This is a genomic window from Streptomyces sp. NPDC045026 (genome assembly GCF_056432625.1).
Window position 1 is genome coordinate 232130 of sequence record NZ_JBWKIS010000007.1, and the last position, 115343, is coordinate 347472.

Consider the following 115343-nt stretch of genomic DNA (forward strand, 5'->3'; position numbering starts at 1 on the left):
CGTAGTTGACCTGGTCCGTGCACTTCGTGTCGGGGTCCTTCGGCGTACCCGATGCCCCGTCGGCCTTCTGGACCGGCGGGCACGTGCCCGTGTCCTCGCCGATGGAGTTGATCTCGGCGTTCGAGCGCGGGTCGCCCGCATAGTTGAGCTGGTCCGTGCACTTCGTGTCGGACTTGGCGGGCGCGCCCGACGACTTACCCTCCCCGGTGTCGGACTGCGGGGTGCTCGTGGCCGCCGATGAGCTGCTCGCGGAAGAGGACGCGTTGCCGGCGCTGTCGTTGTTGCATGCCGTCAGGGCCAGGCCGAGGGCCACGGCGGTCATGGTCAGTACCGAGATCTTGCGAGTGCGCATGCTGGTGCCTGTCCTCTGCGTGGGGCTGCCGCTCATGGGAGCCGGCGGGTGGGTGAGCTGGGGCGGGGCGACTGTTCGTCCGTGTGGCTTTCTGTCCCCCCAGACAGCCGGTGTGGTCGCCCCAGTTTCATCTTGATCGTGCTCAGGACACGTTCGTGACACGACAGTGGTCGCGTCGTGAAGTCCGCGTCGGGCGTGCCGCCCACCGAGAGGTCACGGCGGCAGAGGTTTCGGTGAGGAGCACGCGCCAATACGGTGACCGGATGACGTCGATCAAGAAGTTCCAAGTCACCTTCGACTGCGCAGAACCTGAGCGCCTCGCTCGCTTCTGGTGCGAGGTGTTGGGGTACGTCGTACCGCCTCCGCCGGAGGGGTTTGCCACTTGGGACGATTTCAAACGATCCCAGTCACCTGAGGAGCGGGATTCCTGGTTCGCCTGCATAGATCCCTCAGGCGTGGGCCCGCGGCTGTACTTCCAGCGCGTTCCCGAGGGGAAGGCCGTCAAGAACCGGGTGCATCTGGACGTGCGCGTCGGCACCGGTCTCGTTGGAGAAGAGCGCCTCGCCGTGCTTGAGGCCGAATGCGCGCGACTGGTCCCGCTCGGCGCGGTGCACGTACAAACGCTGTATGACGGCAATGATTCCTGCATCCCGATGCAGGACATCGAGGGCAACGAGTTCTGTATCGACTGAGGGGCCGCGAACGTCTCCTCGTTCTGCCCAGATCTAAGGGGCCAGACCTAAGGGAAAACCGCCGCCAGACAGGCAGATGCCGGACTAATCGGCCCGATAGCATGGCAGATGCGCACGTCGGGGGTCGGCGTGACGTACGAGCAAGGGGGCCGTGTCAGTGGAAGCAAACCGTGTCCAGACGGCGGAGACCGACCGCGTGGCGGGGCTCGTGGCCGCGCAGGAGAAGGCGGTCGAACTCTTCGCAGAGGTCGAGGCGCGTGGAATCGTCGTGCCGGGGGTCGGGGAGCGGGAGGCCAGTGACCGCATCAGGGATCTGGCGAACGAGATGTTCGGCACGACCAAGCACTGGCACAAGCGCATCATTCGCTCCGGGGTCAACACCCTTGCCCCGTACCGGGAGAACCCGCCGGACCGCGTCATCGAGGCGGACGACATCGCCTTCGCGGACTTCGGGCCGATCTTCGAGCAGTACGAGGCGGACTTCGGCCGGACCTATGTCTTCGGCGACGATCCGGACAAGCATCGGTTGTTGAGCGACTTGCCGCGCGTCTTCGATGCCGGGCGGGACGTCTTCGCCGCCGACCGGGACATCACCGGCGGGCAGTTGTACCGCGCGGTGGAGAAGCTCGCGGCGGACTCGGGCTGGGAGATCGGGATCTGGCACGCGGGCCATCTCGTGGGTGAGTTCCCGCACGAGACCGTCGAAGGCATGAAGGCCGAGTCGTACATCACGCCGGACAACGACACCCCCTTGCGCCGTACGGACCGGCTCGGCCGGGTCTGCCACTGGATCCTGGAGCTGCATTTCGTGGACCGCCGACGTGGATTCGGCGGGTTCCACGAGCAGTTGCTCGATCTGGCCTGAGGGGCGGCCGACCCCGGCGCGCCGGGGTCGGACTCGACCGCGGGGCCGGCCACGGCACCTTCGGCGGCGAAGTTCTCGTCGAGGATGCGGCGGTTGCGCATGCGCGGTGCCAGCAGGCACAGCGGCAGGGACGCGGCCTGCGCCCAGCTCGCCTCGGTGTGGTCGGCGAGCGGCCCGTCGGCCGGTGTCAGCAGCACGTACCGCTCCTCGTAGAGCGGGAGGCGCTGGACGTCGCGCAGGGTGCTGTCGTCGAGATAGGTCAACGCAGCGTCGATCTCCAGGCCGGTGAGGCGACGGATGATGTCGCGCGAGGACAACGACTCCAGGCTCACCTTCGCCGCCGGGTACCGGGCGCAGAACGGAGTGGTGATCAGCGAGGCGACGGTGAGTGCGGTGGGGATGACTCCCAGGCGCAGTGTCCCGGTCAACTCTCCTTGTCGGGCGCTGAGTTCCTGTCGCAGGGCGGCGTGCTCACCGAGCATGCGGTGCGCCCACACCAGCACGTGCTCGCCCTCGGGGGTCAGGCCCTGGTAGCGGGCGCCGCGGCGGATCAGAGGGACGCCGAGTTCTCCCTCGAGTTTGCGTATGCCGGCCGACAGGGAGGGCTGGGAGACGAAGCACGCCGCGGCGGCCCGGCCGAAGTGCTGTTCGCGCGCGAGGGCGACCAGGTATTCCAGTTGCCGCAGCACACTTCCCCCAGGTGGTGAGACGGGGCCAAGGTCGGTGGCTGCACCTTACTGTGACCGTTTCCGACGGTGCGGCCCCGGCTCCACAGTCCGAACCCCGCCCAGGCGAGCCACCGCATATTCCAGCCACACCGGCCGGAAGTGCTCAGATTTACGGGTGTGACATAGGCTCATTCCTTGCATCTGCGGTCTATGTGAACGATGGGACTGGTCATGAAGGAAGGGATACTGCCGCCGGGACAACGACTGGCGAAGGGGTGGCCCGTCTCGCACTACGGGCCAGTGCCGCGTTTCCGCCAGGACCGGTGGAACCTGAAGGTCTTCGGCGCGACCGCGAGCGGACAGACATGCTCCTGGACCTTTGACGAGGTCGCCGCTCTGCCCAGGATCACCGTGCATGCGGACCTGCACTGCGCATCCGGGACCAGCACCACCGGCCACACCTTCTTCGGTGTACCTGCCCGCACCCTGCTGGACCTCGCCCCGCCCGCCGCCGGCGTGTCCCATGTCATGGCCTGGGCCGAATACGGATACAGCGCCAACCTCCGCCTCGCCGACTTCACCGCCGAGACCACCGTCATGGCCACCCACCACGACGACGAGCCGCTCACCGCCGAACACGGCTTCCCGCTCCGCCTCGTGGTCCCCCACCTGTTCGGTTACAAGGGCCCCAAGTGGCTGCGCGGCATCGAATACATGACGCAGGACCGCCGCGGATTCTGGGAAGAGCGCGGCTACCACAATGTCGCCGACCCCTGGGCAGGCCAGCGCTACTCCTACCAGGAAGACGACGAGCAGTAGCGGGCCACGCCGTCACTGCGCAGTGCGCGCCGCTCGGGGCGGAGGCACTCGGGGCGCAGGCACTCGCGGCGGAGGCACTCGGCACCGAACGTCGTGAGCTGTGGCGGGCTGTCTTCGGCCGTTGTGTTGTCGGGTGCGGGGCCGCGGGGGCATGTACGTGCTCCCGGTTCCGGGCGGGCGCCTCATGCGCCCGCCCGGTGGAGAGCAACGTCACCGCAGCGCCTCGGTACGCGGCGCCGGGGCGGGCGCCGGAAGGGGCGGCGGGGCCGAGGACTCGCGGAAGCCGTACTTCGACCACCAGTGGGCCAGCGGGGCCGGTGCCCACCAGGCCCACTTGCCGAGCAGCGCCATCGTCGCGGGCACGAGCAGGCCTCGTACGATCGTCGCGTCCACGAGGACCGCGATGACCAGGCCGACCCCGATCATCTTCATGAAGAGGATCGAGGAGGCCATGAAGCCGCCGACCACCACGACCAGGAGCAGCGCCGCGCTGGTGATGATCTTGGCGCTGCGCTGGACGCCCAGGGCGACAGATTCGATCGGGTCGCCGCTCACCTCCCACTCCTCTCGGACGCGGGAGAGCAGGAACACCTCGTAGTCCATCGCCAGGCCGAACGCGATCGCCACCACCAGGACGGGGAAGTTCGCGTCCACCGCTCCGATCGGCTCGAAGCCGAGGAGGCCCGAGAGGTGGCCGTCCTGGAAGATCCACTTGATCGCTCCAAACGCCGCCAGGAGCGAGAGGAGGTTGAGGATCACCGACTTGAGCGGGAGGAGCAGTGAGCCGAAGGCCATGAATAGAACGAAGAAGGACACCACCGCTACGAACAGGGCCATCCACGGGAGGCGTTCACCGATCATGCCGACGATGTCGACCCGGGACGCCGGCATGCCGGTCAGGAGCGTGTCCGAGCCGGCCGGGGGCGCCGTGGCGCGCAGGTCGTGGACCATGCTCTGCGCGGCGTCGGACATGGCGTCCGGCGTGTAGCGGAGCGTGATGCGGGCGTCGTTGCCCTCGAAGGCTGTCGGGGTCGCGGACGCCACGCCGTCGACCTTGGCCAGCTTGGCCGCGTAGGCCGTCACTTCGGCGCGGTCCACGGGGCCGTTGGAGCCCTGGACGACTGAGGTCATGATCTGTGCGGGGTTTGTCTCGAAGCCCGAGGCCAGTGCCTTGCTGACCACCTTCGCGTCGGCGTCGGAGGGCAGCACCCACTCGCCGGGGCGTGCCCAGTTGACGCCCAGGAGCGGTGCGCCGAGGCCTACCAGGACGGCGACGACGGCCAGGGACGAGATGAGCGGCTTGCGCATGACCGCGTGGGCCGTGCGGTACCAACGGCCTTCCTTCTCCGGCTTGGGGGCGCGGTTCCTGCCGCCCAGCGGGATGCGCCACTTGTCGATGCTGTGTCCGGTGTAGCGCAGGAGGGCGGGCAGGAGGGTGAGGGAGCCGACCACTGCGAACGCGACCACGGCGACGGCCGCGTACCCCATCGAGGAGAGGAAGCGGGAGGGGAAGAACGCGAGGCCGGCGAAGGAGATCGCCACGGCGATGCCGGAGAACGCGACCGTGCGGCCCGCCGTCGCGGTGGCCCGCTCGACTGCCGTGTCGACGTCGGCGCCCGCGTGGAGTTCTTCGCGGAAGCGGTTGACGAGGAAGAGCGTGTAGTCGATCGCGAGGCCGAGGCCGAGGATCGTGATGACGTTGATGACCGTGCTGGAGATCTCGGTGAACATCGTCAGGACGCGGAGCACGACGAAGGAGCCAAGGGCCACGAACGAGCCCACGGCCAGCGGCAGGAGCGCCGCGATCGCGCTGCGGAAGATCAGGACCAGGAGGATGAGCAGGATCGGGACCGAGAGCATCTCGGCGCGCGCGATGTCCGCGCCGGTGAGGGTGTTGACCTGGTCGGTCATCGCGGCGACGCCGCCGTAGCGGACGGTGACCCCGTCGGCCGCGAAGTCGTCCTTGATCTTCTCCAGCGCTTCGACCTGGTCCTGGTCGTTGTCGCTGGTGAACTGGACGGTGGCGTACGTCTGTTGGCCGGCCTTGGATACGTACGCGCTCGGGTCCTGGCTGCCTGGGTGCCAGAACGAGTCGAGGCGGACGATGCCGGCGCGCGGGACGTCGTCGAGCGCGGCGCGGACCGCCGTGCCGAAGGAGTCGACCGTGGCGCCCTTGTCCTTCGACTCGTACAGCACGACGAGGTCGTTGGACTCGCGGCCGAGCGGGCCGTCGAGGACCTTGTCGGCCTGGACGGACTCGCCGGCCGGGTCGTCGAAGCCGGCGCCGCCGGTGAACGAGCCGAAGACCCCGGTGCCCCACACGCCGGCGAACAATGTGAAGACGACTGCCGCGATGACGACCCATTTCCGGCGCCGCGCGGTGAACTTTCCTATAACGGCAAACACTTCTGTCTCCTTGAATCAATCAAATGGCGTGTGGCGAACTTCTATGTCCTGTGGCGTCGGTGGCGGGCAGTAAAGGTGAATTCTGGGCCGCAGCACACGATTTCCGAGACTCCCCGGAAACACGCGTTTCCGATATTCGCGTTTCGGGAAATTCGCTATGCCCCCTTCGAAGCGTTCGCCGCCGGTGCGGTCGCTCTGCGCTGGGCCAGCGCCGCTGCGGCGCCGACAGCGACGGACAGGCCCAGGCCTATCGCTACGGAGTACACGGGGTCGTCGCTGACCGCTCCGCCGACGTAGCCCACGCCCACCGAGTAGGCGGCCCAGACGACTTCGGCGAGCGCCGCGCCGATCGCGAACTTGCGGGCCGGATAGCGTGCCGCGCCGGCCGCGAGACCGCCCAGGAGGCGCCCGCCGGGCAGGAAGCGGACGCCGACGACGAACGGGATCCCGCCGCGCTGCACCCGCCCCGCGGCCCAGTCGGACAGCTCGCCCCTTCGCCCGCGCCCCGCGGCGCCGCCGCGCACCCTGCGGCCGGCGAACCAGCCGAATCGGTGAATGAGGACGTCACCGGCGAGCGCGCCGCCGGCCACCGAGAGCAGGACCAGGACGAGGGACATCTCGCCGCGCGCGGCGAGCATCCCGCCGGTGACCAGGAGCACCGCGTTGGGCAGCAGGGGCGGCAGCGTGGTGACCGCGAGGATCACGTACGCCCAGCAGGCGGCGCCCGACATCCGGGTGGACAGGCCGGACGTGAGGTCGACCCACGACACGAGCGAGGCGAAGTCCATCGGTCTCCCTTTCCCTGGGCCCGATGCCTCTTTGGAGGCATGCGCCGGGTCTTTGGTGAGGCGTGTTCCCAGGTCAGAAGCCCACTGGCGGCGCTGTGGGCAGCGGCGGGGCGTGTCCTGCGCCTCAACAGTAACCTACGCTATCGATAGTTTCACTATCACTAATGACGCAGGTGGCCATGACCGATGTGACGCTGTTCCTCCGAGAGTTCGCCCGCACCCGCCGGGACACCGGGGCCATCGCGCCCAGCAGTCCCCTGCTGGCGCGGGCCCTGACCCGCTATGTGATCCCCTCCCCCGGCCGCGCCCGCGCGGTGCTGGAGGCCGGCCCCGGCACGGGCGCCGTGACCCGGCGCATCAGGGCCTCGCTCGGTGCCCTGGACACCCTCGACCTGGTCGAGGCCAACCCCCGCTTCGCCGAACTCCTGCACCGCGACTACGGCGGCGACGAGCGGGTGCGGCTGCTCACCGGGCTCGTGCAGGAGCACGAGCTCGGCAGCTACGACACCATCGTGTGCGGGCTGCCGTTCGCCAACTTCGACGCGGGTGCGGTCGAGGACATATTCGGCCGGCTGATCGCGGCGCTCCGGCCCGGCGGCACGCTGTCGTTCTTCGCGTACGCGGGGATGCCGCCGCTGCGCCGGGTGTTCACGACGGGCGAGGCGCGCGTGCGGACCCTCGCGGTGCAGGCCGTCGTCGGACGGACCCTGGACCGGCACCGGTTCCGCACGGAGACCGTGCTCGGGAATCTGCCGCCCGCCCGTGTGCACCATCTGGCGCCGGTGGCGCCGCTGCCGGCGTACGCCGGGTGAGCCGGCGGGGGTTACGCGCTGTGCTTGCGCCCGCCGCGGATGCGGCCGGAGGCGTCCTCCTGGGCGATCCGGCGCAGCGCCGCCATGGCCGCGTCGCCGAGGACCGTGCCGAGGACCACGCCCTCGACCTTGCCGTCGGCGCTGGGCACATCGGCGAGCGCGCCGAGCTCGGCGACCGCCAACTCCCCTGCCGCGGCGGCGTACTTGTCGAGCAGGGTGAGCAGGTCGCCCCGGTCGAGATCGCGGTAGGTCAGCACGATCTGGACGAGCGCCTGCCAGCCCGGGTTCTCCGGCTTCGCCGCCCAGCCGTGGCGGCGTACGAGCTCACGGACCTCGCCCTCGGCCCGCTCCCGGTCCTCGTCGGTGCCCCGCTCGACGGCCGCCCTGGTCACCGCGGACTGGGCGACGCCGAGCATGCCGTGGACCGTGCGGGTCGGGGAGTCGACCTCGGACAGGACGTCGCGTGCGGCCGCGATGGACAGGCCGCCGACCTCCAGCATGGCGCGGATCAGCTTGAGCCTGCGGACATGGGACTCGTCGTACGCGACCTGGTTCGGGCTGGTGCGCTCGCCCGGGGGCAACAGGCCCTCGCGCGAGTAGTACTTGATGGTGGGGACCGGAACTCCGGTACGCCGCGCCAGCTCTCCGATACGCATTCCATGAGGATACTGCGCCTTCTCTGTGCCGTGTTCCCCGCCCGGTCGACCGGAATTCGGCGGTGCTTTTATCGGCGTTGAATTCCCGGGCCATCGCGCTTCCATGGCCGCTGCGACGCTCTTTTCGCAGCGCACCCATCCGCTCAGCCCAGAAGTCTCCGAGGGGCCCCAGGCAAAGGAAACAGGTATGACCACACACGTGGCTCCGGAAATTCCTTCGGCGCCCGCCGAACTCGGTTACGGGCGCACCGTCGACCGCTCCCCGGTCCGCCTGGCCGCGGTCTCCGAGGGCCACGTCACGCCCGGACACGCGCGGAACCTACCGCGCCGCCTCGCCGCCAAGACGCGGGGCTGCGCGCCGGCACCGTGGAGGTCGGCTCGGACGCGATGCGGCTGAGCGCCGGGAGGCCGTCGCGCGGGCCGCGCTCTTCGTCCACGGCCTGCTCGCCGCGCCGCCCCCGCACCCGGCCCCGGCGGCGGGCGGTCAGCCCCGGTAGAGGTCCTCGATCTCCCGCTCGTAGGCGGCCGCGACCGCATGCCGCTTGATCTTCAGCGAGGGAGTGAGCAGGCCATTGTCCTCGGTGAACTCACCTTCCACCAAAGCGAATTTGCGTATGGACTCGGCACGCGAGACCGCCTCGTTCGCGTAGTCGACGGCCTGCTGCACCGCCGCGGTCATCCGCGGGTCACGGACGACGTCGGCCATCGGGGTGTCGGCGGGCATCTTCCGTACGGACAGCCAGTGCGCGACCGCCTCCGGTTCCAGCGTGATCAGCGCGCCGACGTAGGAGCGGTTGTCGCCCACGACGATGCACTGGCCGACCGGCGGGCGGCTGCGCAGCCGGTCCTCCAGGACGGCCGGCGAGACGTTCTTGCCGCCGGAGGTGACGAGGATGTCCTTCTTGCGGCCGGTGATGGTCAGATAGCCGTCCTCGTCGAGAGCCCCCAGGTCACCGGTGGAGAACCAGCCGCCGTCGAGCACCTCCGCCGTCGCCTCGGGGTTGTTGCGGTACGCGCCGAAGACGATGCCGCCCTTGACGAGCACCTCCCCGTCGTCGGCGATGCGGACGGCCGTGCCCGGCACCGGGAGACCGACCGTGCCGGGGCGCGGGGCGAGCGGCGGCGTGATCGTGGCGGCGGCGCTGGTCTCCGTCAGGCCGTATCCCTCGTAGATGAGGATTCCGGCGGCGTAGAAGAAGAGGCTGAGGCGCCGGTCGAGGGGGGAGCCGCCGCTGATCGCGTAGCGCAGGCGCCCGCCGAGCTCCTTGCGCACGCGGCGGAACACCAGCAGGTCGTAGAGGCCGCGGGCGAGGCGGAGACCGAGGGACGGGCCGCCCTTGCCGGCGGGGCCCGTGCAGCGGCCGTGGAAGCGGACCATGTGGGCCTCGCCGTAGTCCACCGCGATCCGGTCGGCCCGGTCGAACGACGCGCCGCGGCCGAGCTTCTCCGCGGTGGCCCGGCCCGTGTCGTGGATCTTCTCGAAGAGGTACGGGACCCCGACCACGAACGTCGGCCGGAAGGAGCGGAGTTGGGGCCGCAGTTCGTCGGGTTTGATTCCGGGGCAGTGGCCCAGTTCGATGCGCGCGAGCATGCACGAGATCTGGAGGGTGCGGCCGAGGATGTGCGCCAGGGGCAGGAACAGCAGCGTCGAGGCGACCTGTCCGGTCACCTCCTTGAAGATGGGGTGCATCAGCTCCACGGTGTTCGCGGCCTCGGCATGCAGATTGCCGTGGGTCAGGACGCAGCCCTTGGGCTTCCCGGTGGTCCCGGAGGTGTAGCAGACGGTCGCGACGGTGTCGGGGGTGAGGGCGGCGCGCCTCTTGGTCACCTCGTCGTCGTCCACCTCCCGTCCCAGGGTGGAGAGTTCGAGTACGGCGCCCGCGTCCAGTTCCCAGCAGCGCGGCCGCTCCTCCTCGGCCAGTGCGGCGAGGGCGGTCCGCGCCGTGACCGTGTTCTGAGGCGTCTCCGTGATCAGATGGCTCGCGCCCGAGTCCCGCACGATCCACTCGATCTGCTCGGCCGACGAGGTGGCGTAGACGGGCACGGTCTGCCCGCCGGCCGCCCAGATGGCGAAGTCGAGGACCGTCCACTCGTAGCGCGTACGGGACATCAGGGCGACGCGCCCGCCGGGTTCGAGGCCCCCCGCGATCAGCCCCTTGGCCGCCGCCGTCACCTCGCGCGCGAAGGCCGCCGCCGTGACGGGACGCCAGTGCTCGCCCTCCCTGCGCCGCAGGACCACGGCGTCGGGCGCCTCGGCGGCGTTCGTGAAGGGGATGTCGGCGGGCGTGCTCCCGCCGGGGTCCGCGGCGAGGGCGGCCGTGCGCACCTCGCGCACGGTGCCGTGCTCGTCCTTGACGGTCTCGACGGCCACCCGGTCCGTCAAGTCGCTGCGCTGCTGCGCCCGTTGAAGATCCTTGCGTACGCCCATGACGGCTCCAGGTCGCGGCTGACGTGATCCCTGCGTCTCGCTCGTCCCACGCGGACTTACAGACTTACTCGGCCGTCAACTTACCGACGCGTAACGAAAATTCAATGGGTCGGACGTGATCCACCGGCGTCCGGCGGGAGCGCGCACGCCGTCACCTTGCGCCCCGGGGCCCGACATGAGCCCCCCGTAGCCTTCCGTCGGATCGCCCGTTGTACCCGTCACACTTGTCGGTCCATCTGCCCCGGCTTTAACCTTACCGGTTGGTAAGTTTACTGAACGGTAAGCAGTTTCGGCACACGGAGGGTTCCATGAGCGAGGGCATCAGCACGCGCGAGGGGATTGCCGGCCTCGACTTCTCGGCGGTCACGCCCGAGCAGTTCGCGAAGATCGTGAAGGGCCTGACCCCCAAGGAGATCGACGAGATCGCGCGGGACGGCGAGCTGCGGGCGAGCATCCTGAAGGAGGTCTTCACGCGCATGGAGCGGCAGTTCAAGCCGGAGTCGGCGGGCTCGCTCCAGGCGCTGATCCGCTGGAAGGTCACGAGCGCCAAGGGCGCCGAAGGTCAGGAAGAGGCCGTGTACGAGACGGCGATCGCGGACGGGACCTGCACGGTCACCGAGGGCCGCTCCGACGCCACGCCCCGCGTCACGCTCGCCATGGGCGACGCGGACTTCCTGAAATTGGTGTCGGGCAACCAGAGTCCCGTCACGATGTTCATGCTGCGCAAGGTCAAGATCACCGGCGATGTCGCCCTCGCCGCGGGCCTCAACCGCTACTTCGACATCCCGAAGCCGTGAGGGCTGGGCCTACGCTGCCCGCGTGACTACTTCACCGCACGCGCACACCGACCAGGACCGGCTGATCTACGGGTGTATGGGGCTGGGCGGGAGCTGGGACTCAGCGCCCTACCGGTCCGCCGACATCGACACCGCCGAGGCCGCCGTGCAGGCGGCCCTCGACAGCGGCATCACCGCGTTCGACCACGCCGACATCTACCGCAACGGCAAGGCCGAGGCCGTGTTCGGCGAGGTGCTCGCCAGGACACCCGGGCTGCGCGAGCGCATCACCGTGCAGACCAAGTGCGGGATCCGCCTCGCCGACGGCGACCGCCCGGGGGTGTACGACCTGCGCGGCGCCCGCATCGTGCGGTGCGTCGAGGAGAGCCTGACCCGGCTGCGGACCGACCACGTCGACGTCCTGCTGCTGCACCGCCCCGACCCGCTGGCCGACCCGGGCGACGTCGCCAAGGCCCTCAGCTCGCTCCAGGAGCAGGGCCTCGTACGGAGCTTCGGCGTCTCCAACATGAGCGCCCACCAGATCGCCCACCTCCAGTCCCACCTGGACTTCCCGCTGGTCGCCAACCAGCTGGAGATGAGCCTGAAGAGCCGGGACTGGGTGGAGGCCGGGGTGCTGGTGAACACGCCCGAGGCCGCCAGGAACGGCTTCCCGCTCGGCACCCTGGAGCACTGCGCCGACCACGGGATCCGCCTCCAGGCGTGGGGCCCGCTCGCCCAGGGCAGCTACACAGGCCGCGAGGCGACCCCCGCCGAGGACGCCACGGCACGGCTGGTCGCCGAACTCGCCGAGAAGAAGCACACCACCCCGGAGACGATCATCCTGTGGTGGCTCCAGCGCCACCCGGCCCGCATCGCCCCGGTCATCGGCACCGCGAATCCGTCCCGCATCCGCGCCTGCGGCGACGCCGCCCGCCGCGACCCCGAACTCACCCACGAGGAGTGGTACGAGCTGTGGGTGTCGGCACGGGGGGCGGCGCTTCCATAGCGGGCCGGGGCTTCCGGCGCGGTGCGCGGCTTCCGTAGCGGGCCGGGGCCTCCCGCGCGGGGTCAGCCCCGGAGTTCGTCCGCCTTGCGGATCGCCTCCGCCAGCTGTCCCAGCTCCCTGTCCTGCGTCGAGTTGCCCTCCGTCGAGCGGGCCAACTTGTCTGCGTGTGACGCCAGTTGGGGCAGCGTGGGCGCTCCCGGCAGCGCTCCCTGCCTCAGTGCGTCCGCGAAGTAGGCCGCCGTGGCCGTCAGTTGGAGGCCGTGGCTCGACCGCCATACGTCGGCGTCCAGCCCGGAGGCCTCGATCTGGGCCGCCTCCTCGTGCGGTGCGCGCGTATCGGGGTCCAGCCAGCGCACGCCCGCCGTCGCGACGTGGCCGCTCGCGCCCGGACGCAGCCGTACCGCGTACAGAGCGGTCACGGTGTGGCCGGGGCCGACCTCGCCGCCGTCCACGCGGTCGTTGCGGTAGTCGTCGTCGGCGACCTGCCGGTCGTCGTAGCCGATGAGCCGGAACCGCTGCACGGTCTGCGGGTCGAAGGCGACCTGCGCCTTGGCCTCGCGGGCGCGCAGTTCGATGTTCTGGGGCAGCTCGTCGCAGAACACCTTCCGGGCCTCTTCGGGGGTGGAGACGTACGTCGTGTGGCCGTCGCCCTTGTCGGCGAGGCGCTCCATCAGGGCGTCGCCGTACTCGCTGCCGACACCGACGCCGAACAGCGTGATGCCGTGCTCGCGGCGGGCGTCGGAGATCCGGTCGAGGATCGCGTCGGCGTCGGTCTCACCGGTGTTGGCGAGGGCGTCGGAGAGGAGCACGACGCGGTTGGTGGCGCCGGGACGCGCGCCCTCGACCGCGGTGTCGTAGCCGGTGCGCACGCCCGCGTCGAGGTTCGTGGAGGACATGGGCTCCAGGCTGTCGATCGCGTCGTGGACCCGTCCCCGGCTGCCGCCGACACGGGTCATCGGCAGCACCGTCTCGGCCGTGTCACTGAAGGTGACAAGTGCCAGTGAGTCGTCGGAGCGCAGTTGGTCGGTCATGACGCCGAGGGACTGTTTGACGAGGTCGAGCCTGCCGGGTTCGGCCATGGAGCCGGAGACGTCGATGACGAAGGTGAGCGCGGCGGGCGGGCGCTCCGACGCCGGGGCCGCGGGGCCGGTGGCGAGGCCGATCCTCAGGAAGGACCAGCCCTCGTCGCCGGCGCGGGCCCCGTCGGCCGTCACGGAGAAGCCGTTGCCCTCCGGGCGCGGGTAGTCCTGACGGAAGCTGTTGATGAACTCCTCGGGCCGCACGGTCTTCGGATCGGGCAGGCGCCCGTCCGCGAGGGTGCGGCGGGCGTAGCCGTACGACGCGGTGTCGACGTCGAGGGCGAACGTGGAGAGGTAGTCCGCGGGCGTCGGCGACGGCGTGCCGGTCGGCGCGATGTCGCGCTGCTCGCCGTCGGCCTCGGTGCCGGGCGCGGGCGTCACCGGTGCGGACGGGCGGGCCGGGGCGGGCGCGGGCAGCGGGCCCGTGCGCTGCGCCTTGCCTCGCTCCGCCGAGGAACCGTCGCTCCCGCCGCCGCATCCGGTGACGAGGAGCCCGCCCACGAGCACCGCCGCGACCAGCCCGGCCGCCCGCGCCGGTGTCCGTGTCCGCTTTCGCGCCCATGCCGATGCCCGCGTACGGTCGCGGTCCCCTGCCCGGTTCTCGCTGTCAGGCCTCATCCGTGCCCCCTCGGTTCGCCGATCGTGCGTCAGCACTCGTGAATGTGACGTCCGAGACGGCCGGAACGAGCAGTCGGAGGCGTTGCGGATGAATCTCGATGCGGCTACGAAGGGGCCCCGCCGAGGCCGGAAGGTGATCGTCCGGAGACCTACGAGACGATGTCCTTGCGGCGAAATCCCCGGAAGGCCAGGGCGAACAGGATGACGGCGTACGTTACCGAGACCGCCGTTCCCTGGATCATCCCGCCCCACTCCGGGCGCGGCTGGATGGCGTCCGCCCACGCGAACTGCCAGTGCGCGGGCAGGAAGTCGCGCCAGTCACCCAGCGCCGTCACCGCGTCGAGCACATTGCCCACGATGGTGAGCCCGACCGCGCCGCCGACCGCGCCGAGCGGCGCGTCCGTCTTCGTCGACAGCCAGAACGCGAGCCCCGCGGTGACCAGTTGGGACACGAAGACGTACGCGATCACGACGAGGAGGCGCTGCGCCGCCGTGCCCGCGGGGAGCGCGCCGCCGGTCGGGATCTCCAGCGGGCCCCAGCCGTACGCGGCCGTGCCCACCGCGAGGGCGACGACGGGCAGCAGGACCATCGCGGCCAGGCTGAGGGCGAGCGCGACGGTGAGCTTGCTCCACAGGAGGCGGGTACGGGGCACGGGCGCCGCCAACAGGTAGCGCAGGCTGGACCAGCCGGCCTCGGAGGCGACCGTGTCACCGCAGAACAGGGCCACGGGGATCACGAGCAGGAAACCGGCCGAGACGAACAGGCACGTCGCGGCGAAGTTGGCGCCGGACGCGGTGGCCGTGTCCATCAGCGTCACCTGGCCGTTGCGTGCGCCCGGGTCGCCGCCGATGGCGAACGCGACGACCAGGACGAACGGCAGCAGGCCGAGGACGGCGCCCATGACGAGCGTGCGGCGCCGCTTCAGCTGGCGTACGGCCTCGACCCGCAGGGGCAGGGTGTGGCGCGCGCGGTATCCGGGCGCCACCTCGGTGGGCTCGACGAGCGCGGTCATCCGGCTTCGCCTCCGATCAGGGTCAGGAACGCGTCTTCGAGGCGGCGGTGCGGGCCGAGGGATGCGACCGGCACGTCCAGCCGGACCAGCTCGGCGAGGAGTCTGGCGGCGGCCATCTCCCGATCGGGCGCGGGCGGCATGAGGGCCGCGGACGGCGCCGGGTCCTCCGGTGCCGCCGCCGCATTCTCCGTGGCGACAGCCGCCGGAACCGCCGCCGGGACGCCCGCGTGCGCGGGGGCGGCGAGACGGACCAGGAGTCCGCCGTCCGCACGGGCTGCCGACTCCACGTCGGGCAGCGCCCCCACCTTCTCCACCAGTGCGTCGGAGACGTCCGTCGCGAGGCCGACCAGGAGCGTGTCGCCGGAGCCGATGATGTCGGCGACCGGTCCCGCCTGCACCAGCCGACCGCGGTCCATGACCACCAGGTGCGTACAGGTCTGCTCGACCTCGGCGAGGAGATGGCTGGAGACGATGACCGTGCGGCCCGCGGCGGCGTACCGGATCATGACCTCGCGCATCTCGCGGATCTGGGGCGGGTCGAGCCCGTTCGTCGGCTCGTCGAGGATGAGGAGGTCGGGCAGGCCCAGCATGGCCTGCGCGATGGCCAGGCGCTGGCGCATGCCCTGCGAGTAGGTGCGCACGGCGCGGGCCAGGGCGTCGCCGAGCCCAGCGATCTCCAGCGCCTCGCCCAGGTGGGCGTCCTCGGCGGGGCGGCCCGTGGCGGCCCAGTACAGCTCCAGGTTCTCGCGCCCCGACAGGTGCGGCAGGAAGCCCGCGCCCTCGACGAAGGCGCCGACCCGCGACAGGACCGGCGCACCCGGCCTGATGGCGTGCCCGAAGACGCGGATCTCGCCGCCGTCGGGCCTGATGAGGCCCATCAGCATGCGCAGGGTCGTGGTCTTGCCCGCGCCGTTCGGCCCGAGGAGGCCGAGGACCTGGCCCTTCTCCACCCGGAAGGACAGGTCACGGACCGCGTACCGGTCGGCGGACTTCGCGTACTTCTTGCTCAGGTCGGTGATCTGGAGCGGGACTTCGGCGAGGTCCGGGTCGGGGGCCCCGGCGCTCGCGCGGCGGCGGCCGGTGAGCAGCAGGGCGAGCGCCGCCAGGACGCCCGCGAGGGGCAGCCACCACACCCAGGCGGGCAGCGGCGCCGCGGCCGTCCGAACGGCGGGTGCGGTGGGCACGGACAGCGGACTCTTGAGGGAGACGGTGTACGTGGCGGGGTGCGCCGGGGACGCGTAGCCGAGGTCGGTGGAGGACAGGACGAGGCGCAGCCGGTGGCCCTTCTGCACGTCGTGGTCGATGGCGGGGAGTGTGAGGGTGACGTCCTTGCCGCCACCGGCTCCGGAGCCCACCACCCTTATGGGTGAGACGAGTTGGGAGGGGAGGACCGGCCGGGACCCGCCGCCCGGCGCGACGTCGTACACCTTGCCGAACAGGACGGCGTCGTCGCTGTCGGACGCGACGTGCACCGTCACGGTCGGGGACCCGGTGACGCGCAGGTCGTCGCGCAGGGGCGCCGAGTCGAACCGGGCGAACTGCCCGGGGAAGTCGAGGGAGAGGCCGACGCCCAGGGAGGACAGCTGGCCGAGTCCGCCGCCGCCACCGCCTCCCAGCCCCGGCAGGTTCGAGATGGCGGGCGGGCTGGCGCCCGCGGGGTTGTCGACGCGCTGCTCGCGCCCGGTCAGGGGCACGCGCCGCGGGTCGTTCTCGAGGCCCGGGTACCTGTCGCCGCTCGCGCCGCGCAGCTGGGCGGCGCCGTCGGTGGAGTCGATGCCTCCGGTGCGGGTGACGCGGAAGGCGGGGCCGGTGTCGGCCGTCTTGTCGTCCTTCAGATAGCGGTCGAACCAGGAGTCGACGCGCGCCTCGACGCGCCCGGTCTCGCGGTCGCCGCCGTCGTGCCCGCCGGCGATCCAGTCGACGTCGACGGGCGCGCCGTTGGCCCGGATCGCCTTGGCGGCGGCGTCGGCCTGGCCGAGCGGGAACAGGGAGTCGGTCTGGCCCTGCATCAGGAGCGTGGGCACCTTGATGTGCTTGCCGACGGCGACGGGCGAGCGCTCTTCGAGGAGCGTGCGGGCCGCGGCGTCGGGCTTCCCGGCCTCGGCGACCCGCTCGTACATGCGGCACAGCTGCGGCTCGAACCGGTCGCAGCCGCCGCCCGTGTTGATGAACAGCCCGGCCCAGAGCTTCTTGTAGACGCCCTGGGGGAACAGCGCGTCGGCGAGGTTCCAGTACGTGATCTGCGGGGCGATGGCGTCGACCCGGTCGTCGTACCCGGCGGCGAGCAGCGAGACCGCGCCGCCGTACGAGGCGCCGGTGACGCCGACGCGCGGGTCACCCTTCTTGTCGAGCTGCACCTCGGGGCGCTTCGCCAGCCAGTCGATGAGCTTGGACGCGTCGGCGACCTCGCCCTTCGGGTCGTTGAGCCCGATCTTTCCGGTGGAGCGGCCGAAGCCGCGCGCCGACCAGGTCAGCACGGCGTATCCGTCGCGGGCGAGGCCCTCGGCCTGGGCGCGCAGGTCGTCCTTGCTGCCGCCGAAGCCGTGGGCGAGCAGGACGGCGGGGCGGCGCTCGGATCCGGGCGTCGTGAAGTACGACGTGTCGATCCTGGCTCCGCCCGTGTCCATCACCGCGTCGCGGCGCTGCACTGAGGGCGCGTCGTCCGAGGCGGCCGAGGCGGCCGTCCACGTACCGGCGCCCGCGAGCACCACGACGGCAGCGGCGGCGGCCGCCCACCGCCGCGGCCTGGCCCGCGGACCGGTCAGTCGTAGATCCATGCGTCAACGGTACGGGCGACCGCCGACAACGGAGGCAGCCCCCGGGCTGAACCGCCGGACCTCCCTGGGGAGTAGGGTCCCGCCCCCGCGTACACCGCTCGTGGTACGAAGCGTCATGCCGAAACGCGAGATCCGCCGTGCGCGCACCGTCGACGAACTGACCGCCGCAGGGCCCCTGTTCGACGGGCCGGCCCTTCCCGAGGCGTCGGCCCGCTTCCTCCGGACCCCGGGCCACCACCTCTTCCTGGCCTACGAGGACGACGGCGGGCCCGTGGGCTTCGTCAGCGGTGTCGAGACGGTCCACCCGGACAAGGGCGTGGAGATGTTCCTGTACGAGCTGTCGGTGGCCGAGGCGTACCGGCGCCGCGGCATCGGCCGCGCCCTGGTCGAGGCGCTGGCGGCGCTGGCCAGGGAGCGGGGCTGTTACGGGATGTGGGTCGGCGTGGACACCGACAACGAGCCCGCGCTCGCGACGTATCGCGGCGCGGGCGGCGAGGACGGCGGTGGGTGCGCCGTCCTCGAGTGGTCGTTCGTGCGAGCCGAGCCCGGGTGATGCTCAGGCCTGCGCGTCCTCGGGGATCGACACCAGCCAGCGGGTGTCCTTGCGCGGGCGCAGGTAGAGCGCCCAGTAGAGGGTGGCGACGGCGGTGATGCCGCCGGTCCACAGCAGGTAGGTGACCTCCTGCTGGCTGAGGATGTAGGCGAGTACGGCGATCAGGACCACCGGGACCGCGGGCCACAGCGGCATGCGCCAGGCCGGCTGGTCGCGGTGGGAGCCGCGGCGGGCGAGCAGCGCGGCAACGGCGACCAGGAGGTACATGCCGGTGACGGAGACGCCGGTCACGCCGTACAGGGTGTCGAGGTTGACGAAGCAGAGGGCCGCGCCGGGCACGCCCACGACGAGGGTCGCGACCCAGGGGGAGCCGAAGCGGCCGAGCTTGGAGAGGGCGTTGTTGACCGGCTCGGGCCAGGACTTGTCGCGGGCCGAGGCGAACAGGACGCGGGAGTTCTGGATGACCATGACGATGCCCGCGTTGATGATCGCGAGGGCGACGCAGAGGCTGACGAACGTGCCGACGGCGGAGTTGGACCAGGCCTCGACCATGCCGCTGATGTTGCCGCTGGTGAGGGCGGCGAGGTCGGGGGCGCCCATGGTGATGGCGATGACCGGGACCAGGATGATCACGGTGGAGATGGCCAGGGTCGCGAGCACCGTGCGGGCCACGTTGCGGCGCGGGTTCTCCAGCTCCTCGGAGAGGTAGACCGCGGTCGAGAAGCCCTGCGTGATGAAGAGGGCGATGGCGAGCCCGGAGATGATCAGCATCGCGGTGACGGTGTCGGTGTGGCCGCCCGCCCCGGTGACGTGCAGGTCGACGAGGGATCCGGCGCCGCGCTCGGAGTGCGAGAAGCCGAGGACGGCGACGACTCCGGCGGCGATGACCTCGAGGACGAGGAAGATGCCGGTGATCCAGGCGTTGGCGCGCAGGTCGAGCAGGCCCGCGAGGGTGGCGAGGAGCATGACGCCCGCTCCGGCGCCGGCGGCGGGCAGGTGCACGAGCGGGGCGAGGTAGTCCGCGGTGCCCATCGCGATGACGGGCGGCACGATCACGACCACGAGCAGCGAGAGCACGAAGACGAGCCAGCCGGCGAGGCGGCCCGCGAGCGTCGACACCATGGCGTACTCGCCGCCCGCGCTGGGGATGAGGGTGCCCAGCTCCGAGTAGCAGAACGCGACGGCTATGCAGAGCAGCGAGCCGATCCCGATGGTGAGGGCGGTGGCGGTGCCGAGCGAGGAGAAGAGGTCGGGGACGACCACGAAGAGCGTGGAGGCGGGCGTCACGCACGAGAGCGTGAGCAGGGTGCCGCCGACGACGCCGATGGAACGCTTGAGCTTCTGGGGACTGGCCGTGTTGCCGAGGGGCGCGAGGGGCTCCTCGGTGACGGTCGTGGGGCTGGTGCGAAGCGTGTCGGACATGGGGAGCGGTTCCGATCGACTCGTGCGGCAGATGTTGCTGATACTCGGGCCGGGAGCGCTATCGCCTCCGAAGGGCTGTCGCGGTGGGGTTTTCGTCCGCTCCCGGCGCGTCATTGCACCGTGCGAAATCCGGAACGTCAACGGCCGTTTAGCTGCGGATTCCGCACCGGACTCTTGATCCAACTACGGTCACTTCCAAGCCGGTTCGCCACACCAGATGGGTTCCATCAGGTGGCCCGGATTAATGACCTTGCTTTCCCAGGTGAACAGAGGATGTCGGCTGGGACACCCGATACATCCCCTACGTACGGGAACCGCAGCCCCGGCTCCGAAGTCCGTCGGAATTCGTCCGCACTCCGGACACCTTCCCGGCGCCGTGGGCATGTACGGCTCATACAGAGGTGCCCCGGCCGCGCTGCACAGCGGCCGGGGCACCTGGTGCTGCTGTGGACCTCAGTGGTTGCGCGGGAAGCCCAGGTCCACGCCCGCGGGGGCGTCGGACGGGTCGGGCCAGCGCGTGGTGACGACCTTGCCGCGGGTGTAGAAGTGCGTGCCGTCGTTGCCGTAGATGTGGTGGTCGCCGAAGAGCGAGTCCTTCCAGCCACCGAAGGAGTGGTAGCCCACCGGCACCGGGATCGGCACGTTCACGCCGACCATGCCCGCCTCGATCTCCAGCTGGAAGCGGCGGGCGGCGCCGCCGTCCCGGGTGAAGATCGCGGTGCCGTTGCCGAACGGCGAGGCGTTCATGAGCGCCACGCCCTCCTCGTACGTGTCGACGCGCAGGACGCACAGGACCGGGCCGAAGATCTCGTCCCGGTAGGCCTTGGCGGTCGTGGGGACGCGGTCGAGCAGGGAGAGGCCGATCCAGTGGCCGTTCTCGTGCCCCTCTACGCGCAAGCCAGTGCCGTCGAGGACGACCTCGCAGCCCTCGGCCGCGGCGCCGGTGACGTAGGAGGCCACCTTGTCGCGGTGCGCGGCGGTGATGAGCGGGCCCATCTCCGAGGTCGGGTCGCTGCCCGGACCGATCTTGATCTTCTCGGCGCGGTCCTTGATCTTCGCGACGAGCTCGTCGGCGACGGAGCCCACGGCCACGACGGCCGAGATGGCCATGCAGCGCTCACCCGCGGAGCCGTACGCGGCGGAGACGGCGGCGTCGGCGGCTGCGTCCAGGTCGGCGTCGGGCAGGACCAGCATGTGGTTCTTGGCGCCGCCGAGCGCCTGCACGCGCTTGCCGTTGGCGGAGGCGGTGGTGTGGATGTGGCGCGCGATCGGGGTCGAGCCCACGAAGGACACGGCCGAGACGTCCGGGTGCTCCAGGAGGCGGTCCACGGCGACCTTGTCACCGTGCAGGACGTTGAAGACGCCGTCGGGCAGGCCGGCCTCGGAGAGCAGCTCGGCGATCTTCATGGACGCCGAGGGGTCCTTCTCCGACGGCTTCAGCACGAAGGTGTTGCCGCACGCGATGGCGAGCGGGAACATCCACATCGGCACCATGGCCGGGAAGTTGAACGGCGTGATGCCGGCGACGACGCCGAGCGGCTGGCGGATCGAGGAGACGTCGACGCGCGAGGCGACCTCGGTGGACAGCTCGCCCTTCAGCTGCACGGTGATGCCGCAGGCCAGGTCCACGATCTCCAGGCCGCGGGCGACCTCGCCGAGGGCGTCCGAGTGGACCTTGCCGTGCTCGGCGGTGATCAGCTCGGCGATCGCGTCGCGATTGGCGTCGAGCAGCGCGCGGAACTTGAAGAGGATCGCGGTGCGCTTGGCGAGGGACGAGGTGCCCCACGTCGCGTACGCGGCCTTGGCCGAGGCGACCGCGGCGTCGACGTCGTCGACGCCGGCGTAGGCGACCTGCGTCGTGACAGCGCCGGTCGCGGGGTCGGTGACCGGGCCGTAATTGCCCGAGACACCCTCGACGGTCTTCCCGCCGATCCAGTGGTTGACGGTCTTGACGTCGGTCGTCATGAGGGCAAGCTCCTTTGGGGTCCTACGGGTGTTTCGGGTCGTTCACGTTCTTTCACAGCCGGTGGCGTCGAGCGGTGACGCGCCGGTCGTACTCCTCGCGGGCCTTGACCGCCGACGGTCGGGTCGCTGTCTCGGCCACGGGCACATCCCACCACGCCTGCGCGGGGGGCGCGCCCGACACTGTGTCTGCCGTTTCGGTCTCCACGTAGACACATGTGGGACCGTCCGCCGCGCGCGCCGCCGCGAGGGCTTCCCGCAGATCACGGACGGTTTTCGCGCGCAGCACCGTCATGCCGAGGCTGGCCGCGTTGGCCGCGAGGTCGACGGGCAGCGGAGCGCCCGTGTACGTGCCGTCGGCGGCCGGGAAGCGGTAGCCGGTGCCGAACCCCTCGCCGCCCACCGAGGCCGAGAGCCCGCCGATGGACGCGTACCCGTGGTTCTGCAGGAGGACCACTTTGACCGGGATGTTCTCCTGGACGGCGGTGACGATCTCGGTCGGCATCATCAGATACGTGCCGTCGCCGACGAGCGCCCACACGGGCCGCCCCGGCGCGGCGAGCGCGACGCCGATCGCGGCCGGGATCTCGTAGCCCATGCAGGAGTAGCCGTACTCGACGTGGTACTGGTCACGGGACCGGGCCCGCCACAGTTTGTGCAGGTCGCCGGGGAGCGAACCGGCCGCGTTGATCAGGATGTCGTCCTCGGTGACGAGGCCGTCGAGCGCGCCGAGCACCTGCGGCTGGGTCGGGTGCACCAGGTCGTCGTCGGCCGTGAAACACGCGTCGACGCGGTACTCCCAGCGCTCCTTGTCGTCGGTGTACTCCATGACGTAGGAGGGCTCCGCGCGGTGGCCGCGCAGACCGGCCGTGAGCTCCTCCAGGCCGGTGCGGGCGTCCGCGACCAGTGGCAGGCCCGCCATCTTGTGGCTGTCGAAGGCCGCGATGTTGAGGTTGAGGAAGCGCACGCGGCCGTCACCGAAGAGCGTGCCGGACGCGGTCGTGAAGTCGGTGTAGCGGGTGCCGACGCCGATGACGAGGTCGGCGGTGCGGGCGAGTTCGTTCGCGGGCGCGGTGCCGGTGTGGCCGATGCCGCCGACGTCCGACGGATGGTCCCAGCGCAGGGAGCCCTTGCCGGCCTGGGTGGAGGCGACGGGGATCCCGGTCGCGTCGGCGAACTCCTTCAGCGCCTCCTCGGCCCGGCTGTGGTGGACGCCGCCGCCCGCGACGAGCAGCGGCCTGCGCGCGGCGCGCACCGCGCGGACCGCCTCGTCCAGCTCGCGCGCGTCGGGCGCGGGCCTGCGCACGCCCCACACCCGCTCCTCGAAGAAGGCGTCGGGCCAGTCGTACGCCTCGGCCTGCACGTCCTGCGGCAGCGCAAGGGTGACCGCGCCCGTGTCGACCGGGTCGGCGAGGACCCGCATCGCGGCGAGGGCCGCCGGGATCAGTGCCTCGGGCCGGGTGATCCGGTCGAAGTAGCGGGAGACGGGGCGCAGGCAGTCGTTGACGGACACGTCACCCGCGTAAGGAACTTCGAGCTGCTGGAGCACGGGGTCGGCGGGCCGGGTCGCGAAGGTGTCGCCGGGCAGCAGCAGGACGGGCAGGTGGTTGATGGTGGCGAGGGCGGCGCCGGTGACGAGGTTGGTGGCGCCGGGCCCGATCGACGTGGTCACGGCCTGCGCGGCGAGCCGGCCGCTCTGCCGGGCGAAGCCGACGGCCGCGTGCACCATGGCCTGCTCGTTGCGGCCCTGGTGGTAGGGCATGTCGTCGGCGTACTCCAGGAGGGCCTGGCCGATCCCGGCCACGTTCCCGTGCCCGAAGATGCCCCAGGTCGCGTCGATCAGGCGGCGCCGCTCGCCGTCGCGCTCGGTGTACTGCCGGGACAGGAACCGCACGAGGGCCTGTGCTGTGGTGAGCCGCGTCATCGGTATCCCTCCGTCAGGTGATCCGGGTGGAAGCAGATCCGCCACTCGCGCTCCTCGCCCGGTCCCGCCATCACGTTCAGGTAGTACATCGTGTGTCCCGGCTGCGCGATCGACGGGCCGTGCCACCCGTCGGGGACGAGGACCGCGTCGCCCGTACGGACCTCGGCGAGCAGGTCGGTGCCGCCGGGCCGGGACGGCGAGACGCGCTGGTACCCGTACCCGCCGGGCCCCTCGATCTCGAAGTAGTAGATCTCCTCCAGCTCCGTCTCGATGCCCGGCCGGTGCTCGTCGTGCTTGTGGGGCGGGTACGAGGACCAGTTGCCGCCCGGCGTGATCACCTCGACGGCGATGAGCTGGTCGCAGGCGAAGGCGTCCGCGGACGCGAAGTTGCGCACCTGGCGGGCGCTGGTGCCGGAGCCGCGGTGCTCGACGGGAACCTCCGGCGCGGGGCCGTAGCGGGCGGGGAGCTTACGCTCGCACTTCGCTCCTGCCAGGGCGAAGCGGCCTCCCGCGCCGGAGGCGATCTGCGCATGGGCGTCGCGGGGCACGTACGCGAAGTCGCTGACCTCGCCGAACACGCTCTCCCGGCCCAGCAGTTCGATGATCCGGCCTTCCGTGTGGACCGTGCAACCACCTGTCAGGGGCAGCACGATCCATTCACTCGTGCCGGTGTCCAGATCGTGCGTTTGTCCGGGCCTCAGTTCGATCACTCGCAGCCCCGCGCGGGACCAGCCGGCCCGCTCCGGGCCGACGGCCAGGGCGTACGGCCCGTCGGCGGCGCTCCCCCGGGGCAGGTACGGGTTCAGAGGGTCCCTCACGTTCGTCACCGTCCCCTCCTACAGCAGCGACGCGGCGGTGTCGACCGCGCCCGCCACATCCCCGTCGGCCGGGTACAGCAGCGAGCGCCCCACCACCAGGCCCTGCACGGTGGGAAGTTGGAGCGCGTGCCGCCACTTCTCGTACGCCGCGTCCTGGTCGTCCCCCACATCGCCGCCGAGCAGCACCGCGGGCAGCGTCGAGGTCTCCATGACGCGCGCCATGTCGTCGGGGTTGTCCGTGACGGGCACCTTGAGCCAGGTGTACGCGGAGCTGCCGCCGAGGCCGGAGGCGATGGCGATGGACGTGGTGACGGCGTCGGCGCTCAGGTCGCTGCGCAGGGTCCCGCGCGCCGGGTCCCTGCGGCACAGGAACGGCTCGACGAACACCGGCAGGCGAAGCTCCGCCATCTCGTCGACTGCTCGGGCGGCGGACTCCATGGTGCGCAGGGAGCCCGGGTCCTCGTAGTCGATGCGAAGGAGGAGCTTGCCGGCGTCGAACCGCAGCCGGTGCAGGTCGGCGGGCCGGTGTCCGGTGAAACGGTCGTCGAGCTCGAAGGAGGCCCCGGCGAGGCCGCCGCGGTTCATCGAACCGAGGACGATCTTGTTCTCCAGCGCGCCGAGCAGGAGCAGGTCGTCGAGGATGTCGGCGGTGGCGAGCACCCCGTCGACTCCGGGCCGCGACAGGGCGAGGCAGAGGCGTCCGAGGAGGTCGGCGCGGTCGGCCATGGCGAAGGGCCGCTCCCCCACTGCGAGGGCGCCGCGCGCGGGGTGGTCGGCGGCGACGATCAGCAGGCGCCCGGTCTCCTGCGCGAGCAGCGGCCTGCGCGCCCGCCGCGCCGCGGCCTCGGCGACGGCCTCGGGGTGGTGGGCCCGCAGCCGCACCAGCTTCAGGGGATCGACGCTCATGTCCCGGCCGTCCCGGCCGTCCCGGCCGTCCCGCGCGGGAACATGTCCGGGGCTGCTCCCGCCGACCTTGCCTGCCCGGCTCATCGGACCTCTCCTGCCGTGAGTGCGGCCTCGACCTCGTCGCGGGTGGGCATCGCCGACGAGCACTCCAGACGAGACGCGACGATCGCGCCCGCCGCGTTCGCGTACCGCATGATCTTCTCCAACTCCCAGCCTGCGAGCAGTCCATGACACAGGGCGCCGCCGAACGCGTCCCCCGCGCCGAGCCCGTTGAGGACGTCGACGGGCAGCGGCGGCACCTCCGCGTAACTGCCGTCATCACTCATGGCGAGTACGCCCTTGGGTCCTTGCTTGACGACGGCGAGGCGGACCCCGGCGGCGAGCAACGCCCGTGCCGCCGCGGACGGTTCGCGCTCGCCGGTGGCGATCTCGACCTCTTCGATGTTGCCGACGGCGACGGTGGTGTGGCGCAGGGCCTCGGCGTAGAGGGGACGGGCCGCGCCCGGATCGGGCCAGGCCGCGTCTCCCCAGAGCGCCGGGCGCCAGTCGAGGTCGAAGACGGTGATGCCCGCCTTCGCCCGGTGCGCCAGCGCGGCCAGGGTCGCCGAGCGGCTCGGCTCCTGGCTCAGCCCGGTCCCCGTCATCCAGAACACGCGGGCCGCCCTGATGGCGTCCAGGTCGAGTTCGGCGGTGCGGATCTCCAGGTCGGGCGCCTTGGGCAGGCGGTAGAAGTAGATCGGGAAGTCGTCCGGCGGGAAGACCTCGCAGAACGTGACGGGCGTCGGCAGGCCCGGGACGGGCGTGACCCAGCGGTCGTCGACGCCGAACTCCCTCAGCTGCCGGTGCAGATACTCCCCGAAGGGGTCGGCTCCGGTGCGGGTGACGGTCGCGGTGCGGCGCCCGAGCCGGGCCGCGGCGACCGCGACGTTCGACGACGACCCGCCCAGGAACTTCCCGAAGGTGTCCACGTCCGCCAGCGGCACGCCGGCCTGCAACGGGTAGAGGTCCACGCCGATCCGGCCCATCGTGATCACGTCGTACGGCTCGCCGGGACTGGGCTGCATACGGATTCCCTTCGGCGGGGCACGCGCCCCCTTCGGCGGTCTCAGGCTCAGGTCTAGCCCTGCCTCAAGACCCTGTCAACATTTTGTCCGGACATTCGGACCACGTCTTGACACCCGTCTCCGGGGCCCTGAAGGCTGGTTCCATGACGACGATGTCACCCCGCATCCGCATCGGCTCGGCACCCGACTCCTGGGGCGTGTGGTTCCCCGACGACCCCCGCCAAGTTCCCTGGCGGCGCTTCCTCGACGAGGTCACCGAGGCGGGCTACGAGTGGATCGAGCTCGGCCCGTACGGCTATCTGCCGACCGACCCGGACGTGCTCGCGCGCGAGACGCGGCAGCGCGGTCTGAAGGTCTCGGCGGGCACGGTCTTCACGGGCCTGCACCGCGGCCCCGGCGTCTGGGACGCGACCTGGGAACACGTCTCGGCGATCGCCGAACTCACGCGCGCGACCGGCGCCGGGCATCTCGTCGTCATCCCCGCGTTCTGGCGCGACGACAAGACGGGCGAGGTCATCGAGGACTCCTCGCTCACGGCGGCGCAGTGGCGCGACCTGACCACGCAGACCGAGCGGCTCGCCCACGAGGTCCGCGAGCGGTACGGCCTGCGGATCGTCGTCCACCCGCACGCCGACACCCACATCGACAGCGAGGAGAACGTCGCCCGTTTCCTCGACTCCACCGACCAGGATCTCGTCTCCCTCTGTCTCGACACGGGCCACTACGCGTACTGCGGGGGCGACAGCGTCAAGCTCATCGAGACGTACGGCGAACGCATCGGCTACCTCCACCTCAAGCAGGTCGACCCGGCCGTGCTCGCCGAGGTCCGCGCGGGCGGGATCCCGTTCGGGCCCGCCGTGGCGCGCGGCGTGATGTGCGAACCCCCGGCCGGGGAGCCCGCGCTGGAGCCCGTCATCGCGGCGGCGCAGCGTCTGGACGTCGATCTCTTCGCGATCGTCGAGCAGGACATGTATCCGTGCGAGCCGGACCGTCCGCTGCCCGTCGCCCGCCGCACCCGGGGCTATCTGAGGTCGTGCGGGGTGTAGGGGGACCGGCGGGCCACCGGTGACGGACGCCCGCGCAAGCGCCGCACGCGCCGTCCACGCGCCGCCAATGCGTCACTCGCGTCACAAACACCCCCTTCCTGTCACACATGTCCCGTATACGCGGGTCTTGCGTCACACCCCGTCGACAGCCCCTCGCCTTGGCTCTGGGTGGGTCGTTGTCCGGGCACAGGCTGACTGATCGCCAGCGTTCGCGCCGCAGCTCCCCCGACGGCCACCCCCGGGTCGCCGCTGCGGCACCCGCAGCAAGGAGCCACTCATGAGCGACCGAAGGCTCTGGTCGTACAAGGACATCGCCGCGCACATCCGGGTCCAGCCGGACACCGTGCGCTCGTACCGCAAGCACGGTCTGCTGCCCCCGCCGGACCACGTGGAGTCGGGAAAGCCGTACTGGTACGAGGACACCGTCCGCGCCTGGGTCGCCTCCCGCCCCCGTAACCGCGGACTCAGGGAATGACCCGAAAACCGCCATCCGGACGACGGCGCCGCCCCGCACGCATGCCACCGTGCGGGGCGGCGCCCGCGTTATTCGATTGCCGCGCGCGGCCGGCACTCCGGACAATCCCCGGATGACCCAAGAACCCCTGGCCGCCGGCTTCTCCGTCAAGCCGGTGCTGACCGGCGAGAAGACCGTCCTGCGGCCGTTCACCGCCGCCGACGCGGACACGATGGCCGAGATCATCGACGACCCGGAGGTACGCCGCTTCACCGGCGACTCACCGAACGACCTCACGCGTGAGTCCCTGCGCGCCTGGTACGGCTCACGCTCCGCGCAGCCCGACCGCCTCGACCTCGCGGTGACCGACCGCGCCACGGACCGACTCGTCGGTGAGGTCGTCCTGTACGACTGGGACCCGGGCCACCGCAGCTGCACCTTCCGCACCCTCGTCGGCCCCGCGGGCCGCGGCCGGGGCATCGGCACGGAGGCGGTGCGTCTCATCGTCGGCCACGGCTTCGAGCGCCTCGGCCTGCACCGCGTCGCCCTGGACCTGTTCAGCCACAACCACCGGGCCCGCCGCGTCTACGAGAAGGTGGGCTTCATCGAAGAGGGCGTGGCCCGGCAGTCGATGCTGCGGGACGGCGAGTGGTACGACGAGACGCTGATGTCGATCCTCGCCCCGGAGTGGGCCGCCCATCGCGGGCGGCCGGAGATCTAGCCGAACGGGACCCGGCGCGTGAGGGGCAGCCGTGGCGCGGGCTCCGAAGAGAGGGACGGCGCCGCGTCGCCGTCCTCCCGCACGGTGGACAGAAGCATCAACTGCGGGTCCTGGAGCAGCAGTCGGGCGTGCAGCGCGCGCAGCGCGGGGCCCGGCTCGGCGCCCAGTTCCTCGACGACACGGGCGCGGTGGTCGGCGTACACGACCAGCGCCTCGTTGCCACGGTCCGAGCGGTAGAGCGCGAGCATCAGGAGCCAGACGAAGCGCTCGCGCAGCGGGTACTTGTGCACCGCGTAGTGCAGCAGCGGTACGGCGTAGCGGTGTCGGCCGAGTTCCAGTTCCAGCTCGGCGAGCACTTCCATGTCCGCGAGGAACCGCTCCTGGCGGTAGAGCCGCTCGCGCTCCATCATCGGCCCCTCGAGGCCTTCGACCAGTGGCCCCGTCGACATGGTGCGGGCCTGGTCGAGGAGCCCGGCGGCCTTGAGGATCTCGCCGCCCCGGGCCGCCGCGATGCCGGCCGCCGCGAGCCTTTCGTAGACGTAGAGGTCCACCTCCGCGTCGCCGACATCGAGGCGGTAGCCGCCTCCCGACCATTCGATCAGGACGCCTCCGCCCGTGGCCGGGCCGGGCGCGAGCAGGCCGCGCAGGCCCGAGACGGATTTCTGGATCAGATTCTTCGCGTACGCCGGATACTCCCCGCCCCACAGCGCCTCGATCAGCTGGTCCACGCCCGTCTCCAAGCCCGGCCGCAGGAGCAGCACGGCGAGGAGCGCCCGTTGCTTGGGCGCCCCCAGTTCTAACGGCTCCGGGCCGCGGGCGACCTGGAGCGGGCCGAAGAGGCGGATCGCCATCCTCGACGGATCCTGCCCGTCACCCTCGGATCCACGTCCACGCAGCAGCACTCCTGACATCTCTCCCCCATGACAACGACGTCGCGCCCGCGAACTCGCCAAGCGCCAATCTAGGCATTACCGGCCAGTTCCCGGCGGACAAAGCCCAGTTGCGAAACACATCACTCTGCGCGACCTCTTGACGTGCTCCCAATCCTGGGGGAATCAGCCAGCCGTTCAGCGGTCCTTCCAGCGCTTCGACCAACGTTTGGTCAAACCGCTTGCATCAAGGTGATCCGGTCCCGCTCTCACGCTTGGAGAACCGATGACCGGCCCCGCACCGCAGGACCAGCAGATCCGTTCCGTACTCAGCTACGACAGCACCGTCTCGCGTGCCGCCGTGCACCGCGCCGCGATCGCCGAGGTGTTCCTCACCGACTCCCGTCCGGTGGCCGGCCGGGAGGACACCTACGAGGTGGCGGCGCAGCTGCCGCGCGCGCACATCATGGCCGAGCACTCCGGCACCCACGACTTCCTGCTCCTGGTCGAAGTCCTGCGCCAGGGCGGGGTGTTCCTCGCCCACACCTACGAGAACGTGGGCCTCGACGAGTCGTTCATCTTCCGCCACCTGCGCATACGGATGCAGGACCTGTCCGCCGTACGCACCGGCGACCGCCCGGCCAGAGCCGTGGTCACCTTCACCGTCGACCCGCAGCGCAAGCGCAACGGCCGGGTGCAGGCCCTGGACTTCACCGGCACGTTCACCATCGAGGGCAAGGTCGTCCTGCACTTCAGCGGCGGCCTCGCCTTCTTCTCACGCACCGTCTACCGCGCCCTGCGCGCCCGTCGCCGCGAGGCCCTGGCGGGTCAGATCGGCGTACTGCCCACGCACGTGGCCGCGGAGCCGGAGTCGGTGGGCCGCCGGGACCCGTACAACGTGGTGATCACCCAGCCGCAGCCCGCGGGCCCGAGCACGCTCGCCGCCACCGTGCTCTCCGACACGACCCACCCGCACCTCTTCGACCACCAGCTCGACCACATCCCCGGCAACCTCCTCCTGGAGGCGGCCCGGCAGCTCGCCGCCGCCTCCGTCGCCTCGCTGCACTCCATCTCGGCCGGGGGCCTCCAGGTGGCCGCGCTCGACGCGGGCTTCCAGGAGTTCGCCGAACTCGATCTGCGCGCCCAGGCGGTGGCGAGCGTCGAGCAGTTCCGGCTCAGCGAGACGCTCGGCACCCTCGTCGTGCCGGTCGTGGTCGAGGTCGTCCAGCAGGACCGCGTCGTCGCCTCGTTCCGCCTTGAGGTGGCGCAGTGACGTCGCCCGCGCTGACCACCTTCGTCGTCGACTACGGCGGGGTCCTGACCAATCCGCTGCACGAGACGTTCGCGGCCTTCGCGCGCGCCGTCGGCCTGCCCGTGACCGAGCTGCAGGACGCCTTCGCGAAAGCCACGGCGCGCCGGGGCCGCAGCCCGATGGCCGACCTGGAGACCGCCCTGTGCACCGAGGCGGAGATGGTCGGCAGGGTCCTGGCCGAGCTGCCCGACGGGAAGGGTGAACACCTGCTGGACGGGCTGGAGTTCGGGGAGGTCTGGTTCCGGGGCCGGACCGTCAACGACCGGCTCGTCGCCTTCGTGCGCTCCCTGCACTCGGTGGGGTACCGCACCGCCCTGCTCACCAACAACGTGGCCGAGTGGGGCCCGCGCTGGCGGGCCCAGTTCCCCGTCGACGAGCTCTTCGACACGGTCGTCGACTCATCCGCCGAGGGCGTGCGCAAGCCCGACCCGCTGATCTACCGGCGGCTCCTCGAACGCCTCCCGGCTGCCGCGCAGGAGTGCGTCTTCCTCGACGACCTCGAGGAGAACTGCGCCACCGCCTCGGACCTCGGCATGCTCGCCGTCCACTTCACCACCACCAACGAGGCGATCGACCAGATCGCCGCGCTGCTCCGCTCCCGCGGTGCCTACCACCCCAGGAGCCTGGCATGAAGCGGCAGCGCGACGACACCGTACTGATCGTGGGAGCCGGCCCGACGGGCCTGACCACCGCCTGCACCCTGCTCCGGCACGGCGTGGAGTGCAGGGTCGTCGACCGCAGGAAGGGCCCCGCGAGCGAACCCAAGGCGCTGATCCTGTGGAGTGGCGCGCTCGAGGTGCTCAAGCGCATCGACGCGGCGGAGTGTCTGGTCAACCGGTCTCTGCCGCTCTCGGGCGCGTCCTACTGGTCGGGCGGCAAGCGGGCCGGGCAGGTCCGCTTCGGCTCGCTCGCCGACACCGCGTTCCCCCGCCCGCTGTGCGTACCCCAGTCGGTCACCGAGAGCGTCCTGTACCAGCGGCTCCTGGAGCTCGGCGGCCAGGTCGAGTGGAACACCGAACTCACCGACGTCCGGCTCATCGGTGACAGCGTGGAGGGATCCGTCTCCGTCACGGTCGAGCCGCCCGGCCAGAGCGCCCCCGCCCTGCTCGCGCCGCGCTGGCTGGTGGGCGCGGACGGCACGCACAGCAAGGTGCGGGCGGCCACCGGGATCGCGTTCCAGGGCAGTACGTACGCCCGCGACTTCCTGCTCGGCGACGGCGAGTTCAGCGGGAACCTGCCCAAGGACGAGGCGCAGTACCACCTCACCCCGGAAGGGGTCCTCGTCGTCGTTCCGCTGCCCGGCGGCGGACACCGCGTGTTCTTCGACCGGGACGCCACCGGTGAGGTGCGTCCACTGTCCGACGACGACCTCCAGGAGCTGCTCACCGCCCGCGGCCCGCGCGGCTGGACGCTCCGCTCCACCTGGTGGCGCTCCACCTTCCGGGTCCACACGAGGGTCGCCGACGCCTTCCGCTCGGGGCCGGTCTTCCTCGCCGGTGACGCCGCGCACTGCCACAGCCCGGCCGGTGGGCAGGGCCTCAACACCGGGGTGCAGGACGGCTTCAACCTGGGCTGGAAACTGGCCGCCGTGTCGCGTGGCGCGGACCCGGCGCTGCTCGACAGCTACGAGGCCGAGCGGCGCCCCGCGGCGCTGCGGGCGCTGCGCAACTCCGACCGCCAGACCAAGCTGTGGATGCTCCGCGAAGGCCCCAAGCGGGTCCTTCGCGACGCCGTCCTGAAGGTGGCGTCCGCGACCGGCGCCCTCGACCGCAAGATGGTCCCCGACCTCGCCCAGCTGGACCCCGGCCTCGAGTCGAGCCCCGCGGTCCCCGGCCGGCTCCCGGCGCCCGCCGGCAAGAACGCACGCGGCGCCAAGAGCGCCCTGCGCCCCGGCCTCCGGCTGCCCGACACCCGCTGGCAGGTGCTGTCCGGCACCCTGGCGACCTCCCTGCACGAGCTCCTCGCCGCCGGCCGGCACACTCTCCTGGTCCTCCAGAACGGCGCCGACACGGTGGACGGCGAGCGGACGGCCCGCCAGGCCGCCGACCTCGCGGCCCGCTCCGCGGTGGCGGGGCAGACGGACGTCCTGTTCCTGACCGGCCGCGCCCCCGCGAGCGAGGGCGGCGACTCCGCGCCGTACGCGCGCGCCGTGGAGAGCGGCCGGCGGCTGACCTCACTGGCCGGCCCCGGACAGGACCCCCTGGTGATCTACGTACGCCCCGACGGCGCGGTCGGCGCCTGGTCGTCGCACCTCGACCTGCCGCGCCTGGCGGACGGGGTCTCGGTGCTCGGGCTCGCCGTGGGACGTGCGGCGTGAGCCGGAAGCTCCCCGGGCTCACCGCTCTCGGTACGCGGGTCGTGAGCAGACCGTGGCTGTTCCTGCTCGCGGCCGTGATCCTGATCCTGGACGCCGTCCTGCTCGGCGCCGACCTGCCCGACCGGCTCAGCAACGGCGGTACGACCGACCCCGGTTCGGAGTCGGCACGCGTGCAGCGCGTCCTTGAGAACCACTACCCGGAGCAGCAGCCCAATCTCGTCCTCCTCGTGAGCGTGCCCGAGGGCGCGCAGGCCGACGACCGGAAGGTGGCCGGGCAGGGGGTGCGCCTCGCCGAACGCCTCTCGTTCGAGAAGTCGGTCGTCGGCGTCGTCTCGTACTGGCAGACCGGTCTGGAGGAGCTGCGCTCCCGCGACGGGAAACAGGCCGTGATCGCCGCCCGCATCGAAGGCGGCGACGACCGGGCGAGAGCCGAACTGAAGCGCCTGGCACCGGACTTCCGCGGCACGCAGGGGGATCTGACCGTACGGATCTCCGGCGCGCTCGCCGTACAGGACGAGATCGAGAGCACCGTCGCCGAGGATCTGACCCGCTCCGAACTCATCGCCCTGCCGCTCACCCTCCTCGTGCTCGTCTGGGTCTTCGGCGGGGTGGTCGCCGCGGCGCTGCCGGTCCTGGTGGGTCTGGCCACCGTCCTCGGGACGGGCGCGCTGCTGCGGGTGGTCACCTCGTTCACCGAGGTGTCGGTGTTCGCGCAGAACCTCACCACGGCGCTCGGCCTGGGACTCGCCATCGACTACGCCCTGCTGATCGTCCGCAGATTCCGCGAGGAGCTGGGCACGGGGGCCGAGCCCGCGGCCGCGGCCCTGCGCACCGTGCGCACCGCGGGCCGCACCGTCCTGTTCTCCGCGCTGACCGTCGCCGTGGCGCTCTCGGCGATGCTGGTCTTCCCGCTGTACTTCCTGCGCTCCCTCGCCTACGCGGGTATCAGCGTGGTCCTCGTCGCCTCGGTCACCGCCCTGACGGTGCTGCCCGCGGTGCTCGTGCTGCTCGGGCGGCGCATCGATGCCTGGCAGGTACGCCGACGCCGTGAGGACGGCCGGACGCCGGCCTCGAAGGGCCGGCTCACCGCGGCCGTGATGCGCCGCGCGCCGCTGGTCACCGTCGCGGTGACCGGGCTGCTCCTGGTCCTCGGACTGCCGTTCCTCGGCGCCCGGTTCGGGACCGCGGACCAGCGCCAGCTGCCCGCGACCAGCGAGGCCCGGGCCGTCCAGGACAGCATTCGCGACGACTTCGACGACACCCCCGACGGCTCGGTGCCCGTGCTGTTGCGCACGGCAGGCGCGTCCCGCGCCGAAGCACGGGCCACGGCGGGGCGGATCGCGGGAAAGCTGTCCGCGCTCGACGGGGTCACCCGCGTCGAGTCGTCGGACGGCACCTACCGCGCGGGCCACCGGTCGGAGATACCGACCCCTGCCGACTCCTCGCGCAGGACCTCCGGCCACACCCTCCTGACGGTCGTCTCCGAGGACCACACCGCCGCGACGTCCGCCGCCCATCAGCGGCTGGTCGAGTCCCTGCGCGGCGCGTCCGCGTCCGACGGGGCGTGGGTGGGCGGTCCCGCGGCGTCCTTGGTGGACAGCAAGGCAGCCATCGGCCGGGGCCTGGCCCCCGCCCTCGGATTCGTCCTGCTCGCGACGCTCCTCCTGGTCTTCCTGCTCACCGGGAGCGTCCTCCTTCCGCTGCTGACCGTCGCGCTCAACGCCCTGAGCCTGACCGCCATGTTCGGCGCGGTCGTGTGGGTCTTCCAGGACGGCCACCTCTCGTCCCCGCTCGCCTTCACCGCGACCGGGGACGTGGAGACGACGCTGCCGGTCCTCATGTTCTGCGTCGCGTTCGGCCTGTCCATGGACTACGGCGTGTTCCTGGTCGCCCGGATCAAGGAGGACTTCGACCGCACCGGCGACCACCGTTCGGCGGTCGTCCACGGCATGCGCACCACCGGCGGCCTGATCACCGCGGCTGCCGTGGTGCTCAGCGTGGTCTTCGTCTCCATCGGGCTCTCGCGGATCACCAACACCAAGATGCTCGGCTTCGGCGTCGCCCTCGCCGTCCTGGTGGACGCCCTCGTCGTCCGCACGCTGCTCGTCCCCGCGGTGCTGCGCCTGCTCGGCCGCCGCGCCTGGTGGGCGCCGAGGCCACTGCGCCGCGCCCACCAGCGGTTCGCGCTGCGCGATGAGCCGGACTCCCCTCCCCCTTCGAATCTCCCTGAAAGGACGTCGCATGAGCGGCACGCCGCCTCCCACTGAACCCACGAGCCTTCGCTCGGTCGTGGTCACCGGGGCCACCGGCCTGCTCGGCAACGCCGTCGTCGAGCGGCTCCTCGCCGACGGCACCGAGGTGACCGCGGTCGTACGGGACGCCGAGCGCGCCCGCACCCTGCTGCCCCGCCACCCCGCACTGCGTCTCGTCGCCGGAGACGTCACCGACATCACCAGCTACGCGGGCGACCTGCGCGGTGCCGACGCCGTCATCCACACGGCCGCGTACTTCCGCGAGTACTACCAGCCGGGCCACGACCTGGAGCTGCTGTACCGCACGAACGTGCAGGCGGTGGAGGACCTGCTCAAGGCGGCGGTGCACGCCGGGGTGCCCGCCGTCGTGCACACCAGCTCGATCGCCGTGCTCGGCGGCGGCGACGCGCAGTCCCCCGGCGACGAGGGCACCCCCAACGGCGCCCCGGACCAGGACAACCACTACCGCTCCAGCAAGATCCGCGCCGAGCAGATGATCGCCGCCTTCACCAAGGAACACGGGCTGCGCGTACCGCTCGTGCTGCCCGGCTGGATGTGGGGTCCCGGAGACGCGGGCCCCACCTCCGCCGGACGGCTCTTCCTCGCGGTGGCGCGCGGCGAGATCAAGGCGCTGCCCACGGCGGGCAACCACGTCGTGGACGCCCGCGACGTGGCGGCCGTGTGTGTCGCCGCCGCCGCGCGCGGGGCCTCGGGCCGCCGCTACATCGCGGGGGGCACCTGGCATCCGCTGCACGACATCTGCGCGGCCGTGGTCCGGGCCACCGGCACCGGAACGGTGCCCCGCAAGCTGCCCCCGGCGGCCGCCGTACCGCTCGCCTCGATCCTGGAGTGGCAGGCGAAGATGCGCGGCCGGCAGCCGGTGGCGACCCGGACCGGCATGCGGGTGCTGCTCGAAGGACACCACCGCCGGGTGTCGTCCGCCCGGTCGGGACGTGAACTGGCCGCCGTATTCCGCCCGTTGAAGCAGACCATCGCCGACCAGGCGGCGTGGCACCGCGCGCAGGGGCAACTGCCTGCCGCGGCCGGCGCCGGCGGCACCGCACGAGAGATGAGCGGCGGATGAGCGAGCAGCGCAGAAGCGTCACCCAGCGGATCGCCTTGCTCGGCGCGGCAGTTGTCCTGCTCGCGAGTCCGGTGGCCGCGACCACGTCGTCCGACGCATCCGAGGCCCCCGGGAAGGCGGGGAGGTCCGCCTCGGCCACATCGTCCGTGCCGACGCCGGCCGAGGCAGCCGCCGCCCGCGAGGCGACCGCGGCACGTATGGCCAAGGCAGGCATCACGGATGTCCCGGTCTCCTTCTCCGTACGCAACACCAACCGCAGCAAGACGGGCTGCCGCACGGACAGCGGGAAGTACCGGGTGCGCGGCCACCTGACGGCGCCCTCGTCCGTGCTCTCGGGGTCCGGAGACGGCAAGAAGAAGGCGATCACCCTCTATCAGCACGGCATCGCCGCGGGCGAGTGGTACTGGCGCCTCGACGTGCCCGGCTACCACTACGCCGAGGAGCTCGCCGAGCGCGGCCACGCCTCCCTCACCCTCGACCGGCTGGGCTACGGCGCCAGCGACCGCCCGGACGGCTTCGGCACCTGTATCGGCGCCGAGGCGGACATCGCGCACCAGGTCGTGCGGCAGTTGCGTGCGGGGACGTACACCGTCGGCGGAAAGCCGCAGGAGCCGGCCAAGACCGGCGGGGAGACGGCCAAGGGTGCGGCCAAGGCCACCCGTTTCGACACGGTGACCTTGTCGGGCCAGTCCAACGGCGGGCAGATCGTCCAGATCGAGGCCTACTCGTTCGGCGGGATCGACGGGCTGATGATCATGGACTGGACAGACCGCGGCCTCACCCCGGAGGCCAACACCCGCTTCTTCAGCGCCCTCCAGAGCTGCATGGCGGGTGGTTCACCGAGCCGGAAGCCCTCGGACCCGAGCGGCTACGTCTACTACGACCTGGGCCCCGACCAGTTCCGCCGCGGCAACTTCCACGACACGGAGCGCCGGTCATGGACGCCGCGACCCCACACCAGAACCGCCACCCCTGCGGCGACATGACATCCCAACTCGACTCCGTGTTCACGGACTTGGACCACCTCCGCGACATCAAGGTGCCGGTCCTGATGCTGTACGGCGACGACGACGCCCGCGTCACCGGGGGCGCCGCGCACCGGCGCCTGTTCACCGGGGCCGACACCGACCTCATCGACATCCCGGGGGCCGGGCACTACGCCACGATGGCCCGTTCGGCACCCCGCACCTTCGACCGGATCGCCGCGTGGCTCGACGCGCGCGGCCTGTAGCCCCCCACAAAAAGCACACCCCCCCCCCGCATCCCCCGTATCCCCCACGCATTCGGAGAGTGACAAGTGCCGACCACCCGTCAATCCACCGCCGGCAGCCCCGAGGAAAGCCCGCCGGCCCTGCGGCGGTGGGGGCGTCTGACCGCGGCGCGCTCCCGCCCGGTGATCTGGGCCTGTGCCGTCCTGACCGTGCTCGGCCTCGTGCTCGCCGCAGGGGCCATGGACCGCCTGGTGCTCAGCCGTTTCGAGAGCCCCGGCTCCGAGTCGCTGAGCACCCGGGCCGTCCTGGAGCGAGAGTTCAAGGAGGGCACGCCCAGCGTGCTGCTCATGGTCACGGCCAAGCAGGGCACCGTCGACGACACGGAGGTCGCCGCCGAGGGCCGCAGGCTCGAGAAGGAGCTGGCGGGGCAGGACGGCGTGGCCGAGGTCGCCTCGTACTGGTCGCGCGGCAAGTCGCCGGCCATGCGCGCCACCGACGGCAAGCAGGCGCTGATCATCGCCCGGATGGCGGGCACGGTGACCGAGGCCCGTACGAAACTCGGCGAGTTCTCCCCGGACTTCAACCGGGACGAGCGGCTGGTGAAGGTCCGCGTCGGCGGCGGTGACGAGGTCTTCCGTCAGGTCTCCGAGCAGTCGCGGCAGGACTTCCTGCGGGCCGAGATGATCGTGTTCCCGCTGGTCCTTCTACTGCTCTTCGCCATCTACCGTCGGTTCTCGGCGGCGGCGCTCACCCTGGGCATGGGCCTGTTCTCGGTGATCACCACGCTGGCGCTCCTGCGCCTCGTCACGTACGCCACCGACGTCTCGACGTTCGCCGCCAACCTGGCGCTCGTGATGGGCATCGGACTCGGCGTCGACTACAGCCTGTTCGTCATCAACCGGTTCCGCGAGGAGTTGCGGTCCGGGCGTTCCGTCCCCGAGGCCGTCGAGCACGCGGTCGGCAGCGCGGGCCGCACGGTCACCTTCAGCGGTCTCACCGTCATCGTGTCGCTCGCCTGCCTGCTCCTCCTCCCGTTCCCCTTCCTGCGTTCGTTCGCGTACGCCGGCATCGGCACGGTCCTGACCTCGGTCTTCGCCGCCCTCGTGATCCTGCCCGCCGCGCTGGCGAAGCTCGGCACCCGGGTCGCCCGCAAGGGCACCGGCTCCCGCACGCAGAACGGCTGGTGGCACCGCACGGCACTGCGCATGATGCGCAGGCCGCTGCTCTACGGCATCCCGGCCCTGGTGGTCCTCCTGGGCCTCGCCACCCCGACGCTCGGCCTCACCTTCGGCGTGCCCGACGAGCGGGTGCTGCCCAAGGACGTGTCCAGCCGCGTCGTGCAGCAGGAGATCCGCGACCACTTCGCCGCGGAGGAGATGGACGCGATCCAGGTCCTGCGCCCCGGCCAGGCGGGCACGCCCGCGAACCGCGCCTCCGTCGACGCCACGGCCGCCGCGCTCTCCCGCATCCCGGAGGTCCATCAGGTCGACGCACTCACGGGTTCGTACGCCGGGGGCAGGAGGGTCTCCGAGCCGGACCGCGCGTCCGCCGACCGGTTCACGAACGACAAGGACACCTGGTACTCGGTGGTCGCCACCCATCGCGGCCTCGACCAGGACATCGACCGGGTCCTGTCCGACGTACGCGCGACGGCCGGGAGCGAGCCGGTAAGGATCGGTGGCTACCCCGCCGAACTGAGTGATTTCCGCTCCGAGTTGGTGGACCGGCTCCCGCTCGTCCTCGGCCTGATCCTGGTCGTCACCTTCATCATCCTGTTCCTGATGACCGGCAGTGTGCTGCTCCCGGCCAAGGCGATGGTGCTCAACTCCCTGTCCATGGCGGTGATGTTCGGCGCACTGGTCTGGATCTTCCAGGACGGCCACCTGTCCGGCCTGCTCGGCTTCACTCCTAGCGGCACGATCGAACCGAGCATCCCGATCCTCATGTTCTGCACCGCCTTCGGCCTCTCCATGGACTACGAGGTCTTCATGCTGTCGCGGATCAAGGAGGAGTACGACCGTACGGGCGACAACGCCGGCGCGGTGGCCGTGGGCCTGGAGCGCAGCGGCCCGCTGATCACCTCGGCGGCGGTCATCCTGGCGGCGTCGTTCGCCACGTACGCCTCCTCGGGCATCGTCTTCCTCAAGATGCTGGGCATCGGCATGGTCGTGGTGATCCTGATCGACGCCACGCTGATCAGGGCGGTGCTCGTGCCCGTCTTCATGCGACTGGCCGGCAAGGCCAACTGGTGGGCCCCCGCGCCGCTGCGCGCCGTGCACGAACGCTTCGGCATCTCCGAGTCGGCCCCGTCAGCTCCTGCCGCACGGCAGCCCGTCGGCGCATCCGCCGACGCGTAAGGAGATCCGGTGCTGGGAATCGGAATGTGGGTCCTGATGCTGGCGGGCTCCGGCGCCTTCCACTTCTACCTGTGGATGCGCCTGGTCCGTGACACGACCCGGCCCGCGAGCCGCGGGCGGCGCATCGGGACGGGTGTGGTCGCGGTGTCGGCGCTCGCCGCGCCGGGGACCCGGATCGTCACCCCGCTGTTCGACCCGTCGGAGGGCGGGGGCGGGCGCTGGGTTGCGTGGCCGGGCTACACGCTGATCGGCGTGCTCCTCTATCTGCTCCTCGCGCTCGCCGTGCTCGAAGTGCCGAGGGCACTGCTGGTACGGAGCTGGCGACGCCGGGCCGAACGGGAGGCCGCGCCGGAACCGGCGCCCGAGTCCGGGGCGCTGGTGACGGCCGGGGCCGGGCCCGGTGGCGCGTCCGGCTCCGAGTCCGGCTCCGGGTCCGGTTCCGGGTCCGGCGGGCTCGCCGATGCCCCGGCCCCGGACGCCGGGGACCAAGAAGCCGTCCCGGCCGGCCAATTGGCGGACCGCCGGCTCTTCCTCGGCCGCGCGGTAGGCACCCTCGCCGGAGCGGCGGCCCTCGGCACCACCGGCTTCGGCATGGCCGCGGCGCTCGGCGACCCGCAGACCAAGCGCGTGGCAATCGCCCTCACCAAGGTGAACGCGCAGTTGTCCGGGCTCCGTATCGCCGTCGTCAGTGACATCCACCTGGGCCCGCTCCTCGGCCGTTCCCACACGGAGCGGATCGTCCGGAGGGTCAACGCACTGCGGCCCGACATCGTGACGATCGTCGGCGACCTGGCCGACGGCAGAGCATCCCAACTCGGCCCGGCCGCCCGCCCGTTGAGGAGTCTGGAGTCCCGGTACGGCAGCTTCTTCGTCACCGGCAATCACGAGTACCTGTACGACGGGGTCGAGGACTGGCTGGACGAGATGCGCGGCCTCGGCGTCCGTCCGCTGGTGAACGAGCGGGTGGAGATCCGGCACAACGGCTCGTACGTCGACCTGGCCGGGGTCGAGGACCTGGCGGGCGAGGACACGGGCCGGGGCCCCGACCTGGACCGGGCCCTGGCGGGACGGGACGTCTCACGCCCCGTCGTCCTCCTCGCCCACCAGCCGGTATTCGCCGACGAGGCCGCCCGCCAGGGCGTCGACCTCCAGCTGTCCGGCCACACCCACGGCGGCCAGATGTTCCCGCTCACGGCAGTGACGGCACTGTCCAACCCGGTCGCATCGGGCCTCGGCAAGGTCGACGACACCACGGTCTACGTCACCAACGGCGCCGGTTTCTTCGGACCGCCGGTCCGGGTCGGCGCCCCGGCGGACATCAGCCTGCTCGAACTGCGGTCAGCGGGAGGGTAGTTACGGCCGCGCACTCCTTCTCCGGGTGCCGCGCCCTGGCGACCAGCGCCCGGGGCGCGGCACCCGTACGCGCATCCGCACCCGTACCCCTGCCCAGGCCCGCATCCGCGACCGCACCCCCACCCGGGGCCCTTCAGGCCCACGGCTCGATGATCGTCACGCCCGCGCCGGGCGCCGTTCCCATCGTCTCAAGGGCGGCGGGCGCCGCGTCCAGGGTGATCGTGGAGGTGACCAGGAGGTCCGGGCGCAGTAGCCCGGCGCGGACCATCTCCAGCATCTGCGGATAGGCGTGCGCGGCCATCCCGTGGCTGCCGAGGAGTTCGAGTTCGAGCCCGATCACCCGGCTCATCGGCACAACCGGGTCCTGCGGCAGCAGACCGACCTGCACATGGCGGCCGCGGCGCCGCAGGCCGGCCACCGAGGCGGCGCAGGTGGCCGGGGAGCCGAGCGCGTCGAGCGACAGGTGCGCGCCGCCGCCGGTCAACTCCCTTACGGCGGCGGCCACATCGGGTACCTCGGAGGCGTTCAGGCAGTGGGCGGCGCCGAAGGTGCGGGCGAGGTCCAGCGCGGCGGGCGAGACGTCGACCGCGACGACCCGCGCCCCGCTCGCCGCCGCGATCATCACGGCGGACAGGCCCACGCCGCCGCACCCGTGGACGGCGACCCACTCCCCCGCGGCCACCCTGCCCTGCGCGGCCACGGCCCGGAACGCGGTGGCGAACCGGCAGCCGAGCCCCGCCGCCGTCGCGGCGGACAGCTCGTCCGGGACGGCGACCAGGTTCACATCGGCGTGGTCGAGGGCGACGTACTCGGCGAAGGACCCCCGGTGCGTGAACCCTGGCTGGGTCTGGCGTTCGCACACCTGCTGGTCACCGGCCGCGCAGGACGGGCAGGTGCCGCATGCGCACACGAAGGGGACGGTGACTCGGTCGCCGGGGAGCCAGCCGGTCACGAGGTCACCGGCCGTCTCGACGACACCGGCGAGTTCGTGGCCGGGCACGTGCGGCAGCCGGATGTCGGGGTCGTGGCCCATCCAGCCATGCCAGTCGCTGCGGCATAGGCCCGTCGCCCCGACCCGCACCACCACACCGTGCGGCGCGGCCACCGGATCGGGCACGTCCCGCACCTCGGCCCGCTCCCCGAACCTCTCGAACACCACAGCCCGCATCGCCCACGCCCCTCGCTCGCTGACAGCCTTACGGCCCCGAACGTAAGCCTCTTCGCACGGTCACCACGACTCCGCCCCCTCCCTCCGCTCACGCGGCAGCGACCGGGCCCCCTTGCCCGCGCGCAGCTTGAGCCCGATCAGCGGGAAGACGAGCACGGAGATCATGGCCGCGCCGACCAGGGCCGCCGCGTCGTTCGACTTCAGGACGCCGTCGTCGACCCCGATCGTCGTGATCGCCACGACCAGCGGCAGCGCCGTCGAGGCGAGGAGCGTCAGGGCGTGACGGTCCCTGCGGCCCAGGTCGCGCGGCGCGAGCGCGTACACGGGCAGTCCTCGTACGAGGAGGAAAAGGACGAGGAAGACGGGCAGGAGGAGCAGGGTGCGGCCGCCGGACAGCAGGGCCTTCAGGTCGAACTCGATGCCCGTGACAACGAAGAAGACCGGGACGAGGAAGCCGAAGCCCATCGCCTCGACCCTCTCCAGGATCTCGTGCGCGCTGTCCGGGACGGCCGCGTGCAGCACCAGGCGTGTCACCAGGCCGGCGGCGAACGCGCCGAGGAGCACATCGAGGCCGAGCACCTCGGCGGCGCCCAGCATCAGGGCGAGCAGCAGCACGACGAAGCGGACCGCGAACTGGGCGCTGCTGTGCAGCGTCTTGGCGATGACCTTCGCGAACCAGGGCCGGTGCGGCCGGACCGCCCAGACCACCGCCCCCGCCGTCACCAGGGCGAACACCGCGAGGAGCACGGTCGACTCGCCGGGTGAGCGGCCGCTGAGGAGCAGCGCCATGGCGATGATGGGGCCGAACTCGCCGACCGCTCCGACGGCCATCATCACCGAGCCGAACCGCGAGTGCAGGTCGCCCGCGTCGCGCAGTACGGGCAGGACCGTCCCGAGGGCGGTGCTGGTGAGCGCCGTGCCGACGTAGACGCCCTTGGAGAAGGAGCCGTCGGCGAGGAGCGTGCCGAGCGCGAGACCGGCGGCCAGGGAGATCAGCCAGGCCCATACGGACCGTTTCAGGGTGTCGCCGCGCACCTTCGCGAACTCGATCTCGTAGCCGGCGAGGAAGATCAGCATGGCGAGGCCGAGTTCCGAGAGCGTGTCGATGACCTGCCCCTCGCCCGCCCAGCCGAGGACGTCGGGTCCGATCAGGATGCCGAGCAGGATCTCGAAGATCACCAGGGGCACCGGGAGCCAGCGGCCGATTCCGTAGGCCAGCAGCGGTGCGAGGACCGCGATGGTCATGATCAGAATGAGCGTCCCAGGCTGCGACATATCGGGTGTTTACCATAAACTCCCAACAAATCTCCCCCACTCAGAGGGAATTGCCGTGACGCACGCACAGCCGCCCGGCGCGCCCCGAGCCCGCATCCCCGGCCCCAAGCGGCCGCCGTCGTCCGTGCCGCAGATCCGGGCGGGGCTGTGGAAACACTGGCTGTGGGGCGGACTCGCCCTGTGGGCCCTGACCGCTGTCGTCACGTTCGCGACCAGGAACACCACGCTGCTGCCGACGCTGATCCTGCTCGGCAGCTTCCTCGTCCCGGGCGCCTTCGTGCTGTGGGCGTACGAGCGCCACGCGCGCGACCTGGGCGTGAGCCTGACGCTCGGTTGCTTCGCCGTCGGCGGCATCCTCGGAGTGCTCGGCGCTTCGGTGATGGAGTTCTACCTGCTGGCCCCCTCGCTGTGGATGTTCGTCGGGGTCGGCCTGATCGAGGAGGCGGTCAGGCTCGCCGCCCTGATGTTCGTGCTGCGCAGACAGCCCCGGGTGCGCGGGCTGCGGGCGGGGCTCGTCCTCGGCGCCTGCGTCGGGTTCGGCTTCGCGGCCTTCGAGAGCGCGGGCTACGCGTTCAACGCGGCCGTCGGCATGCAGGGCATCGACCTGCGCTCACTACTGGAGACGGAGGTGCTGCGCGGACTGCTCTCGCCGTTCGGGCACGGGCTGTGGACCGCGATCTCCGGCGCCGTCCTGCTGGCCTTCCGCAAGCCGAACGGGCGCTATCGCTTCGCGACGCCGGTGGTGCTCACGTATCTGGGCGTCTCGTTGCTGCACGCTCTGTGGGACTCCATGCACGGCATCGCGATCTGGATCGTTACCCGGCTCACCGCCACGGACCTGCCCCTCTCGCTCTTCGCGGAGGGCTACATCCCGGAGCCGACCGGCACCCAGAAGCACCTCTTCACGCTCTTCTCGGTGGGCGGTCTCGTGATGATCTCGCTCGCGGGGATCGCCTGGGTACGTTCGCTCGCCCGCCGCGACCCCTCTTGGAGAAATACCCCCTAGGGGTATACAGTTCTGAACGTCAGGAGGTCCCGGAAATGCCCCGGCACCTCACGCGCACGCTACGCCGCACGCCTGCACAGACCTGGATGCACGGACCTGACTGCACAGACCTGGATGCACGCGGCCTTCGACAAGGAGAACGACATGAGCGCCCAGACCGAGCTCCCCCAGATCGACGCCGAGTCGACCGGTTCCTGCTGCTCGCCCAGCGGTTCGTGCCACTCGGACGCCGCCGGGAGCGCCGAGGGAGCCGTCACCACCGTGTACCGGGTGACCGGGATGACCTGCGGCCACTGCGAAGGCGCGGTATCGGACGAGATCTCGGGGCTGGCGGGCGTCATGTCGGTGAAGGCCGTGGCCTCCACGGGACAGGTGACCGTCGTCTCCGCGGCGCCCCTCGACGAGGAGGAAGTCAGGGCCGCCGTCGACGAGGCGGGCTACGAGCTGACCGGCAGGGCCTGAGACTTCCTGGCCGTCAGGGCCTGACCCTTCAGTGAGCGCCGGGCCGCCCACCACGGCCCGGCGCTCGTGGTCGTACGCTCGGCCCTAGCTACGTACGCCCCTGGAAAGAACCGCGATGACCACGCCCACGGACACCACGGCCGGGCCGCTCTCCGAAGTGGAGCTCGCCGTCGGCGGGATGACCTGCGCCTCCTGCTCGGCCCGCATCGAGAAGAAGCTCAACCGCCTCGACGGCGTGACGGCGACGGTCAATCTCGCGACCGAGAAGGCGAAGGTCGCGTACGCGCCCGGGGTCGAGGTCGCCGACCTGGTGGCCACTGTGCAGAGGCTCGGGTACACGGCGGAGCCGGTCGTCCGGGAGGAGCCGGCCGAAGTCACCGCGGACGGTCCGGACGCGGACAGCACGCACGGCGGGCCGGAACACGACGGAACCCCGGCCGGGGTCCGAACGGACTCCGGCGCCGGACCCGACCCCACCGCCCCCCTGCGCCGGCGGCTCGTCGTCTGCGCGCTGCTCTCCCTGCCCGTCGTCCTGCTGGCGATGGTGCCCGCCCTGCAGTTCGACAACTGGCAGTGGCTCTCACTCACCCTCGCCGCGCCCGTCGCCGTCTGGGGCGGCCTCCCCTTCCACCAGGCCGCCTGGACCAACGCGCGGCACGGTGCGGCCACCATGGACACACTCGTCTGTGTCGGGACGCTCGCCGCGTTCGGCTGGTCGCTGTGGGCCCTGTTCCTCGGCGACGCCGGGATGAGCGGGATGCGGCACGGATTCACGTTCGCCGTCGACCGCACCGCCGCCGCCTCCACCATCTACCTCGAAGTCGCCGCGGGCGTCGTCACCCTGATCCTGCTCGGCCGCTATCTGGAGGCCCGCTCCAAGCGCCGCGCCGGCACCGCCCTGCGCGCCCTGCTCGAACTCGGCGCCAAGGACGTCTGCGTACTGGACGCCTCGGGTGCGGAAGTGCGCCTGCCCGTCGGGCGGCTGAGGCCGGGCGACCGGTTCGTCGTACGGCCCGGCGAGAAGATCGCGACCGACGGCACGGTCGTGGAGGGCACCTCGGCCGTCGACGCCGCCCTGCTCACCGGCGAGTCCGTGCCCGTGGACGTGACCGTCGGCGACGCCGTCACCGGCGCGACCCTGAACGCGGGCGGGCGGCTCGTCGTCGAGGCGACCCGCGTCGGCGCCGACACCCAGCTCGCCCGCATGGCGCGCCTCGTCGAGGACGCGCAGACCGGCAAGGCCGAGGTGCAGCGCCTCGCCGACCGGATCGCCGGCGTGTTCGTGCCGGTGGTGTTCGTCATCGCGCTCGGCACGTTCGCCGGCTGGCTGCTCGCCACCGGCGAGGTGACCGCCGCGTTCACGTCGGCCGTCGCCGTCCTGATCATCGCCTGCCCCTGCTCGCTCGGCCTCGCGACGCCCACCGCCCTCATGGTCGGCACCGGCCGCGGCGCCCAGCTCGGCATCCTCATCAAGGGACCCGAGGTCCTGGAGAACACCCGGCGCGTCGACACCGTCGTACTCGACAAGACCGGCACGGTGACGACCGGCCGGATGACGCTCCAGGACGCGTACGTCGCCGAGGGCGTCGAGGAGAAGACGCTGCTGCGGCTGGCCGGGGCCGTGGAGCACGCCTCCGAGCACCCCGTCGCGCGGGCCGTCGCACAGGGCGCCGCCGACCGCGCCGGAACGCTGCCCGCCGTCACCCGCTTCACCGCCCTCGCCGGGCTCGGCGTCCGCGGCGTGGTGGACCTCCGCGACGTCCTGGTCGGCCGGGAGCGGCTGCTCACCGAGCACGGGATCGCCCTGCCGCCCGCGCTCGCCGCCGCCAAGACCGCCGCCGAGGCCGCCGGCCGTACCGCTGTCGCCGTCGCGTGGGACGGGGTGGCACGGGGTGTCATCACGGTCGCCGACGCGGTCCGCCCGACGAGCGCTCAGGCCGTCGCCGAGCTGCGCGCCCTGGGCCTCACGCCGGTACTCCTGACCGGCGACAACCGGATCGTCGCCGAGTCCGTGGCCCGCGCCGTCGGGATCGCCGAGGACGCCGTGTACGCGGAGGTCCTGCCGCAGGAGAAGGTGGACGTGGTCCGGCGTCTGAAGACCGAGGGGCGCACCGTCGCCATGGTCGGTGACGGCGTCAACGACGCGGCCGCGCTCGCCACCGCCGATCTGGGGCTCGCGATGGGCACCGGCACGGACGCCGCGATCGAGGCGGGCGACCTGACGCTGGTGCGCGCGGACCTGCGTGTCGCCGCGGACGCGATCCGGCTCTCGCGGCGCACCCTCGCCACCATCAAGGGCAACCTCTTCTGGGCGTTCGGCTACAACGTGGCCGCGCTGCCGCTGGCCGCCGCCGGGTTCCTGAACCCGATGATCGCGGGCGCCGCGATGGCGTTCTCGTCCGTCTTCGTGGTGACGAACAGCCTCCGGCTGCGGACGTTTTCCTGAAGTGAGCGGCCCTTTTCCTGGAAGGACTTCACATCGCCCCCTGGTCTGGCCCATCATCAAGGGGTCTTCACATTCGCCTCACATCACAACCGCATCATTCTCACGTCCGGACCTCGATCTACATATGGGGTCTCTTGCGCACGATCAGGACATATGCAAGAGACGCAGATCACAGTGATCTGAACGTAACCATTTGAGGTTCTCGTGAGTCTAAGGAGGCGATGCAGGAACGTCTTGGGGGGCGTTTCTGTGTTGACCGGGGCCGTCTTGGGGGACGGACCCGACCGCGTTGGCCGGGACACGTGCCACGGAGAGCTTGAGCGGCCCTCCCGTGTACGCGTCCCGGCAGACCGCACCACAGACGCCCGGACGGATCCCGTGGGGGGAATCCGCACCGGGACAAGGAAAGCGCCCCGACTGCCGACCCGTGGGGGGATTGGCAGCGGGGCGCTTTCCGCTTTCTCTTCACTACTGCTCCCGCTCGACGCGGGGTGCGCTGCGTGGTGTGCGGTCACGCAGCGCGGGGTGCGCGGTACGAGGCCTCGACGGGGACGAAGTCGCGCAGGACCTCGCCGGTGCCGTGCTGACCCGGGGACAACCCCCGGACCCCCGGCCGATACTCAGCGAGCCTCGACGGGGACGAAGTCGCGCAGGACCTCGCCGGTGTAGATCTGGCGCGGGCGGCCGATGCGGGAGCCCGGCTCCTTGATCATCTCGTGCCACTGGGCGATCCAGCCCGGCAGCCGGCCGAGGGCGAACAGGACCGTGAACATCTCGGTCGGGAAGCCCATGGCCCGGTAGATGAGGCCCGTGTAGAAGTCGACGTTCGGGTAGAGGTTGCGCGAGACGAAGTACTCGTCGGAGAGCGCGTGCTCCTCCAGCTTGAGCGCGATGTCGAGCAGCTCGTCGGACTTGCCGAGGGCCGAGAGGACATCGTGCGCCGCGGCCTTGATGATCTTGGCGCGCGGGTCGAAGGACTTGTACACCCGGTGGCCGAAGCCCATCAGGCGGACGCCGTCCTCCTTGTTCTTCACCTTGCGGATGAAGGAGTCGACATCGCCGCCGTTGGCCTGGATGCCCTCGAGCATCTCCAGGACCGACTGGTTGGCGCCGCCGTGCAGCGGGCCCCACAGCGCGGAGATACCGGCGGAGATCGAGGCGAACATGTTCGCCTGCGAGGAGCCGACCAGACGCACGGTGGACGTCGAACAGTTCTGCTCGTGGTCCGCGTGCAGGATGAGCAGCTTCTCGAGCGCGGCGACGACGACCGGGTCGAGGTCGTACTCCTGCGCCGGCACGGAGAACGTCATGCGCAGGAAGTTCTCGACGTAGCCGAGGTCGTTGCGCGGGTAGACGAACGGGTGGCCGATCGACTTCTTGTACGCGTACGCCGCGATGGTCGGCAGCTTGGCGAGCAGCCGGATCGTCGACAGGTGGCGCTGCTGCTCGTCGAACGGGTTGTGGCTGTCCTGGTAGAACGTCGACAGCGCGCTGACCACGGAGGACAGCATCGCCATCGGGTGCGCGTCACGCGGGAAGCCGTCGAAGAACCGCTTGACGTCCTCGTGGAGCAGCGTGTGCCCGGTGATCTCGCTCTTGAAAGTGGAGAGCTCGTCGACGGTCGGAAGCTCGCCGTTGATCAGCAGGTAGGCCACCTCGGTGAAGGTGGAACGCTCGGCCAGCTGCTCGATCGGGTAGCCGCGGTACCGGAGGATGCCCTGCTCACCGTCGAGATAGGTGATCGCGGATTTATAGGCGGCGGTGTTGCCGTATCCGCTGTCGAGGGTCACCAGACCGGTCTGGGCCCGGAGCTTCCCGATGTCGAAGCCCTTGTCACCGACGGTGCTGTCGATCACCGGGTAGGTGTACTCGCCATCGCCGTACCGCAGTACTACAGAGTTGTCGCTCACGTCATCCCTCACCGACGTAGTGCCTCTTCTTCGAGGTGCCCTGACTGTTCTCTACCATCCCCCACTTGGCCCAGCAGAGTGCACTCGGGGTCGACCATTGGGCCTATTCGCGGCACTCAGTGCCGCGAACTTGCTCATCCTGCCCCCTTCGCCCCGCTTCCGGAAAGCCCGTGTGACGTTTCCGACGCATTTGATCGATCGAAAGTTACCAAACCGAAGGATGTCCCCCCGGAGAGCCGGAACCCGAGCGCCGTACAGCGCCTTCCCGCCGAGACCGTGCGCACCGCCTGGCCGAGCGCCTTGCGCGAACCGACGAGTACCACCAGCCGCTTGGCGCGCGTGACCGCCGTGTAGAGGAGGTTCCTCTGCAGCATCATCCAGGCACCGGTCGTGACGGGGATCACGACGCACGGATACTCACTTCCCTGGGAGCGGTGGATCGTCACGGCATAGGCGTGAGCCAGCTCGTCCAGCTCATCGAATTCGTATACGACTTCCTCGTCCTCGTCGGTGAGAACCGTCAGCCGCTGCTCGTCCGCGTCGAGGGAGGTGACGACGCCGACGGTGCCGTTGAAGACGCCGTTCGCCCCCTTCTCGTAGTTGTTCCTGATCTGGGTGACTTTGTCGCCCACGCGGAAGACCCGGCCGCCGAAGCGCTTCTCGGGGAGGTCGGGGCGGGCGGGCGTGACGGCTTGCTGGAGCAGGCCGTTGAGGGTGCCGGCACCGGCCGGGCCGCGGTGCATCGGGGCGAGGACCTGGATGTCACGGCGCGGGTCGAGGCCGAAGCGGGCGGGGATGCGGCGGGCGGCGACGTCCACGGTGAGCCGGCCCGCCTCCTCCGTGTCCTCCTCCACGAACAGGAAGAAGTCCTTGAGGCCCTGGGTGAGCGGGTGCCGGCCCGCGTTGATCCGGTGCGCGTTCGTGACGACGCCGGACTCCTGGGCCTGGCGGAAGATGCGGGTGAGGCGGACCGCGGGGACCGGGCTGCCCTCGCCCAGCAGATCGCGCAGCACCTCGCCCGCACCGACGCTCGGCAGCTGGTCGACATCGCCCACGAAGAGCAGATGGGCGCCCGGCGGCACCGCCTTCGCCAGCTTGTTGGCCAGCAGGAGGTCCAGCATCGACGCCTCGTCGACCACGATCAGGTCGGCGTCGAGCGGCCGGTCCCTGTCGTAGGCGGCGTCGCCGCCGGGCTTGAGTTCGAGCAGGCGGTGGACCGTGGACGCCTCCGCGCCCGTCAGCTCGGCCAGGCGCTTGGCGGCGCGGCCGGTGGGGGCGGCGAGGACGACCTTCGCACGCTTGGCACGGGCCAGTTCGACGATCGAGCGCACGGTGAACGACTTTCCGCAGCCCGGTCCGCCGGTGAGGACGGCGACCTTCTCGGTCAGGGCGAGCTTCACCGCCTCCTCCTGCTCGGGCGCGAGCTCGGCCCCCGTACGCCCCGCGAGCCAGGTCAGGGCCTTGTCCCACGCGACGTCCCGGAACGCCGGCATCCGGTCCTCGTCGGTGCGCAGCAGGCGCAACAGCTGGGCGGACAGGGAGAGTTCGGCGCGGTGGAAGGGGACGAGATAGACCGCGGTCACCAGCTCCTCCCCGCCTTCCGGGCCCGGCACCCGCTCCCGTACGACCCCCTCCTCCTCGCCCGCCAGCTCGCCCAGGCAGTCGATGACCAGGCCCGTGTCGACCTGGAGGAGCTTGACCGCGTCGGAGATCAGCTGCTCCTCCGGCAGGAAGCAGTGGCCCTGGTCGGTGGACTGCGAAAGTGCGTACTGGAGGCCCGCCTTGACGCGCTCGGGACTGTCGTGCGGGATGCCGACGGACTGCGCGATGCGGTCTGCGGTGAGGAAGCCGATGCCCCAGACGTCGGAGGCGAGCCGGTAGGGCTGGTTCTTGACGACGGAGATCGACGCGTCGCCGTACTTCTTGTAGATGCGCACCGCGATCGACGTGGACACCTCCACGCTCTGGAGGAAGACCATCACTTCCTTGATGGCCTTCTGCTCCTCCCAGGCGTCGGCGATCTTCTTCGTGCGCTTGGGTCCGAGGCCCGGGACCTCGATCAGGCGCCCGGGCTCCTGCTCGATGATGTCGAGGGTGTCCAGGCCGAAGTGACGGGTGATCCGGTCGGCGAAGACCGGTCCGATGCCCTTGACCAGACCGGATCCGAGATAGCGGCGGATGCCCTGGATGGTGGCGGGCAGGACCGTCGTGTAGTTCTCCACGGTGAACTGCTTGCCGTACTGCGGGTGGGAGCCCCAGCGGCCCTCCATGCGCAGCGACTCACCGGCCTGCGCGCCGAGCAGGGCGCCGACGACGGTGAGCAGATCACCGCCGCCGCGGCCGGTGTCCACACGGGCGACCGTGTACCCGCTCTCCTCGTTGGCGTACGTGATCCGCTCCAGGACCCCCTCGAGCACCGCCATCCCCGCGTTCGCCATGAGGCGACCGTACCGGTGGGGTCGGACACCGGGGAGCGGTGCCCTGGTTACGGATTACAGGCCGCCCATGGGTTCGATGTCGACCTTGACGGGGGTCCCCCAGATCCGGACCACCTCGTAGTCCGTGAACGCGTGCACCAGGCGGTAGGCCGAGGCCGCGCGGGGCTCCCTGCGCTGGGCCGCGAGATAGTGCTCGGCGTCCCTGCGGTCGTGCCGCGGGGTGCCGCACAGCTGCCACACCTGGCCGTTCCACTTCTCGGGGAGCCAGCGCTGCTGGGGCTGCGGGCGGTCCTCCCGGATGCCGTACCGCGACATCGCCGGGGCGTCCGCGGCCTCGCCCGGCCGGGGTCTGGCGGGGTACGCGCCGTTGATCTCGGAGCGGCGGGCGACGCGGCGGCGGGTCTCGCAGAGCAGGCACAGGTCCTGCGCGTTCTCGTCGACCGGGCCCGTGGGGTGCTCCGGGCAGCGCGTGGTGGGCGGGTCTCCGGTGACGGAGTCCTCGATGAGCTCGAGTGCGCGCTTCACGTCGCCGCGCATCTCGTGCAGCTTGCTGTCGGGTGTGTCGGTGCTGAGGCCCTCGCCGTGCTCGCCGAGGAGGCGCAGGGCCCGGCCGAGCGCGGTGAGCTGTGCGTGATTCACGGGCGTGTGCCCCTTCCGTGCGGGTTGCGTGGCCGGCTTCAGCCAGCGTCTCACGCGCCACCGACACGGCCCTCCGGCACCGGCCCGCGACGGCGGCGCACATCACGATCCGGTCTCGACAAGTGGAACGGGGGTTGCCAACAAGCCGTGTAATCGATTCCAATCCTTCGTGTAATCGATTCCATGACGGTTTCGGAGCAGGTTTTCGGACCATGCAGCCACAAGGAGGTGGTCCTGCGATGGCGAGCATCAAGGACGTCGCCGCGGCGGCGGGTGTCTCCGTCGCCACGGTCTCGCGGGTGCTGAACAGCCACCCGTCCGTGAGCCCGGACGCCCGCGCACGCGTGCTCGGCGCCATCGAGTCGCTCGGCTACCGCCCGAACGCCGTGGCCCGCTCCCTGCGCACCGCCCAGACCCGCACGCTCGGCCTGGTCATCAGTGACGTGCTCAACCCGTACTTCACCGAGCTGGCCCGCTCCGTCGAGGAGGAGGCCCGCGCGCTGGGCTACAGCGTCATCATCGGGAACGCGGACGAGCAGCCCGATATCCAGGACCACCACGTGCGCACCCTCGTCGACCGGCGCATCGACGGCCTCCTCGTCTCCCCCACCGACGGCGGCTCCCCGCTGATGCTGGAGGCGGCGCGCGCCGGTACGCCGATGGTCTTCGTCGACCGCTGGATCCCCGGCGTGGACGTGCCCGTGGTCCGGTCCGACGGGCGCACCGCGGTGCGTGACCTCGTGGCCCATCTGCACGCCCTCGGCCACCGCCGCCTCGCCATCATCGCGGGGCCCGCCGCCACCACGACCGGCAGCGAGCGCGTCGAGGCGTTCCGCGAGGCGCTCGCCGCGTTCGGGATCGCGCTGCCGGACGCCTACATCGGGCAGGGCGACTTCCAGGCGGACAGCGGCCGGCGCGCGACGGAGCGCTTCCTCGCGCTGGCCGAGCCGCCCGAGGTCGTGTTCGCCGCCGACAACCTGATGGCGCTCGGCGCGCTCGACGCGATCAGGGCCGCCGGGCTGCGCGTCCCGTACGACATAGGGCTCGCGGCCTTCGACGACATCCCCTGGTTCGTGCACACCGACCCGCCGGTCACGGCGATCGCCCAGCCGACCAAGGAACTCGGCCGGGCCGCCGTACGGGCCCTGATCGACCGCATCGAGGGCAGGACCCCGCAGTCGGTGACGCTGCCGGCGCGCCTGGTCGTCCGCCGGTCCTGCGGCGAGGCGGGGACCTCTCAGGCCCGGACCCCGGCCCCCACGGCTCCCGCAGCCACCCCCACCGCCACGACCTCAACGAGGAGGAACCCGTGAGCAACCCGGAAGAGCAGCCGGACAGGCAGCCGGCCGGCCCGCCCGCCGGGCAGCCCGAGGAGCTGCTGCGCATTGAGGGGATACGCAAGACGTTCCCCGGCGTCGTCGCGCTCGACAGCGTCGACTTCGATCTGCGCCGCGGCGAGGTGCACGTACTGCTCGGCGAGAACGGCGCGGGCAAGAGCACGCTCATCAAGATGCTCTCCGGCGCCTACCGGCCCGACGCGGGCCGGATCGTCGTCGACGGCAAGGAGGCCCGTATCCACGGGGCGCAGGACGCCGAGCGCCTCGGGATCGCCACCATCTACCAGGAGTTCAACCTCGTCCCCGATCTGACGGTCGCCGAGAACATCTTCCTGGGCCGCCAGCCGCGCCGCCTCGGGATGATCGACCGCAAGAAGATGGAGGCCGACGCCGAGGAGCTGCTCCGGCGCGTCGGTCTGACGGTGTCGCCCCGGACCCGGGTACGCGAACTGGGCATCGCCCGGCTCCAGATGGTCGAGATCGCGAAGGCCCTGAGCCTGGACGCCCGCGTCCTGATCATGGACGAGCCGACGGCCGTGCTCACCTCGGAGGAGGTGGACAAGCTCTTCGGGATCGTGCGCGCGCTGCGTGAGGACGGCGTCGGCGTCGTCTTCATCACCCACCACCTGGAGGAGATCGCCGCGCTCGGCGACCGCGTCACGGTCATCCGTGACGGCAGGAGCGTCGGCCAGGTCCCCGCGTCGACCCCCGAGGCCGAGCTCGTACGGCTCATGGTGGGCCGCAGCATCGAGCAGCAGTACCCGCGCGAGCGGCCCGAACTCGACGCCACGCAGGCCCCGTTGCTGCGGGTCGAGGGGCTGACCCGGGACGGGGTCTTCCACGACGTGCACTTCGAGGTGCGGGCCGGCGAGGTCGTCGGCATCGCGGGCCTCGTGGGCGCGGGCCGTACCGAGGTCGTCCGTGCCGTGTTCGGCGCCGACCCGTACGACAAGGGCACGGTCGAGGTCGCGGGCGCGCGGCTGCCGCGGCACGACGTGAACGCGGCGATGTCCGCCGGCGTCGGGCTCGTGCCCGAGGACCGCAAGGGGCAGGGACTCCTCCCGGACGCCTCCGTCGAGGAGAACCTCGGCCTCGTCACCCTGCGTTCGGCGACCCGCGCGGGCCTCGTGGACCGCAGGTCGCAGCGCGTCGCGGCCGCCCGCATGGCCGAGCAGCTCGGCGTGCGCATGGCCGGGCTCGGCCAGCACGTGCGCACCCTGTCCGGCGGCAACCAGCAGAAGGTCGTCATCGGCAAGTGGCTGCTCGCCGACATCAAGGTCCTCATCCTCGACGAGCCGACGCGCGGCATCGACGTCGGCGCGAAGGTCGAGATCTACCAGCTCGTCAACGAACTCACCGCGGCCGGGCACGCCGTCCTGATGATCTCCAGCGATCTGCCGGAGGTCCTCGGGATGAGCGACCGGGTCCTCGTCATGGCGCAGGGCCGGATCGCGGGCGAACTCGCGGCCGGCGAGGCGACCCAGGACTCCGTGATGGCGCTCGCCGTCAGCACCCAGGCATCCGCGGCAACCACCCCCGAACACAATGAAGTGGAGGGCTCCCGTGGCCACTGACACGCTCAAGAGCAGCACGGCCGGCGCGGGTGGCCTGCGCCGCGTCCTGCTCGACAACGGCGCGCTGAGCGCCCTGGTCGTCCTGGTCATAGCGATGTCGCTGCTGTCCGGCGACTTCCTGACCACGCAGAACCTGCTCAACGTCGGCGTGCAGGCCGCCGTGACCGCGATCCTCGCGTTCGGCGTCACCTTCGTCATCGTCTCCGCGGGCATCGACCTGTCGGTCGGCTCGGTGGCGGCCCTGTCGGCGACGGTCCTCGCGTGGGCCGCGACCAGCGAGGGCGTCCCGGTGTGGATCGCCGTGATCCTCGCCGTCGTCACCGGTATCGCCTGCGGATTCGTCAACGGCGCGCTGATCTCGTACGGCAAGCTCCCGCCGTTCATCGCGACGCTCGCGATGCTGTCGGTGGGGCGTGGTCTGTCGCTCGTCATCTCGCAGGGCAGCCCGATCCCGTTCCCTTCGTCCGTCTCGCGGATCGGTGACACGCTCGGCGGCTGGCTGCCGGTTCCGGTGCTCGTGATGATCGTGATGGGGCTGATCACGGCGCTGATCCTGGGCCGTACGTTCATCGGCCGGTCCATGTTCGCGATCGGCGGCAACGAGGAAGCGGCGCGCCTGTCGGGTCTGCGCGTCAAGCGGCAGAAGGTCGTCATCTACGCCCTGTCGGGCCTGTTCGCCGCGGTCGCGGGCATCGTCCTCGCCTCGCGTCTGACCTCTGCGCAGCCGCAGGCCGCGCAGGGCTACGAGCTGGACGCCATCGCCGCGGTCGTCATCGGCGGCGCCTCGCTGTCCGGCGGCGTCGGCAAGGCGTCGGGCACGTTCATCGGCGCGCTGATCCTCGCGGTGCTCAGGAACGGCCTCAACCTCCTTTCCGTGTCGGCGTTCTGGCAGCAGGTCGTCATCGGCGTCGTCATCGCGCTCGCCGTGCTGCTCGACACCGTGCGCCGCAAGGCGGGCGCGACCCCGACCGCCACCGGCGCCGCGTCCGGGCCGGGCGGCTCCAAGGGCAAACAGGCCGCCCAGTACGTGATCGCGGCCGTCGTCGCCGCGGCGATCATCGGCGGCATCTCCCTGTGGAACAACGGCTCTTCGGGTAAGTCGGCCAAGCTCGGCCTGTCCGTCTCGACGCTGAACAACCCCTTCTTCGTACAGATGAAGGCGGGCGCGCAGGCCGAGGCGAAGAAGGAGGGCATCAAGCTCACGGTGACGGACGCCCAGAACGACGCGTCCCAGCAGGCCAACCAGCTCCAGAACTTCACCAGTGAGGGCATGAGCGCGGTCATCGTGAACCCCGTCGACTCCGACGCGGTCGGCCCCGCCGTGCGCGGCGCGAACAAGGCGGACATCCCCGTCGTCGCCGCCGACCGCGGCGTCAACAAGGCGAAGACGGCCACGCTCGTCGCGTCCGACAACGTCGCGGGCGGCCGCCAGGCGGCGAAGACGCTCGCCGACAAGCTCGGCGGCAGCGGGAAGATCGTGATCCTCCAGGGCACGGCCGGCACCTCCGCCAGCCGGGAGCGCGGCCAGGGCTTCGCCGAGGGCATCAAGGCGTACCCCGGCATCAAGGTCGTCGCCAAGCAGCCCGCGGACTTCGACCGCACCAAGGGCCTCGACGTCATGACGAACATGCTCCAGGCCAACGCGGGCGTCGACGGCGTCTTCGCCGAGAACGACGAGATGGCGCTCGGCGCGGTCAAGGCGCTCGGCTCCAAGGCCGGCAAGTCCGTCGCCGTCGTCGGCTTCGACGGCACGCCGGACGGTCTCAAGGCCGTCGAGGCGGGCACGCTGTACGCGTCCGTCGCGCAGCAGCCGAAGGAGCTCGGCCGGATCGCCGTGCAGAACGCGGTCAGGGCGGCGAAGGACAAGAAGGTCGAGGAGATGGTGAAGGTGCCGGTGAAGGTCGTCACTTCGAAGAACGTCGCGAGCTTCAAGTAGCCGTCGCGATTCCGACGTAACCGGGCGCCCTACCGGCCCATCGAGAACACGGAGAAAGTGACAGCGATGCACGACTACGACCTGTTGGTGGTGGGGTCGGCCAACGCCGACCTCGTGACCGTCGTCGAGCGCCGCCCCGGCGCCGGGGAGACCGTCCTCGGCTCGGACCTGGCCGTCCACCCGGGCGGCAAGGGCGCGAACCAGGCCGTCGCAGCCGCGCGCCTCGGGGCCCGTACGGCGCTGCTCGCGCGGGTCGGCGACGACGGGCACGGGCGGCTGCTGCTCGACTCGTTGAGGTCGGCGGGCGTCGACCCGGTCGGCGTCCTCGTCGGCGGGGCGCCCACCGGGGTCGCCCTGATCACGGTGGACCCGTCCGGGGACAACAGCATCGTGGTGTCACCGGGTGCCAACGCCCGGCTCACCCCGCAGGACGTCAAGGCCGCGGGCAGCCTCTTCCAGGCGTCGCGGGTGGTCTCGGCGCAGCTGGAGATCCCGCTCGACACGGTCGCGCAGGTCGTACGGGCCCTGGCGCCGGGCAGCCGGTTCGTCCTCAACCCGTCGCCGCCCGCCCCCCTGCCCACCGAGGTCCTGGAAGCCTGCGACCCGCTCATCGTCAACGAGCACGAGGCGCGCGTCGTGCTCGGCGCGGACATCACCGGCGAGCCCGAGGACTGGGCGCCGGCGCTGCTCGCCCTCGGGCCGCGCTCCGTCGTGATCACGCTGGGCGCCGAGGGCGCGCTCGTGGCCGACGCCACGGGAACGCGCCGCGTGCCGTCCGTCAAGGTGACGGCCGTGGACACGACCGGTGCGGGGGACGCCTTCACGGCGGCCCTGGCCTGGCGGCTCGGCGCGGGCGAGAGCCTCGAGCACGCGGCGGCCTTCGCGGCCCGCGTCGGCGCGGCGGCGGTCACGAAGGAGGGCGCGCAGGCGTCGTACCCGACGACGGCCGAGGTCACGGCGCTGTGAGGAAGGCCGGAATACTCAACCGCCACCTGGCCGGCGCGCTCGCCGAGCTGGGTCACGGCGACGGCGTGCTCGTGTGCGACGCGGGCATGCCGATCCCGGTGGGGCCGCGGGTCGTGGACCTGGCGTTCCGGGCCGGTGTCCCGTCGTTCGCCGAGGTCGTCGACGGGCTCCTGGACGAGCTGGTCGTGGAGGGCGGGACGGCCGCCGCGGAGATCCGGGCCGCGAACCCCGAGGCCGAGGGGCTGCTCGTGCAGCGGCTGCCCGCGCTCTCCTTCGTCACGCACGAGGAGCTGAAGCAGCTCTCGCGGAGCGCGCGGCTCGTCGTCCGTACGGGAGAGGCGCGGCCGTACGCGAATGTGCTGCTGCGCTGCGGGGTCTTCTTCTAGGACCTGCCGGCACACATGCGACCTGCTGGTGCGCGTGCAAAAGGGGGCCCGGTCGGCGGACCGGACCCCCTGACGCTTCCCCTCCCCGTCAGAACCCCCGCGATCCCCCCGGATCCCCCTCCAGAAGTCCTGATGCCACATACGACCCGCCTGGCGCGGAAAGGGTTGCACGGTCCGGCCGAAATCTTTTCGGGGTGCCGACACAGTGGGGCAGACGTAGCGTTTTCGGCATGAGTGAAAGCACCGGACCTGCCGAACCCTCCCTGCAGAAGGACGTACTCGACGAGCTCGGCGACGACCGGCTGAGCGAGATCGCCGGGCTGCTGGGCACGGACGCGGCGGGGGCGCAGAACGTCGTGAGCACGACCGTCTCCGAGCTCTCCGGAGGGCTCAGAGAGAAGGCCTCGGCCGACCCCCAGCAGGCCGAGGAGGTCCGGCAGGCGCTCGCCGAGGCACAGGAGCAGCAGCCCTTGCAGGGCGTGGCGACGTTCGGCGGGCTCGGCGGCCTGGCGGGCGGTGGCCTGATGGCCGGGCTCCTGGCGAAGATGAGCCGGCCCGTCGCTGCCGCCGTCGCGAAGAAGACGGGCCTGCCGCCCGCGACGGTGACCCGGGTCATCGAGCTCCTGGTCCCGGTGGTGCTCGCGGTCTTCACCAAGCGGGCCGCGGGCAGGAAGACGGGCCGCGGCCCCCTGTAGGAGGCCGCCTGCCCACAAGACTCAGCAGGCGTGCCGCACGAAGCGGTCCGCCGTCTGAGCGAGAACCTCGCGCCCGTCGCGTGCCCACAGCCCGTCGTTGAACAGCTCCACCTCGATGGGACCCGTGTACCCGGCGGCCTCGACCAGGCCGCGCCACGCGCGCATGTCGATCGCGCCGTCGCCGATCTGCCCCCGTCCGTTGAGGACGCCCTCGGGCAACGGCGTGGTCCAGTCGGCCAGTTGGAAGGCGTGCAGCCGCCCGCCCTGACCCGCGCGCGCGATCTGCGCGGGCGCCTGGTCGTCCCACCAGATGTGGTACGTGTCCACGCACACGCCCACCTGCTCGGCGGGGAAGCGCTCGGCCAGGTCGAGCGCCTGCGCCAGCGTCGACACGACGCACCGGTCGGCGGCGTACATCGGGTGCAGCGGTTCGATGGCGAGCCGGACGCCCCGCTCGGCGGCGTACGGGCCGAGCTCCACGAGCGCGTCGGCGATCCGCTCCCGCGCGCCGTGCAGGTCCTTGCTGCCTTCGGGCAGGCCGCCGGAGACCAGGACGAGGGTGTCCGTACCGAGGGCCGCCGCCTCGTCGACGGCCGCGCGGTTGTCGTCGAGGGCCCGCAGGCGCGCGTGCGGGTCGATCGCGGTGAGGAAGCCGCCCCGGCACAGGGTGGTGACGGCGAGCCCCGCGTCGCGTACGAGTTTCGCCGCGGCCTCGACCCCGTACGTCTGCACGGGCTCACGCCACAGGCCGACACCCGGGACCTCCAACTCGGCACAGGCCGCGACGAGTTCTTCGAGGTCGAGCTGCTTGACGGTCATCTGGTTGAGGGAGAAGCGGTCGAGTGCGTGGCTCACTGGTCGACTCCGTACACGCTGAGCAGGGACTTCATCCGGGTCTCGGCGAGGGCCGGGTCCGGGAACAGGCCGAGGCCGTCGGCCAGTTCGTAGGCGCGGGCGAGGTGCGGGAGCGGGCGCGCCGACTGGAGGCCGCCGACCATCGTGAAGTGGGACTGGTGGCCCGCGAGCCAGGCGAGCAGGACGACGCCCGTCTTGTAGAAGCGGGTCGGCGTCTCGAAGAGGTGCCGGGACAACTCGACGGTCGGGTCGAGCAGTTCACGGAACTTGACGGTGTCCCCCGTGTCGAGGACGCGCACCGCCTCGGCCGCGAGGGGACCCAGCGGGTCGAAGATGCCGAGGAGCGCGTGGCTGAAGCCCTGCGCGTCGCCCGCGATCAGCTCGGGGTAGTTGAAGTCGTCCCCCGTGTAGCAGCGCACGCCCCGCGGGAGGCGGCGGCGCAGCTCGACCTCGCGCCGGGCGTCCAGGAGCGAGACCTTGATGCCGTCGACCTTGTCGGGGTGCGCGGCGATGACGTCGAGGAACGTCTCGGTGGCCGCGTCGAGGTCCGGCGAACCCCAGTAGCCCTCCAGGGCGGGGTCGAACATCGGGCCGAGCCAGTGCAGGATGACGGGCTCGGCGGCCTGGCGCAGCAGCTGCCCGTAGACGTCGAGGTAGTCCTCGGGTCCCGAGGCGGCGGCCGCCAGGGCCCGCGAGGCCATGAGGATCGCCTGCGCGCCCGTCCCCTCCACGAGCGCGAGCTGCTCCTCGTAGGCCGCGCGGACCTCGGCGAGCGTGGCGGGCCCGGTCAGCTGGTCGGTGCCCACCCCGCACGCGATGGCGCCGCCCACCGACCTGGCCTCGGCGGTCGAGCGCCGGATCAGCTCGGCCGCGCCCGCCCAGTCGAGGCCCATGCCGCGCTGGGCGGTGTCCATGGCCTCGGCGACGCCCAGACCGTGCGCCCACAGATGACGGCGGAAGGCGAGCGTCGCGTCCCAGTCGACGGCGGCCATCTCGGGGCCGGCGTCGGCGAACGGGTCCGCGACGACGTGCGCGGCGGAGAAGACGGTCCGCGAGACGAGCGGGGCGCCCGTGGTGAAGGAGGCCGGTTCGGCGCGCGGGGTGTACGGGCGCAGCGCACCGCCGGGGCCGGGGAGTCGGATCGTCACAGGCTGATCTCCGGAACGTCCAGGCGGCGGCCCTCCGCCGACGACTTCAGGCCGAGCTCGGCGAGCTGCACCCCGCGGGCGCCGGCGAACAGGTCCCAGCGGTAGGGCGCGTCGGCGTACACGTGCTTGAGGAACAGCTCCCACTGCGCCTTGAACCCGTTGTCGAACTCCTGGTTGTCGGGCACTTCCTGCCACTGGTCGCGGAAGGGGTACGTGGCCGGCAGGTCCGGGTTCCATACGGGCTTGGGGGTCGAAGCGCGGTGCTGGATCCGGCAGTTGCGCAGCCCGGCGACCGCCGAGCCCTCCGTCCCGTCCACCTGGAACTCGACGAGCTCGTCCCGGTTGACCCGCACCGACCAGGAGGAGTTGATCTGCGCGACGGCGCCGCCGTCGAGCTCGAAGATGCCGTACGCCGAGTCGTCGGCGGTCGCGTCGTAGGGCTTGCCGCCCTCGTCCCAGCGCTGCGGGATGTGCGTCGAGGCCAGCGCCTGCACGCTGGTCACGCGGCCGAACAGCTCGTGCAGCACGTACTCCCAGTGCGGGAACATGTCGACGACAATGCCGCCGCCGTCCTCCGACCGGTAGTTCCAGCTCGGCCGCTGCGCCTCCTGCCAGTCGCCCTCGAAGACCCAGTAGCCGAACTCGCCGCGCACGGACAGGATCCGCCCGAAGAAGCCGCCGTCGATGAGGCGCTTGAGCTTGAGCAGGCCCGGCAGGAACAGCTTGTCCTGGACGACACCGTGCTTGATGCCCTTCGCCTCGGCCAGGCGGGCCAGTTCGAGCGCGCCGTCGAGGCTCGTCGCGGAGGGCTTCTCCGTGTAGAGGTGCTTTCCGGCGGCGATGGCCTTCTTGAGCGCCTCCTCACGGGCGGAGGTGACCTGCGCGTCGAAGTAGATGTCGATGGTGTCGTCGGCGAGGACGGCGTCGAGGTCGGTCGAGACGTTCGCCGGGTCGAGGCCGTGCTGCTCGGCGAGCGCGCGCAGCGCGTGCTCGCGCCGCCCGACGAGGACCGGCTCGGGCCACAGCACCGTGCCGTCACCGAGATCCAGGCCGCCCTGGTCGCGCAGGGCGAGGAGGGAGCGGACGAGGTGCTGGCGGTAGCCCATGCGCCCCGTCACCCCGTTCATGGCGATGCGCACCGTCTTGCGAGTCACGAGAGTCCCTTCGTACAGAAGCCGATCAGAAGCCGATGAAGAACACGCTCGTCGTAGCAAGCGCTTTCTATACGGGAAGAAGCTAGCCTCTGCACAGCCGGTCGGACAAGACCGGGGGCTGATGAAACGGGATTGCAAGGCCGTACGTCCGGACGGCCGCCCGGACTGCCGACCGGAGGATGATGCGATGACCGTGACCCTGGCGGACGTGGCGGCCCGCGCCCAGGTCTCCCCTGCCACCGTGTCCCGCGTGCTCAACGGCAACTACCCCGTGGCCGCGGCCACGCGCGAGCGGGTGCTGCGCGCCGTGGACGATCTCGACTACGTGCTGAACGGGCCGGCCAGCGCCCTGGCCGCCGCCACCTCCGACCTGGTCGGCATCCTCGTGAACGACATCGCCGACCCGTTCTTCGGGATCATGGCCGGGGCCGTGCAGTCCGAGATCGTGGGGCCCGGCGGGCGCGCGGGCGGCGAGCGGCTCGCGGTCGTGTGCAACACCGGCGGGTCGCCCGAGCGCGAACTCACCTATCTGACGCTCCTCCAGCGCCAGCGGGCCGCGGCCGTCGTCCTCACGGGCGGCGCCGTCGAGGACGCCGGGCACGCCCAGGCGATCTCCGGAAAACTGCGGCGCCTCGCGGACGCCGGGACGCGGGTCGTCCTGTGCGGCCGGCCGCCCGTGCCCGACGCGGACGCGGTCGCGCTCGCCTTCGACAACCGCGGCGGCGGCCGGGCCCTCACCGACCACCTGCTGGACCTCGGCCACCGCAGGATCGGCTACATCGCGGGCCCCGAGGAACGGACAACGACCCGCCACCGTCTGGAGGGGCACCGCGCGGCACTGGCGGCGCGGGGCGTGCCCGACGACGCCGGGTGGACCGTGCACGGCCCGTACGACCGGCGGTCCGGTTACGAGGCGACGGTCGAACTCCTGCGCCGCGACCCGTCGTTGACGGCCGTGGTCGCCGCGAACGACACGGTGGCGCTCGGCGCGTGCGCCGCGCTGCGGGAGGCGGGCCTGAGCATTCCGGGCGACGTGTCCGTGGCCGGCTTCGACGACCTGCCGTTCAGCGTGGACGCGGTTCCGGCACTGACGACGGTACGGCTGCCGCTGGCCGAGGCGGGGGCCCGCGCGGGCCGCATCGCCATGGGCCGCGAGGCGGCGCCCGCCGGGGGGATGGCAGTGGTACAGGGGGAGTTGATGGTGCGGGGGTCCACGGGGGTGCCGTCCAAGGGCTCGGGTGGGTGAGTGAGGCGCCGGGCGGGTGAGCGCGGTTCGCGTCCGCCCGCCCGCCCGGAGCCTGCACCGACCGTCACACCTGGGGTCGGCGACCCCTCTCCTGGTGCGGGAAGTGCTGGTCAGCGCCCGGGAGCGTCGGCTTCGGCAGGGTAGCGACCTCCTGCTTCGCCTTCTCCAGCTGCTCCGCCGTGTCGTCGGGCAGGCGCGGGGCGTGCGGCCTGCCGTGGGAGAAGCGGAACGCCGACGTCAGGTCGCCGAACGTGTCGCGGCGCCAGTCCGTGATGTTGGGTTCCTCGACACCGGTGAACCGCTCCAGGAACTGCAGGGCCGAGGTGTGGTCGAAGGTCTCGCTCGCGACCCAGCCGCCCACCGTCCAGGGCGACACGATGATGGCGGGCACCCGGAACCCGGCGCCGATCGGCAGCCCCTGGACGTACTCGCCCTTCGTCCCGGCGGGCGCCGCCGGCGGCGGCACGTGGTCGAAGAGGCCGTCGTTCTCGTCGTAGTTGAGGATGAAGGCGGTCTTCGCCCACACCTTCGGGTTCGACGCGATGGCCTCGATCTTCGAGGCCACGAAGTCCGCGCCGGCCGCCGGCAGGTAGTCCGGGTGCTCGGACTGGTAGCTCGTCGGCATGATCCAGGAGACCGCGGGGAGCCGGTCGTTACGGGCGTCGTCCTCGAACGTGCCCTCGGGCTGCGGCCGCACCCCGCGCTCGTAGAGGTCGGAGCCGGGCTTCGCGTCCTTGAACGCCTGGAACTGCTCCAGCATGTTGCAGCCGTAGTCGTCGTCCTGCTGGTAGACCTTCCAGCTGACCCCGGCGGCCTGGAGGCGTTCGGCGTACGTCGTCCAGCGGTACGGCGTCGGCGCCTTGTTGGACAGGACCGGGCCGCCCTGCGTGCCGCCCTGGTCGATCGAACCGGTCATCCAGTACAGCCGGTTGGGCCAGGTCGGGCCGAAGACCGAGCAGAAGTAGTGGTCGCAGATGGTGAAGGCCTCGGCGAGGGCGAACTAGAAGGGTATGTCCTCGCGGGTGTAATAGCCCATGACATAGGGGCCGTTGATGCCGTCGGCCGCACGGTGGGCGGGCAGCCAGCGGTCCATCCGGCCGCCGTTCCACGCCTCGTGCTGGACGGACCAGGCGTGGCTGGTGGAGGGGATGGCCTGGGCGCTGGAGCTGTGCGTGTCGAGGTGGAAGGGGAGCAGATACCCCTTCGGGTTCACCGCGTCCGGCTGGTAGAAGACCGAACGTCCGGTGTCCAACTTGAGGGCCCGCGGGTCGTTGAAGCCGCGGACGCCGGACAGGGTGCCGAAGTAGTGGTCGAAGGACCGGTTCTCCTGCATCAGCATGACGACGTGCTCGATGTCACGCAGCGAGCCGCCCCGCGGCGGTCCCGCGGCGACGGCCTTCTGCACACTCGGCGGCAGCAGCGAGAGCGCGGCGGCACCGCCGAGCGCGCCTGCGGCCGAACCCAGCAGCCTGCGACGGGTGAACTCGGGCATGGGGATCCCTTCGTGCGACGGATGACCATGAACTTCCTTGAAACCAGGGGCAATTGAGGCATCAGTGCGTTCATGGGCGTGCGGGGGCACATGCGTTCCGGTGAGCCACTGTCCAGGGCCGAGGTGAGAACCGCCCGGGTCGTGCGATGAATACGTGGCCAACGCACGGAATCGGCTTGGCCAAGCCGTGACCCGCATGGCCGGGACGTTGCCGAAGCTTGGGGCGGCGAGGGGTTGGGCCGGGCGCGGTCGGGGTGGCTCCCCGTCACCGCGGCATGTCAGGCGCCCCCTTCACCCGCCCGCCGCACCTCCGCCCGGCGAGCCCTTGACCCCTGCGCCGGGCCCGGTAGCGTCCCCGCCATGAAACTGGCCTTCTCCACGCTCGGGGTCCCCGGGCTTCCCCTCGCCGATGTCGTCCGGCTCGCCGGCGATCACGGGTATCACGGTGTCGAACTGCGCGCCCATCCGGAGGAACCCGTACACCCGGGCCTCGGACTCACCGAACGGGCGGACGCCGCCGCCGAGTTCAAGGCCGCCGGGGTCGAGATCCTCGGTCTCGCCGGGTACGCGCGCGTGGCGGCCCCCGGCGAGGACGAACCGGTGATCGCGGAGATCAGGTCACTCCTCGAACTCGCCCGCGACGTCGGCGCGCCCTACGTACGCGTCTTCCCGGGCGGCGGCACGGAGCAGAGCCGCGCCGAGGCCGACGCCACGGGTGCCCGGCGCCTGGGTACCGCCGCCGAGTACGCCGCCGACCTCGGCGTCCGCATCCTCCTGGAGACCCACGACTCGCACCGCACGGGAGCCGACGCGACACGCGTGCTCGGCCCGGTCGGGCACCGGCAGGTCGGCGCCCTGTGGGACGTCATGCACACGTGGCTCGGCGGCGAGCAGCCCGTCCAGTCGTACGCGGCGCTGTCCCCGCACCTGGGCTACGTACAGGTGAAGGACATCGCGGGCGCCGACGACACGACACCGCTCGCCCTGGGCGCGGGCGTGCTGCCGCTCACCGAGGTCGTGGACGTGCTGTGCCGCGAGGGCTGGGACGGGTGGCTGTGCTGGGAGTACGAGAAGCGCTGGTACCCGGACGCCGCCCCGCTGCCCGGACTCCTGACGGCCGGGCGTGAGCATCTGGCCCGGCTGCTCAACGAGTCGGCGTAGCCGCCGGCCGGTGGTCCGGACAGGCGTCCGGACCACCGCCCGGACGGCTATGCGAACACCTTCGCGAACGCCTCGTGGAACCCGGGGAACGTCTTCCGCACGCACCCCGGGTCGTCGAACGTGACCCCGCCCGGGATCCGCAGGCCCGCCACCGCGAAGGACATCGCGATGCGGTGATCCCCGTACGTGGTGATCTCGGCCGGGGCGGGGGTGCCCGGCTGGATCTCGATCCAGCCGGGTCCCGTCGCCACCGTCACCCCGAGCGCGCGCAGGTTCTGCGCGCAGGCCTCCAGGCGGTCGCATTCCTTGACGCGCGTGTTGTGGACGTCCTCGATGCGGACCGGACCGCTGGCGTACGGCGCGATGGCCGCGAGGGTCGGCATCGTGTCGGAGATGTCCCGCATGTTGACCGTGAGGCCCTTGAGGTCCGTGGGGCCGGTCACCGTCGTACGGTCCCCCGTCATCTCCACCCCCGCCCCCATGCGCCGCAGGACGTCGACGAACGCCAGGTCGCCCTGGAGCGCGTCCTTCCCGAGGCCCTCGACGGTGACCTCGCCGCCGGTGAGCGCGGCCGCAGCGAAGAAGTAGCTCGCCGTCGAGGCGTCGGGCTCGATGGCGTAGGTGGTGGCGCGGTAGCCGCCGGGCGCGACGGTGAACACGCCGCCGTCGCGGCCGACTTCGGCCCCGAAGCTGCGCATCATCGCCAGGGTGATCTCGATGTACGGCGCCGAGACCAGGTCGGTGACGGTGATGCGCAGGCCGGTCCTGGTCAGCGGGCCGAGCAGGAGGAGCGCGGTGAGGTACTGGGAGGACTGGCCCGCGTCCAGGGTCACGTCGCCGCCCTGGACCCCGCCCGCCGTGACCGTGAGCGGGTGGTGCCCTTCGGCCTCTTCGTGGCGCAGGTCCACACCCAGGTCGCGCAGGGCCCGGGTGAGCGGCGCGAGGGGGCGGCGGCGCATCTGGGGCGAGGCGTCGAAGCGGTACGTGCCATGCGCGGCGGCCGCCGTGAGCGTGGGCAGGAAGCGGGCGGTGGTCGCGCCGTCGCGGCAGTACACGTCGGCGTCGGTGGTGGCGGGGCCCGCCGGGCGGCCCTCGATGTGCCAGGCGTCCGGGCCGCGTTCGACGCCGTAGCCGAGCCGGTGCAGCCCTTCGGCGAAGCCCTCGGTGTCGTCGGAGCTGAGAGGGCGCAGAAGGGTGGTCGTGCCCTGCGCTGCGGCGGCGAGGAACAGCGCCCTCGCCGTCACGGACTTGGAACCGGGTATCTCAACGACTGGCATGCGCTTCATGGTCGTCGACGGGCGGCGCGGGCGCCGGAGTGTCCACACGCTGGACGGCCCTGTCCCGGGGAGCGGGCGCGAGCGACCCGAGGGCGACGCCGCCGACGAGGAGCGCGGCGGCGCACCAGCGCAGGGGGCTGACGCTCTCGCCGAGGAAGAGCGCGGCGGACGACATCCCGAACACCGGGACGAGCATCTTGATGCTCTCCTCCCTGAAGGGAGGGGATTCCTGGCTCAGGCTGCCGGGCGGAACTGCGTTCCGTCCGGTCTTATGCCCTCGGCACCAGCAGGGGTCAGACCTGCCCTGTTGAGCATCACGCGGGCGGAGTTCTTGTCTCTGGGTGAGACGGCTCCGCACTCGGTGCAGGTGTACGTGCGTTCACCCAGCGGCAGGGCGTGCTTGGCTCTCGCTCCGCACTGCCCGCAGTCCATCGTGGTGTACGCGGGATGGACGAGGTGGACGATGCGCCCGTATTTGCGGGCCATCTCCACCAGCGCCTGCTTCGTGGCGCCGATGGCGGCGTCCACAGCCTTCCTCGCCATGCTCGACCTGGCGAGGAACTTCGGCTTGAAGTCCTCCACGGCCAGCTCATCATGATCCTGGACGACCTTCTTCGCCCACTTCCTCGCGGTGTCCTGGCGCTGTCGGGCCGCCTTCTTGTGGGCCTTCGCGCGCAAGCGTTGGGCTTCCCGGTAGCCCTTCGAGGCAGCCTGCCCCCTGTGCGGTTTGCGGCGGGCCATCATCCGGTCGTAGCGGGACACCTTCGCCCTCGCTGTGCGGCCGTGTTCAGGATGCGGCAGGTCATGGGTGTCGGAGGTGGTGGTGGCGATCTCCTTCACGCCCCAGTCCACGCCCAGCACCCGCCCCGTCGACACAAGGGACTCACGCGGGGCGGGGACGACAAAGCTCGCGTGCCAGTGGCCAAGGCTGTCCCGGTACACCCGCACCGAGCTCGGCTCCCCGGATAACGGGCGCGACCAGACCACGGTCAGCACGAGGCCGCCCGCCAGATGTAGACGGCCGTCTTTGAGGCGGAAGCCGCGCTTCGTGTAGTTCAGGCTCGGGCTCGCCTCGCGCTTGGTCTTGAAGCCAGGCATCCCCGCCCGCAGCGAGACCGGCAGGCGCTCCTTGATGCCCTTGAGCGCCTTGGCGCGGGACTTGCCGAAGTCCCGGATGATCTGCTGTTGCGGTACCGAGGACCCCGCTGCCAGCCACGGAGTGCCCGCCCGCGCGCCGGTGAGCATCCGGTCCAACTGCGCCGGACCACACGTCTGTTTGACCTCGGGACGGGTCTTGTTGTGGGCGTGTACGGCCTTCGCCTTGGCCACGCACTCGTTCCAGACCCAGCGGCACCGTCCCCACTCCGCCTCCAGCGCGGCCCGCGCCGTCGCCGAAACCCGCAGCCGGAAGGTGTAACGGGCATGCCCGTCGGCCATGACCTGCTCGCCAACCGTATTGGCTGCCACCCGCCTCACCCCACTCCCGGCCCGCCGTGCCGATCCGTACTGCTGACTACGCCAGGACCGTATGTGCGAGGAACGCACGCCCGTACCCCGAGTCCGCCACCATCACCCGCACCAGCGATCAAGGGAACGCGTGTTCACCAAAACGCTCGTTGGGGCACCACGCGCCCCGATCTGAAGCGGCGGCGCTCCGCGTCGCACACCTGGGACGCGATTCCTCCTCGGCGTGAACGCCGGGGCATGGTGAAGGGGGCGGACGGCGTCGTCGCGGTGCCGCTGGATCCCATGCCCGTACGGCACTTGTACGCGCTGTGGCGGACGGGGGCGTCGCGCAGGCCGGCCATCGCGGAGGCGGTCCGGACGCTGCGGGAGCGGTGGGGAGAAGTCACGGCTGAGCGGGATCGGGCTCGCTGACGGGAACTCACCGCGGAGCGGGATCGGGCTCGTAGGGAACCCGCTCGCGTACCGCTCCGTCAGAACGGCATGCTGCCGGAGAGTCTCCGCCGTGCGGTGTCGGCCTCGCTGCTGGCTGCGCATGCCGACCGCCTCTCCGCCGCCTGCGGCCGGCAGCACGCCGTCACCGGCGCGCCCCCTCCTCAGCGCCGGTGACGGCCCCACCCCCAGCCCTTCTGCCGCCCCGGCTGTGCACACCCTTGACTGGCAGAAACTTTCCGGATATTCGTGAGCCTCGGAAGTTTCTTTCAGGGTATGGATCACCAGTTCTCCTCCGGAAGGAGTGCGCACGTGCACCACAACCTGTCCAGACGCACCCTGCTCGCAGCCGCCACCGCGGGCGCCGCCGCAGTCACCCTGTCCGGCGTCCCGGCCCAGGCCGACGACGCGTCACGCAAGGGCAAGGACGCGCGGCTCAAGGCGCTCATCTCCCGGATGAGCCTCGAGGAGAAGGTCGGCCAGCTCTTCGTGATGCGGGTCTACGGCCACTCCGCGACCGAACCCGACCAGGCCGACATCGACGCCAACCTCGCGGAGATGGGCGTCCGCACCGCCGCCGAGCTGATCGACAAGTACAAGCTCGGCGGCATCATCTACTTCACCTGGGCGCACAACACCCGTGACCCGCACCAGATCGCCGACCTGTCGAACGGCATCCAGCGCGCGGGCCTCGCCCAGCAGAGCCGCATCCCGCTGCTCATCTCCACCGACCAGGAGCACGGCATCGTCTGCCGCGTCGGCGAACCCGCGACGCTCTTCCCCGGCGCCATGGCCATCGGCGCGGGCGGCTCCCGCTCCGACGCCCGCACCCTGGGCCGGATCGCCGGCGCCGAACTGCGCGCCGTCGGCATCCGCCAGAACTACGCGCCCGACGCCGACGTGAACATCAACCCGGCCAACCCGGTCATCGGTGTGCGCTCCTTCGGCGCCGACCCCGAGGCCGTCGCGGGCCTGGTCGCCGCCGAGGTCAAGGGCTACCAGAGCAGCGACATCGCCTCCACGGCCAAGCACTTCCCCGGGCACGGCGACACCGCCACCGACAGCCACTTCGGCTTCCCGATCATCACGCACACGCGCGAGCAGTGGCAGCAGATCGACGCCCCGCCGTTCAAGGCCGCGATCGCCGCAGGCATCGACTCGATCATGACCGCGCACATCATGGTCCCCGACCTCGACGGCTCGGGCGACCCGGCGACGCTCTCGCACCCGATCATGACGGGCATCCTGCGCGAGGAACTCGGCTTCGAGGGCCTCATCGTCACCGACTCCCTCGGCATGCAGGGCGTACGCGACAAGTACGGCGACGACCGCGTACCGGTGCTCGCCCTGAAGGCGGGCGTGGACCAGCTCCTCAACCCGCCCTCCCTGGAGGTGTCCTGGAACGCCGTCCTCGACGCCGTGAAGGGCGGCGAGCTGACGGAGGCGCGCCTCGACGAGTCGATCCTTCGCGTCCTGCGCCTCAAGGAGAAGCTGGGCCTGTTCGACGAGCCGTACGTCACCGGCCGCGGCGTCGACAAGACCGTCGGCACCCGCGACCACCTGGCCACCGCCGACCGCGTCGCCGAGGCCACCACGACGCTCCTGCTCAACAAGAACCGGCTGCTCCCGCTGTCGCGGCGCACCCACAGGAACATCCTCGTCGTCGGCGCCGACCCGGCCTCGCCCTCCGGCACGACGGGCCCGCCCACGACGACACTCGGCCAGGCCCTGACCGAACTCGGCTTCACCGCCACGGTGTTGTCGACCGGGACCGCGCCGAACCAGGCGAAGATCGACGAGGCGGTCGCCGCCGCCAAGGGCAAGGACGCGGTCCTGGTCGGCACGTACAACGTCACCGCGGGCAGCGGTCAGCAGCGGCTCGTGAACGCCCTGGCCGCCACCGGCGTCCCGGTCGTCGCGGTCGCGATCCGCAACCCGTACGACATCGCGCAGGTGCCCGGCGTGGGCGCCTCGCTCGCCGCGTACTCGTGGACGGACGTCGAACTGCGGGCCGCGGTACGGGTGATCGCGGGCCGCGCCAGGCCGCGGGGCAAGCTGCCCGTGCCCGTGCAGCGCGCCGACGATCCGGCGCAGGTGCTGTACCCGATCGGCTACGGGTTGTCGTACTAGACGTACGACGCACACCCGGCGCACCACCCCCAACTGGCCCAAACCACCCTGCACACCTGGCGTGCGCTCGCCCCGGCGGGTCACGCTGGGGTGTGTATCGGGGGGATTGCCATGCTTGCGTGGAACAGTGCGCGGTGGGTGGGGGCGGTGTGCGCGGCGTTGCTCGCCGTGGCACTCGCGGGGTGTCTCGTGGGGTGTCAGGGGTCGCCGGACGCGGGGTCCGGCGGGCCTTCGCCGGGGGCGAGCCGGTCACCGTCGGGGTACGGGGCGGTGTTCCTCGCCGTGGACGAGTGCAGCTCGCGGGGGCGGGACACGTTCACCGAGGTGCCGTGCCGGAGCGAGCGGGCGGTGGCGCGGGTCACCGCGCGCTACGACGGAAAGGCGGCGGCCGGGCCGATGTGCCCGGCCCGCACCGACTTCGTCCTGCACATCAGCGAGAGCCGGCCCGCGCCGGACGGGACCGGCGGAACCGACGCCGGCGAAATCCCGCAGGGCTACGCCTGCATGCACAACCTGGAGCCGCCGCACCCCGGGGATCCGGGGGGCGGCGGCGGGCCCCGCACGATCGTCGGGGACTGTCTGTACGCGGCGGGCCGCGGCCAGGTGCGCGAGACCGCCTGCGACGGCTCCGGCCGGGAGAAACCCCGGTACCGGGTGGCCGTCGCGGCGGTCGACCGCGCCAAGTGCCCCTCGGTCACTGCGTTGTACGTGACGCTGGGCGGGTCCGAACCGGTGGGATGCGCGGTCCGGGTGTAGCCCCGACGGTTGCGGTCGGGGTCGAAACGAGAGGCCCTACGGCCGCAGGGTCAGCTCGCGCTGGACGTCACGCTTGTCGAGCTTGGAGTCGTACGGGGCCAGCGGCTTGGCGGCCTGCGCGGCGGGGGCGGAGACGCCGGCCCACTTCAGGATCCGCTCCGTGGCGAACGCCTTGTCGTCGGCGTTCAGACCGGCGACGTTCGCCCCGTGGTTGGCGCCAGGGGCGGTGAGCACGTACGAGTCCGTCGAGTCCTTGCCGGGGCGGAACCGCTCGGCGCCCCACGGGTCGTTGGAACCGTAGACGTACAGCATCCGCGTCGCGTGGTGGCGCACCCAGGAGTCCACGTCGCGCATCGCCGACGGCTGGAACTTCATCGGGATGGAGCGCGGCACGAAGTTGCGCGGCGGCTGGTAGCCGTAGCGCGACATGTTGCCCAGCCAGGGCTGCTTGATGTCGGGCGAACCGAGCTGCGTACCCGCCTGGTAGTAGTACGGCGTGTACGTGGCGAGGCTCTGGTCGGCGTACGAGGACCAGCCGCCGACCGCGTCGACGTAGTCGAAGAGCGCCTGGTCCGTGACCGTCTTGGCGTCGGGCACCTCGGCGCACGCCGTCTGCGACGGCTGGTACTGCCAGAAGCCCCACACCAGGTCGAGGACCGTGGCCTCGTAGGCCTTGTCCAGCGAACCGACCGTATCCACGGTGTAGTTGTTGGCCTTCAGGTAGTCCGCGTACTTCTTCTCCAGGGCATCGCGGCGCACCAGCGTCTCGCGCTGCACATTCTGCAGCGCCACGCGGCAGTCCTTCGGGCCGACGGTCTTGAAGAAGTCGTCGTACGCCGAGTCCTCCTTGTTCACCACGTCGTTCGGCGCGACGTACGCGACGACGCCGTCCATGTCGCGCGGGTAGAAGCGCTCGTAGTACGTGGCGGTCATGCCGCCCTTGGAACCGCCGGTGGTCAGCCAGTTCTTGCCGTAGACCGGCTTGAGGGCCTGGTAGATGGCGTGCTGGTCACTGGCCGCCTGCCAGATGTCGAGCTTGGACCAGTCGGCCGGCGCGGGCCGGGACGGGGTGAAGTAGCGGTACTCCACGGAGATCTGGTTGCCGTCGACGATGCGGGTCGGCTCGCTGCGGCTGGGCGTCGTGGAGACGTTGTAGCCGCTGGTGAACATGACCGTGGGGCGGCTGACGTCCTTGTGCAGCACGGTGATGCGCTGCTGGAAGGTGCCCTTGGACGGGTGCCGGTGGTCGACCGGCTGGGTGTAGTTGAGGACGAAGTAGCGGTAGCCGGTGTAGGGCTTCTCCTCCACCAGGCTCATGCCGGGTATGGCGAGGAGCCGGTCCTTGATATCGGTACTGGTGTCGGCGGCCGCCGGCCGGGCCTGAGCGGCGGTGGCCGCTGTGGCCGTACTCACGGTGCCTATCAGCACCACGAGTGCGAGCAGCCATCTCAGCGCGTTGCGCATGCATACTCCCCTGTAGAACACAGATGCGCACCGGAACCTAGCGGAGGAACATCTGTTCTGTCAGGGGTTCTTGGTGTTCTGTCAGCGCACGGGGCGCGCGTTCAGCAGAGGATCCAGCCCGAGCTCACCGACGCCCCGCGGACGGCGCCCCTCACCCACACGCAGCGGTGGCCCGCGTGGACGGTCACCGGGCCCGCGTGGTGCGTGTAGCGCCCGCTGTCCTGCACGGGCCTGCTGCCGCGCGCCTGCACGCTGACCGACATCGTCTGCCGTACGCCGTCGCGCTTGGTGAGGGTGTACGCGCAGAGGTAGTTGCCGCTGCGGTAAATGAGCGTCTTACCCGTGGAGAACGGGAGGGTACGCACCTTGTGGCCGGGGCAGATCGCCGCGGCCTGGGCCGTGCCGGCGGCGGGACCCGCGAGGGCCAGCAGCGCCGAGGAGGTCAGTACGGCTGCCGCTGCCGCCAGCCGTCTGCGTATGCCGCCCTCGCTCATGCCTCCACCCACCGTCGCCCCTCCAGTCACGTGTGCCACAGCGTACTGATGAACGGACGCGACACACAGGGCCGGTGGTTGCGCGAAACACAGGCCGGTGCTTGCGCCGCACCCGCCGTCACCGCGAAGAGCTGATCTCCGCCTCGGGCTCGGGCTCGCCGACGAAGGTCCGCCACAGCTCGGCGTAGCGCCCGCCGAGTGCGAGGAGCTCGGCGTGCGTGCCGTCCTCCGCGACGCGCCCGTCGGCCATCACGACGACCCGGTCGGCGCGGGCCGCGGTGGTGAGGCGGTGCGCGACGACGAGGGTGGTGCGCTTGCCCGCTATCCGGTCGGTGGCCTGGTTGACCTGGGCCTCCGTGGCGAGGTCGAGGGCGGCGGTCGCCTCGTCGAGCAGCAGGATGTCGGGGTCGACGAGCTCGGCGCGAGCCAGGGCGATCAGCTGCCGCTGCCCTGCGGACAGGTTACGGCCGCGCTCGGCGACCTCGTGGAGGTAGCCGCCCTCAAGGGTGGCGATCATCTCGTGCGCGCCGACCGCGCGGGCCGCCGCCTCCACCTGGGCGTCGGTGGCGTCGGGACGTCCGTAGGCGATGGCGTCGCGCAGGGTGCCCTGGAAGAGGTACGCCTCCTGCGGTACGACGCCGAGGCGGTGGCGGTAGCTCGTCAGGTCGAGGTCGCGCAGGTCGGTGCCGTCGACGGTGACGCGGCCGGACGTCGGGTCGTAGAAGCGGGCGACGAGCTTGACGAGGGTCGACTTGCCCGCGCCGGTCTCGCCGACGAAGGCGACGGTCTGCCCGGCGGGGATGCGCAGGGCCACGTCGCTGAGTGCCGCCTCCTGTTCGTCCGCGGCCCCGTACGCGAAGTCCACGTCCTCGAAGACGATGTCGCCGCGCAGGGAGAGGACGTCGAGGGGTTCGTCGGCGTCCTTCGTGGACGTCGGCTCCTGGAGCAGCTCCTGGATGCGGCCGAGCGAGACAGTGGCCTGCTGGTAGCCGTCGAACACCTGGGAGAGCTGCTGCACGGGCGCGAAGAACAGGTCGATGTAGAGGAGGTACGCGACGAGCGCGCCGGTCGTCAGGGTGCCCGCCTCGACCCGGCCGGCGCCCACCATCAGGACCGCGGCCGCGGCGACCGACGACAGGAACTGGACGAACGGGAAGTACACCGAGATCAGCCACTGGCCGCGGATACGGGCGCTGCGGTAGGCGCCGCTGCGCTCGGCGAACCGTTCGGCGCCCGAGCGCTCCCGCCGGAACGCCTGCACGATCCGCAGCCCTGCGACGGACTCCTGGAGGTCGGCGTTGACCACCGAGACGCGCTCACGGGCGAGCTCGTACGCCTTGACGCTGGAGCGGCGGAAGAAGAACGTGCCGACGATCAGCGGCGGCAGCGTCGCGAAGACGACGAGAGCGAGCTGGACGTCGATGACGAGGAGGGTGCCCATGATGCCGAAGAAGGTGACGACGGAGACGAAGGCGGTGACCAGGCCCGTCTGGAGGAACGTCGACAGGGCGTCCACGTCGGTCGTCATGCGGGTCATGATGCGCCCGGTCAGCTCCCGCTCGTAGTAGTCGAGTCCGAGCCGCTGGAGCTGGGAGAAGATCTTCAGGCGGAGCGAGTAGAGGACCCGCTCACCGGTGCGTCCCGTCATGCGGGTCTCACCGATCTGCGCGCACCACTGGACGAGGACGGTGACCAGACCGAGCGCGGCGGCCGCCCACACGGCGCCGAGCGCGAGCTGCGAGACGCCCTCGTCGATGCCGTGCCGGATCAGCACGGGAAGCAGCAGGCCCATGCCGGCGTCGAGGGCGACCAGGGCGAGGCTGACCAGCAGGGGCGCGCCGAAACCGCGCAGCAGGCGGCGCAGCCCGTACGACTCCTCGGGCGTCACCGCGCGCGCCTCGTCGATGTCCGGGACGTCGGTCGCGGCGGGCAGGGCGTCGACCTGAGCGAGCAGCTCGGGCGTCGCGGGCATCCCGGAGAGCGCGGTGTCCTTCGGCTCACGGTCGCCCGTCCACAGGGTGGGCGTGATCCCGCGCTCGGCGTCGAACTCGGCGTCCAGCTCGTCGCGTACGGAGGTGTCCTCGTCGGGGAGCGCGGGCGCGACGTGGCCCGGCGAGACCCCGCCGAGCTCGTCGGGGTCGGTGAGCAGGCGCCGGTAGAGGGCCGATCCGGCCTCCAGCTCCTCGTGGGTGCCGATCGCGGCGAGGCGCCCGCCGTCGAGGACGGCGATGCGGTCGGCGAGGCCGAGGGTGGAGCGGCGGTGGGCGATGAGAAGAGTGGTGCGGCCGGCCATGACGCCGCGCAGCGCCTCGTGGATCTCGTGTTCCACGCGCGCGTCGACCGCGGACGTGGCGTCGTCGAGGACGAGGAGGCGGGGATCGGTGAGGATGGCGCGGGCGAGCGCGACGCGCTGGCGCTGGCCGCCGGAGAGCGTGAGGCCGTGCTCACCGACGGTCGTGTCGTAGCCGTCGGGGAGCTCGGCGATGAAGCGGTCGGCCTGGGCCGCGCGGGCCGCCGTCTCGATCTGCTCGTCGGTCGCGTCGGGGATGCCGTACGCGATGTTCGCGCGGATGGTGTCGGAGAAGAGGAAGGAGTCCTCGGGCACGAGACCGATGGCGGCCCGCAGCGAGTCGAGGGTCAGTTCGCGCACGTCGTGGCCGCCGACGAGGACGGCGCCGTGCGTGACGTCGTAGAAGCGCGGCAGGAGCAGCGAGACGGTGGACTTGCCGGAGCCGGAGGAGCCGACGACGGCGAGGGTCTGGCCGGCCGGGATCTCGAAGGAGAGCCCGTCCAGGACGGCCCGGTCGGCGCCCTCGTACGAGAAGGACACGTCGTCGAACTCGACGGTCGCGGGCGCGTCGGCGGGCAGTTCCTTCTTGCCGTCCTCGATGGACGGCTCCGTGTCGATCAGTTCGAGGACGCGCTCGACGCCCGCGCGGGCCTGCTGGCCGACGGTCAGGACCATGGCGAGCATGCGGACGGGGCCGACGAGCTGGGCGAGGTAGCTGGAGAACGCGACGAACGTGCCGAGCGTGATCTGGCCGCGGACGGCGAGCCAGCCGCCGAGCGCGAGCATCGCGACCTGGCCGAGTGCGGGCACGGCCTGGAGCGCGGGCGTGAACTTGGAATTGAGCCGGATGGTGCGCAGGCGCCCGGCGAACAGCCGCCGCCCGACCTCCCTGAGCTTCCCGGTCTCCTGGTCCTCCTGCCCGAACCCCTTCACGACGCGCACGCCGGACACGGCCCCGTCCACGACCCCGGCGACGGCGGCGGCCTGCGCCTGCGCGAACCAGGTGGCGGGGTGGAGCTTGGAGCGGCTGCGCTTGGCGATGAACCAGAGGGCGGGGGCGACGGCGAGCGCGACGAGGGTCAGCGGCAGGGACAGCCACGCCATGATCACGAGGGAGATCACGAAGAGCAGGACGTTCCCGATGGTCATCGGGAGCATGAAGAGCAGGCCCTGGATGAGCTGGAGGTCGCTGGTCGCCCGGCCGACGACCTGGCCGGTGGACAGCTCGTCCTGGCGGCGGCCGTCGAGCCGGGTGATCGTCCCGTACATCTCGTTGCGCAGGTCGTGCTGGACGTCGAGCGCGAGGCGGCCGCCGTAGTAGCGGCGGATGTAGGTGAAGACGTAGACGACGAGGGCGGCGCCGATCAGGGCGCCCGCCCACGGGCCCATGGAGCGGGTGTGGTCCGTGACCACGTCATCGATGATCACCTTGGTGATCAGGGGCACCAGCGCCATGACGGCCATGCCGCCCAGGGACGCGCCCAGCGCGAGCACGACGTCCTTCGGGTACCGCCACGCGTACCCGGCAAGACGCCGGCCCCAGCCCCGTTGCTCCGCCACGTCTGTCCTCCTGTTGTCCTGACCTGCCCAGAGGGCCAACGCGGAGACCGGCGGATTTCATCCCGCCGCAACAAATCGGGGAGCAGACCGGGACCAAGGTCCGAGCCGCCCTGGTCCTCAGGTCCCGGTTCTGGTCCCGGTTCCGGTTCCGGTCCCGATTCCGGTCAGCTCTCGGGCACCGCCACGAACGCCTCCTTGGGCGTATTGGTCGGCGTGTAGCGGGACGCCGCCGGGGCCGTCGGCGTCAGATCCTTGTGGATCACCTTGGCCACGCCCTGGATCGTGTTCACCCCGTAACTCATCGTGCTGTTGCCGTGGGTGAGCACCGAGATCGTGTAGTCGTGGCCGCCCCCGCTGAACGCGCCGATGCTGTGTACACGCCAGCCGTGCGTGGAGCGCTGGAGCCACCCGTTCTTGACGTGCACGGCGACGGACGAGGGCGCGCCGGCCGGGGTCCCCCACCGCTGCGAGGACACGACCTTCCCCATGAGCTTGAGGATGTAGGCGCGGGAGTTGTCACTGAGGACGGAGTTCTTGGCGGTGACCAGCGACAGCAGCTTCTGCTCGTCCGTGACATTGATCTGGGTCAGCCCCCAGTAGCCGCCGGACCCGGGCACGGTCCGCGTCATCCCGGCGGCGGCCAGGAACCCCTTCACCTTGGCGGTGCCGAGCTGCTTCCACAGACTGCTGGTGGCTGCGTTGTCCGACTTGGTGATCATGGCGGTGGCGAGATCGGCCTCGCGCGTCGTCAGATACCGGTTGGTCTTCTTGGCGTCCCAGAGCAGCGTGGCGAGAACGGTCACCTTCACGACGCTCGCCGAGTCGTACGAGGACGTGGCGCGCAGCGAGCACGTGGTGTTGGTGGTGCGGTCGTGGAGCCCGACGGCGACGGTCCCCGAGCGCGAGGCGAGGGCGGCGGTGATGTCCTTCTGAAGCTTCGCGGCGAGGCCGGCCTTGTCGGAGGTGCAGGTGACCTGCGGTGTGGTCGCGGCGGACGCGGGCGCGGCGCCCGCGACGAGCGGCACGAGGACTCCGGCGGCGAGCACCGCCGGGAGCACGCGGGCGCGTGTGTGTATTCGGTTCATTCGCTGAGTCATGCGGGTCCCCCCTGGAACGGAACGAGCACGCCTCGATCGAGCGCACTCGCCTCACATGACTCTTGGGTGGGGGCGGATGGTTGTACGAGATGCATCCGTGAACGCCCCTCGACCTGCACTGATGAGAAGGCGTTTGATGGCGCCTGATTCGCTTCCGTTAAAGTCGCTCGCGAAGACAGAGGTACGGGGGGGTGCATCGCGTGAGCGACAGCAAAACGGGCAACGGCACGTCAGGGAACACGGTGGAGGGGGACGACAAGCTTCCCGAACCGCCCCAGACGCAGCTTCCGATATCGCCGGACGAGGCAGCCAAGCACCACAGTCCCGCGACGGCAGGGCTGGCCACTGCGCCGCCCGCTGACAGCTATAGGGACCCGCTGGAAATCCAGCCGCTACCGACAGGTGACCCACTCCTGCCCCGCCCATCCCCTCTGCTGCCGCCGAAGGGCACCCCTGACCCGAACGGCAAGGATCGGCTGCGGATCGCGCCGTCCATCCTGCGCAAGGCGGCACGCCACACGGACGAGGTCCATGAAGCCTTCTACAAGGCGGCGGCGTCACTCGAAGGGCCGGCACTCACAGCGGCGAATGGACTGTCGGGCTGGGACTCGAAGCTTGGCATAACGCTTGCTCACAAGAACTGGGAGAAGCAGGCCGGTACGGTCACGGGCTGGCTGGCGCATATCGCAGCAAGCCTTCGGGGCAGCGCTGACAGCTACCACAAAACGGATGGCGCTGTTCGGGATGATCTGAACCAGGTGCGCCGCCCCAAGTCGAGTCTGGACGGTCTCTGAAATGCCCGCGTTCTACCGCGAGTTCATGGACGCGGACATCACGGGCCTGGACAGCCTCGCCGACCAGCTCAGCACCCTGCACAAGGACATCAAGGGTCTTCCTCAACGTGTCCATGGCGAGGTCCTCGTCCCGCTGCGCAACAAGGGGTACTGGGAGGGCGCTGCGGCCCCGTACGCCTGGCGGATGATTGACGACATGCAGCGGCGGACAAGGTCGTCGAGGCCATGCGCGGAGTCGTCGAGGACGCCGTCGGTGAGGTGAAGGCCGTACGCCGCGATCTGGCGGCGGCGGTAAAGCACGCCACGGGCAAGGGGATGTACGTCGATGGGAATGGCGATGTCTCGCCCGACATCATCGACGGGATATGTAAGCCAATCGAAAAGGGCTCGGAGGACGAGCGGGCGATCAAGGCGGTCCAACGGGAGATTGCACACCTCTGCGGGCGTGCCGTAGCCGCTGACCGCAATCTGGCCTTCAGCCTCATGTCCGACGTGGGACTCGGCGAGTGGTTCAACGACAAGCCGAAGCATACGAATATCGACACCACGGACAAGATCGGTGAGGACGAGTACAACGCGCTCGGTCGAGCTATGCAGGGCAAGGACCCCTACCCGCTAACGCAGGGCGACTCTCCATACTCACTCGGCGGGAACTGGGTCACCGGAGAGGGATCGCGCGACAAGGAATTCGCAGCGGGCGACAAGATGACGGAGCTGATCCGCTCCAGTGAGAGCATGAAGCAACTACGCCTCGACACGTTGCACAAGTGGCGAACGGACGGAAACGACTCCGGAGCTGTGCGCTATTCGATCTCCGAGAGCGGCAAGCTCGGCGCGTTCAAGAAACTCGTCACCACGGATATTCCCGCCATCGTCACTGGCGACAAGGACCACTTGGGGGAGGCGTTCGTCGGCTCGTACTCCCTCGGCTACGACGTCAAGGGCGAAGATCCGGACGGCTCACTTGTCGTCGAGTACACACTCGACAACTCGACGAGCAACGCATCGTTCTTGCACTACGTCGGCTACTACGACTGGTTGGAGAAGACGAACCGCGAGTCGGGACCATTCTCCTCCGTCGACCAGAAGATCGTTTGGACCGAGCGCATCCCGGCCCAGTCGCACAAGGGGTCCCAGTGAACAAGAAATTCCTCTGTGCTGGGGTCGCACTGGCCGCCGCGCTTGCCGGCGGGCTGTTCGTGGGCTGCTCGTCGGATACGTTCGAGCGGTGCGTGCCGGGAAAGTCCGCGGAGGTCAACTCGGCCGATCTGGAGGGCAGTTACCGGGGTTCGGGCGACGCTGACAGAAGCACGATCACCCTCAAGACGACTCCTGGTCAGTTCGGCGGCACGATGACGGTGCGCAAGTGGCCGAGCAGCGACTTCCCGAGGTACGGCAAGGACCAGACGTTCGACGGCTCGGGCACCTGGCAGGTCGACAAGACGGCCGACTCCGGTAAGTACCCGATGGTCCGACTCTCCTTTGACGAGCCGGATGCGCTCACCACTGTCAACACGGTCGACCTCCTTTCAATCGGTGTCGACTCGAAACGTACTGCCCTCTACGACGAGGCCGACCCGGACACGTGCCCGGCTTTCCGGTTGGAGCGCGGATAGCGCATGCCTGCGACCGAACCGTGTGATGCTTCGGCATACCTCATTCGCGTACCGGCCACAGAAATGCCCGGCGGAACGGATCAGTCCGCGGCGCTGGCGCCGTCGTCCGCCTCACAGGCGTAGTCACCGCGGTCGGGAGCGGGGAGTCGTTCACCCCGACTCAGCGCGATGCGGTGCACGTCGCGCAGCGACTCGGCCAATCGAGATGCCAGAAAGTGGAGTTGGGGCGCGGTGGTGTTGCCTGCGCCTTCGCCTTCGCCTTCGCCGAGGAGATCGGCGGCATGGTCGAGGAGTTCTTCAGCCATGTCGAGCTGAACGGACTCGACGTTGTCGGCTACGCGGGAGAGGTGGCTATGACTGTTGGCGGTACCGTCGCCGACGAGGTAGCAGGGGTTCCCGTCCAGGTTGGACCAGGGCAGGAGGCGGGCCAGGGTGACGGTTGTGGCGTCGTGGCTCCGGTAGATCACGCGACCACCTCGACACCGTGGATGCGGCGCGGGCCGATGTCTACGCCGTGCACGGCGAGCCATAGGGCGCGGCGGCGGGCGCGTTGGCGCTTCGCCTGCTCGTGTTGCTCGTGGGCAAGGTCGCGTCGCTCGTGGGCGAGGAGGTACGGGCGGACGAGTCGGGAGTCCTCGCCGCGGAGCGGGGCCGTGTGCGGGGAGGGGCGGCGGGGCGGGGCGGGGACTGCGGGTTCGGGGCTGAGCGGCTCTCCGGCGTCCTGCCGGTGACGCCCCGAGGCAGGGACGAGTAACCGCAGCATCGGCTCCACGAGGCGGGCGATATGGTGCAACACGTCTTCAACTCCTGGTTAGTTGAGGGCCATGCCCCCGGGCCGTCTCCAGCGGTCGCGGGGGTCTTCCGTTTCGGCCGAGATCGCTCGGCGCCTGTGCAAGAGGTAACCGCCCAGACACCCTCCGCAGGTACCGTTGGGAGACGGTGCGACCGTGAACACCGTGAACGCCGTCGTCGAATGCCGCGGAATCTGCCAGGAGTTGAGGACATGGCACGGAAGCGCACTCCCAATCCCGCCCTGGACAACCTGCTTGACCAGGCGCGATGGACCAGGACCCAGCTCGCACAGCAGGTGAACCGCCTCGGCCCCCAGGCAGGACTCGACCTGACGTACGACCGCACTGCAGTCGCGCACTGGATCGCAGGAGCCCAACCGAAATCCCAGGTCAGGGCACTGATCGTCGAAGCTCTCTCCGCGCGGCTCGGACGGCCCGTCACCCATGCGGAGGCCGGCCTGAAGCCTGCTCCGTCCCTCACGGAGGTGCGTCACACCGACACTGTCGAGGAGTTGATCGACCTCGGAAGGGCAACGATGGATCCGTCCCGCCGCAGCATGCTGGCTGCCACAGTCTTCTCCGCTGCGCTTTCAGTGCCCGCGTTCGCCCTGCCCGCACGAGCAGCCGACGAACAAGTCACCCCAGGCAAGAGGACCGTTCGCATCGGCTCTTCACAGGTGCAGTCGATTCGCACCATGACCGAACGGATCGCGGACATCCTCGACGAACTCGGAGCCGGGCACGCGTTGCCCATGGCATCCGCGTTTCTCGTCAACACCGTCGGCCCCTGGCTCCAGGCGCAGTCCACGGAATCGGTCCGCAAAGAAATGCTGGCAGCCGCATCCGATCTCACGTACCTGACCGGATGGATGGCGATGTACGAGAAGGCCCACGGCCTCGGACAGCGCTACTACGTCCAAGCCCTCGGCCTGGCCCGTGAGGCGGAGGACCACATCACCTACTGCAGGACCCTGCGCGGCATGTCCCTCCAGGCCTCCAACCTGGGATACGGGCCAAAGGCTCTGGAGCTCGCGGACTCCGCAGCGGAAGCCGCACCCACGGCGGGCCCACGTCTCGTGGCATTCCTGCGCGGTCAGCAAGCCCATTCCGCGTCCATGGTCGGATTCAGGCACCAAGCGCACGCCCGCCTCAAGGAGGCGGAGGACGCCCTGTCGAAAGCAGACAACCGCAGGGACGCGATCGGCGGCTACGACCAGACCGCCTATCTCTTCCACGTCTCCCATGTCCTGTACGAGGAAAAAGACTTCAAGGGCTCGATCAGGGCTCTCAAGCAGTCGATCCGGCTTCAGCCCCAGCAGGAACGCCAAGGGCGTGTGCACTCCTACGCGGTCCTCGCGCAACGCCAGCTGCGCCTCGGCCACCTCGACGCCGCCTGCGAGAGCTGGTCGCGATTCCTGGATGAGTACGAACATGTCTCGTCCAACCGCGGAGACGATCACTTCCACACGATGAGCGCAGACCTGCGTCGGCACCCAACTGCCCTCCCTGTACGCGAACTTGCGCTCCGAGCGCGCGATGTGGCGGCAGCCAAAGCGGCCTAGGGCCCGCAAACGCCAACGGCCCCCGGGAAGACATCTCCCGGAGGCCGCCGCGTGAACGACCGATCGGCTGATCGCCTCAGCCCAGATGCGTAGGCGCGAACATCTTCAAAAGCGCCGGTAGCACCACGACCGACGGGCCCGGCTCCGCGAGCGCCTTGGCCAGGTCGTCCCGCAGCGTCTCCGGGGACGTCCGTACGCCCGTGACCCCGAACGACTCGGCGAGCGCCACGAAGTCCGGGCGGGAGAGTTCCGTTGCCGTGGCTTCGCCGAACGCGTCCGTCATGTACTCGCGCAGGATGCCGTAGCCGCCGTCGTCGACGATCAGCCACGTCACCGGCAGGTTGTACTGCTTCGCCGTGGCCAGTTCCGCGATCGAGTACATCGCGCCGCCGTCGCCCGAGACCGCGAGGACCGGCTTCGACGGGTCGGCCGCGGCGGCGCCGAGCGCGGCCGGGAAGCCGTAGCCGAGGCCGCCCGCGCCCTGCGCCGAGTGCAGCGCTCCAGGCCACGCCGACCAGGCCCAGTAGGCGAGGATCGTCATGTCCCAGAAGGAGGGGGAGGAGGCCGGGAGTGCAGCCCTCACAGAACCCAGGATCTCGCGCTCGAAGGCCAGGTCCTGGCCGTCCAGGCGTTCGCGGACCGCGGAGAGAAGGGCCGCGACCCGCTCGGGAGCCGAAGGGTCGTGCCGCTCCGCGACCGTCTCCAGGAGCGCCGAGAGCGCCAGGCGCGCGTCCGCGTGGATACCGAGCGCCGGATGGTTGGACTCCAGCTTTCCGGCGTCCGCCTCGATCTGGATCACTCGGCCGCGCGGCGCGAACGTGTGGTAGTTCGAGGAGAGTTCGCCCAGGCCGGAGCCGACGACGAGCAGGACGTCCGCGTCTTCCAGGAGGTCCGTCGTGTGGCGGTCCTCCATCCACGACTGGAGCGAGAGCGGGTGTTCCCAGGGGAACGCGCCCTTGCCGCCGAAGGTCGTGACGACGGGGGCGTCGAGGCGCTCCGCGAGGGCTACCAGCTTGCCGCTCGCGTCCGACCGTACGACGCCGCCGCCCGCGATGATCACGGGACGGGAGGCGCGCGACAGCAAGTCGGCGGCCACAGCGGTCAGTTCGGGGCGGGGCACCAGCTCGCGCGGCGTCGCGTCCATCGCCGTCACGACCGGAAGGGTCGTCTCCGCGAGGAGTACGTCCTGCGGGATCTCCACCCAGACCGGGCCGTGCGGCGCGGTGAGGGCGGACTCCCAGGCGGCGGCGATCGCGGACGGGATCTGCGACTGGGTGCGGACGGTGTGGACGGACTTGACCACGTCCCGGAACGAGGCCTGCTGGTCGCGGAGTTCGTGCAGATAGCCGTGGCGTCCGCCGCCGAGCCCGGCGACCGGGATCTGGCTGCCGATGGCCAGGACCGGCGCCGACGCGGCCGCCGCCTCCTGGAGCGCGGCGAGCGACATCAGCGCGCCGGGTCCGGTGGAGAGCAGGAGGGGCGCGACCTCACCGGTCACGCGCCCGTAGGCGTCGGCCGCGAAGCCCGCGTTGTTCTCCACGCGCAGGCCCACGTACCGCAGGTCCGAGCGGCGCAGCGCGTCGAACATGCCGAGCGCGTGCTGGCCGGGGAGCCCGAAGACGGTGGACGCGCCGAGGCCGTGCAGCGTTTCGACGACGAGGTCACCGCCGTTCCGCCCGGCGGGCGGGTTGAGGGCGGCCTCGGTCTGCGCCGCGGTGGGCAGCAGTTCCAGGTCGTGGTCGTGCGTCACTTGGCGTCTGCCTCCTGACGGCTCGACGCGATCTGGCGGGACATGATCGTCGTCAGCTCGTACGCGGTGTGCGAGGCGGCGACGGCCGTGATCTCCGCGTGGTCGTAGGCCGGGGCGACCTCGACGACGTCGGCGGAGACGAGGTTGCAGGACGACAGGCCGCGCAGGATCTCCAGGAGCTCGCGCGAGGTCATGCCGCCGGCCTCGGGGGTGCCGGTGCCGGGCGCGTGGGCCGGGTCGAGGCAGTCGATGTCGATGGAGATGTAGAGGGGTCGGTTCCCGATGCGCTGGCGCAGCTGGTCGGCCACCTCGTCCGCGCCTCGGCGGTAGATGTCCGCCGAGGTGACGATGCCGAAGCCCATCTTCTCGTCGTCGGTCAGGTCCTGCTTGCCGTAGAGCGGGCCACGGGTGCCGACGTGGGAGAGGGCGGAGGTGTCGAGGATGCCCTCCTCGACGGCGCGGCGGAACGGGGTGCCGTGCGTGTACTCGGCGCCGAAGTACGTGTCCCACGTGTCGAGGTGCGCGTCGAAGTGGAGCAGCGCGACCGGGCCGTGCTTCTTGGCGACCGAGCGCAGGAGCGGCAGCGCGATGGTGTGGTCGCCGCCGAGCGTCATCATGCGGGCGCCCGAACTCAAAAGATCATCAGCGGCGGCCTCGATCGTCTCGACGGCCTCGTTGATGTTGAACGGGTTGGCCGCTATGTCACCGGCGTCCGCGACCTGCGCGAGGGCGAACGGGGAGGCGTCCTGCGCCGGGTTGTAGGGGCGCAGCAGCCGGGACGCCTCGCGGATCGCGTTGCCGCCGAAGCGGGCGCCCGGCCGGTACGAGACGCCCGTGTCGAAGGGCACGCCGACGACGGCCACGTCCGTGGTGCCCACCTCGTCGAGGCGGGGCAGCCGCGCGAAGGTGGCGGGACCGGCGTACCGCGGGACGCGGGAGGAGTCGACCGGACCGCGGGGCGTCTCGTTGCTGCTCATGCGAATTGCCTTCTTTCCTACGCTTGTTGGCGCCGCGCAGCCCTTGGCGGGGCTACGCGGCGCTTTTCGACTTTACTGAGTGGCGGTGGCCGGCTCCGCGTCCGTCACCGCGTCCGTCTCCGCGTCGGCCCCGCGCCCCGCGAGCCGCTCGCGCCAGGTGGCGAGCACCGCGGCGTCGGTCGGCTTGGTGGCGAGGGAGACGATGACGTAGGCGGCGAGGGACAGCAGGAGGCCGTAGTAGACGGGCTCGTTGGCGAGGATCCCGTAGCCCCACATCAGGCCGATGACGGAGAGTCCGCCGACGGTGACGGCGGCGAGGGCGCCGGCCACGGTGCCGCGCTTCCACAGCAGTCCGCCGAGGATCGGCACGAGGAGCCCGCCGACGAGCAGGTTGTAGGCGACGGTCAGCGCCTCGACGACGTTGTTGAGCGCGATGGCGATACAGATCACCGCGACGCCCATGATGAGGATGAAGACGCGGTTGCCCTTCACCTCGTCGTGCGGTTCGTCGGACGACTCGCTCTTGCTGCCGACGACGCCCTTCAGGCGCGACCAGATGTCGTTGTTGGCGACGGTCGCGCAGGCGATCAGCGCGCCGGACGAGGTCGACATCACGGCGGCGAGCGCGGCGGCGAGCACCAGGCCCCGCACGCCGATGGGGAGCTCGTCCTTGACTATGGTCGCGAACGCGGCGTCGGCGCTGGGCAGCTTCGGGTACATGACCTTCGCGGCGGTGCCGATGACGGCGCCGGCGACGGCGTAGACCAGGCAGTAGGTGCCCGCGACGGTGCCGCCGATGCGGGCGACCTTGTCGCTGCGGGCGGTGAACACGCGCTGCCAGATGTCCTGGCCGATCAGCATGCCGAACGTGTAGATGAGCACGTACGTGAAGATCGTCTCGCCGCCGATGCCCAGCGGGTCGAAGTACTCGGTGGGCAGCTTGGCCTTCATCTCGCTGAAGCCGCCGGCCTTGATGACGGCGATCGGCAGCAGCAGGAGCAGCACGCCGATGGTCTTCACCACGAACTGCACCATGTCGGTGAGGGTGATGGACCACATGCCGCCGAGCGTCGAGTACGCGACGACGATGGCGCCGCCCAGGATGATCGCGACCGTGCGGGGCATGTCGAACAGCACGTCGAAGATCGTGGCGTAGGCGATGGTCGAGGTGACGGCGAGCATCAGCGTGTACGCCCACATCACGACACCGGAGATGACTCCGGCCCGGCCGCCGTAGCGCAGGTCGAGCATCTCGGAGACGGTGTAGACCTTCAGGCGGGCGATGCGCGCCGAGAAGAACACGGACAGCGCGAGCAGGCCGAGGCCGATGGTGAAGACCATCCACGCGCCGGACAGGCCGTACTGGTAGCCGAGGCCCACGCCGCCGATGGTGGAGGCGCCGCCGAGAACGATCGCGGCCATGGTGCCGGAGTACATCATCGGGCCGAGCCTGCGGCCCGCCACGAGGAACTCGCTCTTGGACTTGGCGCGGCGCATGCCCCACCAGCCCATGGCGAGCATGCCGACGAGATAGACGACGATCACTGTGTAGTCGACGGCCATGTGGCAGTCCTCCTTCGCGCACCTCAGTGGCGTGTCGTGCAGATGGGGAGAGAGCGGGGGTGACCGGCCGTGGGGACATCCGCCCGTACCCGAGGCCTGCGGTCGGCACGACCTTAGGTGGCCTGAAAGCAACGCTGAAGTGTACTTTTTATCCACCCTCTCGCGACTGGATGGAGAAAACATCCACCATGCCGGACGCAACCCGGCCGGCGGCGGGCCCGTCGGACCCCCTGAGACCGCCCGCTCCCCCCGCTCCCCCAGCACCTGCCGTCCCGCCGACTCCGCCGGTGCCGCTCACCGCGCTGCTCGCCCGCGAGGACCTGGGCCTGCGCCAGATCGCGGGCCCGCCCGTCGGCCCGGACACGGTGATCCACTGGGCGCACACGTCCGAGATGGCCGACCCGTACCCGTATCTGCTCGGCGGCGAGCTGCTGCTGACCGCAGGGGTGCACGCGACGGAGGCGGCGGGCACGGGCCCCTATTACGACGACTATGTGGCGCGGATCGTCGCGGCGGGCGGCGTGGCGCTCGGCTTCGGAGTCGCGCCGGTGCACGACACGGTGCCGCGGGCCCTGGTCGAGGCCTGCGAGCGGCACGGGCTGCCTCTCCTCGAGGTACCGCCGCACTCCACGTTCAGCGGGGTGACCCGTGCGGTGTGGCAGCTGATGGCCCAGGCACGGCACGCGGAACTGCGCCGGGTCAGCGAGGCGCAGCAGGGCCTCGCCACGGCGGCGGCACGGCCCTACCCGGTGCCCGCGGTGCTGCGGCAGCTGGCCCAGCGCACCGGCGGCTGGGCGGTGCTCACCGCACCGGACGGTTCGGAGGTCGGCCGGGCGGGCCCCGACCCGACGGCCGAGGTGAGCGCCGCGATGACCCAGCTGATGCGGATCGTCCGCCCCGGCGAGACCCGCCTCTTCCCCGCGCCCACCTCGGCGGCGGACTCGGTGGGCGGCGCGCATCTGGCGGCGTACGCGCTGGGCGGCGGCGAGGGTTACGCGCTGGGGACGGCGGTCGGCCGGCGCGACCCCGGCGATCACACGATCGCGGGGGTGGCGGTGGTCCTGCTCTCCCTGCTCACGGGCGAGCACCAGACGACGGCCGAGGCGGCGCGCTCGGCGGCCCTGGTCCGGCTCCTGCTGGGCGAGGAGCCGTCCGGTGTCGCGGCGCTGCTCGGCGGCGGCACGTGGCGGGTGGTCCACGCCGCGCCCGACCATCCGTCCCCGCCCCCCGTCTCCCTCGGCACGCCCCTGGTCGACACCACCGACTCCCTCGTACGCGCCCTGCTGCCCGCGGACCAGGAGGTCATCGCCCAGGAGGGCTGGGTGATGGGGGTGAGCGGTGCGGCTCCCACGGACGACCTGGCGGCAGCGAGCGCGCAGGCCTCGCGCGCCCTGATCCGGGCGAAGGCGACCCGCGCGACGCTCGTCCATCACCACGTGGACGCGCGGGGACTCGCCTCGCTCCTCGACCCCGGGGAGGCGACGGCCCACGCCCGGACGCTCCTCGCCCCGATCGCCCACACGCCCGCGCTGACCGAGACGCTGCGTACCTGGCTTTCCCTGCACGGGAGTTGGGACCGTACGGCCACCGCGCTCGCCGTCCACCGCAACACCGTGCGCCAGCGCATCGCGAAGTGCGCGACGCTCCTGGACACCGACCTGGACGACCCCGACGTGCGCATGGAGCTGTGGTTCGCTCTGCGCCACGCGGAGTGACGCCCGTCCCACCCCCCGGGACATCGGGGCCCGTCACAGCGCCCGACGGCACAATGGGGTGCATGCCGATACCCGGGACCCCCAGCCGCGCCGCGCTCGTCGACCATCTGATCCGCACCCGCATCGCGGGCGACGTGGCCACACCCCGCGACAACAACCTCTCCCACTACCGCAGGCTCGCGAACGGCGACCGCCATTACTGGCTCGGCCTGGAGCTCGGCGACCGCTGGAGTGACGAGCAGGACGTCCTCGCGGTGATGGCGGAGCGCTGCGGCGTGAACGACGATCCCGAGTACCGCTTCGGCCAGGACACCATCGACCCGCAGCTCACGGTCGACGCCCTGGAGCGCATGGGCGCCCGGCTGCGCAAGGCGGCGGCCGGCAAGGAGCGCGTCCTGTTCGCGACCGGGCACCCGGGCGGCCTCCTCGACGTGCACCGCGCGACGGCCGCGGCGCTGCGCACGGCGGGCTGCGAGATCGTCGTGATCCCCGAGGGGCTCTCCACGGACGAGGGCATGGTCTTCCAGTTCGCGGACGTGGCGATGCTGGAGCGCGGCGCGACGCTGTGGCACACGCATTCCCCTGACCCCATGGCGCGGATCCTGGACGGCCTGGAGCGCGAGGGCCGCCCGCTGCCGAACCTGGTCGTCGCCGACCACGGCTGGGCGGGCTGCGCGGGGCAGCGCGGTATCGACTCCGTCGGATACGCGGACTCCAACGACCCGGCGCTGTTCATCGGTGAGGCGGAGGGCACCCTTCAGGTGACGGTGCCGCTCGACGACCACGTCACGAGCCCGCGCCACTACGACCCGATGACGGCGTACCTCCTCGACGCGGCGGGCCTCAGCCCCACGGGTTGAGCCCCTCCTCGCGCCGCTGCGCGAAGCCGGGCGTCGGGTCGAGGTAGACCCGGGTCACGTTCGGGAACCGCTCGCGCAGCCGGCGGGCCGCCTCCTCGCAGGCCCACTCGACCTGCGCGGCGGTGGAGGTGTCGCGCAGGTCGACCTTCGCCGCGACGAGCGCCTCGCGCGGCCCCTGGACGAGGGTGGTCAGTTCGAGTACGGCCTCGATGTGCTCGACACCTGCGAGGATTTCGCGGATCTTCAGGCGGACCGGCTTGGGCAGCGGGCGCCCGATGAGGAGTTCGGCGTTGGACCGTCCGAGGACCCAGGCGACGTACAGGAGCAGGGCGCCGATGCACAGGGAGGCGATGGCGTCCCAGACGCCGGAGCCGGTGAGCTGACCGCCGAGCAGTCCGCCCGCGGCGAGGACCAGGCCGACGAGGGCGGCCGCGTCCTCCATGACGACGGCCTTGACGGCGGTGTCGGGGGTGCGCTGCAGATATCGGCCCACGGGCGCCCCCATGCGCTCGGCCTCGCCCCGGGCCTGCTTGATGCCCGTCCGCAGCGAGAAGCCCTCCAGGAGGAAGGCGAGGGCGAGGACGATGTACGAGATGAGCGGGTTGCCGAGCTCCTCGCCGGCCACCAGGGTGTGCACGCCGTCGTAGATCGAGAAGACGGCGCCGCCGACGAAGGTGGCGACGGCGGCGAGCATGGCCCAGATGTAGCGCTCGGGCCCGTAGCCGAGGGGGTGCTCCTCGTCCGCGGGCTTCTCGCTGCGCTTGAGCGCGGTGAGCAGCAGCACCTCGGTGACCGTGTCGGCGACCGAGTGGGCGGCTTCGGAGAGCATGGCGCTCGACCCGCTGATGATTCCGGCGACGGCCTTGGCGACGGCGATCCCGAGATTGGCGGCGGCCGCCACGAGGACGGTGGTGACGCTCTCGCCCCCGCCGTTCTCCTCCGTGTCCCCGGCCGTCCCACTCTGCTCAGCGCTCGTGCCCATGCAGGTGACGGTATGTCCGATCGCCACGCGCCGCGAACCACGCCGGCCTGATCCGGACGAGAGGCGCTAGCGCGGGACGCGGACGACGCCCTCCTGGATCACGGAGATTGCGAGCTGTCCGTCGCGGGTGTAGATGCGGGCCTGGCCGAGGCCGCGCCCGCCCGACGCCGACGGCGACTCCTGGTCGTACAGGAGCCATTCGTCCGCGCGGAACGGCCGGTGGAACCACATCGCGTGGTCGAGCGAGGCGCCGACCACGTCGCCCACGGCCCATCCCCCGCGCCCGTGCGCGAGCAGCACGGAGTCCAGGAGCGTCATGTCGGAGACGTACGTGGCGAGGCAGACGTGCAGCAGCGGCTCGTCGATGACGCCGTCGAGCTTGCCGTTCGTACGGAACCAGACCTGCGAGCGCGGCTCCTGCGGGGTGCCCACGCTGCCGAACGGCGGCGCGTCCACGTACCGCAGGTCGACGGCCTCGCGCGCTTCGAGGAGGCGCTCGGCGACGCCCGGCTCGACGAACGCGTCGGCGTAGCGCGGCAGCATCTCGGCGGCGGTGGGCAGCGTCTCCGGGTCGGGCGCGGGCGGCATGGCCGCCTGGTGCTCGAGCCCGTCCTCGTACGTCTGGAAGGACGCCGAGAGATGGAAGATCGGCTGCCCGTGCTGGACGGCGACGACGCGGCGCGTGGTGAAGGAGCGCCCGTCGCGGATCCGGTCGACCGTGTAGACGATGGGCGCGCCGGGGTCGCCGGGCCGCAGGAAGTACGCGTGCAGCGAGTGGGCGTGCCGGTCACCGGGGACGGTGCGCCCGGCGGCGACGAGCGCCTGGGCCGCCACCTGTCCGCCGAAGACCCGGGGGACGACGGCGGAGCGGGACTGCCCGCGGAAGATGTCCTGCTCGATCCGCTCGAGGTCGAGCAGATCGAGCAGGGACTCCAGTGCCTGATTCATACAGCCAGTTCTACAGAAGGCGGAGGGACGGGTGGGTTACAGGCCCATGTCCTTCGCGATGATCGTCTTCATGATCTCGCTGGTGCCGCCGTAGATGCGGTTGACGCGGTTGTCCGCGTACAGGCGGGCGATCGGGTACTCGTTCATGAAGCCGTAGCCGCCGTGCAGCTGGAGGCAGCGGTCGATGACGCGGTGCGCGACCTCGGTGCAGAACAGCTTGGCGGAGGCGGCCTCGGCGGGGGTCAGCTCGCCCGCGTCGAGGGCCTCGAGGGCGCGGTCGGCGACGGCCTCGGCGGCGTCCACCTCGGCCTGGCAGGCGGCCAGTTCGAACTTGGTGTTCTGGAAGGACGCGACGGGCTTGCCGAAGACGGCGCGCTCCTGGACGTACTCCTTGGCGAACCGGACGGCGGCCTTGGCCTGCGCGTAGGCGCCGAAAGCGATGCCCCAGCGCTCGGAGGCGAGGTTGTGGCCGAGGTAGTAGAAGCCCTTGTTCTCCTCGCCGAGGAGGTCCTCGACGGGGACCTTCACGTCGACGAACGCGAGCTCGGCGGTGTCGGAGGTCTTCAGGCCGAGCTTGTCGAGCTTGCGGCCTATCGAGTAGCCCTCGGACTTGGTGTCCACCGCGAAGAGGGAGATGCCGTGGCGGCGGTCCTCGGCGGTGGGCGCGTCGGTGCGGGCGCAGACGATCACCTTGTCGGCGTGGACGCCGCCGGTGATGAAGGTCTTGGCGCCGTTGAGGACGTAGTGCGTGCCGTCCTCGGAGAGCTTGGCGGTGGTCTTCATGCCCGCGAGGTCGGAGCCGGTGCCCGGCTCGGTCATCGCGAGGGCCCACATCTCCTCGCCGGAGACGAACTTCGGCAGGAAGCGCTTCTTCTGCTCGTCGGTGGCGAGCATCTTGATGTACGGCAGGCCGAGCAGCACGTGCACACCGGAGCCGCCGAACTGGACGCCCGCGCGCGAGGTCTCCTCGTACATCACGGCCTCGAACTTGTACGAGTCGATGCCGGCGCCGCCGAACTCCTCGGGCACGCGGATGCCGAAGACGCCCAGCTCGGCGAGCTTGTAGTAGAAGTCGCGCGGGGCCTGCCCGGCCGCGAACCACTCGTCGTAGACGGGCACGACCTCGGCCTCGATGAAGGCGCGGATGGTGTCCCGGAACGCCTCGTGGTCCTCGTTGAAAACGGTACGGCGCACGACCTGCTCCTTCGGAAACGGCATCACTGCACGACTAAGCGCTTGCTCAGCTTAGGTTACCCGCCAGTTTCTGGAGCGTCCAGAGACGCACGTCACGCCTGGGCGCCCAGGGCCTCTCGTTTGGATCAGGCCGCATCAGGCGAGCCCGGCATGATCCAAACGAGAGGCCCTAGGCCGCCGCGAACGCCCCGCGCGCCATGCGGTGCAGCAGCCCGGCCGTCGCCTCGCGGCCGGGCAGTCCGCCGGACCTGCCCAGGTGCGGAGTCGAGTTCAGCAGGCCGAAGACGGCGTGCACGGCGGCCCGCGCGGGCTGCTCGGCCAGGTCCGGATAGACCTCGCGCACCGCCTCGACCCACAGCTCGACGTACTGGCGCTGGAGCTGACGCACCAGCTTGCGGTCGCTGTCGCGCAGGCGGTCCAGCTCGCGGTCGTGCAGCGTGATCAGGGGGCGGTCGTCGAGGGCGAAGTCGATGTGCCCCTCGATGAGCGAGTCGAGCAGCGCCTCGGGGTCGCCGCCGCCGGACTCGGCGAGCCGGCGCTTGCCGCCGGTCAGGAGCCGGCCGCTGATGCCGACGAGCAGCTCGGCGAGCATCGCGTCCTTGCCCGCGAAGTGCCGGTAGAGCCCGGGGCCGCTGATGCCGACCGCGGCGCCTATCTCGTCGACGCCGACCCCGTGGAACCCGCGCTCGGCGAAGAGCCGCGCGGCCTCCTTGAGGATCTGCTCGCGGCGGGTGAGGGCGTCGGTTCTGGTGGCCATGAGGTAATTCTAGACAGCGACGTTAGCGGTCGTTAACCTGAGGGAAACGCGTTAACGCTCATTAACCGAGCGAGAGCCGATCGAGGGGACTGCGCAATGCAGGAGGCACCGGAGCTGACGAGCGCGGCCGATCCCGCGTCGGAGGCCTGGAAGGCCAACGAGGCGGCGCACGAGGCGCTGGCCGACGAGCTCCGCGGCAAGCTGGCCGCGGCCCGGCTCGGCGGCGGCGAGCGGGCCCGCGCCCGGCACACCGCGCGCGGCAAGCTGCTGCCGCGCGACCGTGTGGACACACTGCTGGACCCGGGCTCCCCGTTCCTGGAGCTGGCGCCGCTCGCGGCCGACGGGATGTACGGGGATCAGGCCCCGGCCGCCGGGGTGATCGCCGGAATCGGGCGGGTCAGCGGCCGCGCGTGCGTGATCGTCGCCAATGACGCGACGGTCAAGGGCGGCACGTACTACCCGATGACGGTGAAGAAGCACCTGCGCGCCCAGGAGGTGGCCCTGGAGAACAGGCTGCCGTGCGTCTACCTGGTGGATTCGGGCGGCGCCTTCCTGCCCATGCAGGACGAGGTCTTCCCCGACCGCGAGCACTTCGGGCGGATCTTCTACAACCAGGCGCGGATGTCGGGGGCCGGGATCCCCCAGATCGCGGCGGTCCTCGGCTCGTGCACGGCGGGCGGGGCGTACGTCCCGGCGATGAGCGACGAGGCCGTGATCGTGCGCAATCAGGGCACGATCTTCCTGGGCGGCCCACCGCTGGTGAAGGCGGCCACGGGTGAGGTCGTCACCGCCGAGGAGCTGGGCGGCGGCGAGGTGCACTCGCGGATCTCGGGCGTCACGGACCATCTCGCCGAGGACGACGCGCACGCGCTGCGGATCGTACGGACGATCGTCTCGACGCTCCCGGAGCGCGGCGAGCTGCCCTGGTCGGTCACCCCGGCGGTGGAGCCGAAGGTCGATCCGGCAGGGCTGTACGGCGCGGTGCCGGTCGACTCGCGTACCCCGTACGACGTGCGGGAGGTCATCGCGCGCGTGGTGGACGGCTCGCGGTTCGCCGAGTTCAAGGCGGAGTTCGGGCAGACCCTCGTCACCGGCTTCGCCCGCATCCACGGCCACCCGGTCGGGATCGTCGCGAACAACGGCATCCTGTTCTCCGAGTCCGCCCAGAAGGGCGCGCACTTCATCGAGCTGTGCGACCAGCGCGGCATCCCGCTGGTGTTCCTCCAGAACATCTCGGGCTTCATGGTGGGGCGGGACTACGAGGCGGGCGGCATCGCCAAGCACGGCGCCAAGATGGTCACGGCCGTCGCCAGCACGCGCGTACCGAAGCTGACCGTCGTCGTCGGCGGGTCGTACGGGGCGGGCAACTACTCGATGTGCGGCCGGGCCTACTCGCCGCGCTTCCTGTGGATGTGGCCCAACGCCAAGATCTCCGTGATGGGCGGCGAGCAGGCCGCCTCCGTCCTCGCGACCGTGAAGCGCGACCAGCTGGAGGCGCGCGGCGAACAGTGGCCCGCCGAGGACGAGGACGCCTTCAAGGCGCCGATCCGCGCCCAGTACGAGGAGCAGGGCAGCGCCTACTACGCGACGGCCCGGCTCTGGGACGACGGCGTGATCGACCCGCTGGAGACCCGGCAGGTCCTCGGCCTCGCCCTGACCGCCTGTGCCCACGCGCCACTGCCGGAGAAGTCCGGCGGCTTCGGCGTCTTCCGGATGTGAGGGGAGGGACCCCATGAGCATGTTCGACACCGTCCTTGTGGCCAACCGAGGCGAGATCGCCGTCCGCGTCATCCGTACGCTGCGGGCACTCGGCATCCGCTCGGTGGCCGTGTACAGCGACGCGGACGCCGACGCCCGCCATGTGCGGGAGGCCGACACGGCAGTCCGCATCGGGCCGCCGCCCTCCGGGGAGAGCTACCTCCGCGTGGACCGCCTCCTGGAGGCGGCGGCGCGCACGGGCGCGCAGGCCGTCCACCCGGGCTACGGCTTCCTCGCGGAGAACGCCGCGTTCGCGCGGGCCTGCGCCGACGCCGGCCTCGTCTTCATCGGCCCCTCCGCCGACGCGATCTCCCTCATGGGCGACAAGATCCGCGCCAAGGAGACGGTGCGGGCGGCCGGGGTCCCGGTCGTGCCCGGCTCGTCCGGCAGCGGCCTGACCGATGCCCAACTGGCGGACGCGGCGCGGGAGATCGGCATGCCCGTCCTGCTCAAGCCGTCCGCGGGCGGCGGCGGCAAAGGCATGCGGCTGGTGCGTGACGAGACGCTGCTCGGCGACGAGATCGCGGCCGCGCGCCGCGAGGCCCGCGCCTCCTTCGGCGACGACACGCTGCTCGTGGAGCGCTGGGTCGACCGCCCCCGGCACATCGAGATCCAGGTCCTGGCCGACGGCCACGGGCACGTGATCCACCTGGGCGAGCGCGAATGCTCCCTCCAGCGCCGCCACCAGAAGGTCATCGAGGAGGCGCCGAGCGTCCTGCTCGACGAGGCGACGCGCGCGGCGATGGGCGAGGCCGCGGTGCAGGCGGCCCGCTCGTGCGGGTACCGCGGCGCGGGCACGGTGGAGTTCATCGTGCCGGGCAACGACCCGTCCTCGTACTACTTCATGGAGATGAACACCCGCCTCCAGGTGGAGCACCCCGTCACGGAGCTGATCACCGGGGTCGACCTGGTGGAGTGGCAGCTGCGGGTCGCCTCCGGTGAGCAACTGCCGTACGCGCAGGACGACATCGAGCTGACCGGGCACGCGGTCGAGGCCCGGATCTGCGCCGAGACCGTGTCCGTCAAAGAGGGATCGCGCGGCTTCCTGCCGTCGGGCGGCACGGTCCTCTCGCTGCGCGAGCCGCAGGGCGACGGGGTGCGCACCGACTCCGGGCTGAGCGAGGGCACGGAGGTCGGGAGCCTGTACGACCCGATGCTGTCGAAGGTCATCGCGTACGGCCCGGACCGGGCGACCGCCCTGCGCAAGCTGCGTGCCGCCCTCGCAGAGACGGTCACGCTGGGCGTGCCGACGAACGCCGGGTTCCTGCGGCGGCTGCTCGCGCACCCGGCGGTCGTGGCGGGCGAGCTGGACACGGGGCTCGTGGAGCGCGAGGTGGACGGCCTGGTCGAGACCGAGGTGCCGGTCGAGGTGTACGAGGCGGCCGCCGCGGTCCGCGAAGCCGCCCTGGCGCCGTCCGGCGGGGGCTGGACCGATCCGTTCGCGCAGCCGACCGGCTGGCGCCTCGGCGGCACGCCCGCGCCACTCGACTTCCACCTCAAGGCATCGGGACTCGAACCCGTCACGCACCGCACGCGCGGCACCCACACCGTCACCGCGGACCGGGTCACCGTCCACCTGGACGGTCTCACCCACACCTTCCACCGGGCCGGTGACTGGCTCGGCAGGGACGGGGACGCCTGGCACGTGCAGGACTTCGACCCGGTGGCGGCGTCCCTGACCGGCGCCGCGCACTCCGGCGCCGACTCCCTCACCGCACCGATGCCCGGCACGGTCACCGTCGTGAAGGTGGCCGTCGGGGACGAAGTGGCCGCCGGACAGAGCCTGTTGGTGGTCGAGGCGATGAAGATGGAGCACGTCATCTCCGCCCCGCACGCCGGCACCGTGGCCGAACTGGACGTCACGCCCGGCACGACCGTCGCGATGGACCAGATCCTCGCGGTCGTCACGCCGCACGAGGAGATGACGGCATGAGCACCCCTGCATCCCCCGCATCCACGGCAACGACCGCACTGCCCATGGTCGTGGCCTCCCAGGATCTGCCCGCGCGCGTGCGGATCCACGAGGTCGGCGCGCGCGACGGACTGCAGAACGAGAAGGCGACGGTGCCCACGCAGGTGAAGGCGGAGTTCATCCACCGCCTCGCGGCCGCGGGCCTGACCACCATCGAGGCCACCAGTTTCGTGCACCCCAAGTGGGTGCCTCAACTGGCGGACGCGGAGGCCCTGTTCCCGCTCCTGAAGGACATCGAGCCGCGCCCGCACCTGCCCGTCCTCGTGCCGAACGAGCGAGGCCTGGACCGTGCCCTCGCACTCGGCGCGCGGCGCGTCGCCGTGTTCGCCAGCGCCACGGAGTCGTTCGCCAAGGCCAATCTCAACCGGACGGTGGACGAGGCGCTCGCCATGTTCGAGCCGGTCGTGACCCGCGCCAAGGAGGGCCGGGCGCATGTGCGCGGCTACCTCTCCATGTGCTTCGGGGACCCCTGGGAGGGCGCCGTCCCGGTCCACCAGGTCGTCCGGGTCGCCAAGGCCCTGATGGACATGGGCTGCGACGAGCTGAGTCTCGGCGACACGATCGGCGTCGCGACGCCGGGCCACGTCCAGACGCTCCTGGCCGAGCTGAACGAGGAGGGCGTGCCGACGAACACGATCGGCGTGCACTTCCACGACACGTACGGCCAGGCCCTGTCCAACACCCTCGCGGCGCTCCAGCACGGAGTGACCACCGTGGACGCCTCCGCGGGCGGCCTCGGCGGCTGCCCCTACGCGAAGAGCGCCACCGGAAATCTCGCCACCGAAGACCTCGTGTGGATGCTTTCGGGCCTCGGCATCGAGACCGGGGTCGACCTCGGCCGTCTCACCGCCACCAGCGTGTGGATGGCCGAACAGCTGGGCCGGCCCAGCCCGTCCCGCACCGTCCGCGCCCTCTCCCACCAGGAGTGATCCCCATGTCCCTGGACCACCGCCTCTCCCCCGAACTCGAGGAACTCCGCCGCACGGTGGAGGAGTTCGCGCACGACGTCGTCGCCCCGAAGATCGGCGACTTCTACGAGCGGCACGAGTTCCCGTACGAGATCGTGCGGGAGATGGGCCGCATGGGCCTGTTCGGGCTGCCGTTCCCGGAGGAGTACGGCGGCATGGGCGGCGACTATCTCGCCCTCGGCATCGCCCTGGAGGAGCTGGCCCGGGTCGACTCGTCCGTGGCCATCACCCTGGAGGCGGGCGTCTCGCTGGGAGCCATGCCGATCCACCTGTTCGGCACGGACGCCCAGAAGGCCGAGTGGCTGCCCCGGCTCTGCTCCGGCGAGATCCTCGGCGCGTTCGGCCTGACCGAGCCGGACGGCGGCTCGGACGCGGGCGCGACCCGCACGACGGCGCGGCTCGACCCCGACACCGACGAGTGGGTCATCAACGGCAGCAAGTGCTTCATCACCAATTCCGGCACGGACATCACCGGCCTGGTGACGGTCACCGCGGTCACCGGCCGCTCTCCCGAGGGCAAGCCGCAGATCTCCGCGATCATCGTGCCGTCCGGCACCCCGGGCTTCACGGTCGCGGCCCCGTACTCGAAGGTCGGCTGGAACGCCTCCGACACCCGCGAGCTGTCCTTCGCCGACGTGCGCGTCCCGGCGGCGAACCTGCTCGGCGAACAGGGCCGCGGCTACGCCCAGTTCCTGCGCATCCTGGACGAGGGCCGCATCGCCATCGCCGCGCTCGCCACGGGGCTCGCGCAGGGCTGCGTAGACGAGTCGGTCAAGTACGCCAGGGAACGGCACGCGTTCGGCCGCCCGATCGGCGCCAACCAGGCGATCCAGTTCAAGATCGCCGACATGGAGATGAAGGCCCACATGGCCCGCGTCGGCTGGCGCGACGCCGCGTCCCGTCTCGTCGCGGGCGAGCCCTTCAAGAAGGAGGCGGCGATCGCGAAGCTCTACTCCTCCACGATCGCCGTCGACAACGCGCGCGAGGCCACGCAGGTCCACGGCGGCTACGGCTTCATGAACGAGTACCCGGTGGCCCGCATGTGGCGCGACTCCAAGATCCTCGAGATCGGCGAGGGCACGAGCGAGGTGCAGCGGATGCTGATCGCGCGGGAGTTGGGCCTGACGGGCTGAGAGGGCACTGCGCGCGGACTCGGGCGGCTGCCGCCTCGGCGGCTGCCCGAGCAGGCTGCGACGGGGACCCTCTGGACAACAGCTTAGGTTAGGTTAACCTAAGCCAGAACCCGGCCAGCGGCCCTCCGTACGTCACGAAAGCAGCCACTGTCATGCCCCATGCCCGTCTCACCACCCCTTCCCGTCGCGGCATCCTCGCCGCGGGCGGCGCCCTCGGCCTCACCGCCGCGCTCGCCGCCTGTGGCAGCGATTCCAAAGACAGCGGCTCGGGCGCCAAGTCGGGCAGCGCCAAGTCCGGCCCCTGGTCCTTCAAGGACGACCGCGGCACGACCGCGAAGGCCGACAAGGTCCCGGCGAACGTCGTCGCGTTCACCAGCGTCGCCGCCGCCCTGTGGGACTACGGCATCGAGTGCAAGGGCGTCTTCGGCCCGACGAAGACCTCGACCGGCAAGGCCGACGTCCAGGCCGGCGACATCGACGTCGACAAGGTGACGATCATCGGCAACGAGTGGGGCCGCTTCAACATCGAGAAGTACGCGAGCCTCGCCCCGGACCTCCTCGTCACCACCGTGTACGACACCGCCGGCACCCTCTGGTCCGTCCCGCTGGAATCGAAGGACAAGATCCTCAAGCTGGCCCCGGCCGTCGGCATCTCCGTCTACGACCGCCAGATGACTCAGCCGCTCCAGCGCCTGCTCGAGCTCGCCGAATCGCTCGGCGCCGACGTGAAGGCCGACAAGGTCGTCAAGGCCAAGCAGCGCTTCGAGGCCGCTGCCGCACGCCTGCGCAAGGCCGCCAAGGCGCACCCCGACATCAGGGTCCTCGTCGGCTCCGCGAGCCAGGACATCTTCTACGTCTCCGGGACGAACCTCTCCGCCGACCTGGAGTACTTCAAGTCGCTCGGCGTGAACTTCGTCGAGCCCTCGGAAAAGGCGAAGAAGGCGTCCGGCGGCTGGTTCGAGAACCTGAGCTGGGAGAACATCGACAAGTACCCGGCCGACGTCATCATGATGGACAACCGCACGGCCACCATCCAGCCCGCCGACCTCGACAAGGCGACCTGGAAGAAGCTGCCCGCCGTCAAGGCCGGCCAGGTCATCCCGCGCGTCACCGAGCCCATCTACTCGTACGCCAAGTGCGCCCCGATCCTCGAGGACCTCGCCGAGGCGATCGAGAAGGCGAAGAAGGTCGGCTGACACACATGACGACGACCGAGTCCCCCGCGATCGCACCCTTCCGATTCTTCGACCTCCAGGTAGCGCGGACGCGGCGGCTCGGTCCGTCGTTGCAGCGCGTCACGTTCACCGGGCCCGGCCTCGTGGACTTCCATGCCGGAGGCCGCGACCAGAGCCTGTCGCTGTTCCTGCCGCGGCCGGGCCAGGACGCTCCTGTCCTGCCGCCCGCCGAGCCGGGTGACGACGGCCGCGCCTGGCACGCCGCGTACCGGGCGCTCCCGGACGACGTGCGCGCCGCGATGCGCTCCTACACGGTCAGCGGGCAGCGCCGCACGCCCGGCGAACCCGGCGAGATCGACATCGACTTCGTCCTGCACCACGACGGCCCCGGCGGCGCGGGCCCCGCCTGCGTCTGGGCCGAGGCGGCGGAGCCCGGTGACCGCGTGACGGTCCTCGGCCCGGCCGTCGCCGACAACACCGCCGTACGCTGCCGCCCCCACGAGGGCGCCGACCACATCCTGATGTGGGGCGACGAGACCGCCCTGCCCGCAGCACTCGGCATCCTCGCCTGGCTGCCGCCGGGACTGCCCGCGCACGTGTGGCTGGAGGTCCCGCACCGCGAGGACATCCCGGACGTCGCGACCGCGGGCGACGTCACCGTCACCTGGCTCGTGCGTGACGAGAAAGCGCCGTCCGCGCTGGAGGCGATCCGCGCCACCGAACTGCCGGACGCGTCGAGCCCGTACGCCTGGCTCGCGGGCGAGTCCGGAACCATGAAGGAACTGCGCCGCCACCTCGTGCGCGAACGCGCCTACGACAAGCGGTCGGTGACGTTCGTCGGCTACTGGCGCAAGGGGCTCAGCGAGGACGGGCTGCGCGTCGCCGAGGCCCAGGAGGCGGCCACCGAGGGCTGACCGGCAGCAGGTTCCGGCCACTGAAGAGGGGCGGGGTCGCTAGCGCAACTTAGGTTAGGCTAACCTAAGTCAGGTGCTGGGACCTCGCCCCTTTCCCATGCCGCCCGTCTTCCCCGCTCACCCGCATTCCTGCCCCCACCCGGAGGACCGTTCATGCGCTCGCACCTGCTCAACGACACGACCGCGGAGCACTACCGCCGTTCCGTGACCGAGGGAATCGAGCGGGTGGCGGCCAAACTCGCCGCCACCGAGCGGCCGTTCACCGGGGTCACCGTCGACGAGCTCGCACCCCGGATCGACGCCGTCGACCTGGACACGCCGCTCCTCGACACGACCGCCGCCCTGGACGAGCTCGAAGAGGTCTACCTCCGCGACGCCGTCTACTTCCACCACCCGCGCTACCTCGCCCACCTCAACTGCCCGGTCGTCATCCCGGCCGTGGTCGGCGAGGCCGTGCTCTCCGCGGTCAACTCCTCCCTCGACACCTGGGACCAGTCCGCCGGCGGCACCCTCATCGAGCGCAAGCTCATCGACTGGACCACTAGCCGCATCGGCCTCGGCCCCGCCGCCGACGGCGTCTTCACCTCCGGCGGCTCCCAGTCCAACCTCCAGGCGCTGCTGCTCGCCCGCGACGAGACCAAGTCCGAGAACCCCGAACACCCCACGAAAATGCGGGTGTTCGCCTCCGAGGTCAGCCACTTCAGCGTCAAGAAGTCCGCCACGCTCCTCGGGCTCGGCCCCGACGCCGTGGTCACCATCCCCGTCGACCGCGACAAGCGGATGCAGACCGTCGCCCTCGCGCGTGAGCTGGAGCGCTGCCGCGAGGAGGGCCTCGTACCCATGGCGGTCGTCGCCACCGCCGGGACCACCGACTTCGGCTCCATCGACCCGCTCCCCGAGATCGCCGAGCTCTGCGACCGGTACGGCACCTGGATGCACGTCGACGCCGCGTACGGCTGCGGGCTCCTCGCCTCCGTCAGGAACCGGCACCTCCTCGACGGCATCGAGCGCGCCGACTCCGTCACCGTCGACTACCACAAGTCGTTCTTCCAGCCCGTGAGTTCGAGCGCGGTCCTCGTCCGGGACGCGGCCACCCTGCGCCACGCCACGTACCACGCCGACTACCTCAACCCGCGCCGCATGGTCACCGAGCGCATCCCCAACCAGGTCGACAAGTCCCTCCAGACGACCCGCCGCTTCGACGCGCTCAAGCTGTGGATGACGCTGCGCGTGATGGGCGCCGACGGTGTCGGGCAGCTCTTCGACGAGGTGTGCGACCTGGCGGGCAAGGCCTGGGAGCTGCTCGCCGCGGACCCCCGGTTCGACGTCGTCGTCGAGCCGCAGCTGTCCACCCTCGTCTTCCGCCACATCCCGGCCGGAGTCACCGACCCCGCCGAGATCGACCGCGCCAACCTGTACGCCCGCAAGGCCCTGTTCGCCTCCGGCGACGCCATCGTGGCGGGCACCAAGGTGGGCGGCCGCCACTACCTCAAGTTCACCCTGCTCAACCCCGAGACCACCGTCGACGACATCGTCGCGGTCCTCGATCTGATCGCCGGCCACGCCGAGCAGTACCTGGGAGAGAACCTTGTCGAAGCTTCCTGAGTCCCCTGATCCCCTCGACTTCATCGGGATCGGCCTCGGCCCCTTCAACCTCGGCCTGGCCGCCCTCACCGAGCCGATAGCCGAACTGAACGGTGTCTTCCTGGAGTCCAAGCCGGACTTCGAGTGGCACTCGGGGATGTTCCTCGAAGGCGCCCACCTCCAGACCCCGTTCATGTCGGACCTGGTCACGCTCGCCGACCCGACCTCCCCGTACTCCTTCCTGAACTACCTCAAGGAATCGGGGCGGCTGTACTCCTTCTACATCCGCGAGAACTTCTATCCCCTGCGGACCGAGTACAACGACTACTGCCGCTGGGCCGCCGCGAAACTCACCAGCATCCGCTTCGGCACGACCGTCACGCGGGTCTCGTACGACGAGATCGCCGAGGTGTACGTCGTGAGCACCGAGGGCGGCGAGACCTACCGTGCGCCGCGCCTCGTCCTCGGCACCGGCACCCCGCCGCACATCCCCGAGCCCTGCCGGGGTCTCGGCGGCGACGCGATCCACAACTCCCGCTATCTGCAGCACAAGCAGGAGCTCCAGCAGAAGGACTCGATCACCCTCGTCGGCAGCGGCCAGTCCGCAGCGGAGATCTACCTGGACCTCCTCAGCGAGATCGACGTCCACGGCTACCGCCTCAACTGGGTCACCCGCTCCCCGCGCTTCTTCCCCCTCGAATACACGAAGCTGACGCTGGAGATGACGTCCCCCGAGTACGTGGACTACTTCCACGCGCTGCCCGAGGAGACCCGCTACCGCCTGGAGGGCCAGCAGAAGAACCTCTTCAAGGGCATCGACGGCGACCTCATCAACGAGATCTTCGACCTCCTCTACCAGAAGAACCTGGCCGGCCCCGTCCCCACCCGTCTGCTCACCAACTCGGCTCTACAGAGCGCGAGTTACGAGAACGGTATGTACACGCTCGGCCTGCGCCAGGAGGAGCAGGGCAAGGACTTCGAGCTGCGCACCGACGGCCTGATCCTGGCCACGGGCTACAAGTACGAGACGCCCGCCTTCCTGGAGCCGGTCCGCGACCGGCTCAACTGGGACAGCCGGGGCCGCTTCGACCTCGCCCGCAACTACTCCGTCGACACCACGGGCCGCGGCGTGTTCGTCCAGAACGCCGGCGTGCACACGCACTCGATCACCTCGCCCGACCTGGGCATGGGCGCGTACCGCAACGCGTACATCATCCGTGAGCTGCTCGGCACCGAGCACTACCCCGTAGAAAAGACCATCGCGTTCCAGGAGTTCGCCGCATGAGCACCCCCACCGGCACCCCCACCGGCACCTTCGGCATCCGCCCCCTCGATCCCGTCGCGGACGCCGAGCTGCTGCACCGCTGGGTCACCGACCCCAAGGCCGCGTTCTGGCTGATGCAGGACGCGAAACTGCAGGACGTGGAGCGCGAGTACATGGCGATAGCCGCCGCCGAGCACCACGACGCGTTCATAGGCCTCCACGACGGCGAGCCCGCCTTCCTCATGGAGCGCTACGACCCGGCGCACGTCGAACTCGTCGGCCTGTACGAGCCCGAGCCCGGCGACGTCGGCATGCACTTCCTGACGGCGCCCAGCGACGTCCGCATCCCCGGCTTCACCCGCGCCGTGATCACCACGGTGATGGAGTACCTGTTCGCCGACCCGGCGGCCCGGCGCGTCGTCGTCGAGCCCGACGTGCGCAACAAGGCCGTGCACGCCCTGAACGAGGCCGTCGGCTTCGTCCCCGAGCGCGTCATCCAGAAGCCGGAGAAGCAGGCGCTGCTCAGCTTCTGCACGCGCGAGCAGTTCCTCGCCGCCGCGGAGGTGGCCGCCGTATGACGCTCCCCGACGCCGTCGCCCACCTCTCCCCCGAGCGCTGGGCCGAGGCCAACCGCCTCCTCATCCGCAAGGCACTCGCCGAGTTCACCCACGAGCGCCTCCTCACGCCCGAGCCCCTCGGGGGAGAGGTGGGTGACGACCGGTACGCCGTGCGCTCCGACGACGGCGCGACCGAGTACCGCTTCACCGCCCGCCGCCTGCGCCTCGACCACTGGCAGGTGTCCGCGGACTCCGTCTCACGCCACCGCGACGGCTGTGAACTCCCGCTCAGCGCAATGGAGTTCTTCGTCGAGCTGAAGACCTCGCTCGGCCTGAGCGACGCGATCCTGCCGGTCTACCTGGAGGAGATCTCCTCCACGCTCTCCGGTACGTGCTTCAAACTGACGAAGCCGGACGTGACGTCCGCGGAGCTGGCCGCGTCCGGCTCCTTCCAGGACATCGAGACGGGCATGACCGAGGGCCACCCGTGCTTCGTCGCGAACAACGGCCGGCTCGGCTTCGGCGTCCACGAGTACCTCTCGTACGCCCCCGAGACCGCGAGCCCCGTACGCCTGATCTGGCTGGCGGCGACGCGCGAGCGGGCCGCGTTCACGGCGGGCGTCGGCCTGGACTACGAGTCGCTGCTCTGTGCCGAGCTGGGCGAGGAGACCCTTGCCCGCTTCGACGGCATCCTGCGCGACCAGGGCCTCGACCCGGCCGGCTACCTGCTGATCCCGGTCCACCCCTGGCAGTGGTGGAACAAGCTGTCCGTCACCTTCGCGGCCGAGGTCGCGCAGCGGCACCTGGTGCTCCTCGGCGAGGGCGACGACGAGTATCTGGCGCAGCAGTCGATCCGTACGTTCTTCAACGCGACGTCCCCGTCGAAGCACTACGTCAAGACGGCGCTGTCGGTCATCAACATGGGCTTCATGCGCGGCCTTTCGGCGGCGTACATGGAGGCGACCCCGGCGATCAATGACTGGCTCGCCGGGCTCATCGAGAACGACGAGGTGCTGAAGGGCACGGGGCTCACCGTCATCCGTGAGCGCGCGGCCGTCGGCTACCGGCACCTGGAGTACGAGGCGGCCACCGACCGCTACTCGCCGTACCGCAAGATGCTGGCGGCGCTGTGGCGCGAGTCGCCGGTGCCGACGCTGCAGGACGGCGAGCGGCTCGCCACGATGGCGTCGCTGCTGCACGTGGACCGCGAGGGCCGCTCCTTCGCCGGGGCCCTGATCGAGCGCTCGGGCCTGACGCCGAGTCAGTGGCTGAAGCCGTACCTGAAGTCCTACCTCACCCCCCTGCTCCACAGCTTCTACGCCTACGACCTGGTGTTCATGCCGCACGGCGAGAACGTCATCCTGGTCCTGGACGAGCGCGGCGTGGTGCAGCGGGCGATCTTCAAGGACATCGCCGAGGAGATCGCGGTGATGGACACGGACGCGGTGCTCCCGCCGAAGGTGGACCGTATCCGCGCCGAGGTCCCCGACGACATGAAGCTGCTGTCCATCTTCACGGACGTCTTCGACTGCTTCTTCCGCTTCCTGGCGGCGAACCTGGTCGAGGACGGCGTCGTGGACGAGGACACGTTCTGGGCCGCGGTCGCCGACTGCGTGCGCGACTACCAGCGGTCGGCGCCCCAACTGGCGGAGAAGTTCGCCCGGTTCGACATGTTCGCCCCGAGCTTCGCGCTGTCCGCGCTGAACCGGCTCCAGCTGCGCAACAACGAGCAGATGGTGGATCTGGCGGACCCGTCGGGCGCGCTGCAGCTGGTCGGTGACCTGGAGAACCCGATCGCGTAGGCGTGTGCGGTACCCCTGCAGACCGAAAGGGGCTCGGGAGACGGTCCTCCCGAGCCCCTTTCACCTGTTCATGACTCAACTACCCGGCGGGCCAGGGCACTTGCGGCGACTTGTAGTAGCCGATGCCGAGCGCGTCCCAGCGGGGCGCCTGCGCGGCGAGCCGCACCTTGTACGCGTCCCAGTCGTGCGTGGCCGCGGGCGACCAGCCGAGCTCGGCGACGCCCGGAAGCCGCGGGAAGGCCATGTACTCGATGTGCGCGGAGGTCGACAGCGTCTCCGCCCACATCGGCCCCTCGACGCCCTTCACGGCTGAAGCGGGCGCTCCCGGAAGGTAGGTACCGGGATCCCAGTCATAGGAACGCTGCACCTCCACGTACCCGGCCCACGCCAGACCCAGCGGCGTGTCCTTGTTGTACTTCATGTCGAGGTACGTACGGTCGGCGGGCGAGATGACGAGCCCGGTCCCGTTCTTGGCGGCGTTCGCGACCTGCGCCTTCTCGGCGGCGCTGGTGCCGTCGGTGCCCCAGTACTGGGCGAGGGCGCCCTTGGCGGGCGTGGCGGCGGTGATCTGGTGCCAGCCCATCACGGTCTTGCCGTACTTGGCGACGATCGGCTGCACCTTGTTCATGAAGGTGACGTAGTCCTCCGGGCTGGTCGAGTGCGCCTCGTCCCCGCCGATGTGGAGGTACTTGCCGGGCGTGATCGCGGCGATCTCCCGGATCACGTCGTCGACGAAGTCGTACGTGACGGCCTTGTTGACGCACAGCGAGCTGAAGCCGACGTCGGTGCCGGTGTAGAGCGGCGGCGCGACACCGTCGCAGTTCAGCTCCGCGTACGAGGCGAGCGCCGCGTTCGTGTGGCTCGGCATGTCGATCTCGGGGATGACCTCCAGATACCGCGAGGCGGCGTACTGGACGATCTCCTTGTACTGGGCCTTGGTGTAGTAACCGCCCTGTCCGCCACCGACCTGCGTGGACCCGCCGTAGGTGGCCAGCTTCGGCCAGGAGTCGATGGCGATGCGCCACCCCTGGTCGTCGCTCAGGTGCAGATGCAGTTTGTTGATCTTGTACAGGGCGAGTTCGTCGATGTAGCGCTTGACCTTGTCGACGCCGAAGAAGTGGCGGGAGACGTCGAGCATCGCGCCGCGGTAGCCGTAGCGGGGGCTGTCCTCGATCGTGCCGCCCGCGACCAGCCACGGCCCGGCCTGCCTGCTGCTCTTCTCCACGTCGGCGGGCAGCTGCTGGCGCAGGGTCTGCACGCCGTGGAAGAGGCCCGCGGCCCTGTGGGCGGTGATGGTGACGGAGCCGCGGCCGGACACGAGCCGGTATCCCTCGTCCCCCAAGTCCTTCGCCCTGTCGCTGAGTTCGAGCCGGATGCCGTCGCGACCGCCCTGGCCCGTGACCGGCAGTCGGTAGCCGGTGGAGGGCCTGAGCACATCCGCCAGATAGCCGGCGACGCGCTGCGCCTCCTTCGAGTCCTTCTCGACACGGATCCGCGTCTTCGAGGTGATCTCGTACGCCGGCCCGCCGGCGGCCACCGAGGCCGGAGCGGGCACTACCTGGCCCAGCGGGGTTGCGGCGGCGGATCCCGCGCCCTGTGACGGGGCGGCGCCGACGGCTGACACCCCCGCGGCCGCGACGAGCAGCAGTGACCCGAACAGCCGGGCGGTCCTGCGGCGCTGCCTGTGTTGCTGTCTCACAAACGGTCCCTTCGACGAGCGACGAGGTCGTGGATCGCGGGGGGGTTTCACATCTGTGCAGCCGAACAGTCACCATGGGTACCGTCCGCCCCATGAGCGGGTCAAGGGTGTAGACCAATTCTCGCGGGGTGGATGACAGAATCCCGGCATGGCGGAAATCATCCAGCGCGACGGGACGTGGACCTTCGACGGTGACGCCCTGCGGCTCGTGCCCGGCCGGGACAAGAACGTCGGGCTGCTGCGCAGAACGCTGGGTGAACTCGTCGTACCGCTGGCCGCGTTGGCGTCCGTGTCCTTCGAACAGGGCAAGAAGTCGGGCCGATTGAGGCTGCGACTGCGTGACGGCGCCGACCCCCTGCTCCAGGCGACGGGCGGCAAGCTGACGGACGCGTCCGACCCGTACCGGCTGACCGTGGACGCCGACCGCTACGGGGTCGCGGAGTACCTCGTGGACGAAGTCCGGGGCGCGCTCCTGCTGGACCAGGTCCCGTCCACCGCCTGCGCGTCCTATCTGCTCCCGGGACCCTCGGTGCCGCTCTCCGTCTCGGCGGGCGACGGCACGGCGGGCTTCGACGGCGAGCAGGTGCGCCTGGAGTGGAACTGGAAGACGGAGGATGGGAAGGCCGCCGCCGGCACCCGGCTCCTCCCCCTCGCCGACATAGCGGCGGTCGGGTGGCAGCCGGCGGCCGGCCTGGAGAACGGGGCCCTGCGCTTCACCGTGCGCAGCTCACCGACGAAGGCTCCGGCCAAGTACGACCCGAACTCGGTGGAATTGTGGGGCTTCAAGAAGGATCCGCTGATGGCGCTGGTCGCCGCGGCGGTCCAGGCACGGCTGCCGCACCCGAGCGCGCCGCCGGACCCGGAGCCCGCAATCGCCCCGGCCCTCGCCGCCCTGGCGTCCCCGACGCCCCCGGCGCCCCCGGCGCCCCGGCCGGAGCCGGACCACGACGCGCTGCTGCGGCGCCTGCGCGAGCTGGGCGAGCTGCACCGGGCCGGGGTGCTGACGGACGAGGAGTTCAGCGCGGCGAAGAGCGCGGTGCTGAGGAGGATGTAGCGAAGGGCCCGCCCCTCCGCGAAGAAGGAAGCGGGCCCGACAGGGTGGCTCAGCCGCGCCGCACCTTGCGCGCGATGACGAACCGGTCGATCTCCTCGCCGGTCTCCGCGAGGCCCCGCACCGTCAGCTTCGCCGTGTGGCCCGCCGGCGCCGGCTCCACGTCGACCCGCAGGAACGAGTAGTTCGTGTAGCGCACGCGCGACCAGTCGACGGTCACGTCCTTCTTGCTGCCGTCGGGCTGGACGACGAACGACGTGAACGGGTCGATCTCCTTCTCGTGCCCCTCGTACGTGTCGTCGACCGGGAACGCGTAGAGGCTCCTGCCCGCCGCGCCCGCGGTGACGTACACGATGCCGTCGGTCTCGGGGTACGCCGTGCCGCCGATCGGCAGCTCCTTCGTGACCCGGTCGCCCTTGAGCACGTCGGTGCGCTCGTAGACGTGGTTGTGTCCGTTGATGACGAGGTCGACGGTGTACTTCTCGAACAGCGGCACCCACTCCTTGCGCACGCCGCCCTCGGAGGCGTGGCTCGTGGCGGTGCAGTACGCGCAGTGGTGGAAGAAGACCACGATGAAGTCGATGTCGCGGTCGGCGCGGAACTTCTTCAGCTGCCGCTCGAACCACGTGGTCTGGGTGCCGCCGGACAGGCCGAGGTTGGCCGGGATCTCCCAGGACACGTCGTTCGCGTCGAGCGAGATGACCGCCGTGTTGCCGTGCACGAAGGAGTAGACGCCCGGCAGGTTCTTCGCGTCCGGGCCGTTGTCCGGCAGGGTGAAGCGGGCCTGCTGGCTGCCGTAGCCGTGCGGCGCGTACCAGGCCTCCATGTCGTGGTTGCCGTACGCGACCATCCACGGCACCTGCTTGGCGACGGACTCCGTCTGGGCGAGGAACTGGTCCCAGGTCCGGGCGTCGAAGGTGTCGCTCGTCTGGCCCGAACCCGACGGGTCGGCGTAGGCGATGTCTCCGGCGTGCAGGTGGAACGACGGGTTCTGCGCCAGGATCAGGCTGTCGTTGGCCAGGGCGTGGTAGCTGACGCCCTGGTCGCCGAAGGCCGTGAAGGTGAACGGCTCGCGGTGCGAGGGCGCCGTCCTGAACGTGCCGAGCGTGCCGGCCAGGTGCGCGGACGCCGGGTCGAAGCCGTCGTGGCCGACGCCGTAGTAGTACGTGGTGCCGGGGCGCAGCCGGGTCAGCTGGGCGTGGAGGTAGTGCTGGGTGTGGTCGGCGCCGGTGCCGACCCCGGCCGGGGTGTAGAGCGGCCGGGCCTCGGCCTCTATCTTCCGCGACAGGTCCCAGGGGTGGACGCCGACGCGGATGTACGGGTTCCTGACGGCGACCGGGACCTGCCAGGAGACGGTCATCTCGGTACGGGCGTCGGCGCCGTAGGCGAGGTGGCGGGCGAAGGGCGCGACGAGCGCGCCGTCGATCTTCTCGGCGGCGGGTACGTCGCCGGGGGTCCGCCCGGTCTGCGTGGGTACGGCGGCGCTCGCCGCGCCCGGCACGAAGGCGCCGCCCGCGATCGCGCCGAGGGTGACGGCGCCGCCGCGCATCATCGTGCGGCGGGAGAACTTGCTGCGCAGGTACTCGTGCTGCTCGGCCAGGCTCCGGTCGGCGAGCTGCTCGGGTACGCCCATGCGGGGAATGTCCATGACCCGAAAAGTTGCTCGGGTCACTCATCCCGGCCGGATACGCCACGTGAACGCAACGCGAACAAGCGGCATGGCGCCCCTCAAACCTTGACCACAGCTGTCCCAAGAGCCCCGACACCCGCGCCGGATGTCGCACGCTTGCCCGATATCGGGCAGAATTCTTGCGAACGGCCCCCTCTTCCTCCAGGATCATCCAGGTGCACGACGAACTTGTTGATCACCTGACGCGCAGTTCGCCCCTGAACCGGGGCGAGGCACTGCGGGTGATCCAGGACGTGCTCGCCTACTTCGACGAGACGACCGAAGGGTTCGTCCGTCGCCGCCACCGCGAGCTCCAGGGTCAGGGCCTGGTGAACGCGGAGATCTTCGAACGGATCTCGGCGGACCTGAAGTACCGCGCGGTCGCGCCGCCCGAGCTGTCCCTGCGGCAGCTTCGGCGCATCGTCTACGGCTAGAGGGGATCAGTACACATATGTGCGGAATTGTCGGTTACATCGGTAAGCGTGACGTGGCACCGCTGCTGCTCGAGGGGCTGCAGCGCCTGGAGTACCGCGGCTACGACTCCGCGGGCGTCGTCATCACCAGCCCGAAGGCCAGTGGCCTGAAAATGGTGAAGGCCAAGGGCCGCGTGCGTGACCTGGAGGCCAAGGTGCCCGCCCGCTTCAAGGGCACCACGGGCATCGCCCACACCCGCTGGGCCACCCACGGCGCACCGTCCGACGAGAACGCGCACCCCCACATGTCCGCGGACAACAAGGTCGCCGTCGTCCACAACGGCATCGTCGACAACGCCGCGGACCTGCGCGCCAAGCTGACCGCCGAGGGCGTCACCTTCCTCTCCGAGACGGACACCGAGGTCCTCACCCACCTCATCGCCCGCTCCCCCGCCGAGAAGCTCGAGGACAAGGTCCGCGAGGCGCTCCGGCTGATCGAGGGCACGTACGGCATCGCCGTCCTGCACGCCGACTTCCCCGACCGCATCGTGGTGGCCCGCAACGGCTCCCCGGTCGTCCTCGGCATCGGCGAGAAGGAGATGTTCGTCGCCTCGGACATCGCCGCCCTGGTCGCCCACACCCGCCAGATCGTCACCCTCGACGACGGCGAGATGGCCACCCTCAAGGCCGACGACTTCCGCACCTACACGACGGAGGGCACGCGCACGACCGCGTCCCCGACCACCGTCGAGTGGGAGGCCGCCTCGTACGACATGGGCGGCCACGACACGTACATGCACAAGGAGATCTTCGAGCAGCCGGAGGCCGTCGACCGCGTCCTGCGCGGCCGCATCGACGAGCGCTTCTCCGCCGTGCACCTGGGCGGCCTCAACCTCGATGCCCGCGAGGCGCGCAGCGTGCGCCGCGTGAAGATCCTCGGCTGCGGCACCTCGTACCACGCGGGCCTGATCGGCGCGCAGATGATCGAGGAGCTGGCGCGCATCCCCGCGGACGCCGAGCCGGCCTCCGAGTTCCGCTACCGCAACCCGGTCGTCGACCCCGACACCCTGTACATCGCCGTCTCCCAGTCCGGCGAGACGTACGACGTCCTCGCCGCCGTGCAGGAGCTGAAGCGCAAGGGCGCCCGCGTCTTCGGCGTCGTGAACGTCGTCGGCTCGGCGATCGCCCGCGAGTCGGACGCCGGTGTGTACGTCCACGCGGGCCCCGAGGTCTGCGTCGTGTCGACCAAGTGCTTCACGAACACCACGGTCGCCTTCGCGCTCCTCGCCCTCCACCTCGGCCGCATCCGCGACCTGTCCGTCGCCGACGGCAAGCGGATCATCGAGGGCCTGCGCAAGCTGCCCGGGCAGATCACGCAGATCCTGGAGCAGGAAGAGCAGATCAAGAAGATCGCCGAGGAGTACGCCGACGCCCGCTCGATGATGTTCATCGGCCGGGTCCGTGGCTACCCCGTCGCCCGCGAGGCCTCGCTCAAGCTCAAGGAGGTCTCGTACATCCACGCCGAGGCCTATCCCGCCTCCGAGCTGAAGCACGGCCCGCTCGCCCTGATCGAGCCGGCGCTCCCCACGGTCGCGATCGTCCCGGACGACGACCTCCTGGAGAAGAACCGCGCCGCCCTGGAGGAGATCAAGGCCCGTTCCGGCCGCATCCTCGCGGTCGCGCACCAGGAGCAGGAGAAGGCCGACCGCACGATCGTCGTCCCGAAGAACGAGGACGAACTCGACCCGATCCTCATGGGCATCCCGCTCCAACTCCTCGCCTACCACACGGCATTGGCCCTGGGCCGCGACATCGACAAGCCGAGGAACCTGGCGAAGTCGGTCACGGTGGAGTAGGCAGCCCCCGCAGTACGAGTACAGAAGCTGCGAGTAAAGAAGAACGGGTCCCCATGCGCGCCACCAAGCGCACAGGGACCCGTTCTTTATGGGGGGCCGGGGGCGCCCATTCCCCCGGCCCGCAGCTGTCAGCCGGTGGCCGTCACCCCCCGGCCGGCAGCGCGCCCCGGCAGGGCCGTCGGCAGTCCGCCCAGCGCTGCCGTCGCCGCGTACCAGGCGAGCAGCCCGCCCACCGCGGCGAACCAGCCGCCGGCCTTGGCGAGCCCGGCCGTGTCACCGAACGCGGCCACGGCGAGCAACAGCAGGGCCACGCACAGTGCCCCGTACGCCGCGCGCACGAGAGTCCCGGAGCCGGCGGCCCCGAGGGTCAGGCTCAGGGCG

94 protein-coding genes and 4 pseudogenes (1 of these 98 cut by a window edge) are annotated in these 115343 nt (G+C 71.0%); 54 read left to right on the forward strand and 44 right to left on the reverse strand.

Annotated elements, in window-relative coordinates; translation table 11 throughout:
* Positions 1–352, reverse strand: a 352-nt coding sequence (locus AC07EJ_RS18190; RefSeq protein WP_478884518.1) for a hypothetical protein, incomplete at its 3' end; no start/stop codon positions are given.
* Between the two features lie 263 nt (positions 353–615).
* Between AC07EJ_RS18190 and AC07EJ_RS18195 the strand changes: the two genes are divergently transcribed.
* Complete coding sequence (locus AC07EJ_RS18195) at positions 616–1044, forward strand: VOC family protein (RefSeq protein ID WP_389477322.1); 429 nt, start codon at positions 616–618, stop codon at positions 1042–1044.
* A gap of 157 nt (positions 1045–1201) precedes the next feature.
* The gene (locus AC07EJ_RS18200; protein ID WP_389477320.1) at positions 1202–1909 is read left to right on the forward strand and encodes a M24 family metallopeptidase; all 708 of its coding nucleotides are present in this window, start codon (positions 1202–1204) and stop codon (positions 1907–1909) included.
* A 92-nt stretch (positions 1910–2001) separates the two neighbouring features.
* Here the strand turns inward: AC07EJ_RS18200 and AC07EJ_RS18205 are convergent.
* Positions 2002–2598, reverse strand: a pseudogene (locus AC07EJ_RS18205) (LysR family transcriptional regulator); the annotation flags it as partial.
* Between the two features lie 210 nt (positions 2599–2808).
* Here AC07EJ_RS18205 and AC07EJ_RS18210 point away from each other — a divergent pair.
* A complete protein-coding gene (locus AC07EJ_RS18210) occupies positions 2809–3396 on the forward strand; it encodes a molybdopterin-dependent oxidoreductase (RefSeq protein ID WP_389477318.1) in 588 nt (195 codons plus the stop codon).
* Positions 3397–3606: 210 nt separating this feature from the next.
* Here AC07EJ_RS18210 and AC07EJ_RS18215 read toward each other — a convergent pair whose 3' ends face one another.
* Positions 3607–5802, reverse strand: coding sequence for an MMPL family transporter (locus AC07EJ_RS18215; RefSeq protein ID WP_478884519.1), 2196 nt, complete (start codon positions 5800–5802; stop codon positions 3607–3609).
* A gap of 155 nt (positions 5803–5957) precedes the next feature.
* The gene (locus AC07EJ_RS18220) at positions 5958–6590 is read right to left on the reverse strand and encodes a DedA family protein (RefSeq protein WP_478884520.1); all 633 of its coding nucleotides are present in this window, start codon (positions 6588–6590) and stop codon (positions 5958–5960) included.
* Between the two features lie 164 nt (positions 6591–6754).
* Between AC07EJ_RS18220 and AC07EJ_RS18225 the strand changes: the two genes are divergently transcribed.
* The gene (locus AC07EJ_RS18225; RefSeq protein WP_393582068.1) at positions 6755–7402 is read left to right on the forward strand and encodes a class I SAM-dependent methyltransferase; all 648 of its coding nucleotides are present in this window, start codon (positions 6755–6757) and stop codon (positions 7400–7402) included.
* An 11-nt stretch (positions 7403–7413) separates the two neighbouring features.
* Here the strand turns inward: AC07EJ_RS18225 and AC07EJ_RS18230 are convergent, their stop codons facing one another.
* Positions 7414–8058 carry a MerR family transcriptional regulator gene (locus AC07EJ_RS18230; protein ID WP_389477310.1) on the reverse strand — a complete coding sequence of 215 codons (645 nt, stop codon included), beginning with the start codon at positions 8056–8058 and terminating at the stop codon, positions 7414–7416.
* Positions 8059–8245: 187 nt separating this feature from the next.
* On the opposite strand from AC07EJ_RS18230, the gene AC07EJ_RS18235 reads away from it, so the two are divergent.
* The gene (locus tag AC07EJ_RS18235; RefSeq protein ID WP_389477308.1) at positions 8246–8455 is read left to right on the forward strand and encodes a hypothetical protein; all 210 of its coding nucleotides are present in this window, start codon (positions 8246–8248) and stop codon (positions 8453–8455) included.
* Between the two features lie 87 nt (positions 8456–8542).
* Here AC07EJ_RS18235 and AC07EJ_RS18240 read toward each other — a convergent pair whose 3' ends face one another.
* A complete protein-coding gene (locus tag AC07EJ_RS18240) occupies positions 8543–10486 on the reverse strand; it encodes an AMP-dependent synthetase/ligase (protein WP_478884521.1) in 1944 nt (647 codons plus the stop codon).
* Between the two features lie 308 nt (positions 10487–10794).
* Here AC07EJ_RS18240 and AC07EJ_RS18245 point away from each other — a divergent pair, with 308 nt between their 5' ends.
* Positions 10795–11283, forward strand: a complete 489-nt coding sequence (locus tag AC07EJ_RS18245) for an SCP2 sterol-binding domain-containing protein (RefSeq protein WP_393582071.1) — start codon at positions 10795–10797, stop codon at positions 11281–11283.
* A gap of 22 nt (positions 11284–11305) precedes the next feature.
* Positions 11306–12268 (forward strand): aldo/keto reductase, encoded by a 963-nt coding sequence (locus AC07EJ_RS18250; protein ID WP_389477302.1) that lies wholly within the window; start codon positions 11306–11308, stop codon positions 12266–12268.
* Positions 12269–12330: 62 nt separating this feature from the next.
* Here the strand turns inward: AC07EJ_RS18250 and AC07EJ_RS18255 are convergent, their stop codons facing one another.
* From AC07EJ_RS18255 to AC07EJ_RS18265, 3 genes are all read right to left on the reverse strand, one after another.
* Positions 12331–13965 (reverse strand): vWA domain-containing protein, encoded by a 1635-nt coding sequence (locus tag AC07EJ_RS18255; RefSeq protein ID WP_389477300.1) that lies wholly within the window; start codon positions 13963–13965, stop codon positions 12331–12333.
* A 149-nt stretch (positions 13966–14114) separates the two neighbouring features.
* Positions 14115–14978: an ABC transporter permease gene (locus AC07EJ_RS18260; protein WP_389477298.1), complete on the reverse strand. Its 864-nt coding sequence runs from the start codon at positions 14976–14978 to the stop codon at positions 14115–14117.
* Positions 14975–17755 (reverse strand): alpha/beta fold hydrolase, encoded by a 2781-nt coding sequence (locus tag AC07EJ_RS18265; RefSeq protein ID WP_478884522.1) that lies wholly within the window; start codon positions 17753–17755, stop codon positions 14975–14977. The genes AC07EJ_RS18260 and AC07EJ_RS18265 overlap by 4 nt, the downstream gene beginning before the upstream one ends.
* A 115-nt stretch (positions 17756–17870) precedes the next feature.
* Between AC07EJ_RS18265 and AC07EJ_RS18270 the strand changes: the two genes are divergently transcribed.
* Positions 17871–18308, forward strand: a complete 438-nt coding sequence (locus AC07EJ_RS18270) for a GNAT family N-acetyltransferase (protein WP_389477294.1) — start codon at positions 17871–17873, stop codon at positions 18306–18308.
* 3 nt (positions 18309–18311) lie between these two features.
* On the opposite strand, the gene AC07EJ_RS18275 is transcribed toward AC07EJ_RS18270, so the two are convergent.
* From AC07EJ_RS18275 to iolC, 6 genes are all read right to left on the reverse strand, one after another.
* Entirely contained in the window at positions 18312–19730 is a 1419-nt protein-coding gene (locus tag AC07EJ_RS18275; RefSeq protein ID WP_393582075.1) for an APC family permease, read from the reverse strand.
* Between the two features lie 453 nt (positions 19731–20183).
* A complete protein-coding gene (gene mmsA / locus AC07EJ_RS18280) occupies positions 20184–21695 on the reverse strand; it encodes a CoA-acylating methylmalonate-semialdehyde dehydrogenase (RefSeq protein WP_478884523.1) in 1512 nt (503 codons plus the stop codon).
* A gap of 52 nt (positions 21696–21747) precedes the next feature.
* A complete protein-coding gene (gene iolD / locus AC07EJ_RS18285; RefSeq protein ID WP_393582076.1) occupies positions 21748–23616 on the reverse strand; it encodes a 3D-(3,5/4)-trihydroxycyclohexane-1,2-dione acylhydrolase (decyclizing) in 1869 nt (622 codons plus the stop codon).
* Complete coding sequence (gene iolB / locus AC07EJ_RS18290) at positions 23613–24422, reverse strand: 5-deoxy-glucuronate isomerase (RefSeq protein WP_389477536.1); 810 nt, start codon at positions 24420–24422, stop codon at positions 23613–23615. The genes iolD and iolB overlap by 4 nt, the downstream gene beginning before the upstream one ends.
* Positions 24423–24452: 30 nt before the next feature.
* The gene (locus AC07EJ_RS18295; protein WP_389477534.1) at positions 24453–25340 is read right to left on the reverse strand and encodes a Cgl0159 family (beta/alpha)8-fold protein; all 888 of its coding nucleotides are present in this window, start codon (positions 25338–25340) and stop codon (positions 24453–24455) included.
* An 80-nt stretch (positions 25341–25420) separates the two neighbouring features.
* Positions 25421–26404, reverse strand: a complete 984-nt coding sequence (gene iolC, locus AC07EJ_RS18300; protein WP_389477286.1) for a 5-dehydro-2-deoxygluconokinase — start codon at positions 26402–26404, stop codon at positions 25421–25423.
* Between the two features lie 143 nt (positions 26405–26547).
* Between iolC and AC07EJ_RS18305 the strand changes: the two genes are divergently transcribed.
* The 3 genes from AC07EJ_RS18305 to AC07EJ_RS18315 all read left to right on the forward strand — a co-directional run bounded on the left by AC07EJ_RS18305 (position 26548) and on the right by AC07EJ_RS18315 (position 28625).
* On the forward strand, positions 26548–27450 hold the full coding sequence (locus AC07EJ_RS18305; protein WP_389477284.1) for a sugar phosphate isomerase/epimerase family protein: 903 nt from the start codon (positions 26548–26550) through the stop codon (positions 27448–27450).
* 277 nt (positions 27451–27727) lie between these two features.
* Entirely contained in the window at positions 27728–27925 is a 198-nt protein-coding gene (locus AC07EJ_RS18310) for a helix-turn-helix transcriptional regulator (protein ID WP_389477282.1), read from the forward strand.
* A gap of 112 nt (positions 27926–28037) precedes the next feature.
* The gene (locus AC07EJ_RS18315) at positions 28038–28625 is read left to right on the forward strand and encodes a GNAT family N-acetyltransferase (RefSeq protein WP_389477279.1); all 588 of its coding nucleotides are present in this window, start codon (positions 28038–28040) and stop codon (positions 28623–28625) included.
* Here the strand turns inward: AC07EJ_RS18315 and AC07EJ_RS18320 are convergent.
* Positions 28622–29476: an AfsR/SARP family transcriptional regulator gene (locus AC07EJ_RS18320; protein ID WP_389477277.1), complete on the reverse strand. Its 855-nt coding sequence runs from the start codon at positions 29474–29476 to the stop codon at positions 28622–28624. The two genes, AC07EJ_RS18315 and AC07EJ_RS18320, sit on opposite strands and share 4 nt — an antisense overlap.
* Positions 29477–29780: 304 nt before the next feature.
* On the opposite strand from AC07EJ_RS18320, the gene AC07EJ_RS18325 reads away from it, so the two are divergent.
* From AC07EJ_RS18325 to AC07EJ_RS18365, 9 genes are all read left to right on the forward strand, one after another.
* Positions 29781–30767 (forward strand): ScbA/BarX family gamma-butyrolactone biosynthesis protein, encoded by a 987-nt coding sequence (locus AC07EJ_RS18325; RefSeq protein WP_478884524.1) that lies wholly within the window; start codon positions 29781–29783, stop codon positions 30765–30767.
* Positions 30764–31438, forward strand: coding sequence for an HAD family hydrolase (locus AC07EJ_RS18330; RefSeq protein ID WP_389477273.1), 675 nt, complete (start codon positions 30764–30766; stop codon positions 31436–31438). Before AC07EJ_RS18325 ends, AC07EJ_RS18330 begins: the two co-directional genes overlap by 4 nt.
* Positions 31435–33123, forward strand: coding sequence for an FAD-dependent monooxygenase (locus AC07EJ_RS18335; RefSeq protein WP_389477271.1), 1689 nt, complete (start codon positions 31435–31437; stop codon positions 33121–33123). Before AC07EJ_RS18330 ends, AC07EJ_RS18335 begins: the two co-directional genes overlap by 4 nt.
* Positions 33120–35390 carry an MMPL family transporter gene (locus AC07EJ_RS18340; protein ID WP_478884525.1) on the forward strand — a complete coding sequence of 757 codons (2271 nt, stop codon included), beginning with the start codon at positions 33120–33122 and terminating at the stop codon, positions 35388–35390. The genes AC07EJ_RS18335 and AC07EJ_RS18340 overlap by 4 nt, the downstream gene beginning before the upstream one ends.
* The gene (locus tag AC07EJ_RS18345; protein ID WP_478884526.1) at positions 35365–36459 is read left to right on the forward strand and encodes an NAD-dependent epimerase/dehydratase family protein; all 1095 of its coding nucleotides are present in this window, start codon (positions 35365–35367) and stop codon (positions 36457–36459) included. The genes AC07EJ_RS18340 and AC07EJ_RS18345 overlap by 26 nt, the downstream gene beginning before the upstream one ends.
* Positions 36456–37445 (forward strand): alpha/beta hydrolase, encoded by a 990-nt coding sequence (locus tag AC07EJ_RS18350; RefSeq protein WP_478884527.1) that lies wholly within the window; start codon positions 36456–36458, stop codon positions 37443–37445. Before AC07EJ_RS18345 ends, AC07EJ_RS18350 begins: the two co-directional genes overlap by 4 nt.
* Positions 37442–37690, forward strand: a complete 249-nt coding sequence (locus tag AC07EJ_RS18355) for a hypothetical protein (RefSeq protein WP_478884528.1) — start codon at positions 37442–37444, stop codon at positions 37688–37690. The genes AC07EJ_RS18350 and AC07EJ_RS18355 overlap by 4 nt, the downstream gene beginning before the upstream one ends.
* A gap of 66 nt (positions 37691–37756) precedes the next feature.
* Complete coding sequence (locus AC07EJ_RS18360; protein WP_389477263.1) at positions 37757–40027, forward strand: MMPL family transporter; 2271 nt, start codon at positions 37757–37759, stop codon at positions 40025–40027.
* 9 nt (positions 40028–40036) lie between these two features.
* Positions 40037–41380 (forward strand): metallophosphoesterase, encoded by a 1344-nt coding sequence (locus AC07EJ_RS18365; protein ID WP_478884529.1) that lies wholly within the window; start codon positions 40037–40039, stop codon positions 41378–41380.
* 133 nt (positions 41381–41513) lie between these two features.
* On the opposite strand, the gene AC07EJ_RS18370 is transcribed toward AC07EJ_RS18365, so the two are convergent.
* Positions 41514–42548 (reverse strand): zinc-dependent alcohol dehydrogenase family protein, encoded by a 1035-nt coding sequence (locus AC07EJ_RS18370; protein WP_478884530.1) that lies wholly within the window; start codon positions 42546–42548, stop codon positions 41514–41516.
* 60 nt (positions 42549–42608) lie between these two features.
* Positions 42609–43823 carry a cation:proton antiporter gene (locus AC07EJ_RS18375; RefSeq protein ID WP_478884531.1) on the reverse strand — a complete coding sequence of 405 codons (1215 nt, stop codon included), beginning with the start codon at positions 43821–43823 and terminating at the stop codon, positions 42609–42611.
* 55 nt (positions 43824–43878) lie between these two features.
* Between AC07EJ_RS18375 and AC07EJ_RS18380 the strand changes: the two genes are divergently transcribed.
* The 3 genes from AC07EJ_RS18380 to AC07EJ_RS18390 all read left to right on the forward strand — a co-directional run bounded on the left by AC07EJ_RS18380 (position 43879) and on the right by AC07EJ_RS18390 (position 47737).
* Positions 43879–44829 carry a PrsW family intramembrane metalloprotease gene (locus AC07EJ_RS18380; RefSeq protein ID WP_478884532.1) on the forward strand — a complete coding sequence of 317 codons (951 nt, stop codon included), beginning with the start codon at positions 43879–43881 and terminating at the stop codon, positions 44827–44829.
* Between the two features lie 144 nt (positions 44830–44973).
* On the forward strand, positions 44974–45291 hold the full coding sequence (locus AC07EJ_RS18385) for a heavy-metal-associated domain-containing protein (RefSeq protein WP_389477253.1): 318 nt from the start codon (positions 44974–44976) through the stop codon (positions 45289–45291).
* 115 nt (positions 45292–45406) lie between these two features.
* Positions 45407–47737, forward strand: a complete 2331-nt coding sequence (locus AC07EJ_RS18390; protein ID WP_393582083.1) for a heavy metal translocating P-type ATPase — start codon at positions 45407–45409, stop codon at positions 47735–47737.
* A gap of 620 nt (positions 47738–48357) precedes the next feature.
* Here AC07EJ_RS18390 and AC07EJ_RS18395 read toward each other — a convergent pair.
* From AC07EJ_RS18395 to AC07EJ_RS18405, 3 genes are all read right to left on the reverse strand, one after another.
* Positions 48358–49647, reverse strand: coding sequence for a citrate synthase (locus AC07EJ_RS18395; RefSeq protein ID WP_389477249.1), 1290 nt, complete (start codon positions 49645–49647; stop codon positions 48358–48360).
* Positions 49648–49781: 134 nt separating this feature from the next.
* Positions 49782–52085 carry an SF1B family DNA helicase RecD2 gene (recD2, locus tag AC07EJ_RS18400; protein WP_389477248.1) on the reverse strand — a complete coding sequence of 768 codons (2304 nt, stop codon included), beginning with the start codon at positions 52083–52085 and terminating at the stop codon, positions 49782–49784.
* A 54-nt stretch (positions 52086–52139) separates the two neighbouring features.
* Positions 52140–52724, reverse strand: a complete 585-nt coding sequence (locus AC07EJ_RS18405) for a hypothetical protein (protein ID WP_389477246.1) — start codon at positions 52722–52724, stop codon at positions 52140–52142.
* Positions 52725–52963: 239 nt separating this feature from the next.
* Here AC07EJ_RS18405 and AC07EJ_RS18410 point away from each other — a divergent pair, with 239 nt between their 5' ends.
* The 6 genes from AC07EJ_RS18410 (at position 52964) to AC07EJ_RS18435 (ending at position 59618) form a co-directional block, all read left to right on the forward strand.
* Positions 52964–54037 (forward strand): LacI family DNA-binding transcriptional regulator, encoded by a 1074-nt coding sequence (locus AC07EJ_RS18410; protein ID WP_389477244.1) that lies wholly within the window; start codon positions 52964–52966, stop codon positions 54035–54037.
* Entirely contained in the window at positions 54034–55635 is a 1602-nt protein-coding gene (locus tag AC07EJ_RS18415) for a sugar ABC transporter ATP-binding protein (protein ID WP_478884533.1), read from the forward strand. The genes AC07EJ_RS18410 and AC07EJ_RS18415 overlap by 4 nt, the downstream gene beginning before the upstream one ends.
* Positions 55625–57571 carry an ABC transporter permease/substrate-binding protein gene (locus tag AC07EJ_RS18420; RefSeq protein WP_389477240.1) on the forward strand — a complete coding sequence of 649 codons (1947 nt, stop codon included), beginning with the start codon at positions 55625–55627 and terminating at the stop codon, positions 57569–57571. Before AC07EJ_RS18415 ends, AC07EJ_RS18420 begins: the two co-directional genes overlap by 11 nt.
* A 66-nt stretch (positions 57572–57637) precedes the next feature.
* Positions 57638–58537, forward strand: a complete 900-nt coding sequence (locus tag AC07EJ_RS18425; RefSeq protein ID WP_389477238.1) for a ribokinase — start codon at positions 57638–57640, stop codon at positions 58535–58537.
* Positions 58534–58923: a D-ribose pyranase gene (gene rbsD / locus AC07EJ_RS18430; RefSeq protein ID WP_389477235.1), complete on the forward strand. Its 390-nt coding sequence runs from the start codon at positions 58534–58536 to the stop codon at positions 58921–58923. The genes AC07EJ_RS18425 and rbsD overlap by 4 nt, the downstream gene beginning before the upstream one ends.
* Before the next feature lie 230 nt (positions 58924–59153).
* Entirely contained in the window at positions 59154–59618 is a 465-nt protein-coding gene (locus tag AC07EJ_RS18435; protein WP_389477233.1) for a DUF937 domain-containing protein, read from the forward strand.
* A 21-nt stretch (positions 59619–59639) separates the two neighbouring features.
* Here AC07EJ_RS18435 and AC07EJ_RS18440 read toward each other — a convergent pair whose 3' ends face one another.
* From AC07EJ_RS18440 to AC07EJ_RS18450, 3 genes are read right to left on the reverse strand one after another with little or no spacing between them, the layout of a single operon-like run.
* The gene (locus AC07EJ_RS18440; protein WP_478884564.1) at positions 59640–60437 is read right to left on the reverse strand and encodes a sugar phosphate isomerase/epimerase family protein; all 798 of its coding nucleotides are present in this window, start codon (positions 60435–60437) and stop codon (positions 59640–59642) included.
* 32 nt (positions 60438–60469) lie between these two features.
* Entirely contained in the window at positions 60470–61621 is a 1152-nt protein-coding gene (locus AC07EJ_RS18445) for a dihydrodipicolinate synthase family protein (protein WP_478884534.1), read from the reverse strand.
* Positions 61618–62775 (reverse strand): Gfo/Idh/MocA family protein, encoded by a 1158-nt coding sequence (locus AC07EJ_RS18450; RefSeq protein ID WP_389477229.1) that lies wholly within the window; start codon positions 62773–62775, stop codon positions 61618–61620. The genes AC07EJ_RS18445 and AC07EJ_RS18450 overlap by 4 nt, the downstream gene beginning before the upstream one ends.
* 187 nt (positions 62776–62962) lie before the next feature.
* Between AC07EJ_RS18450 and AC07EJ_RS18455 the strand changes: the two genes are divergently transcribed.
* Positions 62963–64021: a LacI family DNA-binding transcriptional regulator gene (locus AC07EJ_RS18455; RefSeq protein ID WP_478884535.1), complete on the forward strand. Its 1059-nt coding sequence runs from the start codon at positions 62963–62965 to the stop codon at positions 64019–64021.
* A 64-nt stretch (positions 64022–64085) separates the two neighbouring features.
* Here AC07EJ_RS18455 and AC07EJ_RS18460 read toward each other — a convergent pair.
* A pseudogene (locus tag AC07EJ_RS18460) lies at positions 64086–65513 on the reverse strand (alkaline phosphatase family protein).
* Positions 65514–65873: 360 nt separating this feature from the next.
* On the opposite strand from AC07EJ_RS18460, the gene AC07EJ_RS18465 reads away from it, so the two are divergent.
* A complete protein-coding gene (locus AC07EJ_RS18465) occupies positions 65874–66674 on the forward strand; it encodes a sugar phosphate isomerase/epimerase family protein (protein ID WP_389477223.1) in 801 nt (266 codons plus the stop codon).
* A 47-nt stretch (positions 66675–66721) separates the two neighbouring features.
* Here the strand turns inward: AC07EJ_RS18465 and aroA are convergent, their stop codons facing one another.
* The 3 genes and pseudogenes from aroA to AC07EJ_RS18480 all read right to left on the reverse strand — a co-directional run bounded on the left by aroA (position 66722) and on the right by AC07EJ_RS18480 (position 69388).
* Positions 66722–67951 carry a 3-phosphoshikimate 1-carboxyvinyltransferase gene (gene aroA / locus AC07EJ_RS18470; protein WP_389477221.1) on the reverse strand — a complete coding sequence of 410 codons (1230 nt, stop codon included), beginning with the start codon at positions 67949–67951 and terminating at the stop codon, positions 66722–66724.
* Positions 67938–68147: pseudogene (locus AC07EJ_RS18475) on the reverse strand (EamA family transporter); the annotation flags it as partial. The gene aroA and the pseudogene AC07EJ_RS18475, both read right to left, overlap by 14 nt.
* A 38-nt stretch (positions 68148–68185) precedes the next feature.
* Entirely contained in the window at positions 68186–69388 is a 1203-nt protein-coding gene (locus AC07EJ_RS18480) for an RNA-guided endonuclease InsQ/TnpB family protein (protein ID WP_478884565.1), read from the reverse strand.
* Positions 69389–69673: 285 nt separating this feature from the next.
* On the opposite strand from AC07EJ_RS18480, the pseudogene AC07EJ_RS18485 reads away from it, so the two are divergent.
* The 3 genes and pseudogenes from AC07EJ_RS18485 to AC07EJ_RS18495 form a co-directional block, all read left to right on the forward strand.
* Positions 69674–69829, forward strand: a pseudogene (locus AC07EJ_RS18485) (LysR family transcriptional regulator); the annotation flags it as partial.
* Positions 69830–70123: 294 nt separating this feature from the next.
* Positions 70124–71977, forward strand: a complete 1854-nt coding sequence (locus AC07EJ_RS18490) for a glycoside hydrolase family 3 protein (protein ID WP_393582091.1) — start codon at positions 70124–70126, stop codon at positions 71975–71977.
* 111 nt (positions 71978–72088) lie between these two features.
* Positions 72089–72733, forward strand: a complete 645-nt coding sequence (locus tag AC07EJ_RS18495) for a hypothetical protein (RefSeq protein ID WP_478884536.1) — start codon at positions 72089–72091, stop codon at positions 72731–72733.
* 36 nt (positions 72734–72769) lie between these two features.
* On the opposite strand, the gene AC07EJ_RS18500 is transcribed toward AC07EJ_RS18495, so the two are convergent.
* From AC07EJ_RS18500 to AC07EJ_RS18515, 4 genes are all read right to left on the reverse strand, one after another.
* Positions 72770–74197: a S28 family serine protease gene (locus AC07EJ_RS18500; RefSeq protein WP_389477213.1), complete on the reverse strand. Its 1428-nt coding sequence runs from the start codon at positions 74195–74197 to the stop codon at positions 72770–72772.
* A 101-nt stretch (positions 74198–74298) separates the two neighbouring features.
* The gene (locus AC07EJ_RS18505) at positions 74299–74691 is read right to left on the reverse strand and encodes a hypothetical protein (RefSeq protein WP_389477210.1); all 393 of its coding nucleotides are present in this window, start codon (positions 74689–74691) and stop codon (positions 74299–74301) included.
* 118 nt (positions 74692–74809) lie between these two features.
* On the reverse strand, positions 74810–78541 hold the full coding sequence (locus AC07EJ_RS18510; RefSeq protein ID WP_478884537.1) for an ABC transporter ATP-binding protein: 3732 nt from the start codon (positions 78539–78541) through the stop codon (positions 74810–74812).
* 164 nt (positions 78542–78705) lie between these two features.
* On the reverse strand, positions 78706–79626 hold the full coding sequence (locus AC07EJ_RS18515) for a serine hydrolase (RefSeq protein ID WP_389477204.1): 921 nt from the start codon (positions 79624–79626) through the stop codon (positions 78706–78708).
* Between the two features lie 212 nt (positions 79627–79838).
* On the opposite strand from AC07EJ_RS18515, the gene AC07EJ_RS18520 reads away from it, so the two are divergent.
* The 4 genes from AC07EJ_RS18520 to AC07EJ_RS18535 are packed head-to-tail and all read left to right on the forward strand — an operon-like array spanning position 79839 to position 82048.
* Positions 79839–80432, forward strand: coding sequence for a type VII secretion target (locus AC07EJ_RS18520; RefSeq protein WP_478884538.1), 594 nt, complete (start codon positions 79839–79841; stop codon positions 80430–80432).
* A 1-nt stretch (position 80433) separates the two neighbouring features.
* The gene (locus AC07EJ_RS18525; protein WP_478884539.1) at positions 80434–80694 is read left to right on the forward strand and encodes a hypothetical protein; all 261 of its coding nucleotides are present in this window, start codon (positions 80434–80436) and stop codon (positions 80692–80694) included.
* Entirely contained in the window at positions 80658–81572 is a 915-nt protein-coding gene (locus AC07EJ_RS18530; protein ID WP_478884540.1) for a hypothetical protein, read from the forward strand. Before AC07EJ_RS18525 ends, AC07EJ_RS18530 begins: the two co-directional genes overlap by 37 nt.
* Positions 81569–82048 (forward strand): hypothetical protein, encoded by a 480-nt coding sequence (locus AC07EJ_RS18535; protein WP_389477197.1) that lies wholly within the window; start codon positions 81569–81571, stop codon positions 82046–82048. Before AC07EJ_RS18530 ends, AC07EJ_RS18535 begins: the two co-directional genes overlap by 4 nt.
* Before the next feature lie 80 nt (positions 82049–82128).
* On the opposite strand, the gene AC07EJ_RS18540 is transcribed toward AC07EJ_RS18535, so the two are convergent.
* Positions 82129–82515 (reverse strand): hypothetical protein, encoded by a 387-nt coding sequence (locus AC07EJ_RS18540; protein WP_478884541.1) that lies wholly within the window; start codon positions 82513–82515, stop codon positions 82129–82131.
* Entirely contained in the window at positions 82512–82844 is a 333-nt protein-coding gene (locus tag AC07EJ_RS18545; protein ID WP_389477193.1) for a hypothetical protein, read from the reverse strand. Before AC07EJ_RS18545 ends, AC07EJ_RS18540 begins: the two co-directional genes overlap by 4 nt.
* Before the next feature lie 207 nt (positions 82845–83051).
* Here AC07EJ_RS18545 and AC07EJ_RS18550 point away from each other — a divergent pair, with 207 nt between their 5' ends.
* Positions 83052–84401, forward strand: coding sequence for a tetratricopeptide repeat protein (locus AC07EJ_RS18550; RefSeq protein ID WP_389477191.1), 1350 nt, complete (start codon positions 83052–83054; stop codon positions 84399–84401).
* Positions 84402–84477: 76 nt separating this feature from the next.
* Here the strand turns inward: AC07EJ_RS18550 and AC07EJ_RS18555 are convergent, their stop codons facing one another.
* The 3 genes from AC07EJ_RS18555 to AC07EJ_RS18565 form a co-directional block, all read right to left on the reverse strand.
* Positions 84478–86151 (reverse strand): thiamine pyrophosphate-binding protein, encoded by a 1674-nt coding sequence (locus AC07EJ_RS18555; protein WP_389477189.1) that lies wholly within the window; start codon positions 86149–86151, stop codon positions 84478–84480.
* Positions 86148–87128 (reverse strand): agmatinase, encoded by a 981-nt coding sequence (gene speB, locus AC07EJ_RS18560; RefSeq protein ID WP_389477187.1) that lies wholly within the window; start codon positions 87126–87128, stop codon positions 86148–86150. The genes AC07EJ_RS18555 and speB overlap by 4 nt, the downstream gene beginning before the upstream one ends.
* A 72-nt stretch (positions 87129–87200) precedes the next feature.
* Complete coding sequence (locus tag AC07EJ_RS18565; protein ID WP_389477184.1) at positions 87201–88691, reverse strand: sodium:solute symporter family protein; 1491 nt, start codon at positions 88689–88691, stop codon at positions 87201–87203.
* A 188-nt stretch (positions 88692–88879) separates the two neighbouring features.
* Here AC07EJ_RS18565 and AC07EJ_RS18570 point away from each other — a divergent pair, with 188 nt between their 5' ends.
* Positions 88880–90406, forward strand: a complete 1527-nt coding sequence (locus AC07EJ_RS18570) for a PucR family transcriptional regulator ligand-binding domain-containing protein (protein WP_478884542.1) — start codon at positions 88880–88882, stop codon at positions 90404–90406.
* A 62-nt stretch (positions 90407–90468) separates the two neighbouring features.
* On the forward strand, positions 90469–91266 hold the full coding sequence (locus tag AC07EJ_RS18575) for a phosphatase (protein WP_478884543.1): 798 nt from the start codon (positions 90469–90471) through the stop codon (positions 91264–91266).
* Here AC07EJ_RS18575 and AC07EJ_RS18580 read toward each other — a convergent pair.
* From AC07EJ_RS18580 to AC07EJ_RS18595, 4 genes are all read right to left on the reverse strand, one after another.
* Complete coding sequence (locus tag AC07EJ_RS18580) at positions 91250–92248, reverse strand: cation diffusion facilitator family transporter (RefSeq protein WP_478884544.1); 999 nt, start codon at positions 92246–92248, stop codon at positions 91250–91252. The genes AC07EJ_RS18575 and AC07EJ_RS18580 overlap by 17 nt on opposite strands.
* Positions 92249–92314: 66 nt before the next feature.
* Complete coding sequence (locus tag AC07EJ_RS18585) at positions 92315–93196, reverse strand: acyl-CoA thioesterase (RefSeq protein ID WP_362902212.1); 882 nt, start codon at positions 93194–93196, stop codon at positions 92315–92317.
* Between the two features lie 36 nt (positions 93197–93232).
* Complete coding sequence (locus AC07EJ_RS18590) at positions 93233–94390, reverse strand: acyl-CoA dehydrogenase family protein (protein ID WP_383885252.1); 1158 nt, start codon at positions 94388–94390, stop codon at positions 93233–93235.
* Positions 94391–94559: 169 nt separating this feature from the next.
* Positions 94560–95147: an SACE_7040 family transcriptional regulator gene (locus AC07EJ_RS18595; RefSeq protein ID WP_389477175.1), complete on the reverse strand. Its 588-nt coding sequence runs from the start codon at positions 95145–95147 to the stop codon at positions 94560–94562.
* A gap of 96 nt (positions 95148–95243) precedes the next feature.
* Between AC07EJ_RS18595 and AC07EJ_RS18600 the strand changes: the two genes are divergently transcribed.
* The 10 genes from AC07EJ_RS18600 to AC07EJ_RS18645 all read left to right on the forward strand — a co-directional run bounded on the left by AC07EJ_RS18600 (position 95244) and on the right by AC07EJ_RS18645 (position 108274).
* Complete coding sequence (locus AC07EJ_RS18600; protein WP_389477173.1) at positions 95244–96866, forward strand: carboxyl transferase domain-containing protein; 1623 nt, start codon at positions 95244–95246, stop codon at positions 96864–96866.
* Positions 96867–96885: 19 nt separating this feature from the next.
* On the forward strand, positions 96886–98838 hold the full coding sequence (locus AC07EJ_RS18605) for an acetyl/propionyl/methylcrotonyl-CoA carboxylase subunit alpha (protein WP_389477528.1): 1953 nt from the start codon (positions 96886–96888) through the stop codon (positions 98836–98838).
* Complete coding sequence (locus AC07EJ_RS18610; RefSeq protein WP_389477171.1) at positions 98835–99806, forward strand: hydroxymethylglutaryl-CoA lyase; 972 nt, start codon at positions 98835–98837, stop codon at positions 99804–99806. The genes AC07EJ_RS18605 and AC07EJ_RS18610 overlap by 4 nt, the downstream gene beginning before the upstream one ends.
* Before the next feature lie 11 nt (positions 99807–99817).
* Positions 99818–100978, forward strand: coding sequence for an acyl-CoA dehydrogenase family protein (locus AC07EJ_RS18615; protein WP_389477526.1), 1161 nt, complete (start codon positions 99818–99820; stop codon positions 100976–100978).
* A gap of 152 nt (positions 100979–101130) precedes the next feature.
* Positions 101131–102174 (forward strand): ABC transporter substrate-binding protein, encoded by a 1044-nt coding sequence (locus tag AC07EJ_RS18620; RefSeq protein ID WP_393582107.1) that lies wholly within the window; start codon positions 101131–101133, stop codon positions 102172–102174.
* Between the two features lie 5 nt (positions 102175–102179).
* Positions 102180–103067 carry a siderophore-interacting protein gene (locus AC07EJ_RS18625; RefSeq protein WP_478884545.1) on the forward strand — a complete coding sequence of 296 codons (888 nt, stop codon included), beginning with the start codon at positions 102180–102182 and terminating at the stop codon, positions 103065–103067.
* Positions 103068–103220: 153 nt separating this feature from the next.
* Positions 103221–104672 (forward strand): lysine decarboxylase DesA, encoded by a 1452-nt coding sequence (desA, locus tag AC07EJ_RS18630; protein ID WP_478884546.1) that lies wholly within the window; start codon positions 103221–103223, stop codon positions 104670–104672.
* Positions 104656–105936 carry a lysine N(6)-hydroxylase/L-ornithine N(5)-oxygenase family protein gene (locus AC07EJ_RS18635; protein WP_478884547.1) on the forward strand — a complete coding sequence of 427 codons (1281 nt, stop codon included), beginning with the start codon at positions 104656–104658 and terminating at the stop codon, positions 105934–105936. The genes desA and AC07EJ_RS18635 overlap by 17 nt, the downstream gene beginning before the upstream one ends.
* Positions 105933–106493, forward strand: a complete 561-nt coding sequence (locus AC07EJ_RS18640) for a GNAT family N-acetyltransferase (RefSeq protein ID WP_389477161.1) — start codon at positions 105933–105935, stop codon at positions 106491–106493. Before AC07EJ_RS18635 ends, AC07EJ_RS18640 begins: the two co-directional genes overlap by 4 nt.
* Positions 106490–108274: an IucA/IucC family protein gene (locus AC07EJ_RS18645; RefSeq protein WP_478884548.1), complete on the forward strand. Its 1785-nt coding sequence runs from the start codon at positions 106490–106492 to the stop codon at positions 108272–108274. The genes AC07EJ_RS18640 and AC07EJ_RS18645 overlap by 4 nt, the downstream gene beginning before the upstream one ends.
* Positions 108275–108353: 79 nt before the next feature.
* Here AC07EJ_RS18645 and AC07EJ_RS18650 read toward each other — a convergent pair whose 3' ends face one another.
* Positions 108354–109973 (reverse strand): beta-N-acetylhexosaminidase, encoded by a 1620-nt coding sequence (locus tag AC07EJ_RS18650; RefSeq protein WP_389477156.1) that lies wholly within the window; start codon positions 109971–109973, stop codon positions 108354–108356.
* 148 nt (positions 109974–110121) lie between these two features.
* Here AC07EJ_RS18650 and AC07EJ_RS18655 point away from each other — a divergent pair, with 148 nt between their 5' ends.
* Positions 110122–111027, forward strand: coding sequence for a DUF4429 domain-containing protein (locus AC07EJ_RS18655; RefSeq protein WP_389477154.1), 906 nt, complete (start codon positions 110122–110124; stop codon positions 111025–111027).
* Positions 111028–111076: 49 nt separating this feature from the next.
* Here AC07EJ_RS18655 and AC07EJ_RS18660 read toward each other — a convergent pair whose 3' ends face one another.
* The gene (locus AC07EJ_RS18660; RefSeq protein ID WP_389477524.1) at positions 111077–112657 is read right to left on the reverse strand and encodes a purple acid phosphatase family protein; all 1581 of its coding nucleotides are present in this window, start codon (positions 112655–112657) and stop codon (positions 111077–111079) included.
* Between the two features lie 212 nt (positions 112658–112869).
* On the opposite strand from AC07EJ_RS18660, the gene AC07EJ_RS18665 reads away from it, so the two are divergent.
* Positions 112870–113127, forward strand: a complete 258-nt coding sequence (locus AC07EJ_RS18665) for a hypothetical protein (protein ID WP_362902188.1) — start codon at positions 112870–112872, stop codon at positions 113125–113127.
* Positions 113128–113144: 17 nt separating this feature from the next.
* On the forward strand, positions 113145–114962 hold the full coding sequence (glmS, locus tag AC07EJ_RS18670; protein WP_389477152.1) for a glutamine--fructose-6-phosphate transaminase (isomerizing): 1818 nt from the start codon (positions 113145–113147) through the stop codon (positions 114960–114962).
* 128 nt (positions 114963–115090) lie between these two features.
* On the opposite strand, the gene AC07EJ_RS18675 is transcribed toward glmS, so the two are convergent.
* Positions 115091–115343 carry the end of a GPR1/FUN34/YaaH family transporter gene (locus AC07EJ_RS18675; protein WP_389477150.1) on the reverse strand. It continues 317 nt past the right edge of the window, so 253 of the gene's 570 nt are visible here — the last part of the coding sequence; the start codon falls outside the window, past its right edge; the stop codon is at positions 115091–115093.

What these genes read in the sequence shown, in the direction of transcription:
- AC07EJ_RS18195 (WP_389477322.1), top strand. Translation starts at nt 616, where the DNA reads ATGACGTCGATCAAGAAGTTCCAAGTCACCTTCGACTGCGCAGAACCT.
- AC07EJ_RS18210 (WP_389477318.1), top strand. Translation starts at nt 2,809, where the DNA reads ATGAAGGAAGGGATACTGCCGCCGGGACAACGACTGGCGAAGGGGTGG.
- AC07EJ_RS18220 (WP_478884520.1), bottom strand. Translation starts at nt 6,590, where the DNA reads ATGGACTTCGCCTCGCTCGTGTCGTGGGTCGACCTCACGTCCGGCCTG.
- AC07EJ_RS18225 (WP_393582068.1), top strand. Translation starts at nt 6,755, where the DNA reads ATGACGCAGGTGGCCATGACCGATGTGACGCTGTTCCTCCGAGAGTTC.
- AC07EJ_RS18230 (WP_389477310.1), bottom strand. Translation starts at nt 8,058, where the DNA reads ATGCGTATCGGAGAGCTGGCGCGGCGTACCGGAGTTCCGGTCCCCACC.
- AC07EJ_RS18235 (WP_389477308.1), top strand. Translation starts at nt 8,246, where the DNA reads ATGACCACACACGTGGCTCCGGAAATTCCTTCGGCGCCCGCCGAACTC.
- AC07EJ_RS18240 (WP_478884521.1), bottom strand. Translation starts at nt 10,486, where the DNA reads ATGGGCGTACGCAAGGATCTTCAACGGGCGCAGCAGCGCAGCGACTTG.
- AC07EJ_RS18245 (WP_393582071.1), top strand. Translation starts at nt 10,795, where the DNA reads ATGAGCGAGGGCATCAGCACGCGCGAGGGGATTGCCGGCCTCGACTTC.
- AC07EJ_RS18255 (WP_389477300.1), bottom strand. Translation starts at nt 13,965, where the DNA reads ATGAGGCCTGACAGCGAGAACCGGGCAGGGGACCGCGACCGTACGCGG.
- AC07EJ_RS18260 (WP_389477298.1), bottom strand. Translation starts at nt 14,978, where the DNA reads ATGACCGCGCTCGTCGAGCCCACCGAGGTGGCGCCCGGATACCGCGCG.
- AC07EJ_RS18265 (WP_478884522.1), bottom strand. Translation starts at nt 17,755, where the DNA reads ATGGATCTACGACTGACCGGTCCGCGGGCCAGGCCGCGGCGGTGGGCG.
- AC07EJ_RS18270 (WP_389477294.1), top strand. Translation starts at nt 17,871, where the DNA reads ATGCCGAAACGCGAGATCCGCCGTGCGCGCACCGTCGACGAACTGACC.
- AC07EJ_RS18275 (WP_393582075.1), bottom strand. Translation starts at nt 19,730, where the DNA reads ATGTCCGACACGCTTCGCACCAGCCCCACGACCGTCACCGAGGAGCCC.
- mmsA (WP_478884523.1), bottom strand. Translation starts at nt 21,695, where the DNA reads ATGACGACCGACGTCAAGACCGTCAACCACTGGATCGGCGGGAAGACC.
- iolD (WP_393582076.1), bottom strand. Translation starts at nt 23,616, where the DNA reads ATGACGCGGCTCACCACAGCACAGGCCCTCGTGCGGTTCCTGTCCCGG.
- AC07EJ_RS18295 (WP_389477534.1), bottom strand. Translation starts at nt 25,340, where the DNA reads ATGAGCGTCGATCCCCTGAAGCTGGTGCGGCTGCGGGCCCACCACCCC.
- iolC (WP_389477286.1), bottom strand. Translation starts at nt 26,404, where the DNA reads ATGCAGCCCAGTCCCGGCGAGCCGTACGACGTGATCACGATGGGCCGG.
- AC07EJ_RS18305 (WP_389477284.1), top strand. Translation starts at nt 26,548, where the DNA reads ATGACGACGATGTCACCCCGCATCCGCATCGGCTCGGCACCCGACTCC.
- AC07EJ_RS18310 (WP_389477282.1), top strand. Translation starts at nt 27,728, where the DNA reads ATGAGCGACCGAAGGCTCTGGTCGTACAAGGACATCGCCGCGCACATC.
- AC07EJ_RS18315 (WP_389477279.1), top strand. Translation starts at nt 28,038, where the DNA reads ATGACCCAAGAACCCCTGGCCGCCGGCTTCTCCGTCAAGCCGGTGCTG.
- AC07EJ_RS18320 (WP_389477277.1), bottom strand. Translation starts at nt 29,476, where the DNA reads ATGGCGATCCGCCTCTTCGGCCCGCTCCAGGTCGCCCGCGGCCCGGAG.
- AC07EJ_RS18325 (WP_478884524.1), top strand. Translation starts at nt 29,781, where the DNA reads ATGACCGGCCCCGCACCGCAGGACCAGCAGATCCGTTCCGTACTCAGC.
- AC07EJ_RS18335 (WP_389477271.1), top strand. Translation starts at nt 31,435, where the DNA reads ATGAAGCGGCAGCGCGACGACACCGTACTGATCGTGGGAGCCGGCCCG.
- AC07EJ_RS18345 (WP_478884526.1), top strand. Translation starts at nt 35,365, where the DNA reads ATGAGCGGCACGCCGCCTCCCACTGAACCCACGAGCCTTCGCTCGGTC.
- AC07EJ_RS18350 (WP_478884527.1), top strand. Translation starts at nt 36,456, where the DNA reads ATGAGCGAGCAGCGCAGAAGCGTCACCCAGCGGATCGCCTTGCTCGGC.
- AC07EJ_RS18355 (WP_478884528.1), top strand. Translation starts at nt 37,442, where the DNA reads ATGACATCCCAACTCGACTCCGTGTTCACGGACTTGGACCACCTCCGC.
- AC07EJ_RS18370 (WP_478884530.1), bottom strand. Translation starts at nt 42,548, where the DNA reads ATGCGGGCTGTGGTGTTCGAGAGGTTCGGGGAGCGGGCCGAGGTGCGG.
- AC07EJ_RS18375 (WP_478884531.1), bottom strand. Translation starts at nt 43,823, where the DNA reads ATGTCGCAGCCTGGGACGCTCATTCTGATCATGACCATCGCGGTCCTC.
- AC07EJ_RS18385 (WP_389477253.1), top strand. Translation starts at nt 44,974, where the DNA reads ATGAGCGCCCAGACCGAGCTCCCCCAGATCGACGCCGAGTCGACCGGT.
- AC07EJ_RS18390 (WP_393582083.1), top strand. Translation starts at nt 45,407, where the DNA reads ATGACCACGCCCACGGACACCACGGCCGGGCCGCTCTCCGAAGTGGAG.
- recD2 (WP_389477248.1), bottom strand. Translation starts at nt 52,085, where the DNA reads ATGGCGAACGCGGGGATGGCGGTGCTCGAGGGGGTCCTGGAGCGGATC.
- AC07EJ_RS18410 (WP_389477244.1), top strand. Translation starts at nt 52,964, where the DNA reads ATGGCGAGCATCAAGGACGTCGCCGCGGCGGCGGGTGTCTCCGTCGCC.
- AC07EJ_RS18425 (WP_389477238.1), top strand. Translation starts at nt 57,638, where the DNA reads ATGCACGACTACGACCTGTTGGTGGTGGGGTCGGCCAACGCCGACCTC.
- AC07EJ_RS18435 (WP_389477233.1), top strand. Translation starts at nt 59,154, where the DNA reads ATGAGTGAAAGCACCGGACCTGCCGAACCCTCCCTGCAGAAGGACGTA.
- AC07EJ_RS18440 (WP_478884564.1), bottom strand. Translation starts at nt 60,437, where the DNA reads ATGACCGTCAAGCAGCTCGACCTCGAAGAACTCGTCGCGGCCTGTGCC.
- AC07EJ_RS18455 (WP_478884535.1), top strand. Translation starts at nt 62,963, where the DNA reads ATGACCGTGACCCTGGCGGACGTGGCGGCCCGCGCCCAGGTCTCCCCT.
- AC07EJ_RS18465 (WP_389477223.1), top strand. Translation starts at nt 65,874, where the DNA reads ATGAAACTGGCCTTCTCCACGCTCGGGGTCCCCGGGCTTCCCCTCGCC.
- aroA (WP_389477221.1), bottom strand. Translation starts at nt 67,951, where the DNA reads ATGCCAGTCGTTGAGATACCCGGTTCCAAGTCCGTGACGGCGAGGGCG.
- AC07EJ_RS18480 (WP_478884565.1), bottom strand. Translation starts at nt 69,388, where the DNA reads ATGGCCGACGGGCATGCCCGTTACACCTTCCGGCTGCGGGTTTCGGCG.
- AC07EJ_RS18490 (WP_393582091.1), top strand. Translation starts at nt 70,124, where the DNA reads ATGGATCACCAGTTCTCCTCCGGAAGGAGTGCGCACGTGCACCACAAC.
- AC07EJ_RS18495 (WP_478884536.1), top strand. Translation starts at nt 72,089, where the DNA reads ATGCTTGCGTGGAACAGTGCGCGGTGGGTGGGGGCGGTGTGCGCGGCG.
- AC07EJ_RS18500 (WP_389477213.1), bottom strand. Translation starts at nt 74,197, where the DNA reads ATGCGCAACGCGCTGAGATGGCTGCTCGCACTCGTGGTGCTGATAGGC.
- AC07EJ_RS18505 (WP_389477210.1), bottom strand. Translation starts at nt 74,691, where the DNA reads ATGAGCGAGGGCGGCATACGCAGACGGCTGGCGGCAGCGGCAGCCGTA.
- AC07EJ_RS18515 (WP_389477204.1), bottom strand. Translation starts at nt 79,626, where the DNA reads ATGAACCGAATACACACACGCGCCCGCGTGCTCCCGGCGGTGCTCGCC.
- AC07EJ_RS18525 (WP_478884539.1), top strand. Translation starts at nt 80,434, where the DNA reads ATGCCCGCGTTCTACCGCGAGTTCATGGACGCGGACATCACGGGCCTG.
- AC07EJ_RS18530 (WP_478884540.1), top strand. Translation starts at nt 80,658, where the DNA reads ATGCGCGGAGTCGTCGAGGACGCCGTCGGTGAGGTGAAGGCCGTACGC.
- AC07EJ_RS18550 (WP_389477191.1), top strand. Translation starts at nt 83,052, where the DNA reads ATGGCACGGAAGCGCACTCCCAATCCCGCCCTGGACAACCTGCTTGAC.
- speB (WP_389477187.1), bottom strand. Translation starts at nt 87,128, where the DNA reads ATGAGCAGCAACGAGACGCCCCGCGGTCCGGTCGACTCCTCCCGCGTC.
- AC07EJ_RS18565 (WP_389477184.1), bottom strand. Translation starts at nt 88,691, where the DNA reads ATGGCCGTCGACTACACAGTGATCGTCGTCTATCTCGTCGGCATGCTC.
- AC07EJ_RS18570 (WP_478884542.1), top strand. Translation starts at nt 88,880, where the DNA reads ATGCCGGACGCAACCCGGCCGGCGGCGGGCCCGTCGGACCCCCTGAGA.
- AC07EJ_RS18575 (WP_478884543.1), top strand. Translation starts at nt 90,469, where the DNA reads ATGCCGATACCCGGGACCCCCAGCCGCGCCGCGCTCGTCGACCATCTG.
- AC07EJ_RS18580 (WP_478884544.1), bottom strand. Translation starts at nt 92,248, where the DNA reads ATGGGCACGAGCGCTGAGCAGAGTGGGACGGCCGGGGACACGGAGGAG.
- AC07EJ_RS18585 (WP_362902212.1), bottom strand. Translation starts at nt 93,196, where the DNA reads ATGAATCAGGCACTGGAGTCCCTGCTCGATCTGCTCGACCTCGAGCGG.
- AC07EJ_RS18595 (WP_389477175.1), bottom strand. Translation starts at nt 95,147, where the DNA reads ATGGCCACCAGAACCGACGCCCTCACCCGCCGCGAGCAGATCCTCAAG.
- AC07EJ_RS18600 (WP_389477173.1), top strand. Translation starts at nt 95,244, where the DNA reads ATGCAGGAGGCACCGGAGCTGACGAGCGCGGCCGATCCCGCGTCGGAG.
- AC07EJ_RS18605 (WP_389477528.1), top strand. Translation starts at nt 96,886, where the DNA reads ATGTTCGACACCGTCCTTGTGGCCAACCGAGGCGAGATCGCCGTCCGC.
- AC07EJ_RS18610 (WP_389477171.1), top strand. Translation starts at nt 98,835, where the DNA reads ATGAGCACCCCTGCATCCCCCGCATCCACGGCAACGACCGCACTGCCC.
- AC07EJ_RS18620 (WP_393582107.1), top strand. Translation starts at nt 101,131, where the DNA reads ATGCCCCATGCCCGTCTCACCACCCCTTCCCGTCGCGGCATCCTCGCC.
- AC07EJ_RS18625 (WP_478884545.1), top strand. Translation starts at nt 102,180, where the DNA reads ATGACGACGACCGAGTCCCCCGCGATCGCACCCTTCCGATTCTTCGAC.
- desA (WP_478884546.1), top strand. Translation starts at nt 103,221, where the DNA reads ATGCGCTCGCACCTGCTCAACGACACGACCGCGGAGCACTACCGCCGT.
- AC07EJ_RS18640 (WP_389477161.1), top strand. Translation starts at nt 105,933, where the DNA reads ATGAGCACCCCCACCGGCACCCCCACCGGCACCTTCGGCATCCGCCCC.
- AC07EJ_RS18645 (WP_478884548.1), top strand. Translation starts at nt 106,490, where the DNA reads ATGACGCTCCCCGACGCCGTCGCCCACCTCTCCCCCGAGCGCTGGGCC.
- AC07EJ_RS18655 (WP_389477154.1), top strand. Translation starts at nt 110,122, where the DNA reads ATGGCGGAAATCATCCAGCGCGACGGGACGTGGACCTTCGACGGTGAC.
- AC07EJ_RS18660 (WP_389477524.1), bottom strand. Translation starts at nt 112,657, where the DNA reads ATGGGCGTACCCGAGCAGCTCGCCGACCGGAGCCTGGCCGAGCAGCAC.
- glmS (WP_389477152.1), top strand. Translation starts at nt 113,145, where the DNA reads ATGTGCGGAATTGTCGGTTACATCGGTAAGCGTGACGTGGCACCGCTG.